This window comes from Streptomyces sp. NPDC026522, assembly GCF_055567555.1.
Window position 1 is genome coordinate 407,682 of the sequence record NZ_JBVHQF010000006.1, and the last position, 85,779, is coordinate 493,460.

General features: G+C 73.2%; 87 protein-coding genes (1 of these 87 cut by a window edge). 37 read left to right on the forward strand and 50 right to left on the reverse strand.

The features are described from left to right. Positions 1-1,780, forward strand: partial view of a serine/threonine-protein kinase gene (locus ACZ4M3_RS18520; protein WP_467733837.1) — the 3' portion only. It extends 8 nt beyond the left edge of the window; only the last 1,780 of its 1,788 coding nucleotides appear in the window; the start codon falls outside the window, past its left edge; it ends in the stop codon at positions 1,778-1,780. Between the two features lie 27 nt (positions 1,781-1,807). Here the strand turns inward: ACZ4M3_RS18520 and ACZ4M3_RS18525 are convergent, their stop codons facing one another. The 14 genes from ACZ4M3_RS18525 to ACZ4M3_RS18590 all read right to left on the reverse strand — a co-directional run bounded on the left by ACZ4M3_RS18525 (position 1,808) and on the right by ACZ4M3_RS18590 (position 14,275). Further along, positions 1,808-2,335, reverse strand: a complete 528-nt coding sequence (locus tag ACZ4M3_RS18525) for a DUF4232 domain-containing protein (RefSeq protein WP_467733839.1) — start codon at positions 2,333-2,335, stop codon at positions 1,808-1,810. Between the two features lie 93 nt (positions 2,336-2,428). Continuing rightward, the gene (locus ACZ4M3_RS18530; RefSeq protein WP_467733841.1) at positions 2,429-3,070 is read right to left on the reverse strand and encodes an anthrone oxygenase family protein; all 642 of its coding nucleotides are present in this window, start codon (positions 3,068-3,070) and stop codon (positions 2,429-2,431) included. After that, positions 3,067-4,089 carry an alpha/beta hydrolase gene (locus ACZ4M3_RS18535; protein WP_467733843.1) on the reverse strand — a complete coding sequence of 341 codons (1,023 nt, stop codon included), beginning with the start codon at positions 4,087-4,089 and terminating at the stop codon, positions 3,067-3,069. Before ACZ4M3_RS18535 ends, ACZ4M3_RS18530 begins: the two co-directional genes overlap by 4 nt. Next, entirely contained in the window at positions 4,086-4,808 is a 723-nt protein-coding gene (locus tag ACZ4M3_RS18540; RefSeq protein WP_467733844.1) for a beta/alpha barrel domain-containing protein, read from the reverse strand. Before ACZ4M3_RS18540 ends, ACZ4M3_RS18535 begins: the two co-directional genes overlap by 4 nt. Beyond that, a complete protein-coding gene (locus tag ACZ4M3_RS18545; protein WP_467733846.1) occupies positions 4,805-5,554 on the reverse strand; it encodes a phosphoribosylanthranilate isomerase in 750 nt (249 codons plus the stop codon). The genes ACZ4M3_RS18540 and ACZ4M3_RS18545 overlap by 4 nt, the downstream gene beginning before the upstream one ends. Then, positions 5,551-6,702 (reverse strand): acyl-CoA dehydrogenase family protein, encoded by a 1,152-nt coding sequence (locus tag ACZ4M3_RS18550; protein ID WP_467733848.1) that lies wholly within the window; start codon positions 6,700-6,702, stop codon positions 5,551-5,553. The genes ACZ4M3_RS18545 and ACZ4M3_RS18550 overlap by 4 nt, the downstream gene beginning before the upstream one ends. Positions 6,703-6,757: 55 nt before the next feature. Beyond that, the gene (locus ACZ4M3_RS18555; protein WP_467733850.1) at positions 6,758-7,132 is read right to left on the reverse strand and encodes an ectoine synthase; all 375 of its coding nucleotides are present in this window, start codon (positions 7,130-7,132) and stop codon (positions 6,758-6,760) included. 81 nt (positions 7,133-7,213) lie between these two features. Further along, a complete protein-coding gene (gene trpA, locus ACZ4M3_RS18560; protein WP_467733854.1) occupies positions 7,214-8,038 on the reverse strand; it encodes a tryptophan synthase subunit alpha in 825 nt (274 codons plus the stop codon). Further along, positions 8,031-9,068 carry a hypothetical protein gene (locus ACZ4M3_RS18565; protein ID WP_467733856.1) on the reverse strand — a complete coding sequence of 346 codons (1,038 nt, stop codon included), beginning with the start codon at positions 9,066-9,068 and terminating at the stop codon, positions 8,031-8,033. Before ACZ4M3_RS18565 ends, trpA begins: the two co-directional genes overlap by 8 nt. A gap of 41 nt (positions 9,069-9,109) precedes the next feature. Continuing rightward, the gene (locus ACZ4M3_RS18570) at positions 9,110-9,361 is read right to left on the reverse strand and encodes an acyl carrier protein (protein ID WP_467733858.1); all 252 of its coding nucleotides are present in this window, start codon (positions 9,359-9,361) and stop codon (positions 9,110-9,112) included. Continuing rightward, the gene (locus ACZ4M3_RS18575; protein WP_467733860.1) at positions 9,358-10,911 is read right to left on the reverse strand and encodes an AMP-binding protein; all 1,554 of its coding nucleotides are present in this window, start codon (positions 10,909-10,911) and stop codon (positions 9,358-9,360) included. Before ACZ4M3_RS18575 ends, ACZ4M3_RS18570 begins: the two co-directional genes overlap by 4 nt. Continuing rightward, entirely contained in the window at positions 10,904-11,752 is an 849-nt protein-coding gene (locus ACZ4M3_RS18580) for a MaoC/PaaZ C-terminal domain-containing protein (RefSeq protein WP_467733862.1), read from the reverse strand. The genes ACZ4M3_RS18575 and ACZ4M3_RS18580 overlap by 8 nt, the downstream gene beginning before the upstream one ends. Beyond that, positions 11,749-13,002, reverse strand: a complete 1,254-nt coding sequence (locus tag ACZ4M3_RS18585) for a beta-ketoacyl-[acyl-carrier-protein] synthase family protein (protein ID WP_467733864.1) — start codon at positions 13,000-13,002, stop codon at positions 11,749-11,751. Before ACZ4M3_RS18585 ends, ACZ4M3_RS18580 begins: the two co-directional genes overlap by 4 nt. Before the next feature lie 55 nt (positions 13,003-13,057). Next, the gene (locus ACZ4M3_RS18590; RefSeq protein ID WP_467733866.1) at positions 13,058-14,275 is read right to left on the reverse strand and encodes an aminotransferase class I/II-fold pyridoxal phosphate-dependent enzyme; all 1,218 of its coding nucleotides are present in this window, start codon (positions 14,273-14,275) and stop codon (positions 13,058-13,060) included. A gap of 421 nt (positions 14,276-14,696) precedes the next feature. Here ACZ4M3_RS18590 and ACZ4M3_RS18595 point away from each other — a divergent pair, with 421 nt between their 5' ends. Then, complete coding sequence (locus ACZ4M3_RS18595; protein WP_467733868.1) at positions 14,697-15,467, forward strand: AfsR/SARP family transcriptional regulator; 771 nt, start codon at positions 14,697-14,699, stop codon at positions 15,465-15,467. A 161-nt stretch (positions 15,468-15,628) separates the two neighbouring features. Here the strand turns inward: ACZ4M3_RS18595 and ACZ4M3_RS18600 are convergent, their stop codons facing one another. From ACZ4M3_RS18600 to ACZ4M3_RS18610, 3 genes are read right to left on the reverse strand one after another with little or no spacing between them, the layout of a single operon-like run. Then, positions 15,629-16,381 (reverse strand): SDR family NAD(P)-dependent oxidoreductase, encoded by a 753-nt coding sequence (locus tag ACZ4M3_RS18600; RefSeq protein ID WP_467733870.1) that lies wholly within the window; start codon positions 16,379-16,381, stop codon positions 15,629-15,631. After that, entirely contained in the window at positions 16,378-17,364 is a 987-nt protein-coding gene (locus ACZ4M3_RS18605) for a 3-oxoacyl-ACP synthase III family protein (RefSeq protein WP_467733872.1), read from the reverse strand. Before ACZ4M3_RS18605 ends, ACZ4M3_RS18600 begins: the two co-directional genes overlap by 4 nt. A gap of 11 nt (positions 17,365-17,375) precedes the next feature. Continuing rightward, positions 17,376-17,630 (reverse strand): hypothetical protein, encoded by a 255-nt coding sequence (locus ACZ4M3_RS18610; protein ID WP_467733874.1) that lies wholly within the window; start codon positions 17,628-17,630, stop codon positions 17,376-17,378. A 269-nt stretch (positions 17,631-17,899) separates the two neighbouring features. On the opposite strand from ACZ4M3_RS18610, the gene ACZ4M3_RS18615 reads away from it, so the two are divergent. From ACZ4M3_RS18615 to ACZ4M3_RS18640, 6 genes are all read left to right on the forward strand, one after another. Further along, complete coding sequence (locus tag ACZ4M3_RS18615) at positions 17,900-18,796, forward strand: class I SAM-dependent methyltransferase (protein ID WP_467733876.1); 897 nt, start codon at positions 17,900-17,902, stop codon at positions 18,794-18,796. A 9-nt stretch (positions 18,797-18,805) separates the two neighbouring features. Further along, positions 18,806-20,371 carry a flavin-containing monooxygenase gene (locus tag ACZ4M3_RS18620; RefSeq protein ID WP_467733878.1) on the forward strand — a complete coding sequence of 522 codons (1,566 nt, stop codon included), beginning with the start codon at positions 18,806-18,808 and terminating at the stop codon, positions 20,369-20,371. A 38-nt stretch (positions 20,372-20,409) separates the two neighbouring features. Then, positions 20,410-21,936: an FAD-binding protein gene (locus tag ACZ4M3_RS18625; RefSeq protein WP_467733880.1), complete on the forward strand. Its 1,527-nt coding sequence runs from the start codon at positions 20,410-20,412 to the stop codon at positions 21,934-21,936. Between the two features lie 76 nt (positions 21,937-22,012). Beyond that, positions 22,013-22,498, forward strand: a complete 486-nt coding sequence (locus ACZ4M3_RS18630) for an SRPBCC family protein (RefSeq protein ID WP_467733882.1) — start codon at positions 22,013-22,015, stop codon at positions 22,496-22,498. Beyond that, a complete protein-coding gene (locus ACZ4M3_RS18635) occupies positions 22,495-23,331 on the forward strand; it encodes an alpha/beta fold hydrolase (RefSeq protein ID WP_467733884.1) in 837 nt (278 codons plus the stop codon). Before ACZ4M3_RS18630 ends, ACZ4M3_RS18635 begins: the two co-directional genes overlap by 4 nt. A 10-nt stretch (positions 23,332-23,341) precedes the next feature. Further along, positions 23,342-24,001 (forward strand): 4'-phosphopantetheinyl transferase family protein, encoded by a 660-nt coding sequence (locus ACZ4M3_RS18640; RefSeq protein WP_467733886.1) that lies wholly within the window; start codon positions 23,342-23,344, stop codon positions 23,999-24,001. A gap of 3 nt (positions 24,002-24,004) precedes the next feature. On the opposite strand, the gene ACZ4M3_RS18645 is transcribed toward ACZ4M3_RS18640, so the two are convergent. The 6 genes from ACZ4M3_RS18645 to ACZ4M3_RS18670 form a co-directional block, all read right to left on the reverse strand. Continuing rightward, positions 24,005-25,012 carry an AraC family transcriptional regulator gene (locus ACZ4M3_RS18645; RefSeq protein ID WP_467733888.1) on the reverse strand — a complete coding sequence of 336 codons (1,008 nt, stop codon included), beginning with the start codon at positions 25,010-25,012 and terminating at the stop codon, positions 24,005-24,007. A gap of 121 nt (positions 25,013-25,133) precedes the next feature. Further along, positions 25,134-25,640 carry an anthrone oxygenase family protein gene (locus ACZ4M3_RS18650; RefSeq protein WP_467733890.1) on the reverse strand — a complete coding sequence of 169 codons (507 nt, stop codon included), beginning with the start codon at positions 25,638-25,640 and terminating at the stop codon, positions 25,134-25,136. Further along, positions 25,637-26,275, reverse strand: coding sequence for a hemerythrin domain-containing protein (locus ACZ4M3_RS18655; RefSeq protein WP_467733892.1), 639 nt, complete (start codon positions 26,273-26,275; stop codon positions 25,637-25,639). The genes ACZ4M3_RS18650 and ACZ4M3_RS18655 overlap by 4 nt, the downstream gene beginning before the upstream one ends. Positions 26,276-26,375: 100 nt before the next feature. Then, positions 26,376-27,203, reverse strand: a complete 828-nt coding sequence (locus ACZ4M3_RS18660; RefSeq protein ID WP_467733894.1) for an NAD(P)H-binding protein — start codon at positions 27,201-27,203, stop codon at positions 26,376-26,378. A 126-nt stretch (positions 27,204-27,329) separates the two neighbouring features. Next, positions 27,330-28,145, reverse strand: coding sequence for an SDR family NAD(P)-dependent oxidoreductase (locus ACZ4M3_RS18665; RefSeq protein WP_467733896.1), 816 nt, complete (start codon positions 28,143-28,145; stop codon positions 27,330-27,332). Between the two features lie 102 nt (positions 28,146-28,247). After that, positions 28,248-28,802 carry a hypothetical protein gene (locus tag ACZ4M3_RS18670; RefSeq protein ID WP_467733898.1) on the reverse strand — a complete coding sequence of 185 codons (555 nt, stop codon included), beginning with the start codon at positions 28,800-28,802 and terminating at the stop codon, positions 28,248-28,250. Between the two features lie 493 nt (positions 28,803-29,295). On the opposite strand from ACZ4M3_RS18670, the gene ACZ4M3_RS18675 reads away from it, so the two are divergent. Genes ACZ4M3_RS18675 through ACZ4M3_RS18685 form a run of 3 tightly spaced genes read left to right on the forward strand, consistent with a single transcriptional unit; the run spans position 29,296 to position 33,222 of the window. Continuing rightward, on the forward strand, positions 29,296-30,720 hold the full coding sequence (locus ACZ4M3_RS18675) for a lipase family protein (protein WP_467733900.1): 1,425 nt from the start codon (positions 29,296-29,298) through the stop codon (positions 30,718-30,720). Between the two features lie 28 nt (positions 30,721-30,748). Further along, entirely contained in the window at positions 30,749-32,185 is a 1,437-nt protein-coding gene (locus tag ACZ4M3_RS18680) for a cytochrome P450 family protein (RefSeq protein ID WP_467733902.1), read from the forward strand. Further along, positions 32,185-33,222 carry a beta-ketoacyl-ACP synthase 3 gene (locus ACZ4M3_RS18685; RefSeq protein ID WP_467733904.1) on the forward strand — a complete coding sequence of 346 codons (1,038 nt, stop codon included), beginning with the start codon at positions 32,185-32,187 and terminating at the stop codon, positions 33,220-33,222. Before ACZ4M3_RS18680 ends, ACZ4M3_RS18685 begins: the two co-directional genes overlap by 1 nt. 25 nt (positions 33,223-33,247) lie before the next feature. On the opposite strand, the gene ACZ4M3_RS18690 is transcribed toward ACZ4M3_RS18685, so the two are convergent. Further along, complete coding sequence (locus tag ACZ4M3_RS18690) at positions 33,248-34,102, reverse strand: lysophospholipid acyltransferase family protein (protein ID WP_467733906.1); 855 nt, start codon at positions 34,100-34,102, stop codon at positions 33,248-33,250. A 201-nt stretch (positions 34,103-34,303) separates the two neighbouring features. On the opposite strand from ACZ4M3_RS18690, the gene ACZ4M3_RS18695 reads away from it, so the two are divergent. From ACZ4M3_RS18695 to ACZ4M3_RS18705, 3 genes are all read left to right on the forward strand, one after another. Then, positions 34,304-34,555 (forward strand): acyl carrier protein, encoded by a 252-nt coding sequence (locus ACZ4M3_RS18695; protein ID WP_467733908.1) that lies wholly within the window; start codon positions 34,304-34,306, stop codon positions 34,553-34,555. Beyond that, on the forward strand, positions 34,552-35,757 hold the full coding sequence (locus ACZ4M3_RS18700; protein ID WP_467733910.1) for a beta-ketoacyl-[acyl-carrier-protein] synthase family protein: 1,206 nt from the start codon (positions 34,552-34,554) through the stop codon (positions 35,755-35,757). The genes ACZ4M3_RS18695 and ACZ4M3_RS18700 overlap by 4 nt, the downstream gene beginning before the upstream one ends. An 84-nt stretch (positions 35,758-35,841) precedes the next feature. Next, the gene (locus tag ACZ4M3_RS18705; RefSeq protein ID WP_467733912.1) at positions 35,842-36,888 is read left to right on the forward strand and encodes a LacI family DNA-binding transcriptional regulator; all 1,047 of its coding nucleotides are present in this window, start codon (positions 35,842-35,844) and stop codon (positions 36,886-36,888) included. A gap of 11 nt (positions 36,889-36,899) precedes the next feature. Here the strand turns inward: ACZ4M3_RS18705 and ACZ4M3_RS18710 are convergent, their stop codons facing one another. The 8 genes from ACZ4M3_RS18710 to ACZ4M3_RS18745 form a co-directional block, all read right to left on the reverse strand. Next, the gene (locus ACZ4M3_RS18710) at positions 36,900-37,607 is read right to left on the reverse strand and encodes a sulfite exporter TauE/SafE family protein (protein ID WP_467733914.1); all 708 of its coding nucleotides are present in this window, start codon (positions 37,605-37,607) and stop codon (positions 36,900-36,902) included. Continuing rightward, positions 37,604-39,016: an amidohydrolase family protein gene (locus ACZ4M3_RS18715; RefSeq protein WP_467733916.1), complete on the reverse strand. Its 1,413-nt coding sequence runs from the start codon at positions 39,014-39,016 to the stop codon at positions 37,604-37,606. Before ACZ4M3_RS18715 ends, ACZ4M3_RS18710 begins: the two co-directional genes overlap by 4 nt. A 24-nt stretch (positions 39,017-39,040) precedes the next feature. Next, positions 39,041-40,402 carry a uracil-xanthine permease family protein gene (locus ACZ4M3_RS18720; protein WP_467734020.1) on the reverse strand — a complete coding sequence of 454 codons (1,362 nt, stop codon included), beginning with the start codon at positions 40,400-40,402 and terminating at the stop codon, positions 39,041-39,043. Between the two features lie 332 nt (positions 40,403-40,734). Further along, positions 40,735-40,914: a hypothetical protein gene (locus tag ACZ4M3_RS18725; protein ID WP_453352799.1), complete on the reverse strand. Its 180-nt coding sequence runs from the start codon at positions 40,912-40,914 to the stop codon at positions 40,735-40,737. A gap of 151 nt (positions 40,915-41,065) precedes the next feature. After that, positions 41,066-42,313 carry an SLC13 family permease gene (locus tag ACZ4M3_RS18730; protein ID WP_467733918.1) on the reverse strand — a complete coding sequence of 416 codons (1,248 nt, stop codon included), beginning with the start codon at positions 42,311-42,313 and terminating at the stop codon, positions 41,066-41,068. 70 nt (positions 42,314-42,383) lie between these two features. Further along, the gene (locus ACZ4M3_RS18735; protein WP_467733920.1) at positions 42,384-42,836 is read right to left on the reverse strand and encodes a DUF2267 domain-containing protein; all 453 of its coding nucleotides are present in this window, start codon (positions 42,834-42,836) and stop codon (positions 42,384-42,386) included. 50 nt (positions 42,837-42,886) lie between these two features. Continuing rightward, positions 42,887-43,282: a DUF2267 domain-containing protein gene (locus ACZ4M3_RS18740; RefSeq protein WP_467733922.1), complete on the reverse strand. Its 396-nt coding sequence runs from the start codon at positions 43,280-43,282 to the stop codon at positions 42,887-42,889. A gap of 147 nt (positions 43,283-43,429) precedes the next feature. After that, positions 43,430-43,867 carry an Hsp20/alpha crystallin family protein gene (locus tag ACZ4M3_RS18745; protein ID WP_467733924.1) on the reverse strand — a complete coding sequence of 146 codons (438 nt, stop codon included), beginning with the start codon at positions 43,865-43,867 and terminating at the stop codon, positions 43,430-43,432. Between the two features lie 132 nt (positions 43,868-43,999). On the opposite strand from ACZ4M3_RS18745, the gene ACZ4M3_RS18750 reads away from it, so the two are divergent. The 4 genes from ACZ4M3_RS18750 to ACZ4M3_RS18765 all read left to right on the forward strand — a co-directional run bounded on the left by ACZ4M3_RS18750 (position 44,000) and on the right by ACZ4M3_RS18765 (position 46,127). Next, entirely contained in the window at positions 44,000-44,677 is a 678-nt protein-coding gene (locus tag ACZ4M3_RS18750; RefSeq protein WP_467733926.1) for an HSP18 transcriptional regulator, read from the forward strand. A 66-nt stretch (positions 44,678-44,743) separates the two neighbouring features. Further along, a complete protein-coding gene (locus ACZ4M3_RS18755; protein ID WP_467733928.1) occupies positions 44,744-45,181 on the forward strand; it encodes an STAS domain-containing protein in 438 nt (145 codons plus the stop codon). Between the two features lie 128 nt (positions 45,182-45,309). Further along, positions 45,310-45,810 (forward strand): C40 family peptidase, encoded by a 501-nt coding sequence (locus ACZ4M3_RS18760; RefSeq protein WP_467733929.1) that lies wholly within the window; start codon positions 45,310-45,312, stop codon positions 45,808-45,810. Positions 45,811-45,899: 89 nt separating this feature from the next. Next, positions 45,900-46,127, forward strand: a complete 228-nt coding sequence (locus ACZ4M3_RS18765; RefSeq protein ID WP_467733930.1) for a DUF6296 family protein — start codon at positions 45,900-45,902, stop codon at positions 46,125-46,127. A gap of 23 nt (positions 46,128-46,150) precedes the next feature. Here the strand turns inward: ACZ4M3_RS18765 and ACZ4M3_RS18770 are convergent, their stop codons facing one another. Together ACZ4M3_RS18770 and ACZ4M3_RS18775 are read right to left on the reverse strand one after the other, a co-directional pair. Further along, a complete protein-coding gene (locus ACZ4M3_RS18770; protein ID WP_467733932.1) occupies positions 46,151-46,756 on the reverse strand; it encodes a VanZ family protein in 606 nt (201 codons plus the stop codon). 71 nt (positions 46,757-46,827) lie between these two features. Then, positions 46,828-47,166 carry a hypothetical protein gene (locus ACZ4M3_RS18775; protein WP_467733934.1) on the reverse strand — a complete coding sequence of 113 codons (339 nt, stop codon included), beginning with the start codon at positions 47,164-47,166 and terminating at the stop codon, positions 46,828-46,830. 205 nt (positions 47,167-47,371) lie between these two features. Between ACZ4M3_RS18775 and ACZ4M3_RS18780 the strand changes: the two genes are divergently transcribed. Both ACZ4M3_RS18780 and ACZ4M3_RS18785 read left to right on the forward strand, forming a co-directional pair. Beyond that, complete coding sequence (locus tag ACZ4M3_RS18780; protein ID WP_453352809.1) at positions 47,372-47,596, forward strand: DUF5133 domain-containing protein; 225 nt, start codon at positions 47,372-47,374, stop codon at positions 47,594-47,596. Between the two features lie 140 nt (positions 47,597-47,736). Next, entirely contained in the window at positions 47,737-48,315 is a 579-nt protein-coding gene (locus ACZ4M3_RS18785) for a Dps family protein (RefSeq protein WP_467733936.1), read from the forward strand. Positions 48,316-48,418: 103 nt separating this feature from the next. Here ACZ4M3_RS18785 and ACZ4M3_RS18790 read toward each other — a convergent pair whose 3' ends face one another. From ACZ4M3_RS18790 to ACZ4M3_RS18810, 5 genes are all read right to left on the reverse strand, one after another. Continuing rightward, complete coding sequence (locus ACZ4M3_RS18790) at positions 48,419-48,910, reverse strand: ATP-binding protein (protein ID WP_467733938.1); 492 nt, start codon at positions 48,908-48,910, stop codon at positions 48,419-48,421. A gap of 200 nt (positions 48,911-49,110) precedes the next feature. Then, positions 49,111-49,482, reverse strand: a complete 372-nt coding sequence (locus ACZ4M3_RS18795; protein WP_467733940.1) for an STAS domain-containing protein — start codon at positions 49,480-49,482, stop codon at positions 49,111-49,113. Between the two features lie 121 nt (positions 49,483-49,603). Beyond that, positions 49,604-50,560 (reverse strand): anti-sigma factor RsbA family regulatory protein, encoded by a 957-nt coding sequence (locus ACZ4M3_RS18800; protein ID WP_467733942.1) that lies wholly within the window; start codon positions 50,558-50,560, stop codon positions 49,604-49,606. Then, positions 50,557-51,447: an MEDS domain-containing protein gene (locus ACZ4M3_RS18805; RefSeq protein ID WP_467733944.1), complete on the reverse strand. Its 891-nt coding sequence runs from the start codon at positions 51,445-51,447 to the stop codon at positions 50,557-50,559. Before ACZ4M3_RS18805 ends, ACZ4M3_RS18800 begins: the two co-directional genes overlap by 4 nt. Positions 51,448-51,712: 265 nt before the next feature. Further along, complete coding sequence (locus tag ACZ4M3_RS18810; protein ID WP_467733946.1) at positions 51,713-52,630, reverse strand: SigB/SigF/SigG family RNA polymerase sigma factor; 918 nt, start codon at positions 52,628-52,630, stop codon at positions 51,713-51,715. Between the two features lie 218 nt (positions 52,631-52,848). Between ACZ4M3_RS18810 and ACZ4M3_RS18815 the strand changes: the two genes are divergently transcribed. Further along, the gene (locus tag ACZ4M3_RS18815) at positions 52,849-56,916 is read left to right on the forward strand and encodes a HAMP domain-containing protein (protein WP_467733948.1); all 4,068 of its coding nucleotides are present in this window, start codon (positions 52,849-52,851) and stop codon (positions 56,914-56,916) included. A 39-nt stretch (positions 56,917-56,955) separates the two neighbouring features. Continuing rightward, positions 56,956-59,421, forward strand: coding sequence for a SpoIIE family protein phosphatase (locus ACZ4M3_RS18820; protein ID WP_467733950.1), 2,466 nt, complete (start codon positions 56,956-56,958; stop codon positions 59,419-59,421). Here ACZ4M3_RS18820 and ACZ4M3_RS18825 read toward each other — a convergent pair. After that, complete coding sequence (locus ACZ4M3_RS18825; protein WP_467733952.1) at positions 59,399-59,806, reverse strand: ATP-binding protein; 408 nt, start codon at positions 59,804-59,806, stop codon at positions 59,399-59,401. The genes ACZ4M3_RS18820 and ACZ4M3_RS18825 overlap by 23 nt on opposite strands. 186 nt (positions 59,807-59,992) lie before the next feature. Between ACZ4M3_RS18825 and ACZ4M3_RS18830 the strand changes: the two genes are divergently transcribed. After that, positions 59,993-60,220, forward strand: coding sequence for a DUF5133 domain-containing protein (locus tag ACZ4M3_RS18830; protein ID WP_467733954.1), 228 nt, complete (start codon positions 59,993-59,995; stop codon positions 60,218-60,220). A 78-nt stretch (positions 60,221-60,298) separates the two neighbouring features. Here ACZ4M3_RS18830 and ACZ4M3_RS18835 read toward each other — a convergent pair whose 3' ends face one another. Both ACZ4M3_RS18835 and ACZ4M3_RS18840 read right to left on the reverse strand, forming a co-directional pair. Then, a complete protein-coding gene (locus tag ACZ4M3_RS18835) occupies positions 60,299-61,399 on the reverse strand; it encodes a glutamate--cysteine ligase 2 (RefSeq protein WP_467734022.1) in 1,101 nt (366 codons plus the stop codon). A 134-nt stretch (positions 61,400-61,533) separates the two neighbouring features. Continuing rightward, entirely contained in the window at positions 61,534-61,743 is a 210-nt protein-coding gene (locus ACZ4M3_RS18840; protein ID WP_467733956.1) for a hypothetical protein, read from the reverse strand. Positions 61,744-62,039: 296 nt separating this feature from the next. Between ACZ4M3_RS18840 and ACZ4M3_RS18845 the strand changes: the two genes are divergently transcribed. Continuing rightward, positions 62,040-63,107 (forward strand): YihY/virulence factor BrkB family protein, encoded by a 1,068-nt coding sequence (locus tag ACZ4M3_RS18845; protein WP_467733958.1) that lies wholly within the window; start codon positions 62,040-62,042, stop codon positions 63,105-63,107. A gap of 6 nt (positions 63,108-63,113) precedes the next feature. On the opposite strand, the gene ACZ4M3_RS18850 is transcribed toward ACZ4M3_RS18845, so the two are convergent. Both ACZ4M3_RS18850 and ACZ4M3_RS18855 read right to left on the reverse strand, forming a co-directional pair. Continuing rightward, entirely contained in the window at positions 63,114-63,854 is a 741-nt protein-coding gene (locus ACZ4M3_RS18850) for a VOC family protein (RefSeq protein WP_467733959.1), read from the reverse strand. A 162-nt stretch (positions 63,855-64,016) separates the two neighbouring features. Further along, positions 64,017-65,243 (reverse strand): serine hydrolase domain-containing protein, encoded by a 1,227-nt coding sequence (locus tag ACZ4M3_RS18855; protein ID WP_467734024.1) that lies wholly within the window; start codon positions 65,241-65,243, stop codon positions 64,017-64,019. Between the two features lie 221 nt (positions 65,244-65,464). Between ACZ4M3_RS18855 and ACZ4M3_RS18860 the strand changes: the two genes are divergently transcribed. From ACZ4M3_RS18860 to ACZ4M3_RS18870, 3 genes are all read left to right on the forward strand, one after another. Continuing rightward, positions 65,465-69,229, forward strand: a complete 3,765-nt coding sequence (locus ACZ4M3_RS18860; protein ID WP_467733961.1) for an nSTAND1 domain-containing NTPase — start codon at positions 65,465-65,467, stop codon at positions 69,227-69,229. A 271-nt stretch (positions 69,230-69,500) separates the two neighbouring features. After that, entirely contained in the window at positions 69,501-70,379 is an 879-nt protein-coding gene (locus ACZ4M3_RS18865) for a C40 family peptidase (protein WP_467733963.1), read from the forward strand. Between the two features lie 46 nt (positions 70,380-70,425). Continuing rightward, a complete protein-coding gene (locus tag ACZ4M3_RS18870; RefSeq protein WP_467733965.1) occupies positions 70,426-70,812 on the forward strand; it encodes a hypothetical protein in 387 nt (128 codons plus the stop codon). 96 nt (positions 70,813-70,908) lie between these two features. Here the strand turns inward: ACZ4M3_RS18870 and ACZ4M3_RS18875 are convergent, their stop codons facing one another. Together ACZ4M3_RS18875 and ACZ4M3_RS18880 are read right to left on the reverse strand one after the other, a co-directional pair. Further along, on the reverse strand, positions 70,909-71,070 hold the full coding sequence (locus ACZ4M3_RS18875; protein WP_467733967.1) for a hydrophobic protein: 162 nt from the start codon (positions 71,068-71,070) through the stop codon (positions 70,909-70,911). Positions 71,071-71,166: 96 nt separating this feature from the next. Then, positions 71,167-71,811 (reverse strand): flavodoxin family protein, encoded by a 645-nt coding sequence (locus ACZ4M3_RS18880; RefSeq protein WP_467733969.1) that lies wholly within the window; start codon positions 71,809-71,811, stop codon positions 71,167-71,169. A gap of 196 nt (positions 71,812-72,007) precedes the next feature. On the opposite strand from ACZ4M3_RS18880, the gene ACZ4M3_RS18885 reads away from it, so the two are divergent. The 6 genes from ACZ4M3_RS18885 to ACZ4M3_RS18910 all read left to right on the forward strand — a co-directional run bounded on the left by ACZ4M3_RS18885 (position 72,008) and on the right by ACZ4M3_RS18910 (position 77,069). After that, a complete protein-coding gene (locus ACZ4M3_RS18885; protein ID WP_467733971.1) occupies positions 72,008-72,226 on the forward strand; it encodes a hypothetical protein in 219 nt (72 codons plus the stop codon). 133 nt (positions 72,227-72,359) lie between these two features. Beyond that, complete coding sequence (locus tag ACZ4M3_RS18890; RefSeq protein ID WP_467733973.1) at positions 72,360-72,926, forward strand: hypothetical protein; 567 nt, start codon at positions 72,360-72,362, stop codon at positions 72,924-72,926. A 292-nt stretch (positions 72,927-73,218) separates the two neighbouring features. Then, positions 73,219-74,304 carry a mechanosensitive ion channel family protein gene (locus ACZ4M3_RS18895; RefSeq protein ID WP_467733975.1) on the forward strand — a complete coding sequence of 362 codons (1,086 nt, stop codon included), beginning with the start codon at positions 73,219-73,221 and terminating at the stop codon, positions 74,302-74,304. 57 nt (positions 74,305-74,361) lie between these two features. After that, a complete protein-coding gene (locus tag ACZ4M3_RS18900) occupies positions 74,362-75,648 on the forward strand; it encodes a pyroglutamyl peptidase (protein WP_467733977.1) in 1,287 nt (428 codons plus the stop codon). A gap of 125 nt (positions 75,649-75,773) precedes the next feature. After that, positions 75,774-76,034, forward strand: a complete 261-nt coding sequence (locus ACZ4M3_RS18905) for a hypothetical protein (RefSeq protein ID WP_467733979.1) — start codon at positions 75,774-75,776, stop codon at positions 76,032-76,034. A 183-nt stretch (positions 76,035-76,217) separates the two neighbouring features. Next, entirely contained in the window at positions 76,218-77,069 is an 852-nt protein-coding gene (locus ACZ4M3_RS18910) for a transposase (protein WP_467733981.1), read from the forward strand. A 26-nt stretch (positions 77,070-77,095) separates the two neighbouring features. Here ACZ4M3_RS18910 and ACZ4M3_RS18915 read toward each other — a convergent pair whose 3' ends face one another. After that, a complete protein-coding gene (locus tag ACZ4M3_RS18915; protein ID WP_467733983.1) occupies positions 77,096-77,533 on the reverse strand; it encodes a VOC family protein in 438 nt (145 codons plus the stop codon). A 166-nt stretch (positions 77,534-77,699) separates the two neighbouring features. On the opposite strand from ACZ4M3_RS18915, the gene ACZ4M3_RS18920 reads away from it, so the two are divergent. The 3 genes from ACZ4M3_RS18920 (at position 77,700) to ACZ4M3_RS18930 (ending at position 82,262) form a co-directional block, all read left to right on the forward strand. Continuing rightward, positions 77,700-79,151, forward strand: coding sequence for a L,D-transpeptidase (locus ACZ4M3_RS18920; protein WP_467733985.1), 1,452 nt, complete (start codon positions 77,700-77,702; stop codon positions 79,149-79,151). Positions 79,152-79,470: 319 nt separating this feature from the next. Next, positions 79,471-81,525: an RICIN domain-containing protein gene (locus ACZ4M3_RS18925; RefSeq protein ID WP_467733987.1), complete on the forward strand. Its 2,055-nt coding sequence runs from the start codon at positions 79,471-79,473 to the stop codon at positions 81,523-81,525. A 104-nt stretch (positions 81,526-81,629) separates the two neighbouring features. After that, complete coding sequence (locus tag ACZ4M3_RS18930) at positions 81,630-82,262, forward strand: hypothetical protein (protein WP_467733989.1); 633 nt, start codon at positions 81,630-81,632, stop codon at positions 82,260-82,262. A 7-nt stretch (positions 82,263-82,269) separates the two neighbouring features. On the opposite strand, the gene ACZ4M3_RS18935 is transcribed toward ACZ4M3_RS18930, so the two are convergent. The 3 genes from ACZ4M3_RS18935 to ACZ4M3_RS18945 form a co-directional block, all read right to left on the reverse strand. Beyond that, positions 82,270-82,455: a hypothetical protein gene (locus tag ACZ4M3_RS18935; RefSeq protein ID WP_467733991.1), complete on the reverse strand. Its 186-nt coding sequence runs from the start codon at positions 82,453-82,455 to the stop codon at positions 82,270-82,272. Between the two features lie 408 nt (positions 82,456-82,863). Continuing rightward, positions 82,864-84,138, reverse strand: a complete 1,275-nt coding sequence (locus ACZ4M3_RS18940) for a glycosyltransferase (protein WP_467733993.1) — start codon at positions 84,136-84,138, stop codon at positions 82,864-82,866. After that, a complete protein-coding gene (locus tag ACZ4M3_RS18945; protein WP_467733995.1) occupies positions 84,135-84,779 on the reverse strand; it encodes a tetratricopeptide repeat protein in 645 nt (214 codons plus the stop codon). The genes ACZ4M3_RS18940 and ACZ4M3_RS18945 overlap by 4 nt, the downstream gene beginning before the upstream one ends. A 396-nt stretch (positions 84,780-85,175) precedes the next feature. Here ACZ4M3_RS18945 and ACZ4M3_RS18950 point away from each other — a divergent pair. Next, positions 85,176-85,779: hypothetical protein (locus ACZ4M3_RS18950; protein WP_467733997.1), on the forward strand; the 604-nt coding region annotated here is incomplete at its 3' end.

An 85,779-nucleotide genomic window follows, 5' to 3' on the forward strand; every position in this document is an offset into this window, starting at 1 on the left:
GTCCGCAACCGCCCCGGTGTTCCAGCCACTTGGGCCCGACGACCCCACCACGGTCGCCGGATACCGCCTCGCGGCCCGGCTCGGCGCGGGCGGCATGGGCAAGGTGTACCTGTCGCACACGCCCGGCGGGCGTCCCGTGGCGATCAAGGTGATCCGTCCCGAGTTCGCCGAAGACCCCCAGTTCCGCAGCCGGTTCCGACAGGAAGTGCAGTCCGCCCAGCGGGTGCAGGGCCTCTACACGGCCCCCGTCATCGACAGCGACACGGACGGTCCGACGCCTTGGCTGGCCACCGCGTACGTGCCGGGGCCCACCCTCGCCGCCGCCGTCGCCGAGAACGGGCCGCTCCCCCCGCGCACGGTGCTCATGCTGGTCGCCGGCATCGCCGAGGCCCTCCAGGTCATCCACGGCGCCGGCATCGTGCACCGGGACCTGAAACCCTCCAACGTACTGCTGGCTTCCGACGGTCCCCGGGTCATCGACTTCGGCATCGCGCGGGCCGCCGACACCACCTCCCTCACCGCGAGCGGCGTCTCCGTCGGCACTCCGTCGTTCATGTCCCCCGAGCAGGCGTCCGGTCGGGACGTCGGCAGGGCCACCGACGTGTTTGCGCTCGGGTTGATCGCCGCCTTCGCGGCCCTCGGCACCTCCGTCTACGGTGACGGGCCCTCGCACGCGGTCCTCTACCGCATCGTCCACGAGGAACCGGAACTGGGCGGGCTGCCCGAGGAGTTGCGTCCGCTCGTCACCCGCTGTCTGGCCAAGGACCCGGCGGAGCGGGCCTCGTTGACCCAGATCCTGGAGTTGTGCCGCAGCGCCGCCGACCAGACCCAGCTGCGCCGTCCGGAGGACTGGCTGCCGCAGCGCGTCGCGGCGGAGCTGGCGCAGCGCCCCGCGGTCCCGGCGCCGGTCGCCGGGCGCCCCGCCACCGGTCCGCACCCGGTGACCGCGCCCGACTACCCGGTCGCGCCTCCCGCCTACCAGCCGACGGCCACGGCGCAGCCGACGGCCGGCGCCACCCCCCACCCCGGCGTGCCGCAGCCGCCTCCGGCGTACCAGCCGGCGCCCGGGCCGGTGACGGCGACACCCGCCGGTCCGTACGGAGGTCCGTACGGGTACCCGCAGCCGCAGCCGCATCCACAGCCGCATCAGTACCCGCACCCGCAGTCACTGCCGCAGCCGACCGCGTCCTCCACCGGTCGCCGCGCGGGCATCGTCATCGCGTCCGTCTTCGGGGCGCTGCTCCTGCTGGCCGGCTGTGGCGCCGTCGTCAACATGCTCGGCGATACGGGCAACAACGGCACGGCGCGCGGGAGCGCCGCGACCCCGAGCACGTCGGGGTCCGGCGGGGCTCAGCCCTCCGGGGGGACGCAGCAGCCCCGGACGGACCCCAAGCCGGCGCTGTACCAAGGGTTCCAGTTCCCCTCCGGGTACCACCTGGAGTTCGGGGACGACCCGCTGCAGCCCCGCGATTCGAACTACGACGACCTCTACTTCTCGTGCGCGTCGATCAACGACTGCACCCTCGGCGCCTACGGGTCCAAGCTGGTCGTCCTCGACGGCAGCGAGCAGGGATCGCTGGCCACGTGCCGGGCCGCCACCCGCTTCACCAGCAGGGTCGTGGTCGGGTCGCTGTCCAAGGGTACGGAGCTGTGCGTGCGCACCAAGGCCGGGAACATCGCCCTGGTGGTGTACCGCGGTGCGTCCGCCCCGTCGGATCCCAGCAAGTACATCACCGTCGACGTCACCGTGTGGCGAGGGGCCGTCCGCGACGACGGGTGACGGGGCGGGGCAGTGCTCCCGCCGGGCTCAGGACCCGGCGGGCAGGAATGCGGTGGCCCGGACCGTGTTGCCGCAGAGGGCGAACCCGTCTGCGTCGGCCGGACCGAGCTGTTCCTTGATCCCCGCGAAGCCGACCACGAGCGAGGGGGCGACCGTCGGGTCCGCGCCGGAGGCGCAGTATCCGTCCGCCTCTCCCAGCACCGGGGTGAACGCCAGATGGGTCACGGCCCGGCCGCCGGCGGCGAGTTGCACGGACCGCGAACCGCCCTGCCGCAGGACGGTCAGCGGCTTGTTCCGGTCCGGGGAGCCCTGGCCGGCGAGGGCGACGGTGGGAAAGCCCTTGAGTACGCAGGGCTTCGGTCCCTTGTTGGTCACGGTGACCGTGACCTGCGTGGAACCCGCCGCGCTCGCCGACAGCTGACCGCCCTTGCAGACGGGCGCCGGGGCCGCCGCCGCCGACTGGGCGCCGGCCAGTGCCCCGGCGGACAGCACGGCACCCAGCAGCAGCGAGCAGCAGACAGCGGTGGTCGTGCTCTTTCGTCCTGCACATTTCATGGTGGTTCTCCCATGGTCCGTCCGGAACGCCGAGCTCCACCCCCGCCTTCCAGCGTGGCACGCTCCCGCGTCCCCCGCTCCCCGGCGGGGGGATCAGCGGGTGGCGCGGCCGTACAGCACCAGGGCGCGCGACAGCGCGGTGAGGGCGACCGTGCACAGGAGCGTGCGGAGGATGTTGGTGGTGACCCAGGTGGTCTTGAACTTCTCGACGATCGCGAAGTCGGTCATCTTCGCCGCGTTGCCCGCGTCCGCCAGTTCGTTGTTCAGCGGGATGTTGACGCTGAAAGTGATCATGAGGACGATGAAGTAGAGGACGGCCGCCACCCCGACCCAGACGGCGACGTTGCGGCGCCCCTTGCGGTATTCCAGGATCACCGAGATGACCGGCAGCAGCAGCGCGACCATGAAGGCCATGCCGAACAGCGGATTGCCGTCGATGGCCGAGTTGAAGTTCTGCATGGCGGTGACGTAGGTCCGCTCGTCGGCCTTCGCGAGACCGGGCATCACGGAGACGTCGAAGGCGAAGAAGAGACCGGCCATCAGGCCGAGCAGCACGGTCGATACGAGCAGCAGGACCGTCGCGCCCTTGCCGCGTCCGGCCGGCGCCGCACCCGGCGCCGGCTGCTGGGGCTGGGGCTGGTGCTGCGGCTGGTACGGGGGCTGCTGGGCGTACGGGTTGGGGACGCCGGGCTGGGGCGGGTGGGCCTGGGGGTTCCCGGCCGGATGTGTCGTCATTGGCTGCGTCCTCTTCTGGGTGCTTGGGTTGCTGCTCGCATCGGCACGGACATCGCATCGTGGCATCCCCCGAGCCCCTCGGCCACGGGGTTCCGACCGGCTCTCGAGCGTTCTTCGAGGGCCGGTGACGCATGCTGTTCGGTCGGCCGCCGTCCGGCCGGGACCGCGGACCCGCGCGCCCCGAGGAGGCACTCCTCCAGGAAGGCCAGAACGCGCAGGTGGTAGGCCGTCGCGGTGCGGCCCAGGCTGAGGTTGTGCCCCGAGGCGGGCAGGTGCTCCACGGCCACCGAGGGGCACGACGTCAGACGGGCGGTCATCGCGGTCAGGGTGTGCGGGTCGAGCCTCCACCACCCCTCGTGTTCCGCGAAGGTCAGGCGGACCGGGATCCGGACGCGGGGGGCCAGCGCCTCGTACTGCCGGGGCCACCACGGCGTGTCGGCCGACTCCCGGGGCGGGACGGGCGAGAGCAGGGCGCGGCTCGCCTGGAAGGTCCCCGGCGGATAGAGGTTCAGGGGGCCCCAGTTGAGCCGGGTCGCACCCGCGCCGAGCGTCGAGGGGAAGTGCAGGGCCTCCGGGTGGTACTCGTAGCCCACGCCGGAGGCGTCCAGGCCGAGCAGCGGGACGGCCGGGGCGGTCGCCGCCGTGTGCAGGGCCACTTTGCCGCCGTCGGAGTGGCCGAGGAGGAAGACGCCGGCGCCGAGGGGGTGGGTCCGGGCGTGCTCCACCAGCGCCCGGCGCAGTGTCTTCGCCTGCTCGGGCAGCGACTGGCCCTCCGGCAGCGCCGCCGCGGAGGCTCCGTAGCCGGGGCGGTCCACTGCGAGTACGGCGTGGCCGAGACCGGTGGCCAGGGGGATGAAGGAGTCCCAGTACCGGGCGCGCATGCCGCGGCCGTGGATCGCCAGGATGGTGGAGCGGGGGGCGCCGCCTTCGGGCAGTGCGAGCAGCCCGGAGACGGCGGTGCCCGCCGCGTCGATCGTGCAGGGGCGGGCGGGGCCGGCCGGGTACGCCGATGTGGTCAACGGACCGCCAGCCCTCTCCGGGCGCCGCTCACCGCGTCCAGCCACTGCGCCGGGGAGTCGGTGCGCAGCAGCGAGGTGCCGACCAGGAGGCCGCCGAACCCCGCGTCCAGCAGCCGGGCGGCCGTCGACGGGCCGTCGATGCCGCTCGCGCTCACCGGGCAGGGGGTGCCGGTGGCGCGCACCGCGGGCAGGAGTTCGAGGCTGCGGCCGAGGTCGCCCGGATCGCGCTCGCGCGTCTTGATGTCCTTGTTGTTCACCGCGATCACGCACTCCTGGGCGTGCGGGACCGCTGCCAGTTCGGCTTCCGTGGTGATCTCCACGAAGGGGGTGAGACCGGTGAGCAGGCACTGGTCCACCAGCCTGGCCAGGCTCGACGCGGGAAGCAGCGTCGCGGTCAGGAGGACCGCCGACGCGCCCATCTCCCGGGCCGCGCCGAGCTGTTCCGTGCGGGTGATGAAGTCCTTCTGGAGCAGCGGCAGCCGGGTCAGCGCGGCGACCTCGCGCAGCAGTGTGGTCGAGCCGCCGAACCAGCGGCCCGTCACCACGGAGACGCAGGGTGCGCCCGCGCTCTCGTACGCGCCCACGACCTCGGCCGGGGTGCGGCCGCCGAACAGGTCGTGGCCGTGGGCGTCGCGCCGTTTCACTTCCATCACGACCGGGGTGGCGGAAGCCAGGAGGGCGCGCAGGAAGGGGAATTCGGTCCGGTCGTACGTGGTCATCGGGACGGCTCCAGGTCGGCGGGCGGGTGGCGGCGGGCGGCGCCGGTGGCGGGGGCCGCGCACCAGGCGCGGGCCAGGGCGCTGATCTCGGGGACACCGAAGCCGCCGGTCAGCGGGGTGCGGGCGGCGGTGTCGACGTCAATGCCGCGGAAGCCCGGGGCGCGCACCACGTCCTCGTACCGGGGCCGGTTGGCCGGCTCCAGGCCGCCGGCCAGCAGGAACGGCCGGCTCATCCGGGGCAGCAGGGCCAGGACGTCGGCCGGGTCGAGGGCGTGTCCGGTGCTGCCGATCCGGCCGTCCCCGGTGGCCGCGTCGATGAGGAAGAGGTCGGTGCCGGCCCGCTCGTAGGCGCCGATCAGCGGGCGTTCGACGCACCCCTTGCCGCCCGGCGCCAGGTGCAGCACCTTGACGATCCGGACGTCCGGCGGGAGGACTGCGCGCAGCGCCCGTACGGCCGCCGGTGACTGGTACGCGTGGAGCTGGATCCAGCCGACCCCCGTGCGGCGGGCGAGCTCCGTCATGGCGCGTGCGTCGGCGAGGAAGGTGACCAGGACCGGCAGCAGGCCGGCCGAACGGGCCGCCGCTGCCAGGGCGGTGAGCGTGTCCGCGTCCAGTTCCCGGGGACCGCCGGGGACCCCGTGCCAGAGCCCGACGCAGTCCGCCCCGCCGGTGGCGGCGGCTTCGATGTCGGCCGGGCCGGTGGCCCCGCAGACCTTGAGCAGGATGCGGGGTGACGGGCCGCTCACCGGGCCGTCCCGAGGCCCAGCATCGAGGCGATGCGGTTGTACTGGATCTCATTGGTGCCGGAGTAGACCGTGCCGCCGACGGCGTTGCGCACGTCCTGCTCCAGCCCCGACTCCGACAGGTAGCCGTGGCCGCCGAAGATCTGTACGGCGGCGAGGCTGGTGGCGAGGTTGCTCTGGCTTGTGACGAGCTTGGCGATGGCGAGGTCCACGGTGACGTCCTCGCCGGCCTCCAGTTTCGCGCCCGTGTCGTAGAGCCATTTGCGGGCGCTCTCCAGCTGGATCTTCATGTCGACGATCTTGTTGGCGATCGACTGGTACGAGCCGATCGGCCGGCCGAAGGAGTGGCGCGTCCTCGCGTAGGCGACGCACCGGTCCAGCCGGTGGCTCATCTCGCCGGCGTTGACGACGAAGGAGAAGAGGATCTCCCGCTTCATGACGTGGTCGAGGACCATGAGTCCGCCCCCGACCCGGCCGAGTACCGCGCTCCTGGGTACGCGCACGTCGTCGAGGTACAGCTCGCACAGGGGCGAGGTGCGCAGTCCCATCTTCTTGCTCGGGCTGCCGGCGGTGAGGCCGGGGGTGTCCCGGTCCACCAGGAAGGCGGTGGTGCCGAGCGGTCCGCCGCGCGGGTGCGTGCGGGCGTAGACCACGATCACGTCGGCGATCGGACCGTTGCTGACGAACACCTTGCTGCCGTTCAGGACGAACGTGTCGCCGTCACGGGCCGCCCGGGTGGTCATCGCCATCGCGTCGGAGCCGCCCTCGGCCTCCGTGACGGCGTGGGCGCCGATCGCCTCGCCCGAGGCGATCAGGGGCAGGTAGCGCCGTTTCTGGTCGTCGGTGCCGAAGTGCTGTACCGGGATTCCGGTCGAGCAGATCGATGTGGTGGCCGAGAAACTCAGGCCGGAATCCCGGTTGTACTCGCCGAGCCCCTCCAGCGCGTACATGGTGGTGAGCAGCGACTGTCCGAGGCCGCCGTACTCCTCCTCGAAGGGCAGCGACAGGATGCCGGTCTCTCGCAGGAGTTTCCACTTGTCCTGCGGGAAGCGGCCCTGCTCGTCGAGTTCGATGTGGTCGGCGCTGAGCGCCTCTCCCCACCGTTGCAGGCCCTCGCGCAGATCGGTCTGATCGGTGTTCCAGCGGATCACGGCGGACCCCTTCTCTGAGTCGGTGGACGGCTCGGACGTCGTACCGGTGGGTGCCTCAGTAGGCGGAGGAATTGTGGGCGTCGAGCTGGTGCACCTCGTTGCCGTGCAGGGCCGGGGAGAAGACGCACACCAGGCGCAGGTCCTCGTGCGGGCTGGCGACGAGGTAGTGGGCGTCGTGCTGGTCGAGGGCGTACATCCGGCCCGGGACTATCTCGTGCGTGGTGCCGTCCAGCTCGATGACCTCGCCGGAGCCGGCGATGCAGTAGCACGCCTCCAGGTGGTTGACGTACTCCAGCCGTGACTTGGTGCCGGCCAGGACGACGGTGTCGGTGAGCGTGTAGCCGAGGCCGTCGTCGGCGAGGAGGAAGCGGCGGCTCAGGCCGTTGCCCCACTCGACGGTCTTCACGGACTCGATGTCGCGGACGATCATGGCTGTCTCCTGATCTGTGGATTGGTGTGCGGAGGAACCGGATGAGGGGTGGTCTGTGTCGCGTCGGCCGGTGCGGGCCGGCTACCCGGGCCGGACCGAGCGGACGAACTCGCGGAACGCCTCGGGCAGGTCGCGCCCGGCCTGCTGGGCCCGCTCCACGGCGGCCACGGCGGCGGAGCCGATGATGGCGGCGTCCGCGCCACTGGCGCCGACGGCTTCGACGTCCTGGCGGGTGCTGACCCCGAAGCCCACGGCGACCGGGACCGCGGTGTGCTCCCGCAGGCCGGCCACCGTCCGCGCGAGGGCGCCGTGGCCCGCGGCGGGCGCGGTGCCGCTGCGCCCGTAGTGGGCGACGAGGTAGAGGTACGCGGTGGCGTCCGCGGCGGCCTGGGCGCGGGTCGCGGCCGGGCTGGCGGCGTAGCAGGTGGTGACGACGGGGAGGGCGGCCGCCGCGGCCGATTCCAGGTGCGAGGCGCGGAGCCTGGGCGGCAGCGCGTGGACGAGCAGGGCGTCCGCGCCCGAGGCGGCGATGTCACGGGTGGCGGCGGTCAGGTCACGGTGCCCCAGGGAGTACCTCCAGTCGGCGAGCAGGGCGATCCGCGTGTGCGTCAGGTGCGGGCGTACGTCCGCGACGAAGGCGAGGACGTCGTCCAGGGCGGCCCCGCCCCGCTCCAGGGCCCGGCGGGCGGAACGCCGGATGACCGGGCCGTCGGTGACCGAGTCCGGGAAGGGCACGGCCAGTTCGAGGCAGTCCACGCCCTCCTCGTCCAGCATCAGGACGAGGTCGCGCAGGACCGGGAGCGGGGGATCGCCCGCGTTGAGGAACAGGGCGAGGCCGGGCGGGCCGCCCGGGGCGCGCCGGCCGGGGAAGAAGGGCGCCGCGGTGGGCGCCGGGGGGCTAGGCACGGGCCACCGCCGGCCGGGGCCGGGCGGCCGCGAGGCGCCGCGCCAGGTCGGCGGCCGCGCCGGAGCCGATCGCCTGGTCGGCGAGGGCCACCGCCGAGGGCCAGTCCCGGCCGGGGGCCGCCGCGACGATCAGGGCGGCCGCGCCGAGGGCGACCGTACGGCGGGCCACCGGGCCGGCGGCGCCGCTGAGCACGGACAGGAAGTGCGGGACGGCCCCGGCCGGGTCGGTGGCGGGGCGCAGGTCCTCGAAGGAGCCGTCGGGCGCCATGAGTTCGCCGGGCCGGATGACGCGGCCGGCCCGCTCGTTCCCGTAGAGCGTGTTGACGGCGAAGGGGAGCAGCTCGTCGGCGCCGGTGTCGTTGGCGGTGAGCCAGATCCGCCGGGTGGCGGTGGTGGCGGCGAGTTCGCGCAGGGTGTCGAGGGGGGCGGCCGCGCCGACACCGGTGACCTGCGCCATCACGGGCAGGTCGGCGAGGAACGGCCCGAGCGCGTTCAGGAAGCGCCCGAAGGGTTTCATGGCGAGCGGGGCCACGGTGCGGGCCAGCCGGGTCAGTTGCGCCGGGTAGACGAAGGGGCCCGCGAAGGCGATCCCGTGGGTGGCGAGGACGTCCTCGGTCTGGGCGTAGGAGGAGGTCGGCCGGACCCCGAGCCGCTCCAGCAGGTCGACGGAGCCGAGCGGGCTGGTGTAGGCGCGGGAGCCGGTCTTGACCACCTTCACCCCGGACGCCGCCGCGACGAACGCGGCGGCGGTGGAGACGTTGAAGGTCGGGGGGCCGCCGCCGGTGCCGACGACGTTCACGGTGTCCTGCCAGGCGGCGCCGGCCCCGGTGGGCGGCCGGAGCTCCGCGAGGGAGTCGAGCAGGTTCCGCAGGGTCTCGGGGCCGGGGAGCCGGCTGGTCAGCGAGGACAGCAGGCCGACGGCCTGCGCGCGGTCGAGAGCGCCGGCGCCGAGCTGCTCCCACCAGGACCGCCAGGTCTCGCGGCCGATCGGGGCCCGGTCGGCCAGCAGGCCGGCGAGTGCCTCGTGCACGGTTCCTCCTTCCTTCCTCGTCGGGGATGCCGGGGTGCGGGTCAGGCCGCGGCGCGGGCGTGGGTGATGAAGTGGTCGATGGCCTCGACGCTGCGGAAGTTCTCCGGGTCCAGGTCGGCGTCGCCGACGGCGAGTTCGAACCGGTCCTCGACCCAGGCGATGAGCTTGAGGACGCCCAGGCTGTCGATGACCCCGTCGTTGAGCAGGTCGTGGTCGACGGCGAGTTCGGCGGGGTCGGTGCCGGGGAGGAATTCGGTGATGACGAAGTTCTTGATGGTGTCGATGTTGCTCATGATCGGATTCCTTCGGCGAGAGACGTGGTGGTGCGGGCGGTGAGCGGCGTGACCCGGTCGAGCGCCTTGCGGTCGACCTTCCCGGTGGGTGTCCTGGGCAGCGGCTCGTCGGTGAGCGTGAGCTGGGTGGGTACGGCGCCCCGGGGCAGGTTGCGGGCGCAGTGGCCGCGCAGTTCGAGGACGGTCAGCGTGGAGCCGGGGACCCGGCGCGCGGCGGCGACGAGCTTCTTGCCGGCGATCGGGTCGGGCCGGGCCGCGACGCCCGCCTCCAGTACGCCGGGGTGCTCCTGGAGGACCCGTTCGACCTCGGCGGTGTTGACGGCGACACCGCGCACCTTGACCTGGAAGTCGGTGCGTCCGGTCAGGTGCAGGGTGCCGTCGGCGTCCCGCCGTACGAGGTCGCCGCTGCGGAACCAGCGGAGTTCGTCCAGGCCCAGCGGGTGGCCGGTGAACTTGTCGGCGTGCCGGGTCCGGTCGAGGTAGCCGCGCGTCTGGAACGGGGTGTGGACGAACAGCTCCCCGGTGCCGGCTCCTTCGACGACGGTGTTCGTGTCGGGGTCGACGAGGAGGGCGTGCACGCCGGGCAGCGGGCGGCCGATCGGGACCGGGGGCGGCGCCGCCGGGTCGACCTCGTGGACGAAGCTGTCGTTGGTCTCCGTACAGCCGTAGATGTTGTACAGGCGCGCCCCGGGGAAGAGTGCGGGCAGCGCGGCGTAAGTGCGCTCGGGCAGGGCGTCGCCGGTGAACATCACGTGGTCGACGCCCGGAAAGGCGGCGCCCTCCTTGGCGGCCGCGTCCTGGAGCAGGCCGAGGGCCATCGGGACGGCCTGGACCACGTGGACGTCGTGCCGGACGATCAGGTCGAGCAGGTGGTGGCCGTGGGTGGCGCGGGCCGGGTCCACGAGGACGACCCGGCCGCCGCGGGCCAGGGTGGTCCACACGTCCAGCAGGCAGAGGTCGAAGTTGAGGGGCGCGTAGTTGAGGACGGTCCGGCCGGGGCCGATGCCGAAGGCGGGGCCGGCCCAGGCGCCGAACCGGTCCAGTGCCCGGCGGCCGAGCGGCACGATCTTGGGCAGGCTGGTGGATCCGGAGGTGGTGAGCATCAGCGCCACCTCCGCCGCCTCCTCCGGCGGCAGCGGCCGGGCCTCGGTCAGCGGGTCGGGCGCGACGCGCGCGGGCTCGCCGCCCGGGGCGAGTACGTGGGCGCAGCCGGCCTGGGCGAAGAGGTCCGCGAGCAGGCCGTCGGCGAGGGCCGGGGAGGGCAGCAGCACCGGCCGGCGGCTGAGCAGGCAGGCCAGTACGAGGGCCACCGCCGCCGGGGACTTGTCGGCGAGGACTCCGACCGGCTCCCCCGGGGCCAGGGACAGCCCGGCGAGCCGCTCCTGTTCCCGTCGGGCGCGGTCGTAGAGCTCGCGGTAGCTGGTCGCTTCGCCGTTGAAGAGCAGGGCGGTGGCGTCGGGCCGCTCGCGCACCTGGGCGAGGAAACCGTCGGTCAGTGCGGGGACGGTGCCGGTGCCGGTGCCGGTGCCGGTGGGTATGGCCTCAGGCATCGGTGCTCCCGTCGGTGAACTCGATCCAGCCGCCCTTGACGGCGGTGCCCGCGGGCGTCTTGCAGGTGAAGCGGACGACGTGGGCCCGCACGTCGGGCAGGAGGACGATGTCCAGCGGGACGCCGGGGGCCACGGGGGCCGAGAAGCGGCAGCCCAGTCCGCGGACCCGGCCCGGGTCGCCGCCGGCGAACCGGTCGACGGCCTCCTCGACGGCGAGCGCGACGACGCTCATGCCGTGGGCGATCACGGTCCCGAAGCCGGCCTCGCGGGCCGCCACCGGATCCAGGTGGATGGGGTTGAGGTCACCGGAGGCGTGGGCGTACGCGCGGATCCACTCGGCGGTCAGCTCGTGCGTCGCGGTCTGCGGCTCGCCGGCGCCCAACGGGGCGGGCGCGGCGGCCGCGCCCGTGATGTCACCGAAGGGCTCCGGCCCGGCGGCGCCCACGAGCAGCGCGGAGATGACCAGTTCCGCGTACGGCTCGGGCCCGTCCTGCCCGTACAGGCGGCCGCGCAGGGCGACGCGGGCGCCGCGCGGCTCCCGGCGTACGCCGAGCACGTCGAGCCGTACGGTGACCTGTTCGCCCGGGCGGACCGGCCGCAGCAGGCGGATGTCCTGGCCGAGGTGGACCACGGAGACCGGGCCCGCTTCGCCACGGGTGAGGTCGGCGACGGTCTGCTCCGCGACGGTGTGGGCGAGCACGAAGGCGTGGACGGGCGATGCCTGGCCGGGGCGGGCGGCCGCGAGACCCCGCCGGGCGGCGCTCCGGTAGGCGGTGAGCTCCGCCTCGCCGACCGTGAGGGTGCGGGGGGGCGCGGGCGGGGAAAGGGGTGCGGGGGTCATGCCGGCACCACCACGACGGAGGAGTTGTGGCCGCCGAAGCCGAAGGAGTTGGTGAGCGCGGGTCCCGGCCGCACGGCGCGCGGTGCGCCGTGGACCACATCGATGTGCATTCCTGGCTCCAGCTCTTCGTGGTTGGCGGTGGGCGGCACCTCGCAGCTCCGCATCGCCTGCACGGTGGCGATGAGTTCGACGGCTCCGGCGGCGCCGATGAGGTGGCCGATGACGGACTTGGGGGCGGTGACCGGGGGCTGGGCGGTGCCGAACACCTTGGTGAGGGCGGCGGCCTCGGAGCGGTCGTTGTGGGGCGTAGAGGTACCGTGCGCGTTGACGTGGACGATGTCGCCGGGGTCCAGGCCCGCGTCGGCGATCGCCGAGGACATGGCCGCAGCGGCGCCCGCCCCGTCGGGGAGCGGCATCGCCAGGTGGTGGGCGTCGGCGGTGGCCGCGTACCCGGCGACGAGCCCGTACGCCTGCGCGCCGCGGGCCCTGGCGTCGGCGAGCCGCTCCAGGACGACGAACCCGGCGCCCTCCCCCATCACGAACCCGTCGCGGTCCTTGTCGAAGGGCCGGGAGGCCAGCTCGGGCCGGTCGTTGCGCAGCGAGACGGCGTTGAGGTTGCCGAAGCCGGCCAGGGTGACGGGGGTGAGGGTGTGCTCGCAGCCGCCGGCGATGACCACGTCGGCGCGGTCGGTCTGGAGCAGCAGCAGGGCGTGGCCGATGGCGTCGGCGCCGCTGGCGCAGGTGGTGGCCAGGGTGAGGGCGGGGCCGGTCCAGCCGAGCCGCATGGCGATCTGGGCGGCGGCGGCGTTGGGCATCGTCATCAGCGGCATCAGCGGGTTGACCCCGGCGGGGCCGCTCTCGGCGAAGTGCGCGGACTCCATGTCGCTGCTGGCGCGTCCGCCGACGGCGTTGCCGACGACGATGGCGGTCCGGCCGTCCTCGGCGGTGGGCGCTCCCGCGTCGCGGTGGGCGGCGAGGGCGGCGAGGGTGCCGTAGTGGGCGAACGGGTCCATCCGGCGGGCGTCCTTCGCGGGGACCAGGCCCGCGAGGTCGGCCAGGCCCCGGACCCGGCAGCCGATCCGTACCCGGTGCCGGCTGAGGTCGAGGTGCGTCAGCTCGGCGGCGGTGGAGCGGCCGGCCCGCAACGTGGCCCACAGGTCGTCCGGGGTGCATCCGCCGGGGGTGACCACGCCCATGCCGGTGATGGCGACCGGCGGTCGTACCGAACTGCCCTTGGACGATCCGGGCATCTGTGCTCCCCCTGGAGTGTGGTGGTTGGTCGAAGCGGCGCGCGGGAGGGCGGGGTCAGATGATCCGGCACTCGCGGGCGGAGGTGATGAACGCGTCGGCGGCGAAGTCGATGTCGGCCGTGGTGTGGGCGGCGGTGATGGCGATCCGCAGCCGGGCCAGGTCGTTGGGGACGGCCGGGGTGACGACCGGCAGCCCGATGACGCCGTTCTTGCGGCAGGTGGTGGCGTAGTCGTAGGCGGCGGTGTCGGAGCCGGCGATGATCGGGACGACGGCGGTCTCGCTGTCGACGGTGCTCATGCCCGCCGCGTGGAGCAGACCGCGGAAGCGTTCGGCTTCGCGCTGGACGAACTCCACGCGCTCCGGCTCGCGCTGGAGGATGCGCAGGGCCTCCAGCGCGGCGGCGGCCTGGGCCGGGCCGAGGGCCGCGGAGAAGAGGAAGGGCCGGGCCGCGTACTTCAGGTGGTGGATCAGGTCGGCGGAGCCGGCGACCCAGCCGCCCATGGAGGGGATGGCCTTGGAGAGGGTGCCGAGTTTGACGTCGACCTTCACCTCGTAGTCGAAGTGCTCCTCGATGCCCTTGCCGGTGGCGCCGATGACACCGAGCGCGTGGGCCTCGTCGACCATCAGCAGCGCGTTGTGGGCGTCGCAGACCTTGCGCAGGTCCACGAGGGGGGCGATGTCGCCGTCCATGGAGTAGACGCTGTCCACGATGACCAGGCGCACCCCGGTGTCGGGGGCGGCGGCGAGCCGGCGCTCCAGGTGGCCCGGGTCGTTGTGGCGGAAGCGGGTGACAGTGGCGCCGGAGAGCTTGCAGCCGTCCACGATGCTGGCGTGGTCGTACTTGTCGATGAAGACGGTGTCGCCCGGTCCCACGAGGGCGCCCACGGTGCCCACGTTCGCGGCGTAGCCGGAGCCGAAGACCAGGGCGCGCTCGCGGCCCGCGAACCGGGCGACCTCGGCCTCCAGGTCCTCGTGCAGCGGGGTGGAGCCGGCCAGTGCGCGCACGCCGTGGTTTCCGGTGCCGTACAGGTCCAGGGCCGCCTTGGCGGCGGCCACGACCCGTTCGTCCCCGGCGAGGCCGAGGTAGCTGTAGCCGGACATCATCAGCAGCCGCTGGCCGTCCTGGTCGGCGTACGCGGAGTCCCGCTCGACGGTGTAGGCGACGAAGCTGTTCTTGCGGACGGGCTCGTACTCCAAGGACCGGACGCGGTCGCGGAAGTAGGCCAGCTTCGGCTCCAGACGGGCCCAGGCTTCGGTTGCGTTCACGTTCATCTCCTCGTCGTGATCGCCCGGCGGACACGGAACTCCATCGGCGCCCTGCCGTCGTTCCGGACGAGCTCTAGTGGAATTCGATTAAGGCCCGAGGGGCGCAAGACCGACGCAACAGCGGGACGCGAAAAGGGCGAAAGCGATTCCCGACCGGTGCGATCCCGGATTGTTGTTGACATGCGGAGAAGAAGCGCGTGTATGTTCGCAGCGCACAAGACCAGGGGGACACGGCCGGTATCCCGGCAGTTTCGGAGGGTACACAGTGCTGATCAGACTCGTAGGACTTGTCACGATCGAGCCGTCGGGGGCGCCCTCGCGGCACCTCTCCGGCGCACAGGCACAGGTGGCGTTCGCTCGGCTGGTCATCGAGCGGGCCGGTGGTACAGAGCGGGACCAGCTGGCGGAAACCGTATGGCCGGAGGGGTTGCCCGACACTTGGGCCTCCGCGCTGCGCAGTGTCGTCAGCCGGGTCCGGACGTTCGTGACGACTCCTCAGGACAAGCCGGGGGAAGCGGCGTTGGTGGCGCAGGGCGGCCGGTACGTACTGCGGGTGCCCAAGGACGCGGCGGTGGACGTGGAGTGCGCGGACCTCGCGGTGACGGAGGCGACCTCCGCGTTCGCGGACGGCGCGTTCGCGGTGGCGCAGCAGCTGGCGTCCGGCGCGGTGTCGAACCTGCGCGGCTCGTTCCTGCCCTCGCACGAGGGCGAGTGGGTCAACTCGATGCGCGAGCAGCTGGAGGAACTGCGCCTGACGGCGCTGGAGATAGCGAGCCTTTCGTCGTCCGCGCTCGGCGACGAGCACCACGCGCTGCGCTTCGCGGAGGAGGCGGTGCGCCGGGCCCCGTTCCGCGAGAGCGCCTACCGCTGCCGGATGACGGCGCACAAGCGGGCCGGCAACCGCGCCGAGGCGCTGCGCAGTTACCACCAGCTGCGCCGGGTGCTGGCGGAGGAACTGGGTACGGATCCCGCTCCGGAGACGGAGGCCGCGTACCTGGAGATCCTGCGGGCGCCGGAGCCCCGCGCCCCCGAGCGTCCTGCCGCCGTCCTCGACCCGTTCCTGATGGGGGTGTTCGAGGTCGGCCGGGCCGCTTCGGCGCCGCGGCCGTGCGTCCTCGGGCGCATGTGCGCCACCCACCGCGCGCACGGCGCGGCCCCGTCCCCCGCGGCCGCTTCCGCCGCTTCCCCCGCCGCGTAGCCGGCCCGACCGCGACCGCGACGCCGTACGGCCGCCCGGCGGCGGTACGGCGTCGTGGCGCGCCCGCGTCCGCGTCCGGTACGGGGCAACCCGAGCGGCCCCGGCCCCCTGAGGGCAGGGGCCGGGGCTGGTGGGGGGGCCGGGCGCGGACCCGGCCCAGGTCAGGTGATCGAGACTCCGCTGTCGATGCTGATGACCTGGCCCGTCATGCAGTCCTGGTCCAGGAAGAGGCCGACGCTGCGGGCGACCTCCTCGACCGTGACGAAGCGGGGGATGGGCGCCTTGCCCTCCATGCCCTCGACGACCCGCTCGGGGAGGTCCTTCGTCATACCGGTGATCATGAAGCCCGGGGACAGCGCGTTGACGGTCACGCCCCGGCGGCCGCACTCCGCGGCAAGGGTGCGGGTGAAGCCGATCAGTCCCGCTTTGGAGGCCGAGTACGCCGTCTGGCCGGCGGTGGCGATGATGCCCGACGGCGAGACGATGTTGACGATCCGGCCCCACCTCCGGCGCAGCATGGCCGGGGCCGCGGCCCGGGCCGTGTGGAACGAGCCGATCAGGTTGGTCTGGATGACCTGCGCCCAGTCCGCGGGGTTCTGCATCGCCATCAGGCTGTCCTTGCGGATGGCCCCGTTGTTGACGAGGACGTCCACCGGCCCCAGCGCCTCGGTGATGTCGGCGTAGATGCCCTGGACCGTCTCCCAGGAGCCGACGTCGCCGGTGACCAGGACGGACGGGTTGGCCAGCTTCTCCTGCACCGCCCGCGCCGCGTCCCGCGAACTGTTGTAGTGGACCGCGACCCGGCAGCCCAGGGCGTCCAGTTCCAGGGCCAGGGCCTGGCCCAGGCCGCCCGAGGCGCCGGTGACGAGCGCGACCGGTGCCTCGGGACGTACGCCCGTGCTCTTGTTGCTCATGCCGCGGTACCGCCCCATTCCATCAGGATCGAGCCCCATGTCATACCGGCGCCGAAGCCGGCCAGCAGGACCTTGTCCCCGGCCTTGATGCGTCCGGCGTCCAGGGCTTCGGTCAGCGCGATCGGGATCGAGCCCGATGCCGTGTTGCCGTACTTCTCCAGGTTGGTGATCAGCGCTTCCGGCCGCAGACCGGTGTGGGACATGATCGAGTTGATGATGCGGATGTTGGCCTGGTGCGGTACGACGTGGTCCACGTCGGCCGCGTCGACCTTCGCGCTCTCCAGCGTCTCGCGCACCGTACGGACGGTGTAGCGGACGGCGTTGAGGTAGATCTCGTTGCCGTTGATCTGTGCGTAGTGCAGCCCCGCCGCCACGGTCTCCGCCGTGGCGGGCATCCGGCTGCCGCCCGCGAGCACCTTCAGGGAGCCGGTGCAGGAGCCGTCGGCGCCGAGGTTCCAGGCCTTGACCCGGTTCTCGGGGCCGGGCTGGAGGACGACGGCGCCCGCCCCGTCGCCGACGAGGATGGACAGGTCCCGGTCGGCGGGGTTCGCGGTGAGGGTGTGGGTGTCGGAGCCGATCAGCAGGATCGGCCGGGGGTCGATCGCGATGAGCGCCATGGCGGAGACCAGCCCGTAGACGAAGCCCGCGCACTCGGAGTTGACGTCGTGGGCGCTGCCGGCGATGCCGAGTTCGTGGTGGACGAACGCGGACGTCGCCGGGGACGGCTGCTCGGGGGTCGCCGTGGCGACGATCAGGTGGGCGATGTCGGCGCCGGTCAGGCCCGCCTTGTCCAGAGCGCGCCGGCCGGCCTCGACGGCCAGGGAGACGGTGGTCTGCCCCGGGTCAACGGCCCGCCGCTCACGGATGCCGCAGCGGCTGACGACCCAGTGCTCGTCCACGCCGAAACGCTCGGCGAGTTCCGCGCTGGTGACGATGCGCTCGGGTACGGACATGCCCCACCCGGTGATGTCGAAGCCGGTCACGTGATTCCTCGCTATGCCTGGGCCGGGACGAGATCGACGATCTTCGCGTAGACGTCGCGCAGCGTCGTCGAGTCGTCGAGGTCCGCGAAGAGCGTCTCGTCGGCCGGGATGTGGGGGTACTTGGTCTGGAAGCCGTACAGCCACTCCATGAGGTCCAGCGAGTCGACGTCCGCGATGTGCTGGAGCGGCGCGTCGGGGCTGACCTCCGCGGCGCCGGAAACGGCCTCCAGCTGGCTCGCGAGCTCTTCGATGGTGGGCAGCGACATGGGGTCGGTCCTCTCTCGACGGTGCGACTCGGCAGTCGCGTCGTTCTTTTCGAGAGCGATGAAAGCCCCGTGGCCGCAAGGAAGACGCAAGATGCCCGGGGCAGTGCCCGACCGCTGGCTTTTCCCGGCCTTTTCCCTCCCTTTCACCCGTCTTTTGGTGCGGACCGGACCCGTGTTGCGTACGCCTTGCGGGGGATCGGTTTTCCTCGGACGTAATTCGGCACGGACGGCCCGAGCCGCCCTTCCCGCCCGCAGGAATGAGGATCGAAATGACAACGGTCGCCCCCAGGACGGTGGACCCAGAGGTCGATGCGATCAGGCACCACTACGAGGTCGGCAACGACTTCTACCGGCTGCTGCTCGGCCCGACGATGATGTACTCCGGCGGTTACTGGAACGAGGGCGAGGACCTCGTCGCCGCCCTCGACCAGGCCCAGGAGCGCAAGCTCGACACCTTCGCGGACCTCGCGAACGTCCGGGCCGGCGGCGTCAAGCGGGTGCTGGACATCGGCTGCGGCTGGGGCACCATGCTCAACCGCCTCACGACCGTGCACGGCGCGCAGGAAGCCGTCGGCCTGACCCTGTCGCGCACCCAGGAAGCCTTCATCGACGCTCTGGGCAACCCGCGCATCACCACGCTGGTGCAGAGCTGGGCGGACTACGCGGTCGCGGACGACAGCGAGAAGTACGGCGCGGCGTTCTGCATCAACGCGCTGGAGCACTTCGTCTCCTCGAACCTGCCGCCCAAGGAGCGCACCAAGCGCTACCGCTACTTCTTCCAGCAGGTCGCCAACGCCCTCGACCCGGGGGCGAAGTTCGTCCTGCACACCATGACCGCCGAGGCGCTGCCGATGAACCGCGCGCTCCTCGACGACCTGAAGTTCCTCCAGCGCTCCGAGTTCGCCGGGTGCCACATCCCGCACCTGCACGAGCTGACCTCCGGCGCCGAGGGCCTCTTCGAGATCGACGAGATCGTCAACGAGCGCGAGTCGTTCGCGATGGCCTGCCGCGCCTGGCTGGTGCTGCTCGCCGAGCGCCGGGACGAGGCCGTGGCCATGGAGGGCGAGGAGGTCGTCGCCCGCTTCGAGCGCTACCTCGACATCTTCGCGTACACCCTCGAGGACAAGTTCTTCAACAACTTCCGCGTGACCCTCACGCGCCGCTAGGAGGCCGACGTGACGAGCATTCTCGAACCGGCCAAGGACGGCGGAGCCCGTCCGACGGCCCAGGCCTCCACCGGGGGCCGCGGACCGGCCCGGCACCTGAGGGTGGCGGTCATCGGTACCGGGTTCTCGGGCCTGGGCACCGCCATCCGGCTGCTGCAGTCCGGCATCGACGACTTCCTGGTGTTCGAGCGGGCCGACGAGGTCGGCGGCACGTGGCGCGACAACAGCTATCCGGGGTGTGCGTGCGACGTCATGTCCCACCTCTACTCCTTCTCGTTCGCCCAGAACCCGGGCTGGAAGTCGACCTTCGGCAAGCGGGACGAGCTGTACGCGTACCTGCGCGACACCGCCGACCGCTTCGGGGTCCGCCCGCACATCCGCTTCGCGCACGAACTGCTCTCCGCCCGTTGGGACGAGGGCGAGCGGCACTGGCGGATCGAGACCTCGCAGGGCGACTACACCGCCCAGTTCCTCGTCACCGGCACCGGCTACCTGAGCGAGCCGGCCGTCCCCGACATCAAGGGTCTGGCGGACTTCGAGGGCACGGTGTTCCACTCCTCGCGGTGGGACCACGACCACGACCTGACCGGGCGGCGCGTCGCGGTCATCGGTACGGGCGCCTCGGCGATCCAGTTCGTCCCGCAGATCCAGCCCGACGTGGAGCGGCTGGACCTCTACCAGCGCACGCCCCCGTGGGTCGGCCCGAAGAACGACAAGGCGACCACGGCGCTACAGGCGAAGCTCCTGCGCTCGGTGCCCGGCTACCAGAATTTCCGGCGGAACTTCAACATGTGGGGCCGGGAGGTCCTGGCCTTCGTGATGGCCCGCCCGAAGGTCGCCGGGAAGATGCAGAAGATGGCCAGCGACCACCTGAAGAAGTCGGTCCCGGACGAGGCGCTGCGCGCCAAGCTGACCCCCGACTACGTGATGGCCTGCAAGCGGCTGCTCTTCTCCAACACCTGGTACCCGGCGATCCAGCAGCCCAACGTGGACCTGGTGACCGAGGGGATCGCCGAGGTCCGCGCCAAGTCGATCGTGGGCCGGGACGGGGTGGAGCGCGAGGTCGACACCATCATCCTGGGCACCGGCTTCCAGGCCACCGACCGCCCGGTCGCGCGCCGGGTCTTCGGACGGGACGGGGTCCAGCTGCGCGAGGCGTGGCAGCGGGAGGGCATGTCGGCCCACCGCGGCACCACGATCGCCGGCTTCCCGAACCTGTTCATGCTGCTCGGGCCGAACACCACGCTGGGGCACTCCTCGCAGGTCGTGATGATCGAGGCGCAGATCAAGTACGTCGTCGACGCCCTGCGGCAGGTGGAGAAGCGCGGACTGGCCAGCGTCGAGGTCCGCAAGGAGGCGCAGCAGGCGTACAACGCGGCGCTCGACGCCAAGCTCGACGGTTCGGTGTGGAACGCGGGGAACTGCAAGAGCTGGTACCTCGACGAGAACGGGCGCAACCCGTCGATCTGGCCGACGTACACCTGGCGCTTCCGCCGCCAGACCAAGCGCTTCGACCTCGGCGAGTACCAGCTCGCCTCGCAGGTGCGCACCGCCGTCCCGGCGACGCACCAGTAGGACTCCGGCAGGTCATGAGAAACGGGAGACGTACGCAGATGAGCAGCACCCCCAGAGCGGCCACGGGCACGGCGGCCGCCCCGTCGCGGCGCAGAGTCCTCGGCGGCATCGCGGCGACCGCCGTGGCCGTCGTGGGCTGGAACACCGTCGACCAGAGCTGGGCGACGGCCGCCGAGGCCGTCGGCCGGACCGTGGTTCCCGTGCCGGCGCTGACCGGCACGCTGGAGACGGCGCCGACCGTGGTCGAGGCCTTCGGCAAGGACTTCGGGCACCTGTGGGACGGCGCGGGCAACAAGCCGTGGGCCGTGCTGCGGCCCGGCAACGTCGACGACATCGTCAAGATCGTGAACTACGCCCGGGCCAATGGCATCAAGGTCGCGGTGAACGGGCAGGGCGGCTCCGGTACGGACATCGAATCGCATTCGGTGTACGGCCAGGCCCGCGTCCCCGGCGGGATCTCCATCGACGCCCGGAGCATGTCGAAGATCGTCTCCATCGGTGCGAACTGCGCGGTGGTCGAGGCTGGGGTGACCTGGGCCCAGCTGACCGATGCGTGCCTCCGGGTGGGCAAGACGCCGCCCGCGCTGCCCGATTACCTCTACATTTCGGTCGGCGGCACCATCAGCATCGGCGGCATCGGCGGCACGGTCGCGAAGTACGGGCTGCTGTGCGACACCGTGCGGTCGATCGACATCGTCACCGGTGACGGGAGGCTGGTCACCGCGACGGCGACGAGCCGCCCCGACCTCTTCAACGCGGCCCTGTCCGGGGGCGGTCAGGTCGGCATCATCGTCCGGGCCGAGGTCGCCCTGGTCCCGGCGCCGCAGCGGTCGGTGATCTTCACCCTCTACTACGCGGACGTGGAGACGTACCTGCAGGACGCGGAGAAGGTGCTGGCCGACGGCCGGTTCCAGGTCCAGGCCGGCGAGATGCTGCAGAAGCCGGACGGCTCGGGCTGGCGCTACAAGATGGAGGTCGGAGCCACCTACAGCACGACGCCCCCGGACCGGGCGAAGCTGCTGAGCGGCTTGCAGGACGTGCGGGCCGACGCGGTGATCGAGGACGTGACCTACCGGGAGTACATGTTCCGGCTCGACGCCTACGAGGCCTACCTCAAGGAGTCCGGCCACTGGTACACGCCCAAGCCGTGGCTGAGCATGTTCCTGCCGGCCTCGAAGACCAAGACGTTCATGAAGCGGGCCGAACAGGAGCTGACCGCCGACTCCCTCGGGGGCGGGTTCCTGCTCTTCTCCCCCTTCCTCACCTCACAGGTCAAGCGGCCGCTGGCGATGATGCCGGGCGAGTCCGTGGCGTACCTCTTCGACCTGCTGCGCTTCCCCAACCCGGGCGACCCGAACATCCAGGCGATGCTCGACCAGAACCGGCGCCTGTACGACCTGGCGGTGTCGATGGGGGCCAAGCGCTACCTGGTGGGCGCCGTCCCGAACATGACGCAGGCCGACTGGCGGGCGCACTTCGGCAACCGCTGGACCGGCTTCGTCAACGCCAAGAAGAAGTACGACCCGGCCGGCATCTTCACCCCGGGCCAGGGCTTCTTCGCCTGACCCGGCGGCCCCCAGGGCCCCGGCCCCCGTCCCCACCGCGCAACTCCGCACCACCGTGCACCTGAGGAGGCTCGACATGACAACGTACGACCTGATCGACGAGGCGGTGATCGACGCCCCGGCGACCGCCGTATGGGACGCGCTCCTCTCGGAGTTCCGCGGCGCCGCCCAGTGGTGGGTCCCGGCCAACACCTTCGCCCCCCTGTCCGGTTCCCCGGACCGGGTCGGCGGCGAGGTCGGGGTCACCGTCCACACCAAGGGCGTCGGCAACGGCGGTCTCAAGCTCCGTTTCACGGCGCGTACGGTCGCCGTGGAGCCCGGCCGCCGGCTCGACGTGGAGTACGTCGACGGGGCGTTCCGCGGCCCGGCCGGCTTCCGGCTCGAACCGCTGCCGGACGGCCGCACCCGGCTGTCCATGCACTTCGCGGGCAGGCCGCACGGCTGGCTGGGCGTGCTGGCCAAGGCCGTCGACCTCGGCGCCGAGCACTCGAAGGCCACCTTGGCGGCCTTCGAATCGCTGGGCCGCCGGCTGTCGTCCTCCGCCGTGGCGGCCGGGCGATGACGACGGCCGCGGACGTCACCCGGGAGGTGACCGTACGGACCGAGGACGGCGCGGAGCTGGCCGTCACCGTGCTGGCCCCGCTGGCCGGCACGCCGGCCTCCGTGGACGTGGTCCTGGTGCACGGGTGGGCGCACTCGCGCCGTGCCTGGGGCACCAGCGCCGACCGGCTCATCCGGGCCGGTCACCGGGTGGTGCTGTACGACCAGCGGGGCCACGGCGCCTCCACCCTCGGCCGCACCCCCGTCTCGGTCGAGCGCCTCGGCGCCGACCTCGCGGCGGTACTGGACGCGACGGACGCGCGGACGGCCGTCCTGGTGGGCCACTCGGGGGGCGGGTTCGCGGCGCTGTCCTACGCGGCCGGCGGGGCGGCGGCCGGGCGGCCGCACGGCCTGGTGCTGCTGGGCACGGCGGCGCACGGCCAGGACACGCCCGACGGCGAGGTCAAGATGATGGGCAGCGGCCTCTTCTCATGGGCCCTGCGCCGTCCCGCGCTCGGCCGCAAGCTGCTGTCGTCCACCATGGCCAAGACCGTGGACCCGGCCCTGCTGGACGTGAACCGGCAGCTGTTCGCGGCGACGGACCCGCGGGTCCGGGCGGACTTCTTCCGCTGCACGCGCGGCTGGGACGTGCGTCCGGCGCTGGCCGGCGTCGGCGTCCCGGCGGTGGTCCTGCACGGGGAGGCGGACAAGGTGATCGACCCCGCGCTGGCGCGGACGCTCGCCGACACCCTGCCGGGCGCCCGGTTCGAAGCGGTGCCGGGTGCGGGCCACATGCTCCCGCTGGAGCGACCGGGGCTGGTCGTGTCCGCGGTGTCCGAACTCGCCTCCCGGTGACCGCCGGACGATGATCGAGGCTCTCCTGCCGCCGGGCGTCACGTCGTCGGAAGCCTTCGACGACGAGGCGCCCGCGCCGCTCTTCCCCGCCGAGGCGGTCCTCATGGAGGGCCGCCTCGGCCGCCGTCGCCGCCAGTTCGCGACGGCCCGCGCCTGCGCGCGCCGTTGCCTGGCCGCCCTCGGCCACTCCCCCGCGCCGCTGCTGCCCGGTCCGGGGGGCGCTCCGGCCTGGCCCGCGGGCGTGGTCGGCAGCATCACCCACTGCGACGGCTACCGTGCGGCGGTGGCGGACCTGTCCGAGCGTACGTCGGCCCTGGGCATCGACGCGGAGCCCGCGGGCCCGCTGCCCGAAGGCGTCCTGGGACTGGTCACCTCCCCCGCCGAACGCGCGCACCTGCGGGAGCTCGCCGCGGACCACCCCGGCGTCCCGTGGGACCGTCTCCTGTTCTGCGCCAAGGAAGCGGTGTACAAGGCCTGGTACCCGGCGACCGGCATCTGGCGCGGCTTCCGCGACGCCACGGTGACCCTCTCCCCCGGGGGCACCTTCACCTGCACGATCGACGTCCCGGCCGGGCCGGCCGCGCCGGCCGAACCGGTCGACCCGGTCTACCACGGCCGCTGGTCGGCGGGAACGGACCTGGTCCTCGCGGTGGTCGCCCGGCCCGGGTGAGGCTCAGCGCCGCCGCGGCCCGTCGAGCACGACCGTGCGGGGCGAGCGCGGGTCCTGCCCGGCCACGGGCGCGCTCACGCCGGCGCGGAACTCCTTCGGGCTGACGCCGCGTACCCGTTTGAAGGCCGCCGACAGGGCGAACGCCCCGCTGTAGCCGACCCGGCGGGCCACCGTGGCCACCGTGGCGTCGGGTTCGCGCAAGTAGTCGGCGGCCAGGGCGATGCGCCAGCCGGTGAGGTAGGCGACCGGCGGTTCCCCCACGATGTCCGTGAAGCGGCGGGCCAGAGCCGCCCGGGAGACGCCGACCTTGCGCGCGAGTTCCTCGACCGTCCAGCCGTGCACCGGGTTCTCGTGCAGCAGGCGCAGCGCCGGGCCGACCACGGGGTCGCTCTGGGCCCGGTACCACGTCGGCGCGCCGCTGCCCGGGGCCGCGAGCCAGGCGCGCAGGACCCCGATCAGGAGGAGGTCCAGGAGCCGGTCCAGGACGATCTCCTGACCCGGCTCGTCCCGGGAGATCTCCGCCGTCAGCAAGGTGATCAGGGCGTGGTCCGCGGACTCCGCCGGCCGGACCAGGATCGTGGGCAGCACGCTGAGCAGCCTCCGGCCGATCTCGCTCGGCGCCTGGTAGGTGCCGCTGAGCATCACCGCGGAGCCCGCGTCCTGGAGCGGATCGCCCCAGGTGCGCACGCCCAGTGCCATGGTCTCCGTGACGTCCTCGCCGCTCGCGGTACTGCACCGCTGCTCCGGTCCGACGGTGATCTGGACGGGGGTGTCCGGGGAGTCGGCGACCGTGTACGGCTCGGGGCCGTGTACGACGGCCACGTCGCCGGGCCGGATCAGCACCGCGGTGCCGTGGTCCGGCACCAGCCAGGCGTCGCCGTGGACCATGGTGATGACCGACAGCGGCGCGCGGTCCTCCACCCGGAGCGACCAGGGCGGGTTGAAGACGGACTTCAGGAGGAAGGCGCCGCGCGCCTTCGGGCCCTCCAGCAGACCGGTCAGCGTGTCCATGCGGTCATCCTCTCTCGTTTCCCGCCGGGCGGGAACGCGCGGGGCGCCCGCTCTCCCGCGGGGGACGGTGGGGAGAGCGGACGCCGTTCACGGGGGCGCCGGCGGCGCCTGGATCCGGGCGCTACGCGGCCTGCGGGCGGCCGTGCAGGGTCAGCGTCCGGCCCAGCGCGGCCAGGGCGGTCGCGCAGGCCAGGGTGCGGACGATGTTGGCGGCCCGCCAGCGGGTGCCGAACCCGGCCCGGGCCGCCGCGAAGTCGCCTCCGGCGCGGGCGAGCTGGGCGTTCAGGGGCAGGTTGACCAGGGCCGTCACGACCAGGGAGAGGGTGTACAGCGCGAAGGCGGTCCAGGCCCAGCGCGCCGTGTGCGCGCGGCCGCCGCGCTGCTGCTGGGCGGCGGCCACGCCCGTGGCGAGGAACGCGCCCAGGAAGAGCAGCCCGAACAGGCCGTTGTCGATGGCGTCGTTGATGTTCCGCATGGCGGTCACGTACGTCTCGTCGTCGCCGCGGGCCAGGCCCGGGATCACCGAGATGTCGAAGGCGAAGTAGAGACCGGCCATCAGGCCGGTGCCCACGGTCGCCGCCACCAGGGTCACGGACTGGGCCGTCGGGCCCGTCGTCGCTCGTGTCACTTCCCAAGTCCCTTCAACGTGTTCTCGTACCGCCTGCGGAGCAGGGTCGCGCCGAGCAGCCGGACCGGCGGCGGGATGGTGGCGCGGACGTGTGCGACGGACGCGGGGCTCGCGCCGTCGAACATCCAGGGCTGGAGGTACAGCAGCACCCGGGGCGGGGCGCTGGCCACCACCTTGCGTTCCTCGGCGAGGTAGGCCCGCTCCCCCATCCGGTCGAAGACCGGGAACACGACGCGTTCCTCGTCGCGCAGGTGGTCGTGCAGGATCTCCTGGAAGTCCCGGGCGGCGGCCACCAGCCCGTCCCCGCCGCGGGAGACGGCGGTGGTGACCGCGGCCATCGCCGCGTCCAGTTCCTCGTGGTCGTCGTGCAGTTCGCGGGCCTGGGCGTCGAAGTCCCGGTCGCGGCGGCGCAGTCCGGGCCACAGCACGTCGTCCTCGCTGGTGTGGTGCCACTCGATGACCTCGCGCAGGCGCAGCCACCATCCGGCGCCGCCGCCCCGCCATGCCGGTGCGGCGGCGCGCAGCCGGTCGGCGTCCCGGCGCATCGCCCGGTGCATCAGGGCGAAGCCGTGGAAGTGCGGGGCGAGCGCGTCCAGTCCGTGTTCGCTGGAGTGGGGCGGCTGGTGCGTGGGCATCGGGACCTCCTGCCGGTCGGTGCGGAGTGCGTGCGTGCTCCGCGTCGGGGCGGGGCGCCGGGCGGGGCGTCGTCCCCCGCCCGGCGCGGGCCCGGCGCGGTCAGACGTCCCAGACTCCGGTCGCCGCGGCCTCGCGGGCGAAGTCGGCGAAGTCCTTGGGCTTGCGGCCCAGGGCTTCTTCGACCCCGTGCACGAGGTGCGCGTTGCGGCCGTCCAGGATCATGGTGAACAGGTCGGCGAACTCTTCCGGGAGGTCGTTCTCGCGCAGGACCGCGCGGTACTCCTCGTTGGTGACGGAGACGTAGGTGATCTGCCGGCCGGTCGCCTTCGTCAGCTCGGCGGCCACGTCGCTGTAGCTCAGCAGGCGGGGGCCGGACAGTTCGTAGGTCTTGCCGATGTGCTCGTCGTCGGTCAGGGCGGCCACGACCACGTCGGCGATGTCGTCGGCGTCGACGAAGGCCTCCACGGCGTCGGCGGTCGGCAGGGCGATCTCGCCGGCCAGGACCGGCTCCAGGAAGAAGCTCTCGTTGAAGTTCTGGTTGAACCAGCTGGAGCGGACGATCGTCCAGTCGGCGCCGGAGGCCTTGAGGTTCTCCTCGCTGACCGCGGCGGCCTCTTCGCCGCGTCCCGAGAGCAGGACCAGCCGGCGGGCGCCGTTGTCGACGGCCACCTTGGCGAACGCGCCGACCTGCTCGGCGGCGCCCGGGAAGGCGAGGTCGGGGTAGTAGGTGACGTACACCCGGTCGACGCCCTCCAGGGCGGGGACCCAGCTGTCGGGTTCGTTCCAGTCGAAGGCGGGCTCTCCCGACCGGGAGCCGACCCGGACCGGGAGGCCCTGGGCGGAGAGCTTCTCGGCGACGCGTCGGCCGGTCTTGCCGGTGCCGCCGATGACGAGGGTGGTCTGGATGTGCTGCGTGGTCCGAGTCATGAGTACAGTCAAGTCCCTTGTCGCGAGACGGGACATGGCCGTGAAGCTCAGTTCCATATGCGTGCGTCTACGCGTGATGGTGGCGCGTGGTCCTGTGCGGGGCCGGCCCGGCGCCCGGCGGCGGTGTCAGAAGCGGCCCAGCCCGCCGCAGACGTTGAGGGCCTGCGCGGTGATGGACGCCGCCATGTCGGTGGTCAAGTAGCCTACGAGACCGGCGACTTCCTCGGGAGTGGAGAAGCGGCCCAAGGGTATCTGGGCCTCGAACTGCTGCTGCACGTACTGCTCGGTCGTGTCCCAGACCCGCGCGTAGCCCGCCCGTACGCGTGCCGCCATCGGCGTCTCCACGTAACCGGGGCAGACCGCGTTGACGGTGATGCCCAGGGGCGCCAGCTCCTTGCCGAGTGCCTTGGTCAGGCCGACCACGGCGTGTTTGGAGGCCGAGTAGGGGGCGCCCAGGAGCACCCCTTGTTTGCCCGCCGTGGAAGCGATGTTCACGATCCGGCCCCGCCCGGCGGCGGTGAGGCCGCCGTTGGTCAGCGCCTCCCGGGTGACCAGGAAGACGCTGTTCAGGTTGGTGTCGATGACCTCGTCCCACAGTTCGTCGGTGAGGTCGGCGGTGGCGCCGCCGCCGCTGCGGCCGGCGTTGTTGACCAGGATCCTGACGGGTCTGTCGAAGGCGGCGACGGCCGCCGCGACCAGGCCCTTGACCTCGGCCCGGTTGCGTACGTCGGCGGCCGTTCCCTCCACCTCCAGCCCATCGGCGCGCAGGTCCTCGACCGTCTGTTTCACGTCCGTCTCCGTGCGCGCGCAGATGAACACCCGGTGGCCCCGGGCGCCCAGGTCGCGCGCGACGGCCAGGCCGATACCGCTGGTCGCCCCGGTGACCAGGGCGAGGGACCCGTCGGCGGCCTGGCCGGCCCCCGGCGTCGACTGTGCGTTCATCGGGCGCCCTCCGTTGCTCGCTGATGCGCTGACGATGGCAGCGGCGACTCGGGGCGCGCCGGAGACGGGATCGAGGGGCGGCTCAGTCCTGCTGTACGGCCGTCAGCCGGCGCTGCCGGAGCTGCAGACCTTGTTGAAGGCCGCGTCGGCGCCCTGCTGCCACGCCTTCCAGTAGGCGTCGGAGTGCTGCTGGCTCTTGTCGGGCGTGGCCTTGGTGCCGCAGCCCTTCTGCGCCGCCGAGCGTCCGGCGCGGTAACCGTCGCCGTAGCCCCGCCCCTTGTCCTTCATGCTGTTGCCGGTGGTGTTGCCGGTGGTGTCCGCGGACTTGACGACCTTGCAGTTGACGAAGGTGAAGTTCTGGTCGTCGTGGGCCGCGAGGACGGTGTAGTCGGCGTTCTTCTGGAAACGCTTGACCTGGAAGTGGCCGCTCGCGTCGATGCTCAGCGGCACCGTGCTCTCACCGTCGTTGAGGTTGCGGTCACCGGTGAAGCCCTCGCCGGTGATGGTGACGGCCGTGCCGTCGGCGTTCGGGGTGACGGTACAGCTCGCTGCGGGTACGGCGGCGCCGGCCGACGGGGCCAGGGCGGCCGCGCCGGACAGTGCGAAGGAGGACGCGAGCAGCGCGGTGATCACTGTGCGCCGTGTGTGTCGGGCCATGGTGGTGCTCCCCTTCCGGAAGAGACGATGCGGGAGCGGAGGGGGCGGTTCACGCGTGGGCTGTAAGCGGCACACCGTGCAAGACCGGGCGACCCGGCCGGGCCCCTCGCCGGCGGCGGCCCGCGGTCCGGCGGACTCCGCCTTTCCCATCGTCCCTCCGGCCCCACGGGATGTCGACCGGGCCGTCATCCGGTCCGGGGAGTCCCCGCTGCCCCGATCCGGCCCGTCCGCCGTCCGGGTGGCCGGGGGGTCAGCGGCGCCGGGTGTCAACAGGGCGGCGCCCGGCTCATCCTCCCGGGGCCGCCCAGTTCCGCCGCCCGAAGCGGGCGCGGAGCCCGCGTGCGGCCGGGGCCCGTACGCCGGGCGGGGTGCGCGGGCGGGCCCGGTCGGCGCAACGACGGCGTCCGGGCGATCACGCGCGGTGCCACCATGCCTGCGCGAACAGCGGGCAAGGCGGCGCAGCCGTCGCACAGGGACGAAAGGGAGCACACCGGTGACTCAGGCGGTCGACGAAACGACTCGGCATGTCCCCGCGCAGCAACGGCCGGAGGACGCCGGGCGCAGCGCCCCGGCGCGGACGGACGCGGAACTGCTCATCGCGGCGTCGATCCTGCTGGCGGACGCGGCGCTCACGGCCAAGCAGGCGGGCGCGGAGCTGACGGGAGCGCTCTCCAGCTGGCGGTTCGGCCTGGAAGCGCTGCGCCGCCCCGGCTGGGCGCTGGGCACGGCGCTGTCCTGCGCGAAAGCGCTCACCAGTCCGGCGGGCCTGGGTTTCGGGGCGAACGGCGGCCTCCTGGGCGAATTGGCGCGGATGGCGGGGAGCGTGACGTACCGCCGCCCCGCGAAGGTGGCCATGGCGGTGGACGCCTTCGCGATGCGCATCCGGGCCGTCGCGGCCGAGCACCCGAACCTGGACTCGCCCCTGGCCAGGCGGCTGACGGACGCCATGGTCGACGGGAACCGGCTGGAGGCGCTGCGGGCGATGTACGGGCTGGTCGAGCGGTTCGGCGTGACCCGCGCGCTGACCACGGTGTCCCCCGTCATCATGGAGCTGCTGGCCCTGTCCGGCCTGCTCGACGAGAACCCGGTCAACGACGACTTCTCCTGGGTGACCCTCGCCGGCGGCGTGCCCACCACCGACCCCTTCCTGGGACTGCCCAGTTCGCTGCTGGGCTACCTCAACCCCGGGCCCGGGCGCGCGGAGCGGGCCGATCCGGACTCCATCCTGGCGAAGGTGCTGGGTACGTCCTGCAACGACATCGTCAGCTACGTCAACGACATCGGCGCCCTGGGCAACCACGGGCTCGTCCTGCTGCGCCGGGTGGCGTGCACCGACGGGCAGCAGCGGCACGTCCTGCTGCTGCCCGGGACCAGCTTCGGGCTGCTGAGCAACAGCACCCCGCAGGACCTCGTCGGCGCGTTCGACGGACTGCTGCGCACCGACACCACGTACACGCGGGCCGTGAAGCAGCTGATCCTGCGGTCGGGACTGCCCGCCGGGGCGGAACTGATGATCGTCGGGCACAGTCTGGGCGGGCTGACCGCGATGAACCTCGCGATGGACGTGGACCTGGCGTCGACGTACCGCATCACGCACGTGATCACGGTGGGTTCCCCGATCGACGGCAAGCGGCCCGCCGACCACACCACGCAGGTGATCAGCCTCGTCAACAAGCACGACGTGATCCCCATGCTGGACGGGCGCGGGCCCGCCTCGCCCAACGACATCCCCGACAGCTGGGTCGAACTGGCCTGGCTCGACGAGTCCTACGACTACCCGCTGTCGCACGCTCCGCAGGCGTACTCGGACACCCTGCGCGGGGAGCTGACCGGCTACCGGGACCAGGTCAACGAACTGATCACGGCTTACGACGGCCAAGTCGTCCACAACCAGCCGTACATGCTCCGCGACAAGTGACCACAGCGACCACGAGGGAGACCGACCGATGACCACTGCCGAGAGTCCGGCCACCACGGTACGCCGGCCGGCGCCGGCCTGGCCGCTGGAGAACGCCGTGTTCAGCGCGGCCATGCTCGCCCACCGGCTGCCGTGGACGGACGCCCCCGCCCGCGCGCTGGGGCTGGACGCCCTCACCCGCGAGGGGGTGACGAGCGGGCTGCTGGCGTATCTGCGGCGGACCCGGTCCGGGCGGCCGGTACGGCTGCGCACCGCGTTCGGGACCTTCCTCGTACCGCCGTCCGGCGTCGACGCCGCGGGCCTCCTCGCCCGGGCGGAGGAGGCGGGCGCGCTCGGTGCGCCCAGCGGTCTGACGCCGGGCGGACGACGGTACGGGCTCTCTCCGCACGTGCCGCTGGAGCGGGAGGTACCGGTGGCGCGGGGGCAGTGGGCCGCCCTGCTCGCCGAGGACGTGGACGCGGTGATCGCGGCCCGGCGCGGGGACGGCACGCTCGACTGGGACGACTGGCGGCGCGGCACGGCCCGGGTCGCGCGGCGGCTCGTGGTGGGCGCGGCGGCGGCCGAGGACACGTTGCTGAGCGAGGTCGTCGCACGGGCGTCGGCGGAGTCGGAGCGCCGCTCCCACCCGGCCCGGAGCGCGGCCCTGGAGCGACGGCTGGCCCCGTACCTGGCGGACCCCGACCCCGCTTCGGTGGCCGGTTGGCTGGTGGCGGACGGGGCCGGGCCCGAGGCCGCGGCCGCGGCCGTGGCGCACACGCTCGCCGTGGTCGGCGGGGCCGCGGCCGGGATCACGCTCCAGGCGCTGGCCCTGCTCGCCGTGGGGTCGGTGACCGGGGCCGGCGAGGCGGTGGGCGAGGCGCTGCGCCGCTTCCCGCCGGTCTCCGCCGCCGTGTACCCGGTGCGGAGCGCGTTCGTATGGGAGGACCTGGCGGTCGAGGCCGGCACCGAGATCCTGTGGGCGCCGGGCTGGGTGCGGGAAGAGGACCACTCGGGGGCCGGGCCGTCGGCGCTGTGCGGAGGCCCGTCCGGCTGCGCGGCGGCGCGCTTCGCGCAGCACGTCGCCGAGGAGGTCGTGCGCCGGGTCACGGCGGCGGCGCACCCGGCGGTGATCTCGCCCCGGCTCAGCGCGGACCGGCTGCCGGACGCACTGGATCCGGCCACGCTGCTCGTGGCGTTCCGGGAGGCCGAAGGCCTGCCCGGGGACGGGCGCGTGACGGTCGGTCTGCCGACCGCCGTGCCGGTCTCGGCGCACGGGTACGCACCGGCCGCCTACGGGGCCCTGGCCCACGCCAGTGCGGACCGGCTGGAGCGCCACGCGGAGAGCCTCGCGGCCTGCGCCGGCAACGGCGGCTGGGACACGGACGCGGCCGGCGAGCGGTTCCGGATGACCCTCCTCGGCCACGCCGAGCGGTGTGCGAAGGCCGCCGACGACGTGCGGCGCGCAGCGAACCGGCTGGCCGGCTGATGGCGGCGCGCTCACCGCAGACCCGCCGGGGCGCGGTGCTGGCCGGCGTCGGTTCGTACGTACCGCCGCGCGCCCTCACCAACGCCGAGTTGTGCGGGAACCGGCCCGTCGGCGACGAGTGGATCCGCGCCCGCATCGGCGTGGGGAGCCGCCGCGTCGCCGACGGCGAGGCCACCGTCGACCTCGCCGTACGGGCCGGCCGGGGCGCGCTGGAGTCCGCCGGGGCCACCGGGACCGACGCGGTGGTGCTGACCACCATCTCGCCGGACCGGCTCGTGCCGGCCGGGGCGCCGGAGGTGGCCGCGCGGCTGGGGTGCGGGACGGTTCCGGCGTTCGATCTGGCGTCGGGGTGCAGCGGGTTCCTGTACGGCCTGGGCGTGGCTTCGTCGATGATCGCCGGCGGGGCCTTCGGCAGTGTGCTGCTGGTGGCCTCGGACGTGTTCTCCGCCTTCATCGACCCGGAGGACTGGCTGATGGCGGCCATCTTCGGCGACGGCGCGGGCGCGGTGCTGCTGCGGGCCGGTACCGCCGACGAGCCGGGCGCCCTCGGGCCGTTCGACCTGGGCAGCGACGGCACGCAGGCCGACCTGCTGGAGGTCCCCGGGGGTGGGGCACGGGCCCGCAAGCGCAACCTGGTCGCGCCGGAGGAGGAGTTCTCCCCCTACTTCCGGATGGACGGGCCGGTCGTGCGCAAGCAGGCGGTCGTCGGCATGTGCGATTCGGTGACGCGGGCCGTGCTGCGGGCCGGGTGGTCGCTCGGCGACGTGGACGTGGTGGCCGCCCACCAGGCCAACCAGCGCATCCTGGACGGCGTCGCCGCCGAACTGGGTCTTCGGCCGGAGCGGATGCTGTCGCACATCGAGGGGTACGGGAACACCGCCGCGGCCTCGGTGCCCGTCCTGCTGGCCCAGGCGGCCGCCGCCGGAACGCTGCGGCCCGGGATGCGGGTGGCGCTGACGGCGTTCGGCGCGGGACTTGCCTGGGGGTCGACCACCCTGGTCTGGCCCGACGTACGGGCGGTGACCGACGACGGGTGAGCCGCCCCCGGTCCGCCGGACCGGCTCACCAGAAGGGCGTCTCCCGCCGGTTCCGCTCCCGGTCCACCAGCTCCTGGACGGCGGCCTGGGCCTGGGCGCACAGCCGGCGGGCGGCGGCCGAGCGCTCGGCGAGGGACTCGGGCCGCGGGGGCGCCGGGATCTGCTCACCGATGGTGATCAGCCACTTGGACGGCAGCGGGAACAGGGGCGTGAGCGGGAAGTAGGGCAGGTCGAGCAGGCGTGCCAGGGCCGGCACCTCGCCCAGCTTGGGACACGCCTCTTCGGCGCCCACGACGGACACCGGGACGACGGGCGCGCCGGCCCGCACGGCGGTGACGGCGAAGCCGGGGCTGAACGGCCGCAGCCGGTAGCGCTCTTCGAAGGGCTTTTCCAGCCCTGCCATTCCCTCGGGAAACACCCCCACGAGTTCCCCGGCGTTCAGGTGTTCCCATCCCAGCGTCGGATCGAGCGGAATCGCGCCGTTCTTGCGCGCGTATGAACCGATGACCGGAAACCGGAAGATCAAGGGGGCCGCGGGCACGTGCAGCGGCCGGTCGAGACCGCCGACGAGGACGTTCTGGAGAACGAATGCGTCGAGCCCCCAGGCACCCGAATGGTTGGCGACGAGGACGGCCGGCCCTTCGGCGGGAATGTTCTCCCACCCGGTCACCTCCAGGCGGAAATATTCGGCCACGAGCCAGTCGAGGAACCGGGCCCACGCGGTCTCCCCGGCTCTGCCCAACAGCCGCTTGAGGTAGCGCAGCTCCACGCCCGCCACGTCGAGGACGCCGGCCACGGCGTCCGGGTCGACGATCGGGTCGACGGGGTCCACGGTCAGGCCGGCCGGGTCAGCGGTCGAATCCGTCAGGATTTCCGACATGAATGATCCTCACTCTCCCATCAGACGTCATCAAAAGGCCGGTTGCGGACGCGTTTTGAGTAATTGGGAAGCCGTGGTACTTATGTGGGCGCAAGGCCCCCCGCCCACGACCGGAGAAAATCGCTTTTCCGTTCACCTTCGACCGCCGGCCACTGCGTCACCATGCTGCACGAGGCCGCGAAACCGCAAATGAGAGATGCCGTGACCATTTCCGCGCAGGAATCCGTCCTCCACGCGATCAGCGAACTGCTCATCGGAAAGTTCGAGGTTCCCGCCGACGAGGTGCGGGCGGACGCGCCGATGCGCGAGCTGCTGACCGACTCGCTCATGGTGGTCGAGATGGCCATCGCCGTACACGAGACGCTGGGCGTCAAGGTCGAGGAGGAGGAGCTGCGCGCCACCACCCTCGGGGAGTTCGCCGAGTCCGTCGGCGCGCGATGCACGGACCGTTGAGCCGGCGCCCTCCGGCCGTCGTCACCGGGATCGGGCTGGTCACCCCGGCCGGCTGCGACCGGGACAGCACCTGGTCGGCGGTCCTCGCCGGCCGCTCCACCGCGGCCCCCGACCCCGCACTGGACGGCCTGCCGGTCTCCCTCAGCTGCCGCGTGCCGGAACTGGACCACCCCGTGCTGCGCCTGCGCGGCTCGGGCCGGCTCGATCGGGTCGACCGGTTCGCCCTGGCGGCGGCCGCCCAGGCGCTCGACCAGGCCGGGCTCGACCCGGAGCGGTGGGACGGCAGCCGGGTCGCCGTCGTCACGGGCGGCGGCCTGGGGGGCCTGCGGACCCAGGACGAGGCGCTCGCCCGGCTGGCCGAACGGGGACCGGAGTTCGTCTCGCCGTACTTCCTCACCGGCTATCTGATCAACATGGCCTGCGCCAACCTCGCACTGCGCTTCGGGGTGACCGGTCCCACCCTCTCCACCTCCACCGCCTGCGCCTCGGGCACCACCGCGCTCGGCCTCGCCCGTGACCTGCTGGCGACGGGACAGTGCGACATCGCCCTGGTGTGCGGGGCGGAGGCGGCCACCACCCGGCTGATGGTGGCGGGCTTCACCCAGATCGGCGCCCTGTCGGGCACCGGCTCACGGCCGTTCGACGCCACCCGGGACGGCTTCGTCATCGCCGAGGGCGCCGGCGCCCTGGTGCTGGAACGGCCCGCGGACGCCGCGGCCCGATCAGCCCGGCCCCTGGCCCGGCTGATCGGGTACGCCGCCTCCTGCGACGCACACCACCTGGTGGCCCCGCACCCGCAGGGGCGGGGGGCCGAGCAGGCGGTCCGCGCCGCCCTCGCGGACGCCGGCGTGGCGCCCGGGGACGTCGGCCACGTCAACGCCCACGGCACCTCGACCCGGCAGAACGACGACATCGAAGCGGGCGTCCTGCGGCGCGTGTTCCCGCACCGGCCGCCCGTCACCTCGTCCAAGGGGGCCCTGGGACACACCCTGGGCGCCTCCGGCGCGATCGAGGCGGCGCTGACCGTCCTGGCCCTGGCCGCGGACACCGTCCCGCCCACGGCCGGGCTGACCGAGCCGGGCGCCGGGATGGGGATCGACGTCGTCACGGGACCGGCCCGCGAGCACACCGGCGAGATCGCGGTGAGCAACTCCTTCGGCTTCGGCGGCCACAACGCCGTCGCGGTCCTCGCGCGGGCCTGAACCGGGGGCGCGTCTTCCGGCGGGACCGCCGGTCGGCGAAGATGCGGAGGTCACCCCTGCGCGGCGCGAGGAGCGTTACCCCAGATGTCCCCTTCCGGTACTGGTGCCCGGCCGCCGACGATCGCCGACGTGGCCCGGGCCGCCTCGGTGTCACGGACGACCGTCTCGCACGCCCTGAACGGGATCGGCAAGGTCGACCCGCGGACCCGGGAGCGCATCAAGGCGATCGCCGCCGAGCTCGGGTACCGGCCGAACCTGCGTGCGCAACGGCTGCGCCGGGGCGAGGCGAAGGCCATCGCGCTGGCGTCGTCGATGCCGTTCGCCGTGGCCGGCGGCCCGTCCCGGCTGGGCTTCTACATGGAGGTCGCCGCCGCGGCCGCGGAGCGCGCGCTGGTCCACGGCTACGCGCTCGTCCTCGTCCCGCCGGTCCGCAGCGGCTCCCCGCTGTACTCGGTGGACATCGACGGGGCCATCGTCGTGGAGCCCGACGCGGACGACGTCGCGGTGGCGCAGCTGCGCGAGCGCGGGCTGCCGTACGTGGCGCTGGGCCGGCCGGTCTCCCCCGCCGACGCCGCCCCCTACGTCGACCTGCGCGGCACCCCGGTCGCGGAACTGCTGCTCGGACACCTGCGGGAGCAGGGCGCGCGGCGTCCCGCGCTGATCGTCGGGGCCGGCGCGCGCCACTCCGGCGTCGACGCCCGGGCCGTGTTCGAGCGGGCCGCGGCGCGGCACGGCTGGGACCCGCTGGTGGCGGCCGCGCCGGAGGAGGGCGGGGAACAAGCCGGCTACGACGCCTGCGCGGCGCTGCTCGCCGCCCACCCCCGGATCGACGCGGTCTGCGCCCTGGTGGACACCTTCGCCGTCGGCGCGGTCCGGGCGATCCGGGACAGCGGCCGGCGGATCCCGCAGGACGTCATGGTCGTCACCCGCTACGACGGGCTGCGGGCCCGGACCTGCGAGCCGCCGCTGACGGCGGTCGACCTGCACCTGGACCACGCCGCGTCCCAAGCGGTGGAACTGCTGCTCGGGCGGCTGCGCGGGGAGGACGCCCCGGCCGTCGCCACGGCGCCCGAACCCCGCCTGATCGCCCGCGCGTCGTCCCTGCGCGCCGGCCCACCGGCAGGCGGCTGACGGCCGACGGCCTAACCGAGCATGAGCACCACCCCGGAGACCAGGGCGAAGCCGAGGACGAACAGCCGCATCCGGCGCGCGTCCAGGCGGTGGTGGACCAGGCGGCTCAGCCAGGCGCCCGCCGCCAGGGCGGGCAGCAGCAACAGCGCCTGGCCCAGCTGGCCCGGGTGGCCCTGGCCGGTCGCGAACAGCAGGGCCAGGGAGGCGACTTCGCCGACGAGGAAGCACACGGCGATCGTGGCCCGCAGCTCCGCCGGCGGGCGGTGCTGGTAGACCAGCGCGAGCGGCGGACCGCCCACCCCCGTGGCGGTTTCCGTGAGCCCGGTGACCAGGCCCGCGCCCAGGTAAGCGGCCCGGCCGGGGGTGAAGGCGGGCGCGGCCAGGCTGACCAGCGCCGCCAGGACCGTGGCCGCCCCGACGAAGAGGCCGAGCCGGCCCTCGGGGATGGCCCAGAGCAGGACCAGGCCGAGAGGGGTGGCGGCCAGCCGCGCCCCGGTGATCCAGCCGGCGCCGCGCAGGTCCAGGCAGTCCCGCTCGCGCCAGGCCACGTACGCGTTGAGCGGGATCATCGACGCCAGCACGAACACGGGCAGCAGCGCCGGATCGAGCAGCCCGGCCACCGGGGCGACGATCAGGGCGAACCCGAGCCCGCTGGTCCCCTGCACGAACGCGGCGACCGCCACCGTCACGGCCAGCAGGGCGAGGGTCTGCGTACTCACCGGGCCACGCTCCGCCCGCGGTCGCGGTCGCGGCCGGCGCGCGCGGCCATGGAGGTGGGGTGGGCCCGGGTGACGGCGGCCCGCCCCAGCACGGAGCGGGAGAGTTCGGCCGCCTGCCGGACCAGCGCCGGGCCGTCCCAGTCGGTGGGCCAGCCGTGCCACAGCCGTAGCCGGCCTCCGACGAACACGGCACTGATCTGGTCGCGGTTGCCGCGCCGGACCAGTTCCCACGGCAGGTCCCAGGACAGCCGCATTTCGGGGGTCGATATGTCGATGAGCAGGAAGTCGGCGGCGGCCCCTTCGGTGACGGTTCCGGTGAAGGAGCCGAGGCCGAGTGCGTCGGCGCCGCCGCGCGAGCCGTGCTCCAGCCAGGTCCAGCCCGCTCCGCAGGAGGAGTCGCCGGAGGCGAGTCCGTAGGCCAGGCGCTGGGCGGTCTCCGCGGCGTCGGCGAGCCGGAAGGCGTCGCCGCGGGTGCCGTCGGTGCCGAGCCCGAAGCGGATCCCGCGCTCCGCCATCAGGGCCGCGGGGGCGACGGCGTTCCCCTTCCAGGCGCTGGCCACCGGGTTGTAGCTGACGGCGGCGCCGCTGTCGGCGAGCAGGGTGAGTTCGGCCGGGGTCAGGAGCGTGGCGTGGGCGGCCACCAGCTGGGGCCCCAGCGCGCCCACCCGGTGCAGGTGTTCGAGGGGGCGCAGGCCGTGCCGGACGAGGGAGCGTTCGACGGCGACGAGGTGCTCGTTGACGTGGATCTGTACGACGGCTCCCGCTTCGGCTGCCAGGCAGGCGGTCGCGCGCAGGGTACGGGCGGTCGCGGCCTCGGGGATGGAGACGCCGAGGGACGGGTGGATCAGGTCGTCGGTGTCGTAGCGGGCCAGGTGCTTGTGCGCCCGGGCCATGACGTCGGAGGAGTCCGCACCCGGTGCGTCGTTGCAGAGCAGCGCCAGTACGCAGCGGATCCCGGCGTCCCGCGCGGCGGCGGCGACCACGTCGGCCTCGACGTCGGCCCGGGTGCCCGCGTCCGCGACGGTGGTGAATCCACCGCGCAGCGACTCCAGCGCGGCCAGCTTCGCCGCCACGTACGCGGACTCCTCGTCCAGCGCGCCCTCCAGGGGCGCCCACACCCGGCGGAAGATCTCCGAGGGTTCGCCGAACGCGAGGGCCGCGCCGAAGCTCTGGGTGAGGTGGTGGTGGGTGTCCACGAAGCCGGGCAGCAGCGCGTGTCCGGGCAGGTGTACTGGTGTCAGCCGGGGGTGCAGGCGTTCCAGTTCCGCGGCGGGGCCGATGGCGCCGAAGGATCCGTCGGCCACGACGACGGCGTGGCCGTCGAGCGGACCGTCGGGGGTGATCACCACGTCGGGCACGAGCAGCCGGGGGCCGGTGCCGACGAGGCGGTCGGGGGACGAGTCGGTCATGGTTCTCTTTCCGGTGGAGGGGGTTCAGCCGCGCGGCGCGGCCTCGTTGCGGGCGTCCGCGTCCGGCTCGGGGTGCGGCGCGGCCTCGGGCGCTCCGGCCGGGCGGGCGCGGCCGAGCCTCGGGGGGTGGAACAGGACGTTGAGCAGGGCGGCGGTGAACGCTCCTACGGCGACCCCGCTTTCGAGGAGGATCCGCGGGCCCGACGGCAGGCCCCCGTAGACGCCCGGGATCAGGATGGGCAGCAGTCCGAGGGCGAGGGAGACGGCGCAGATGAAGGTGTTGGTGTGCCGGTCGAGTGCGGCGCGGCCCAGCATCTGGATGCCGAGCACCGTGATCACCGCGAAGACGACCATGGCGGTGCCGCCGACCACGGCCGCGGGCACCACGCTGATGGCGCGGGTCACGGGAGCGAGGAACCCGATGCAGATCAGCACCACTCCGGCCGCGGCGGTGACGAAGCGGCTCCGGACTCCGGTGACGCGGACGATGCCGATGTTCTCGCCGCTCGTCACCATCAGCGGCAGTCCGAAGAACCCGCCGAGGAAGGAGACGACCGCGTCGCCCCGGATGGTCTTGGGCACGTCGGTGCGGCGGTCGACGGGCTTGCCCACCGCCTCGGCGTTGATGACGGTCTGGCCGGTGGCTTCCGCCATCGAGGCGAGGCTGTAGAGCATCAGCGGGAGGGCGGCGACCAGGTTGAACTGCGGGGAACCGAACGGCAGCAGCTCGGGCGCGCCGAGCAGCGGCCCGTGGACGGCCCGGCCGAAGTCGACGTCCCCGAGGACGACGGCGAGGACGGTACCGGCGATCAGGCCGAGCATCACCGCGAGCTGGCGCAGGACGCCGGTGCAGAGCCGGTAGAAGGCGATGGTGAAGCCGATGGTGGCCAGGCCCAGCACGAGGTGGGCGGGGTCGGCGAAGCCCGGCTCCCCGGGCCGGCCGGTGACCAGGACCGCGCCCACTTTGACCAGGTTCACCCCCACGATGACGATCATCGTGCCGATGACCAGGGCGGGGAAGAAGGCGAGGAGCCGGGAGAACACCGGCAGCACGAGGAAGTAGAAGGCCGCCGTGAGGATCACCGCGCCGGTGGCGGTGCGCAGGCCGTGCTGTTGGGCGATGGCGAGGAAGAGGATGAGCGGGGCTCCCCCGGGGAGCATGACGAACGGCAGCCGTGGCCCGATCTTCCAGGGCCCGAGGGACTGGATCAGCGAACCGGTACCGGACAGGACGAAGGCGGCGGAGAGCAGTTTGACCGTCAGTCGGGAGTCGAGCCCCAGGGTCGCGCTCATCAGGAAGATCGCCGAGATGGGGGTCGCGGCCATCACCAGGACGTGCTGGATGCCGAACAGCAGGATCCGGCCCAGCGGGCGGGACTCGTCCACGGGGTGCGGCTGTTGCTGCGGCGGCTCTCCCGGGCCGGGCTCGTCCGCCGGCTGCGGCCGGCTTTCCGGCGAGGACTGCGGCGGTGTGGGACGGCGGTTCGCGGTGCGGAAACTGGGCACGTTCGAGCTCCGTTCGGCTCGTTCCGGATATGGCTCCTCCACGGCCCGGGACGGGGGTCGCGATGACGGAGCCAAATCGATTTGGCCGCCAGTATGTGAGGGCCCTTGGAGCGCGTCAAGGGATCTGGACGAGACGCCGCCGACGCCGTCCGGTTATGAAAACTCCCCCTCCCCCACGAGGGGGTTGGGGGAGTATGGTGCCCCGGTGCGGGTCACTGCGGGGTGTGGAACCGGCCCGCGCCGCGCTGCCTGGGAACGGTCTTCAGCCGGTGCGCGCCGGAACGTCGGCGGCCGGGAGAGGGGTTGCGCCGCGAGGGGGCCGAAGGGGCCACGACCAACAGGGCGATGAGGACGAGGACCGCGACGAGGATGAGCCCGGCAACGAGGTTCATGTTCCTGCCTTCCGTCGGGTACTGACTGCCTTTCACTACTTCCTGTAACCGAAAATCGCGGCGGTAAACACAACGGGTGAAGGCGTCCCGCAACATCGGCTGCCGCCGGGGCAGTTGCGCACCCCTGTGGCCGGCCGTGCCGCTCGCCCCGTCAGGTCCCCAAGAGGCTCAGGGAAGCCCACAGCCCGAGCGTGGCGGCGACCAGTGAGGCGGGGACGGTGAGGAGGCCGAGGCGGGTGAACTGCCCCAGGTTGACCTGGTGGCCGTGCCCGTGGGCGATGCGCCGCCACAGCAGGGTGGCCAGCGACCCGGCGTAGGTGAGGTTGGGGCCGATGTTCACCCCCAGGAGTACGGCCAGCACCGCGCCGGGGCCGACGGGTGCGGCCAGCGGGAGCAGCGCCAGGACGGCCGGCAGGTTGTTGATCAGGTTGGCCAGCAGCGCGGCGAGCGCGGCGGTGCCGAGCAGCGCGGGCAGGCCCGTACCGCCGGGCAGGACGTGGCCCAGCGCGGCGCCGAGCCCGTGGTCGACGACCGCTCGGACCACGATGCCGAGCGCGAGCACGAATGCCAGGAAGGACGGGGCCGCGAAGCGCAGGACGGCGCCCGGCGTGGTTCGGCGGCGCGCGAGCTCCCGTACGGCCATCACCAGCGCCCCGGCCGCGGCGGCCCAGGCCGGGTCGATCCCCACGGCGGAGGCCACGGCGAACCCGGCGAGCGTCGCGGCGACGGTCACCAGCGCGAACAGCGGCAGCTCGGGCTGCTCCGCCGCCTCCGGCCGCTCCGTGGGCGCGTTCAGGTCAGCGGCGAAGAAGCGCCGGAAGACCACGTACTCGACGGCGATCGCCGCCAGCCACGGCAGCGTCATCAGCAGCGCGAAGCGCGTGAAGGTGAGCCCGCTGGCGGTGTAGGCCAGCAGGTTCGTCAGGTTCGACACCGGCAGGAGCAGCGAGGCCGAGTTGGACAGGTGGGCGGCTGCGTACACGTGGGGGGTGGGCCGGGCGCCCATCCGGGCGGCCGTCGCGAACACCACCGGGGTCAGCAGGACCACGGTGGCGTCCAGGCTCAGCGCCGCGGTGATCAGCGAGGCGAGGACGAAGACCGCGCCGAGCAGTCTGTGCGGGCGGCTCGCCGCCCAGCGTCCCATCCAGGTGCCGCAGGCGTGGAAGAGTCCGTCGTCGTCGCAGAGTTTGGCGAGGACGAGGACCGCCGCGAGGAAGCCGATCACCGGTCCGAGCCGCTCCGCCTCCTCGCGCAGGTGGCTGGGCGTGATCCCGCCGACCGCGACGACCAGGCAGGCGGCCGGTACCGCGAAGACCGCCTCCGACCGGCCGAAGGGACGGACGACGGCGCACACCAGGACGACGGCCAGGGCGATCAGGCAGATGAACTCGACGGACATGCCCCCGATGATCCCGGAGCGCCGGGCCGGGGGCGGCGGTCGCCCCCGGCCCGGCGTGCGGCCGCCGGGGTCAGGCGGCGTGGCGGGCCGGCTGCGGGGTGAGCAGCTGCGCCCGGCCGAAGAGGAGGGCCCAGCCGTCGGGCAGTCCCGACAGGATGCGGGCGAGGAGGTCCGGTCCGGCCAGGGCGGCGACGACGGTGAGGACCGCGCCGGCTTCCCAGCGGGCGGTGGCGGGCGTGCCGCCGGTGCGGGTCGCCAGGTCCTTGACGAAGGCCCAGCCGGTGAGCGGCTGCGGGTCCGGGATCCGGGCGGTGAAGGTGAGGGCGGCTTCCACCGGCAGGCGGGCGGCCAGGGCCACGCGTTCGTCGCCGGTGATCTGGCCGCCGAGCGCGGACATGACGTTGCGGACGGCGTCCTCGGCTCGCTCCCGGGTGGGGTACGCGCCTTCGTAGCGCACCTTCTCCACCATCTGGTCGTAGGTCATCTCCGGCGCCTGCTGGAGCTGTTCGGGCCGGTGGAACATGGATGCTGTGCGCCTTTCTCGTCGAGGGTCGGGGGCGGGGGCGGCGGGGTTCAGACGGGCTGCGGGTGCCCGAAGAGGAGGTCGTAGCCGGGCGGCAGCTGGAGCAGCAGCCGTCGGACCAGGTCCGGTCCGGCCGCGTCGGCGACGACGCTGAGCACGGCGCCGACGTCCCAGGCCGCCGTCGCCTGCGAGGCGCCCTCGATCCACGCCGCCGTGGCGCGGACGAACCGCTCCGGCGAGAGCGGCTCCACCGCCTGGAGCGGGTTGAGCAGGATCAGCGCGTACGTCTCGGGCAGGCGGGCCGCCAGTTCGGCGCGTTCGGTGCCGACGACGTGGGCGCCGAGCAGGGCCAGGACGACCCGGGCGGCCCGATCGGCTTCCTCAGGACTGTTGTACTCACCGCGTTCCTGGACCTGGTCGAGGAACGCCTCCCAACGCAATGCCATGGGGCCTGTCCTCCTCGGTGCTCGCCGGGACGGTACTCGCGCCGGCCCGTGGGACGGGGCCCGCGGGCCGGGCATGCGGGCGGAGGACGGGACTGCCGGGGGGAGACGATCGGCCCGCCCTCCGCCGCCTGGGCGGCCGCGAGCCGGTCAGCCGGAGATCTGCTTGGGCCCGCCGCCGGTGGCGCTGATGGTGATCTTGCGCGGCTTCGCGCGCTCGGCGATCGGAATGCGCAGGGTCAGGACACCCGCGTCGTAGTCGGCGTTGATGTGCTCGGTGTCCAGGGTGTCGGCGAGCATGACCTGCCGGGAGAACACGCCGAGCGGACGCTCGGAGAGTTCCATCTGCACCTCGTCGCCCTTGGCCGTCGGCCGGCGCTCGGCCCTGACGGTCAGCATGTTCCGCTCGACGTCGATGTCGATCGCGTCCGCGGAGACACCCGGGAGGTCGAAGGCGATCACGTAGTCGTCGCCCTCGCGGTAGGCGTCCATCGGCATCACGGACGGCTTCGACCAGGTGCCGGTGGTCCCCATCAGCTGCTGGGTGAGCCGGTCGAGCTCGCGGAACGGGTCGGTGCGCATCAACATCGCGAAACACCTCCAGTCGGTTCAGGCAGGAACTGCCAATGCGCTTCAACGTGCTTCCGTTGTAGCATGTCGTCCAGACGATGACAAGCAGGACGTCATCTGGAGGATGACAAGAGCAACGGAGATCGCCCCATGACCGCATCCGCGCAACCCACCCCGCGAGCGGGTACGGGCCCTGCCTCGTTCCTCGCCGCGGCGGCCGCCCTCGAAGCCATCGACCGGGCCGTCCGGGAGGCCCAGAGCGCCGACGCCACGGAGCCCGGGACGGCCCCCGCCTCCGACGGCCCGCACCCGGCCCTGGCCAGCATCGCGCTGCTGCGCCAGGTGCGCGAGCAGCTCGCCGGCTGGGAGACCGGCCTGATCGAGACCGCCCGGGAAGCGGGCGCCAGCTGGGCGGACCTGGCCGGGCCCCTGGGCGTGGCCAGCCGCCAGGCCGCCGAGCGGCGCTACCTGCGCCAGCGCCCCGGTGAGGCGGGCGTCACCGGTGAGCAGCGGGTGCAGGCCGTGCGCGACCGGCGGGCGGCCGACCGCACCGTCACCGCGTGGGCCCGGGACAACGCCGCGGGCCTGCGCCGACTGGCCGGGCAGGTGACCGCCCTGACCGACCTGCCCGCCGGCGCCGACCGGCAGCTCGGGGAGCTCAATCAGGCGCTCGCCCACGCCGACGCGGCCCACCTGGTCCGCCCCCTCACCGACACCCGGCGGCACCTGCGCCCCGAACACGCCGAACTCGCCGACCGCATCGACGAGATGACCCGGCACACGCACCGGCTGCGCCGGGACAGCGACACCCAGCGCCGCGAGACCTGAGGCGCACAGGCCGGAGCCGCCGCACGGCAGCCCCCGCCCGAGAGGCCCGAGAGGAAGGAGCCGGCGATGTCCACACGTCGATACGAGTCCGGCCCGACGCCCGAGGAGGCCGCGGCGGCCGTCACGACGAGCCGCTGCGACGGCCGGGTCACCGTGGCGGTGACCGGGGAGATCGATGTCGCGACCGCTCCGCTGCTGGCCGAGGCACTCCACGAGGCGCTCCGCGACGGGGTGACGCGGATCGACGCCGACTTCAGCGGGGTCACCTTCTGCGACTGCTCCGGGCTGGAGGTGCTGCTGCGCGCGGAGCGGCGGGCCCGCGCCCACGGCCGCACCCTGCGCGTGGCGGGGGTGCGGTCGCCCCAGGTCCGGCGTCTGTTCGAGATGACGGGCACGAGCACGATCACCGCCGAGGACCCGGCGGCCGCCTCCGCCCCCGCGGACCCGGGCCCGTGGCCGGGGCACCGGGGGCGGGTCTCTTTACGTAACCGATACACCGCATGAACCTGCAAATCACCAGAAACCTCCCACCCGGAAGGAAGACTGGTCGGCCGTCGAGAGCCCAGCGCATGTCAACCAAGACCAGCCCCGGAACCGGGGCTGTTCCTGCAACCCAATGCGGAGGTATCACGATGGCCCCCTACGGAACGGAAGACGCCCATTCCCCCGGAGAACACCGGCCCCCGGCCCCCTCGCCCCGCGTCCTCGCCCTGTCCTTCCTCGGCCTGTTCCTCGCCGCCTCGACGGTGACCGGCGGCGCCGCCCCGGCCCGCGCGGCCGTATCGCATGGCGTAAAAGCCGTCGCGGTGGCCGCCTCCAAACGGGGGGCCCCGTACGCCTACGGCGCCGCGGGGCCCAAACGCTTCGACTGCTCGGGACTGACCTTCTACGCCTTCCGCAAGGCCGGGAGCAGACTGCCGCGCACCGCGGAGCAGCAGTACGAACACACCCGGCACATCCCACCCGTCCAGCGCGCGCCCGGCGACCTCGTCTTCTTCCCCCGGGGCGCCACCATGGAGCACGTCGGCATCTACGCCGGGGGCGGCAAGATCTGGCACGCCCCGCGCCCGGGCGGCCGGGTCCGCCTCGAACGGATCTGGACCTCCGACGTACGGTACGGGCGGGCCGGCTGACGGCGCCGTCCGCGCGCGCGTCGCCCGGCCCCTTCGACCATGATGGAGGGAGGACGGCCCGCCACGGGCCGTACGGAAGGAGGCTCCAGGTGAGCGCCGAGCGCTACGAACTGGTGCTTCCCGGCGAGCCGGGGGCGGGGCCCGACACCGTGGTGGTGTCCCGGACCCAGCAGGCGGGACCGGGCGGCCACCCCGTGTACGAGGACCCGACCGGCATCGTCCGGGCGGAGATCAGCGACCGCGGCGAGGTACGGATGCTGCCGTCGGGCGGCCACCAGGACCCGGTCTCGGCCCTGGAGGCCCGCCCGCTCCAGTGAGCGGGGGCCCGGCCGGCCGCCCGTCACTCCGGCGTGCCCGCCCGGGCCGGGCGCGGGCGGCGGTGCCACCAGTGCCTGCGCCGCGGGTGGACTGCACGCCCGAGGCGGCGGCCGATCAGCAGGTACCCGAGCAGCGCGCCCGAGGTGTTCAGGATGACGTCGTCCACGTCGAAGGCGCGCCCGCTCACCAGGGCGCCCTGGATCAGCTCCACCAGCATCATCAGGACCGCCGTCACGACGGCGACCCGCAGCAGGCCTCGGGCCGGCGGGACGAGCACGGGCAGCAGCACCCCGAGCGGCACGCCGAGCAGGACGTTGCCGCCGAGCTGGCGTACGGCCTCGCGGACGGACGCCCCGTCCAGGTAGGCGCCGATGGAGCGCCCGGGGTGCACGTTGCTGTGCACCAGGTCCACCGATGCGGCGGAGGGTTCCAGGGTGAGGCGGGCCAGCACCACGCTGAACAGCACGGTCGCCGCGAAGGCGGCCACCATCGCCACCGCCCGGACCACCGGTGACACCGGCGGCCTACCGATCGGCACGGTCCCGGCGCGGGCCCGCGGCGGGTCCGCGGCGGTCGTCTCGTCGGGTTTCCTGGTACGCGTACCCCACCACATGCGCCTCGAAGTCATGCGGGCCCTTGTACCCCGGCGTCGGACTTGAACGCACTTGGAGCCAGGCGGTGTTGGGGCGGAGGGCGGCTTCAGGACGGGCGGTCCTCGGTGTGCCCGCACACCCAGGCGAGGGCGTCGTACACGCCCTGGATGTGGTCGTGCGGCACCGAGCTGCCGGGCTGCTCCTCCAGCCGCACGACGGCGGCGTCCACTTCCGCGATCAGCAGCTCGATCCCGGGCGGCCCGTCCGCGTGGACCCCGGTGACGGGGCCTTCAGGGTCCCGGCCGAGGGCCCACCGGTATCCGCTCGCCGCGCCGCGCGAGCGGGCGGTCGTCCGCTGAAGTCTTCCGCACTCCCGTTCGATGTCGGCGCGCCGGCGGGTACCGACCAGCTCTTCGCCACTGCGGTCCGTGGATCGCGTCGCCATACGTACCCCGCCTCCCGGGTTCGTCACGGCCGGCCCCGCGTGCGGCACGGGACCTCTGGTTGCCCGCCTGCCCGGTTACCGGGCGGGCATGCCGGCCGGCCCGGGCGGGAACCACCGTACGCGCGCGCGAAAGACCCGCGCATCTTTTCGGGGTTCGGGGGCACGTCGCTGATCAGTCCCGTGAACCGGCCCGAAAGGACCTTCCATGTTGATGCCGTCCCCGATCGTCGTCCGTTCCCTCCTGGCCCGTTACGCCTCCCTGGCCGGCCAGGACTCCGCCGCCGCGCGGCTGGAGCTGGAGCAGGTCTCGTACACCCTCTGCGTCACGACCGCGACGACCACGATCGAGGACGCCCTGGCCGCTGCCGAGACGCTGGCCGAGCGCGAGCTGCCGACGGCCCGTCAGGAGATGCGGCCGGCCGCCGCCTAGCCGGCGCCCGGGTCACCGGCCGCGCTTTCGGCGGAGCCGCGCCCGCGCGGCGACTTCGCCCCCGCGCACCCTGTGCATGAATAGGGGCAAATGTGGCAGAAGGTGAATAACGCCCATCAGTAGAGATTCGGAGTTTCGTCATGGCTGAGCACACCAGCACCCCGCACTACACCGTGCCGGGGATGTCGAAGGAGGAAGCCGCCCGTGTCGTGGACGTACTGCGCATGCGGCTGCACTCGCTCAACGACCTGGCGCTGACGCTCAAGCACGTCCACTGGAACGTGGTGGGACCCCATTTCATCGCCGTCCACGAGATGCTGGACCCCCAGGTGGACGCGGTCCGGGAGATGATCGACACCACCGCGGAGCGCATCTCGACCCTCGGCGGCGTCCCCGCCGGCACCCCAGGCGTACTGGTCGCCGAACGCACCTGGGACGACTACGACGTGGGCCGGGCCGACGCGGTCGCCCACCTCGGGGCGCTGGACCTGGTCTACGCGGGTGTCATCGAGGACCACCGGTCCGCCATGAAGGTCACCGATGAGCTGGACCTGGTCACCCAGGACATGCTCATCGGCCAGCTGGCCCAGCTGGAGCTCTTCCAGTGGTTCGTCCGCGCGCACCTGGAGAGCAGCGGCGGCCGGCTGAGCACCGCCGGCGCCCACACCCTGGACGAGGCCGCCGACCAGGCGGTACGGGACGCACGCCGCACGGCCTGATCCCGGCCCGCCGGACGCGCCGGGGCCGCCCGTTCCCGAGAGGGGAGCGGGCGGCCCCGGCGCAGGTGCGCGGCGTGCCCCCGGCCGGGGGCCGGGGGCCCTCTCAGTTGAGCGAAGGCTGCGGCGGCGCCGGCTTGGGGGCGGGCCGCCCGGTCACGAGCCGGTCCGCTTCGATCTCCGCCCAGACGGACTTGCCGCCGTCGTGGGGAACGGATCCCCAGCGGTCGGAGAGGCGCTGCACGATGTACAGCCCCTGGCCTCCGGGAGCCCCGCGCTGGTGCCGGAGGCGGGGACGGGGAAGCTCGGGGTCCCCGTCGAACACCTCGATCCGCAGGGATTCGCCGGCGACCACCAGCAGCTGGTGGCAGCCACCGGCGTGCACGTTGGCGTTGGTCACCAGCTCGGAGACGATGAGCAGGGCGTCTTCGGAGGTCTCGGTCCCGTCCCAGCCCCAGTCGCGCAGGGCCTGGCGCACGAACTCCCGCCCCTTGGCGACCGGGCCGCCGGTACCGCCGAGGGTGAGCCGACGGCGCTGGCCCGTGACCGGCGGTCCGCTGGGCAGTGGATCGCTGGTGTCCGATCCGATGGTCTTCACTGTGGTCTCACCCCCGTCGTTGACACTGTTCGTCGTCTATCGCGCATGGCCGGTGTGTCCGGATCGTCGGTCGGGGCGTCATCGCCTCCGGCGTCTCAGGTGTTGCGTATGCCCGGTCTGACCACCCGGACACGCTGTTGCCCCGATCGGCGCAGTGTCCCCGGGGAACCCGGGCAGGGCGTGTGGCTGGCACGGGCGGGTCAGGGTGCGGAGAGCGCGGCGTCGACGGTGGTGTCCATGGTGAAGACACTGTCCGCGCCGGTGATCTCCAGGAGCCGCCGGAGCTGCTGGGTGGGCGCGGCGAGCCGCACCGTGAGCCCGGCCTTCTCCGCGTCCAGGCGCGCCGCGAGCAGCAGGTTCAGACCCGACGAGTCGCAGAAGCCCAGTCCCGTCAGGTCGATCACCAGCCGGTTCGCGCCCGACCGGACCGCCTGTTCCAGAAGCGGCCGGACGGCGCCGAGTCCGTCGAGGTCCAGATCGCCGGTGATCGCGCACACGACGGCACCCGTCCCGCTCTCGCGGAGCGCCGCTCCCTGCGGTCCGTCCGTCGCGGTGCCCCCCTGAGGAGCCACTTCGCCGTCTCCTGGGTTGCCAGTTACCACGTCAGCCTCTCCGTCGCCGCCCCTTGTGCCGTACCCGCGCAACTTTACAGGCGTCGGAGGCGCCGGCGGGAGGCCCGGGCCCGGTCGGGCCTCAGGGGCCGTCGACGTGGAGACGCAGGGTGAGGCCGGTGTCGAGGGCCCGGATCTCGACCAGGTCACAGAGTTGGTGGATCATCCACAGGCCCCGGCCGCCGTTGTCCGACGTCAGGGAGGGGCGCCGGCGGCCCGCGAGGGCGTTGGAGAGGCGGCCGCCGTCCCGGATCTCAGCCACGACACCGCCCGCGGGCCCGTGCCACAGCCGCAGGGTGCCCTTGCCGCCCCCGTGCGCCACGGAGTTGGCGGCCGCTTCGCTGACAGCCAGGACGAAGTCGCCGCGCCGGGCCGGGTCGAGGCCCGTCCGGCGGACCCAGTTCTCGGCGTGTTCACGGATCAGGGCCAGTCCGCCGGCGGCGTACTCCAGCAAGAGGGGTTCGTGCGCGGGCTCAGGGAGGGGAAGATCACAGTCCGAACAGACGACGGCGGCCTCGGTGTAGAGCGGGCTGACGGTGTCCTTGCCGCCTTCGATCACCGTGGGGTGGGTACGCCGGGCATCGGCCACCACCCGGGCCGACAGGCCCGAGAGGTCGTACGGACACAGGATGGTGGCGGGCCGGCCGGCGAAAGCGGTGTTGATGAGGGCCTCGTGACGGGTGGCCTCCAGGATCTCCCCTTCGGAGCGGCCCGGCCAGATCGGCTCGCCGACGATCCGGGCGGCCCGGCCGGGTTCGCGGTCGGCGAAGCCCTGGAGGGCGGCCAGGATCCGGCCGGGGTTGCGGCCCAGTTCGCGCATGTCCACGCAGTCGACGCCGTCCGCGTCGCTGCCCAGGCTCTGCAGCAGGGCGTCGAGGTGCGGGCCGGGTACGGCGAGGAAGACCGGCTCCCGCGCTGCCAGGGCCGCGCGGACGAAACCGCCCACGCCCGCCGTGTACTCCTCCAGGTCCCGGTAGAAGAGTGCGGGATGGACGAAGTCCGCGGGGTCCGCGGCGGCCGGGACAGGGGTGACGATCATGCTGCGACCTCCAGCGCGGCACATTCCTCCGGAAACAACTCGGCCACTTTGCGCAGCGAGTACGGGGGCTTGTGGAGAAGGAGGCTCCGGCCCTTCCCGGTCAGTGAATTCGAGACGTCCACGAGCACGGCGACCGCGCCCGGGTCGAGGAACGTCACCGCGGACAGGTCGAGGTGGACGACGGTGCCGGGCATCCGCGCGAGGGCCGCGAGCGCCGAGCGCAGGATCTGGCGGGTGTCGAGGTCGCCGCTGCCGCTCAGCCGGATCCCGGAGCGGTCCCGCATCGGGACGGCGGCCAGCGCGGCCTGCGGCAGCAACAGCCCGCCGGTCAGCGGGCGGGGCACCTCGGCGCAGCCGGTGTGGGCGCGGGTCAGCAGGTCGGCGGTCGGTCCGGGGATGAGGCGGCGGTCGAAGAGGCACAGTCCCGTCAGCGGGAGGTCCGCGTAGACCTCGCGGTCCAGGCGCAGTTCGGATTCGAGGATCCGGTCGATGCCCGGTACCCCGCGCGCCGACCAGGACATCTCGCCGAGCACGCGCAGCCCCGTACAGCCGTCGGCCAGGGCCTCGGTGCAGGCGGTGCGGAACATGGAGATGACCCAGTCGGGGTCGAAGGGGACGCGGCGCAGGTAGGACCGTTCGGTCCCGGTCACGCTCAGCCGGGCCTCCCGGCGGGCCGTGTCGACGTCGACGGACCCGCGCCGCAGGGCGTCGATGACGGCGCTCGGCTCGGTGCTGTCGGCGCTGTACCAGACGCGTTGTCCGCGTTCCAGACCGTTGCTCACGAAGCGGACCACGGTGTCCGCCCAGGCGAGGTCGTCGTCATAGGTGAAGGACGCGTGCTCACCACGGGCGGACGGGCACGGGCGGTGAGGAGGGGGTGGGGCCACGTTTTCCCTCCGGGGGCGGGCGGTTGGCCGGTCAGCTGGCTAAGGGCTGTCCCGCGAATCCCCAGCGGGCGCACGCCGCCGGCTACGGTACCTCGCCACGTCGTCGGAGCATCCAGATACGCCCAGTACGAGGACGCCCCTCCGCCGTGCGATGCACCGCATCTGACGCCGTGCGCTGACCCACCGGGGATTACGGGACAGCCCTTAGGCTACCGCCGGTTCCAGGCCGGCACCGGGCCGCCCGCCGCGCGACGGGAGGCGGTGGTCAGGAGGCGAGCATCCCGGTGCGCAGTCGCGCCAGGGTGCGGGACAGCAGCCGGGACACCTGCATCTGGGAGATGCCCAGCTCGGCGCCGATCTCGGCCTGGGTCTTCTCCTCGCCGAAGCGCATCCGCAGGATGCGCCGGTCGCGCTCGTCGAGTTCGGCCAGCAGGGGCGCGAGGGTGTGGAACTCCTCGAAGAGTTCCATGGCGCTGTCCTCCTCGCCGAGCGTGTCGGCCAGCGACCGGGTCCTGCGGCCCGCCGCGGAGTCCTCCTCCGAGCCGGCGGAGGCGTCGAGGGAGTCGCTGGTGTAGCCGTTGGCGGCGACCAGCCCCTCCACGACCTCCTCCTCGCTCAGTTCGAGGTCCTGGGCGAGCTCCTTGACGGTCGGGGCCCGGCCGAGGAGGTCGGTGAGGGCCTCGCGGCTCTTGGCGAGTTCCGTCCGCAGTTCCTGGAGGCGGCGCGGGACGTGGACCGCCCAGGTGGTGTCGCGGAAGTACCGCTTGATCTCGCCGGTGATGAAGGGGAGCGCCAGTGTGGCGAACTCCACTTCCCGGTCGGGGTCGAACCGGTCGATCGCCTTGATCAGGCCGATGGTCCCCACCTGGAGGATGTCTTCCATGTCCACGCCGCCGCCGGCGGAGCGGGCGCGGAAGCGGCGGGCGGCGAAGTGCACCAGTGAGATGTTCATCTCGATGAGGGTGTTGCGCGCGTACTGGTACTCGCGGGTGCCCTCCTCCAGCGACCGCAGCCGCAGCAGGAACAGCCGCGACAGCTGCCGGGCATCGGCGGGGGCCACCTCGCGGGCGTCGGCGATCCGCGGCAGCTGGCCCTCCGGCTCTCCGGTCGTACGGCCGATGGCCGGCGCGGCCTTCGTGTCTGTCCCGCGGACAGGGTCTACAACTGCGGCGGAGCGAGGCATGGGGGACCTTTCCTCCCGACGGCGGACGGCTGACGGGGCGCGTTTGCCCCGAGAACGGCGCTCTACACGGGGCGGGCGAAATTTTTTCCGGAGACGGTGCTCACGGACGCACCGGGGGTCTGCGACCGCCCGGGATGTGGTGGACTACGTCCCGGCGCGAGACGGGAAAGACCAGCTGTCCCGTCCGTGACGAGGTGTCGGGAGATGGTGGGGAAGACATGACGAACGCTACGGTGACGCAGGTCCCGGACCCGGACGCCCCGGGTGCTGCGGGCGCGGTGGGCGAGCCGGAGCTGCGCCAACTGCTCGCCGGGCTGACGGCGGTGCGGGACGGCGACTTCGGCACCCGGCTGCCCGACGAGGCCGACGGGCTCCTCGGGGAGATCGCGACCGTCTTCAACGGCATGATCGACCAGCTGTCCCTGTTCACCTCGGAGGTCACCCGCGTGGCCCGCGAGGTCGGCACCGAGGGCACCCTCGGCGGTCAGGCCGAGGTCCCGGGCGTGTCCGGGAGCTGGGCCGACCTGACGGATTCCGTGAACGCGATGGCCGGCAACCTCACCACCCAGGTCCGAGACATCGCCCAGGTCGCCACCGCGGTCGCGCGCGGAGACCTGTCGCAGAAGATCGCCGTCGACGCCCGCGGGGAGATCCTGGAGCTCAAGGACACCGTCAACACGATGGTCGACCAGCTCTCCGCCTTCGCCGACGAGGTCACCAGGATGGCCCGCGAAGTGGGCACGGACGGGATCCTCGGCGGCCAGGCCGACGTCAAGGGCGTCTCCGGCACCTGGCGGGACCTGACCGATTCGGTCAACTTCATGGCCGGAAACCTCACCGCCCAGGTGCGCTCCATCGCCCAGGTCGCGACGGCCGTCGCCAAGGGCGACCTGTCGCAGAAGATCCGGGTCGACGCCCGGGGCGAGATCCTGGAACTGAAGGACACCATCAACACGATGGTCGACCAGCTCTCCGCCTTCGCCGACGAGGTCACCCGCGTCGCCCGCGAAGTGGGCACCGAGGGCAATCTGGGCGGGCAGGCCACGGTGCGCGGGGTCTCGGGCACCTGGAAGGACCTCACCGACAACGTCAACGTCATGGCGTCGAACCTGACGGGGCAGGTGCGCTCCATCGCCCAGGTCGCGACGGCCGTGGCCAAGGGCGACCTGTCGCAGAAGATCACGGTCGAGGCGAAGGGCGAGGTCGCGGCGCTCGCCGGGGTCATCAACACGATGGTCGACACGCTGTCCGCGTTCGCCGACGAGGTCACCCGGGTGGCCCGCGAGGTGGGTACCGAGGGCCGGCTCGGCGGCCAGGCCCGGGTCCCGAACGTGGCGGGCACGTGGAAGGACCTCACCGACAACGTCAACTCCATGGCGAACAACCTGACCGGTCAGGTCCGCAACATCGCCCTGGTGACCACCGCCGTCGCCAACGGCGACCTGTCGAAGAAGATCGACGTCGATGCCCGGGGCGAGATCCTGGAGCTCAAGACCACGATCAACACGATGGTGGACCAGCTGTCCTCCTTCGCGGCCGAGGTGACGCGCGTGGCGCGCGAGGTGGGCAGCGAGGGCCGGCTCGGCGGCCAGGCGGAGGTCGAGGGTGTCGAGGGCACCTGGAAGCGGCTGACGGAGAACGTGAACGAGCTGGCCGGGAACCTGACGCGCCAGGTGCGGGCCATCGCCGAGGTCGCGAGCGCGGTCGCCGAGGGCGACCTGACCCGCTCCATCACCGTCGACGCCTCCGGCGAGGTCGCCGAGCTCAAGGACAACATCAACTCGATGGTCGGCTCGCTCCGGGAGACCACCCGCGCCAACCAGGAGCAGGACTGGCTCAAGTCGAACCTGGCGCGCATCTCGGGCCTGATGCAGGGCCACCGTGACCTGTCCGCCGTCGCCGAGCTCGTCATGGACGAGCTGACTCCGCTCGTGGACGCCAGCTACGGCGCCTTCTACCTCGCCGAGGAGGCCGACGGCGAGACCTGGCTCACCCTCATCGGCTCCTACGGCCGCCCCGCGGGGAGCCCCGCTTCCGTACGGCTCCGGCGCGGCGAGACGCTGGTGGGCCAGGCGGCCCGCAGCCGGCGCATCATCGTGGCCGACCAGGTGCCGCCCGGCTACGTGGTCTCCTCCGGGCTGGGCCGCTCGGCCCCGGCCGGGCTGATCGTGCTGCCCATCGTCGTGGAGGAGCAGGTGCTCGGTGTCATCGAGCTCGCCACCTTCAAGAGCTTCACGCCGGTGCACCGCGACTTCCTGGGCCGGCTGATGGAGACCGTCGGCGTCAATGTGAGCACGATCGTCGCCAACGCCCGCACGGACGAACTGCTGGGCGAGTCGCAGCGGTTGACCGTCGAGCTCCAGGCGCGCTCGGAGCAGCTCCAGGTGCAGCAGGACGAACTCCAGCGCTCCAACGCCGAGCTGGAGGAGAAGGCCGCGCTCCTCGCCACCCAGAACCGGGACATCGAGACGAAGAACCTGGAGATCGAGCAGGCCCGGCAGGAACTGGAGGACCGGGCGCAGCAGTTGTCGCTGGCGTCGAAGTACAAGTCCGAGTTCCTGGCGAACATGAGCCACGAGCTGCGCACGCCGCTCAACAGCCTGCTCATCCTCGCCCAGTTGCTGGCCCAGAACCCCACCCGCAACCTCACGGCCAAGCAGGTCGAGTACGCCGGGATCATCCACTCGGCGGGCTCCGACCTGCTCCAGCTGATCAACGACATCCTCGACCTGTCGAAGGTCGAGGCGGGCAAGATGGACATCAACCCGGAACGGGTGTCCCTCAAGCAGCTGCTGGGCTACGTGGAGGCCACCTTCCGGCCGCTCACCAGCCAGAAGAGCCTCGAATTCGAGATCGTGACGCTGCCGGGCGTGCCGGTGGACCTGCTGACCGACGACGCGCGGCTGCGCCAGATCCTGCGCAACCTGCTGTCCAACGCGGTCAAGTTCACCGAGCACGGCCGGGTGGAGCTGCGGATCGAGCCGGCGGTCGCCGACGAGCTCCCCGGCCACCTCGACCAGGCCGGGTCGGTGGTGGCCTTCCGGGTCATCGACACGGGCATCGGCATCGCCGAGCAGCATCTGGAGGCGATCTTCGCCGCGTTCCAGCAGGCCGACGGCACCACCAGCCGCAGATACGGGGGCACGGGACTCGGCCTGTCGATCACCAGGGAGATCGCCCGGCTGCTCGGCGGCGTCGTCACGGCGCGCAGCGTGCCGGACGAGGGCTCGGTCTTCACGCTGTACCTGCCCGTCTCCTACGACGACTTCCACGAGCGCGTCCTGGACACGCCGGCCCTGGAGGCGGCGCCGGTGGGACAGCCCGAGCTGCTCGGCGAGGCCGTCGACGGTCCGGTGGCCGCCCTCGCCGCCGTGAGCGAGGCCACGCGCCACCCGCGACGGCTCCTGGTGATCGAGGAGCGCAGCCACGGCCTGCTGAGCCTGGTCGCGGAGAGCGCGGCCCGGGACCTGGCCGCGGGCCGCGCCGCGTCCGGCACCGAGGAACAGGTCGAGGTGGCGACGGCCGTCACCGCCGTGGAAGCGGCCTCCGTACTCGCGCAGGCCTCCTTCCACTGTGTCGTCCTGGACCTGGGCAGCGACGGCGAAGCCCTGCGCTTCCTGGACGCCATGGCGGGCGACTCGGCCCTGGCGTCCCTGCCGGTGCTCGCGCACGACGGCCGCCGGCTGACCACGGCGCAGCGGACGGAACTCTCCCGGCACGCCGCCCGCCAGCCGCTCGAAGTCCTCTCCAGCCTGGACGAGCTGCGCGAACGCATAGCGCTTCACCTGTCCGCCGAGCAGCCCGGAGCCGTACCCCCGCTGGTGCGGACCGGCGCTCCCTCGCCGGCCTCCGGTCCCGCGGTGGACGACCGGCTGGCGGGCCGGTCCGTACTGGTCGTCGACGACGACGCCCGCAACCTGTACGCGATCAGCGGCATCCTGGAACTCCACGGGATCGAGGTCCTGCACGCCGAGAACGGCCGCAAGGGCATCGAGGCCCTCGCCGCGAACCCGGGCATCGACCTGATCCTGATGGACGTGATGATGCCGGAGATGGACGGGTACGCGGCGACCGCCGAGATCCGGCGGATGCCCGCCTACGCGGACCTGCCGATCATCGCGGTCACGGCGAAGGCGATGCCGGGCGACCGGGAGAAGAGCTTCGCTTCCGGGGCGAACGACTACGTGACCAAGCCGGTCGACGCGAACGACCTGATGGCCCGGGTCCGGCGCTGGCTGCTCCCCCAGGAGCCCGCCCGGGAGGACGCGGGTGCCCTCGGTGCGTGACGTCCGACCCCCCTCCCCCGCCGAGAAAGCCGGTCCACGGTGAACAGCCCGAAGTACGCAGGAGACGAGCAGGCCGGCGTGCGGTCCGCGCCGGAACTCCGTCCGCGGACCGGCGGTGACGGCCCCGGCCCCGGTTTCCCGCCCGCCCGCGCCGCCGGGACCCCGGCGCTGACCGACGGCGGCCGCCTGGCCGCCACCGTCGAGCGGCTGCGCCAGGAGGTCCGGGAGGCCCAGGCCGCCGCGGACGGCCGGGCGCTGGTCGAGATGGCCAAGGGCATCCTCGTCGGCCGCCTGGGCTGCGGTCCGGCCGAGGCGGCGCGGCAACTCGCCAAGCTGGCCCAGCAGTCGGGGACGACGCTGCTCGCGCTGGCGGTCGACGTCGTCAACCAGGCCGCCCGCGACCACGTGAGCGAGGTCGCTCAGGAGTTCCTGGACAACACCGGCCAGCCGGGCTCCGTACCCGGCGCGAGCACTCCGGCCGTACGGCTGCGCGCCGCCGAGAGCGGACTGCTGGCCGCCGCCGACGCGCAGGCCGTGGCCGCGGCCCTGCTGGAGAACGCCCTGGTCCCGCTGGGGGCGCACGGGGTCGCGGTCTGGCTGGCGGGCTCGGACTCCTCGCTGACCCTGGTGGGGCACGCGGGGTTCCCGGAGGAGGAGGCCGGGCGGTGGCGCTACGTCCCTCCGGAGGTCGCCACCTGTGCCCATCTGGCCCTGGACAAGCGCGAGCTGACCGTCGTACCGCGGCTGAGCGACTCCGGCATCCCCTCCATCGGCCGGCGCCAGCATCCGGCGGGCGGCCGCATCGTGGTGCCCGCCGGGACCGGGGGCCGGATCCACGGCGTACTGGAGGTGTGCTGGCCGGACCCGCTCGACCAGCAGCCCCCGCAGGTCCTGCGCCAGCTGGAGGCGCTGGCCGAGCTGTGCGGGCACACCCTGGGCGACCAGACCGTGGCGCCGTCCGCCGGGCCTGCGGACCCGGAGTCCGGCTGCGCCGGTGTGGCCGAGATGGTCAACCTCGCCGACAACCTGTACGACCCGGCGCTCGTGCTGACGCCCTGTCTGGACCCGGGCGGCCGGCTCGCGGACTTCCGCGTCCACCACGCCAACGACCGCTTCATCGACCCCGCCGGGCGGCCGCGCACCTCCGTGTGCGGTGCGTCGTTCCTGGAGGCGTACCCGGCGGCCGCCGAGGACAACGGGCTGTTCGACAAGCTCGAACGGGTCTACGCGACGGGCGAGCCCTGCCGGACCCAGCGCATGGCGCTGACCGCGTTCGTGGACGACGTGCCCCTCACGGCGATCGCGGACGCCAGCATCAGCCGGCACGGGACGGCCCTGCTGCTGATCTGGCGGATAGAGGACGAGACGGCGCGGCTGGCCAGCCTGCTCCAGCACGCCCAGCGGCTCGGCCGGGTGGGCGGCTTCGAGGAGAACATCAGCACGGGCGAGATCACCTGGAACGGGCAGCTGTTCACGCTCTACGGGCGGCCCATGACCTCCTCCCCCGTCCCGCTGGAGGAACTGGCCGGCCACGCCCACCCCGACGACGTGGTCTCCATCAACCGCTTCCTGCGCACGCTCCTGCACCACCTGCGCGAATCCTCGGTGGACTTCCGGCTCCAGCGCCCCGACGGCATCACCCGGCACATCCGGCTCGTCGCGGAACCCGTCCTCGACGACCGGGGCAGCCTCCACGCGGTGCGCGGCGCCTACCAGGACATCTCCTCCCAGCACTGGACGGAGGTCGCCCTCGCCGCCACCCGGGACCAGCTCGCGCACACCGAGGCGGAGGCGGCCGAACGCAGCCGGCTCGCGCTCCAGCTCCAGCACGCCATCATGCCTCCCGCGCCCGCCCCGCTGGAGGTTCCCGGCATCCGCATCGCGGTCCGTTACCGGCCCGCGGAGTCGGAGGCGATGGTGGGCGGGGACTGGTACGACTCGGTCGTCCTGCCCAACGACAAGGTGCTGCTGTCCGTGGGGGACGTCGCCGGTCACGGCATCGAGGCGGCCACGGGCATGGTGATCCTGCGCAACGCCCTGCGGGGCCTCGCGGTGACCGGCGCCGGGCCGGCCCAGCTGCTGTCCTGGCTCAACACCGTCGCGCACCACCTGACCAGCAACGTGACGGCCACCGCCGTGTGCGGCGTCTACGATCCGCGGACGCGGGTCCTGCGCTGGGCGCGCGCCGGGCACCTGCCGCCGGTCCTGGTGCGGGGCACCGACGCGCAGGCCTTCCCGATGGCCCAGGGAATGCTGCTCGGGGCCCTGCCGGAGGCCGATTTCGGGGAGGAGGAGGTCCGGCTGGAGCCCGAGGACACGTTGCTGATGTACACCGACGGGCTCGTCGAACGCCGCGACGTCTCGGTGACGGACTCCCTGTCGCAGCTCCTGTCCCTCGCGGGCCGGGAGGCGGACTCCCTGGACAAGCGGCTCGACCGGCTGCTGAGGCACAGCAGGTCGGACACGGACGACGACACCTGCCTCATCGGCATCCAGGTGCGCTGAGGGGCGGGTGGAAGCAGGCGCAGATGGCCTTGCCGCCGTGGAAGGCGTGGACGTCCAGGGTGTCGGCGAGGGCGTCCACGATGCCGAGGCCCCGGCCGGAGGTGGCGCCCGCGTCGGCCTCGCGGGGCCTGGGCAGCCGCGGATCGGCGTCGGCCACGCTCACGTGCAGGCACGTGCCGTCCCACGTCAGGACGAGGTGGGCGGTCTCGGCGGCGTGGACGTGGGCGTTCGCGACGAGTTCGGAGACGCTGAGCAGGATCGAGTGGACGGTGTCCGGGGCGTCGGAGGCCCAGTCCAGCGTCGCCAGGTGCTGCGCGGTCCACTGCCGGGCCGCGCGGACGCCGTTCGACACCGGAAACGAACGGGCCCACCCCACTGCCCTCATGGCCATCATCCTCACCGTGTCCCTTCGTCCGTAGGGTGCCGTGTGTCCTGCCGACGCGAGTACCCCGCGGGACCGGGAGCATCCCCGGGCGCCGCCGGCCGGGTCGCTCCGCGCGCGCAGGTGTAGCGCCGCGGAACGGGGGCAGCCGAAGGCCAAGATCGTCCGGCTCCCCGAAAGGATCCGCCCATGCTGACGGCCCACCCGGCCGTGCTGTCCGGTCTCGTCGAGCGCTACTGGGCGCTGGCGGTCCTGTGCGCCCACGACGACACCCCGGACACCCGGAGTCGTATGGACGAGGTCGCGCACACGCTGTGCGTGGCGACGGGTACCTCCAGTGTGGACGCGGCGCTGGCGGCCGCCCGTTACCGGCTCCCCGGTGCCCGCACGTTCGACGATTCGGTGCTGGCCCGGTAGCTGCCCGGTCCGAGCGCACTCGTGCCCCTGTCCCCCGTCGTCGGAGGGGCAGGGGCACGAGTGCGCGGGCCGCCGGGGCTACTCCATGGTGGTGGTGATGCGGGCGCACGCCCGTACGACCGCTCCCAGATCCCCGGTCCTGCGCAGCAGTTCGCGCTGGACGCGCGCTCCGTTGCCGCGCGCGAAGAGCTCCTCGATGCCCTCGCGGGCCGCGGTGGCGTCCCCGTGGTCCTCAAGGGCCTCGCGGACGTGCTCGAACAGGGCGTCCACCACGGCGCGGGCCGGTGTCTCCAGCATCGTGGCCGGGTGGATGAGGGGCCCGTCGATGCCCGAGCGCGCCGCCCGCCACGATGCCAGCCGCAGCAGGCTCACACCGATGCGCGCCGGGGGTTCGCCGGCCTCCCGGGCGCGCGCCGCCGTTTCGACGAGCCCGCGCACGAGCGTCGCCAGCAGGACCGTGGTGGAAGGGTGCAGACAGACGTCCGCGACCCGGATCTCCACGGTGGGGTAGTTCGCCGCGAGCCGGGCATCGAAATAGATCATGCCCTTGTCACGGAGCACCCCGGTGGCGACCATGGCGGACACCTGCTCGTGGTAGCGGTCGGCGCTGCCGAATATCTCCGTCGGCCCGGCGGAGGGCCACCGGTTCCACACCCGGCTGCGGTAGCTGCCGTAACCGCTGTCCTGGCCCTGCCAGAAGGGCGAGTTCCCGCTGATGGCGGTGAGGACGGGCAGCCAGGGCCGGATGCGGTCGATCACGGCCACGCCCTCTTCGTCCGAGTCGACGCCGACGTGCACGTGACAACCGGAGGTCAGTTGCTCCTGCGCCGTGAGGCCGAACCGCTCCGCGACCCACGCGTAGCGCTCCCCGGGGCTGGTCGAGGGCAGTACGGGCACCGGGGAAGTGGCGAGCGCCGCCACCTCGGCGCCGGCCTTCGCCGCGTGCCGCGCCGCTTCGGAGCGCCATCTGGCGATCTCCTCGGCCAGCTCCCCCATCGCGGTCACCGGTTTGGTGGAGAACTCCACCTGCTCGCGCATCAGCTCCTTCTCGAAGGTGCCCTCGTCCTCCCCGACCCCATGCCGTTCCGCCTCGGCCAGAACCGCGCCGGACACCGAGAGGGGCTCGCCGCTCTCCGATCCGACCAGGAGGAGTTCCTCCTCCACCCCGACGCTGCGCAGACGCACCCGCACCACTTCCGTTCATCCTTGCCGTACCGATGGTGGGCGGCTGCCCCGACTCGTGGCCCGCATGCGCGGCCGGTCCTGGCCGGGCGGGCCCCACGGGGTCTGCGGCTCGGGGCTGCGGCTCGGGGCTACGGCTTGTTGGCGATGGCTCCGAGGTACTGGTTGAGGGATTCCAGGCGGGCGTCGAGCTGCTCGGCGGTGCGGGCCAGGTCCTGGAGTTCCCGCGCCGCCCCGAGTACCGCGAGGACCAGGGCGCGGGCGGCGGGGTCGCTGACGTCGCGCAGGGCGGTCCTGGCTTCGTCGAGGAGCGGGGACGGGACGGGAACGGTCGTTTCCATGTCTGTCTCCTGTGAGTGGGCGGCGGGGCGCCTTGCCCTTCGGGGTCAGCGGCTGCTCCGCCTGAGGTTGTAGACCAGGACCAGCAGCGCCACGGCCATCAGCGCCAGGTGCAGCCATACCGGGCCCGCCGGAACGTGCTCACCGGCCGTCGTCGTCGACATCTGCGTCGCCTTTCCGGGTCGTCGTGCTCTGCCGTTTTCGTATGGGCGCGTCTGCCCGCAAATGCAGGGGTGACGCGGCCCCCGGCCCCGGACGGCCGAGGTTTCGCCCGCGCACGAGTGGACATCCGCCTGGCATGAACGACACTCCGGCTCCGCGCGACAGCGGCGACCACGACGGCCGGACCCGGCCCGCCGCACCCACTTCCGGCTCCGGTGCAGGTCAGGGCCCCGGCCCCGGCCCCGACGTAGAGCGCAGGGCTCCCGACGAGCCCACGGACCTGCCCGGCAAGTCGTGGGGGGCGGTGCTGAAACGGACGGTCCGGGAGTTCCAGCGCGACGAGCTCACCGACCGGGCCGCGGCCCTGACGTACTACGCCGTCCTGTCGCTGTTCCCGGCGCTGCTGGTGCTGGTGTCGCTGCTGGGGGTGGCGGGGAAGTCCGCCACCCAGTCGGTGCTGGACAACCTCCAGAAGCTGACGCCCGGCTCGGCGCGGGACATCATCTCCGACGCGGTCCGGCAGCTCCAGGGCGGCACCGGGCTGGGGTCGGTCGTCGCCGTGGTCGGCCTGATCGCCGCAATCTGGTCGGCGTCCGGGTACGTGGCCGGGTTCATCCGCGCGTCCAACGCCGTCTACGACGTACCGGAGGGGCGGCCCGTGTGGAAGGTGCTGCCGCTGCGGTTCGCCCTGACGGTGGGGCTGCTGGTCATGGCGTGCGCCAGCGGGCTGATCGTGGTGTTCACCGGCAGTCTCGCCCGGCGCGCGGGGGACGCGCTCGGCCTCGGGCAGACCGCCGTCACGGTGTGGTCGATCGCCAAATGGCCGGTCCTGGTCCTGCTCGTCACCATCATGATCGCGCTGCTGTACTGGGCGGCTCCCAACGCGAAGGGCCGCGGCTTCCGCTGGATCACCCCCGGCAGCCTCCTCGCGCTGCTGATCTGGATGGCCGCGTCCGCCGGCTTCGCGCTGTACGTCTCGAACTTCGGCTCGTACAACAAGACGTACGGCACGCTGGCCGGTGTCATCGTCTTCCTGATCTGGCTGTGGATCACCAACCTGGCCATCCTCCTCGGCCTTGAGTTCGACGCCGAGATGAGCCGGGCCCGGGCCATCGCCGGCGGCTTCCCGCCGGACCAGGAGCCGTACGTCGAACCGCGCGACACCCGCGAATGGACCGAGGAGGACAGGCGCCGCGCGGAGTGACACCCCCTAGTCCTTCGTCAGGGACGCCGTGACCGTGAACAGGGCCCCGTCCGGGTCGCGGAGGGAGACCCAGCGTTCGGACGCGTTCTGCTCGATGTCCGACATGACCCGTCCGCCCAGCGCCTCGGCCGCCTCCAGGGCGGGTTCCAGCGCCGGGACCCGGAAGTGGACCCGCCAGCGGGGCCGGACCTGCGGCTGGAGCGCGGCCGTCTCCACCGGACCGCTGTTGAGCCGGGCGACGGGCTCGCCGAGGTGGCGCAGGACGACCTGGTCGTCCTCGTAGGAGATCTCGCAGGGGCCGTCGGTCCACCGGAGCACCTCGCCGTAGAAGACGGCCGCGTCGAAGGCGTTGAGGGTGAGCAGTTCCAGCCACGCCGGAGCGTGGCCGGATCCCACGCGCCAGCCCGAGAAGACGATGCCCTCCCAGATCCCGAAGACGGCGCCGTCGCGGTCGGTGGCCAGGGCGCCGCGGCCGCCGGTGTCGAAGGAGACGGGCCCCACGCCCACCGTTCCGCCGCGCTCACGGATCCGGGCCACCGTCTCGTCGGCGCTCTCGACGGCGAAGTAGGCCGTCCAGGCGGCGGGCAGCTCCAGTTCCCCGGCCAGCGCTCCGATCCCGGCGACCGGCGCGCCCTCCACCTCGGCGACGGCCAGGCCCTCGCCGAGGCGGCCCGGCCGGAACGACCAGCCGAGGACCGCTCCGTAGAAGCGCTGGGCGGCCTCCAGGTCCCGCGTCGCCAGACTCACCCAGCACGGCGCGCCCAGGGCATCACCCGTCGTATCCCGCACAGCCGTGCTCCGTCCCTCGCCCGATGCCGGGACGCCACGGCGGCGGCCCCCTCAAGAGGTACCGTCCCGGTCGCACCGCCGCCGGGATGACGCGCCGCAGTGCGCCCGGGCCGGGCGCGATCAGCGCACCCGGTTGTGCTCGGGCAGGTCGGCGTCGGCGGGGAGGGCGGCGAAGCCGCGGCCGGGGGCGCCCTTCGCGGCGGCGGGCGGGGTGCCGCAGAACGCCGCTTCGAGGGTGCCGCCGAGCGCCGTGTTGGCTTCGCCCCGGTTGGAGGTGTTCGCCATCGCGGCGAGGCTGCGTGCACCGTCGCGGGTGGCGAAGGCGTACGTGTAGAAGCCCTGGACGGTGCCCGTGTGGCCGTACACCGAGGTGCCGCAGGACAGGTCGTAGCGGCGCAGGCCCAGACCGTAGGAACGGGTGTTCGTCGCGTCGGTGGGGGTCATCGCGAGCATGGCGTCGAGCGTGCGGGCCGGCAGCAGTCTGCCGCCCAGCAGTGCGGAGACGAAGGTGTTCAGGTCGGCCGCGTTCGAGATCATCGCCCCGGCGGACTGGGCCCAGGAGACGGTCTGTTCGGTGGCGTCGACCGGCGCCGCCCCGGCCTCGTCGGGGTACAGGTAGCCGTGCGCGTGCGGGCCCTTGATCTCGGTCCGGGGGTGCACGTAGGAGGTGTTCCTGAGTTTCAGCGGCTTGATGATGCGGCTCTCGTACTCCTCGGCGACCGGGTTCCCGGTGGCCTTTTCGATGAGCATGCCGACGACGACGAAGTTGGTGTTGGAGTACCCGTACGCCGCGCCGGGCTCGGCGGTGCGCGGCTCGCGCAGCGAGAGGTCCACCAGTTCGCGGTAGCCGAACACCTTGGTGCGGACCGCCTCGAAGCCGGGAACGGTCCGGTCGAACATCGCGTTGGTGTAGTCGGCGAGCCCGCTGCGGTGGGTGAGCAGGTGGCGCACCGTGATCCGGTCGTCGGGCAGCAGGCCCGGCAGGTAGCGGTTGACGGGCAGGTCCAGGCCGATCCTGCCCTCGTCCACCAGTTGCAGCAGCACCACGGCGGAGAAGGTCTTGGTGACGCTGCCGATCCGGAAGCGGGAGTTGGGGTCCATGGCGGCGCCGGTGCTCCGGTCCTGGACCCCGACGGCCTTCGTCCGCACGCCCGCCGGGCCGGTGAGCCGGGCCATGGCGCCGGGCGCTCCGGCGGCGGTGGTGTTCCGCAACGCCCGGGTCAGGGCCGCCAGGTCGGGGGCGGGGGCGGGGGCGGGGGCGGGCGGGGCGGCGTACGCGGTGGCGGCGGGTGCGAGCCCGGTCACCACCGCGATCAGGGCGGCGCTGACGGCCAGGCGACGGTCCATGGTCAGGGACACGTTGCTCCTCAACTCTTTCGGCGGCGTGGCGGTCGCAGCCTACGCACGCACGGGGTCCGTCGGGCGCGCTGACCGTCCGGGCGCTCCGCGCACCGACGGGCCCCGGCCGCGCGGGCAGTGAGGGGCCGCCAGGCCGGGCGGTGCCCCCGGAGCGGACCAACTCGTTCCCCGGGAGGCGTACGCCGCGTCCGCGCGGGAAGGTAGGCCCCGTGCCGACGGACGACGAGACCCTCGACGAATTCGCGGCCGAGCTACGACGCCTGCGCCGGCGGCGCAACGTGTCGCTCTCGGACCTGGCCCGCTCGATCCACTACAGCAAGGGCTATCTCAGCAAGATCGAGAACGGGCGCAAGCCGCCCACCCCCGACGTCGCCCGCAGATGCGACGAGGCCCTCGACGCGGGCGGCGAACTGGTGCGCCTCGTCCCCCAGGCGCCGGTCGTCCCGCAGGCCCGCACCGGGGACGACGGACCCGGCCCGGACGGGTCCGGCGCGCCCTGCCCCTACCGGGGGCTGGCCGCCTACGGCCCCCAGGACGCCGAGTGGTTCTTCGGCCGCGAGAGCGCCACCGCCGAGCTGACCGGCCGCCTCGCCGAGCGGATCGGGCACGGCGCGGTGGCGGTCGTGGCCCCGTCCGGCGCGGGGAAGTCCTCGCTGCTGCGCGCCGGGCTGCTGCCCGCGCTGCGCCGGGGCGCATTGCCGGTCTCGGGGTCGCGGGACTGGCCGGCCGTGGTGTGCGCGCCGGGGGCGCACCCCCTCAAGGAGCTGCTGCGCTGTGCGGCGGACGGGCTCGGGGCCGCGGCGGCGGCGATCACCCCCGAGGAACTGGCCGAGCGGCCGGACCGGCTGCCGGAAGCGGTGGCGGGCTCCCTCGGCCGGCCCGGGCTGGTGCTCCTCGTCGACCAGTTCGAGGAGGTGTTCACGCTCTGCGAGGACGAGCGGGAGCGCGGGGCCTTCGTCCGCGTCCTGCACTCGCTGGCCGCGTGCCCCGCCATCGCCGTCGTCATCGGGCTGCGGGCCGACTTCTGCGGGCACTGCCTGGACCACCCGGAGCTGGTGGAGGTGTTCACCCACGGCCTGTTCGCCCTCGGCCCGATGTCCGAGGGGCAGCTGCGGCACGCCGTCTGCGAGCCCGCCGCACGGGCCGGACTCACCCTGGAGACCGGCCTGGTGGAGCTGCTGCTGCGGGACCTCGGAGACCGCTCGGCGGCCCACGCCGGCTCCCTCCCGCTGCTCGCCCACGCCCTGCTCGGCACCTGGCAGCAGCGCACCGGCCGGACCCTGACGGTGGCCGGATACGAGATGACCGGCGGGATCCGCGGCGCGGTCGCGCGCACCGCCGAGTCCGTTTTCGCCCGGCTGGAGGCGGCCGAGCGGCATATCGCGCGCCAGTTGCTCACCAGGCTCGTGCACATCGCGGACGGTGCGGGCGCCCAGACCCGCAGGCCGGTCGAGCGGGACCGGCTGCTGCGGCAGCTACCGGATCCCGGGGCGGGCGGGCGGGTGCTGGACGCCTTCATCGAGGCCCGGCTCGTGACCGCGGACGGGGCGTCGGTGGAGATCACACACGAGGCGCTGCTGCACGCGTGGCCGCGGCTGCGCGAGTGGATCGAGTCGGACCGGGCGGCCCTCGTGGTGCGCCAGCGGGTCTCCGACGCCGGCGCGGAGTGGGTGCGGGGCGGCCGTGACCCCAGCCTGCTCTTCCGGGGCGCGCGGCTCGCCGGGGTCCGGGAGTGGGTCGAGCGGCAGGACCCGGCCCAGCTCGGGCCCGAGGAGCGGGAGTTCATCGCCGCGTGCGAGGCCGAGGAGGAGCGGCGCGGACGGGCGGTGCGGCGCCAGAGCAGGATCCGCCGGGCCCTGGTGATCACCTTGGCCGGACTGCTCGCGGTGGCGCTGGTGGCCGGGGCGCTGGCCTTCCAGCAGCGTTCACAGGCGCTGGACCAGCGGCGGACCGCCCAGTCGCAGGCCATGGCGGTACGCTCCCGGGCCCTGGCGGCGGGGCAGCCGGAGGCCTCCATGCTGCTCGCGGCCGCCGCCTACCGCACGGCTGCGACCGCGGAGGCCCGGGGGGCGCTGCTGAGCACTCAGGCGCAGTACTTCGCCGGGCGGCTGCGCGGGCACCGCGGAGCGGTCAACTCCGTCGCGTACAGCCCGGACGGGAAGCTGCTGGCCTCGGCGAGTTCGGATGCCTCGGTGCGGCTGTGGGACGCGGACAGCCGTCGGCTGGTCGGCACGTTCACCGGGCACACCGGGGCGGTGGCCTCGGTGGCCTTCGCACCCGACGGCGGCCGGCTGGCGACGGCGGGGGCGGACGGGACGGTGCGGCTGTGGGACGTGGGGGCGCGGCGGCTCACCGCCACCCTGACGGGGCACCGGGGTCCCGTCCGATCGGTGGCGTTCAGCCCCGACGGCCGCACCCTGGTCTCCGGCGGCCTCGACGACACCGTGCGGCTGTGGGACCTGCCGGGCGGCACGGAGCGGGCGGTGCTCACCGGACACGACGACGCGGTGATGGCCGTGGCGTTCAGCCCGGACGGCTCCCGCGTCGCCTCCGCCGGCGCCGACCGGAGCGTGCGGCTGTGGGAGACGGCGGACCCCGGCCGGCCGGTGGTGCTCTCCGGCCACACCGATCAGGTGCTCGGGATCGCCTTCGCCCCGGACGGCAGGACCCTGGCCTCCGGTGGAGCCGACCGGACGGTGCGGTTGTGGGACCTGCCGGGCGGCACGGAGCGGGCGGTGCTCACCGGACACGGCGACGACGTGAACGCCGTCGCTTTCAGCCGTACGGGGGACAGCGTGTTCAGTGCGAGCGGTGACGGCACGGTGAAGTCGTGGGATCCGGTCAGCCGCAAGGTGATCAGCACCCTGTCGGGTCATACCGATTACGTGCTCGCCGTCGCCGCCGGGCCCGGGGAGCAGCTCGCCACCGGCGGGTTCGACCAGTCCGTGGTGCTGTGGGACCCGGGCCGGGCCGCGCTGGCCACCCGGCCGTTCAGCGAGGCGTGGCAGTCGTCCTTCTCGCCGGACGGCCGGCTGCTGGCGTCGGCGCAGGCGGACCACACCGTACGGGTGTGGGAGCCCGGCCGGCGCCGGCTGCTCACCACCCTGACCGGTTCCGGGGGTTCGGTGTTCGCCGTCGCGTTCTCGCCGGACGGGCGGCTGATCGCCGCCGCGGGGGCCGACCGTACGGTCAGGACCTGGGAGGCGGCGAACGGGAGGGCGGCCGCGGTGCTGACCGGTCACGGCGGCTCGGTCTTCGCGGTGGCGTTCTCCCCGGACGGCCGGACGCTCGCCTCGGCCGGCGCGGACCACACCGTGGTCCTGTGGGACGTGGGCACGGGCCGGCGGGAGGCGACCCTCGACGCCCACCAGGACTTCGTCAACGCGGTGGCGTTCAGCCCGGACGGCCGGACGCTCGCCTCAGGCAGCGACGACCTGACCGTACGGCTGTGGGACGTGAGGGACGTACGGGGCGCGGGGCGGGCACCGCGGGCCGTGCTGCGCGGCCACACCGGCTCGGTCCGCGGAGTGGCGTTCTCCCCGGACGGCCGGATCCTCGCCAGCGGCGGTAACGACGGAACGGTGCGGTTGTGGGACACCGCCCGGCTCACCTCGGCCGGTACCCTCGCCGGACACAGCGGTTCGGTACGGGCGGTGGCGTTCAGCCCCGACGGCAAGGTGCTGGCGAGCAGCGGCAGTGACCAGAGCGTGAAGCTCTGGGATCCGCGCCGCGCGGAGCAGACCGCCACGCTCAACGGCCATACCGGGGCCGTGTGGGGCGTCACCTTCGACCCGGCGCGGCCGGGCACGCTGGCGAGCAGCAGCAACGACGGCACCGTACGGCTGTGGGACACCGACGCCGCGGAGCGCACCGCCGGGCTGTGCCGCCTCCTGGGGGACACCGGACCCGGGCGCTGGGCCGCGCTGCTGCCCGGTCTGCCCTACCGGAGCGTGTGTCCGGCGGCCGCCGGCTGAACTGCGGGAAGGGCCCGTTTCCCTGGGCGTTTCCCGTTTCCCAACGGCACGGGCGACGCGTGGCGTCTCGACAGCGGCGCCCCGCGCGGCCCAGTCTCGAACCACCGCAGCCGGTGGCCGCGTTCCGACCTGAACCACCGTCACCGGCCGTCCTTGCGGGACTTCCGGCCATCGGCGCGGAAGCGGGGCGGCCGCGGGCCACGGCGGGGGGAGACCACGTCGTGGGCCGGGGAGCCGTCGGGAACAACGGGGAGAACGGGGAGAACCAGGCATGCGCACCATCCTTGACAGAACGAGGCACGCCCTCGCGGCGGTCGGCCTCCTGGCGCTCTGCGCCGTGGGTGCCGCCCACCCGGCGGGCGCCGCCCCGGCGCCGCTGCGGGCCGCGGCAGCGGCCGACGGCGGCTGCGACGTGCTCGCGCCGGGCGCGTCCGGCGCCGCACAGGCCGCGGTCCGGGCCGCCTGCTCGCAGATCGGCGTCTGGTACACGTGGGGAGGCGGCCACGGGCCGCAGCCGGGCCCTACCTACGGGCAGGTGGACCCTTCCGATCCGGCCAGTCAGCACGACCCGGAGCGGCAGGGGTTCGACTGCTCGGGTCTCGTCCGGTACGCGTACGCCCAGGCCACCGGTCAGGACGTACTGGCCGGCACGGCCAACACCCAGTACCACTCGTCCCGGGTCACGGCGCGGTTCGGCGCGTCCCAGGGCACCGGACCGCTGCTGCCGGGTGACCTGCTGGCCTGGGGCGGTGACAACGGCATCCACCACATCGCCGTCTACCTCGGCGCGGGGAAGATGGTCGAGGCCCGGCAGTCCGGCACCCACGTGATGGTCAGCGACGTCCGGCTCGGCGGCGACTACAACGGGGCCGTGCGCATCGGTGCGGCCGACCCCGGGCAGGGCGGCACCTTCTCCACCTGGGGCACGGACGTGTGGTCGCACGCCGAGCCGTCCACGACCGGCGCGCGGGTCCACAAGTTCGACGGCCCGACCCGGGTGCGGATCGGCTGCCAGAAGCACGCCCAGCCCGTCGACGCCGAGGGCTACCACAACGACGCCTGGTCCTACCTGCCCGACTACCAGGCCTGGATCACCAACATCTACGTCAAGGGTCCCGCCTGGCTGGACGGCGTCCCCACCTGCCCCTGACACACCTTCACCGACAGCGACATCAACGGATTTCGAGGAGTACACCGTGAACGTACGCAAGAAGATCGCCCTGCTGGCCGGCGCGGCCGCTCTGACGGCCGGGCTGACCACCACCGGACTGCCCGTGGCGAGCGCCGCGCCCGCCGCCCCCGCCAAGCCCGCCGCCGACTGCGGCGTGCACTCGGACGGCAGGCTCTACTGCGGCAACAAGGTCGGGGCCAAGGGGTACGCGGACCGCTCGTACCGCTCCGCCACCCGCGGCACGCTCACCACCGGCTACAACTGGTTCGTGTGCTGGGGCCACGGCGACCCGCACCAGGGGCAGAACGACATCTGGTACTGGACCCAGCTCGACAACGGCGCCTGGGGCAACGTCCCCGCCGTCGACATCTACACGAACAACGACCCGGCCTACGGCCTGCGCCAGTGCTGAGCCGCGGCTGAGCCGGACAGCGGAGCCGGACAGCGCGGTGGGGCCCCCTCCCGTTCGGGAGGGGGCCCCGTTCGCGTGCGCGTGTGCGGCGGCGTGCTACCAGCGGTACCAGCGTCCGCTACCGCCCGCGGGACGGGCGACGAAGCCGATGAGCCACAGCACCAGGACCGCGATCGCGACCCACCACAGCACCTTCACCGCGAAGCCCGCGCCGAACAGGATGAGAGCGAGCAGAAGGACGAGAAGCAGGGGAACCATAGTTATCAACCTCCGAAGTGGCGATTGCCCCGGCCCGCCCGCCTCATGCACGCGAACCGCCCCGTTCTTCGCGGCGGCTGGCCGGCGGCGGCCGGGTCAGCTCGGCGGGTACGCGGCCGCCTTGAGGCAGCGGGCCAGGTGCGCGGTGTTCGCGGCGAGGGTCGCGGTGGTGCCCGCCGTCGCCTCGGGCGTCTTGTCGAGGTCCTGGTAGTCGGTGCCCTGCATCGCCTCGCCGACCCAGTAGGTGACGGCTCCGGGCGCCAGGCTGAAGCCGACGTCGTTCAGCCCCTGGAAGAGGTCGGCACTGACCTTGTGGGCACCGTCCTCGTTGCCGACCACGCACACGGCCGCGACCTTGCCGTAGGTGAGCGGGCGGCCCTGGTCGTCCGTCTCGGACAGTTCCGCGTCCAGGCGCTCCAGTACGCGCTGGGCGACGCTGGAGGGATGGCCCAGCCAGATCGGTGTGGAGATGACGAGGATGTCGCTGGCGAGTACGGTCTCGCGGATCCGGGGCCAGGCGTCTCCGTGTCCCATGTCGGTCCGCACCCCCGGCTTGACGTCGTGGTCGGCGACCCGGATCACCTTGCCGGTGACGCCGTGTTCGCCCAGTGCCTCCATCGTCTGCTCGGCCAGCAGGTGGGAGCTGGAGCGGTCCGGCGAGGGAGTCAGGCTGCAGACCAGCGCGACGGCGCGCAGCGGGGTGGTGGAGGAGACGGTGGTTCGGTTCGGTGTCGTTTCCATGTCCGGGCGGGTGCCCTCCCGTCGCGGCTTCTACCGGGCCCCCGGGCCCTTCCCGGAGGGCCGGAAGGCATCAGTAAGGCATCCCCTGGACCACACGCTCGGTCACCGAAAAGGTGCGCCGCGTAGCGGACCATGGCAGCGTCGTGGGCGGAGGCCGATGGGGCCCTCCGCACGAGAGCAAGGAGTGTGAACCGTCATGGGCGGTATGCGGGACAAGAACCAGCCGGGCAAGGGCCGCGCGGAGCAGGAGCACCAGCGGCAGCAGAAGCCCGGCCAGGACCCCGGCTCCATGCGGCCGGGTGGCCGCCAGCGCAAGCCGGGTGAGGTGTCGCACGACCGCGCCCTCGACGACGACACGATGCGCGACGACACGATGCGCGACGACGACATGGACATGCCCCGCGGCGAGCGCTGACCCCGCGGCTCGGCAGACAGGACTCCGGCCGGTGGCGACCACCGGCCGGAGTTCGCCGTGCCGGGCCATGCGGCCGGTTCCCGCGGGTAGGCACACCAGTGGGGACCGCGCGCGAGGCCGGAGGAGGCTCGACATGGCCCGGGTTTCGGTGGCAGGGGCGGAGGTCGTCGTACGTCTGTCCGTGCGCGAGCGGCTGGCCGTCCGCCGTCGGCGGGACGTGCGCGTCGCGGTGGCGGCGGTGCGCGAGGTCGCGGTGGAGTCCAGCTGGTGGCGCGTGCTGCGCGGCGTGCCGGCCCGGGGCAGCTGGCACCCCGGGCGCTGTGTGGGGATCCGGCGTTCCCCGGAGGGCGAGGACTTCGTCTCCGTCCGGTCCGACGGCTCCGTACTGCGCCTGGAGCTCGGCGGCGACGCGCCGTTCCGCCGGATCGCGGTCAGCGTTCCCGACGCGGAGGAAACGGCACGGACGCTGCGCTCCCTGATCCCCGCCGCTCCGCCGCCCGACGGCGCGCGGGAGGGGGACGAGGGGAGCGGCGCGCGCCCCGAGCAGCCGCCGCACCGGCCGCTGCTCCAGCACGAGGGCGGGACGGTGGACGACCACGGCCGGGCGCCCGGGGCTCCGTCGCGGACCGGTACGGGCGCGCAGCCGAAGGCCGACGACGACCGGGTGCGCAGGGCCAACGAGGACGACGGCGGATCCTGAGCCGCCGCGTGCAGCCTTCGCCGCGCTGCCGCCCGGCCGCCGTCGGCGGGGCCCGCTCCAGGTGCCGTTCACCGCGGTGGGGGGCCCGCACCCGGGCCGGCGGCGGCCCGGCCGCCGGGGGACCCCACCCCATGGGGCAGGATGGAAACTCCCGTTCCCCAGGCGTCCGATCGCCCGAACGGGGGCCCCCGCACGACGAACTGACAGGTGACAAGGTGACGACACACCTCATACGACGGCCCGCGGCGGCCGTCGCCACTCCCCCGGTCCGGCGCGGGACGGAGGGCCCGCGTTGAACCGGGACCTCGTCCTCCACGACTGGCTGGTGGCCGGGATCGCGCTGGCCGCCGGAGGCGTGGCCGCCCTCCTGCTGCGCGGGCTGCTGCGCTGGCTGGCCCGGCACGCCCTGCGGACCCGGTGGACCGGCGACGACCTCATCGTCGACGCGCTGCGCACGCTCGCGCCGGGAGCGGCCGTCATCGCGGGCGCCGCGGTGGCCGCGGGGACGCTGCCCCTCACGGCCCGGATCGCGGGCATCGTGAACCAGTCCCTGACCGCGCTGCTGATCCTCTTCGCGACGTTCAGCGCGGCCCGGGTCGTCGCCGGGCTGGTCCAGTCCGTGGCGCAGTCGCGGACCGGTGTGGCCGGCTCGGCGACCATCTTCGTGAACATCACCCGCATCGTGGTGCTCACCATGGGCGTGCTCGTCGCGCTGGAGACCATGGGCGTCTCCATCGCGCCGCTGCTCACCGCGCTCGGCGTGGGCGGCCTGGCGGTGGCGCTCGCCCTCCAGGACACCCTGGCCAACCTCTTCGCCGGCGTGCACATCCTGGCGTCGAAGACGGTGCAGCCCGGTGACTACATCCGCCTCAGCAGTGGTGAGGAGGGGTACGTCGTCGACATCAACTGGCGCAACACCGTGGTCCGCAACCTGTCGAACAACCTGGTCATCATCCCGAACGGCCGGCTGGCCCGGACGAACATGACCAACTACACGCAGCCCGAACAGCAGTTGTCGCTGCTCGTGCAGGTGGGCGTGGGGTACGAGAGCGACCTGGAGCACGTCGAGCGGGTGACCCTGGAGGTGGTCGACACGGTGATGGCCGACATCAACGGCGCCGTCCCCGGGCACGAGGGAGCGGTCCGCTTCCACACGTTCGCCGATTCGCGGATCAATTTCACGGCGATCCTCGGTGTCGGTGAGTTCAGCGACCAGTACCGGATCAAGCACGAGTTCATCAAGCGGCTGCACCAGCGGTTCCGTGAGGAGGGCATCTCGATCCCGGCCCCGACGCGCACGGTCGCGCTCCAGCGGGAGGACGCCCCGCCGGTCCTGCTCCCGCACCAGCGTGAGGGCGGCCGGGCGCCGGTGCGCTGACGGGCTGTCCGGAGAGGCTCTGGTTGGGCCGAGGCGAGCTGTGTAATGTCACATCACATGATGCTCTTACGGCGCGCGGCGGTTGCCGCGTCCCTCCTCTGCGCCCTCCTCCCGATCGCCGTCGCCACCCCCGCGCAGGGGGCCGACGGCGCCGCCTGCGCCGCCGCCCCCACCGCCCCCACCGCGGCTCTGGACGCCGAGCAGGCGCGGCTCGCGGACGCCCGCACGACGGCGCTCGTCGAGGACGGCGGCTTCGGGGACTTCGTCCGGCGCTTCCCCGCCGCGCTGTGCGGGGTGCGCGGCCCCGCCGAAGCCGGCCGGCTGCTCGACGGCTGGGGTGAGGCGCTCTGGCAGTCCGCCGTGCGGCGGGCCCAGGCCCGGCGGCCCGCCGGAGACCTGCCGGCCGGTGACGACCGGCCGCTGTACTGGACCCGGCTGGCGATGACCGCCCAGCTGGCGCGCTGGGAACCGGGATTCCCGGTGGACCGCGCCGCGCTGCGCAGCCGGTTCGAGGACGCCTCGCGCGGCCTCACGGACAACGACTTCCGGGCCGCCCCCGGCGTCCGGCGCGTGTTCATCAGCGGCTTCGACCCGTTCGGCCTCGACGCCGAGCTGCGCCGCGCGAACCCGTCCGGCTCCGCCGCCCTCCAGCTGAGCGGTCGGCGCATCACCCTCGCCGACGGGAGCCCCGCCGAGGTCCGCGCCGTCGTCCTGCCCGTGCGCTACGCCGACTTCGACGCCGGGATCGTGGAGCGGGCGTTCGCGCCGCGGCTGGCCGGCGGCCCCGCCCCGGCGGACGTCATCACCACCGTCAGCCAGGGCTACCCCGGCATCTTCACCCTGGAGGCGTGGGCCGGCCGGGCCCGGTCGGCGGACCCGTACCCCGACAACACCGGCGCCCTCTCGGGCGGCACCCGGGAGCACCCCGTGACCGCCCCGGGTCTCGGCCCGGGCGCCGAGTTCATCGCCACCACGCTGCCGGCCGACGCGGTGACCGGGGCCGTCCAGGCCCCGTACCCGGTCCTCCTCAACACGGAGGTCACCGAGATCCCGGCGGGCGCCGCGGCGCAGGTGGACCGGGCCGACGGCCCCACCCCCGGCTCCCGTGCCGTGGCGGGCGGCGGGGGCGGCTACCTCTCCAACGAGGTGGCCTACCGCTCCAACCGGCTGCGCGGCGAACTCGCCCCGGCGCTGCCCGGCGGCCATCTGCACACCCCCGTCCTGACCGGGCTCCCGGCCGATCCGCAGCTGCTGACCGGCCCGGAGTTCGAGCGCAACGAGCGGGCGATCACCTCGGAGGTCCGCTCGGTCCTGGAACACGCGGCCGCGCCGACGTCCCGCTGAGGGCCGGCGCCGCGTCACGGGCGGCCGTACGTTCCTTCGCGTACGGCCGCCCGTCAGCGCCCGGAAGAACAGGGACGCGGCGGGTGCTCCCCCGCTGAGCCGTCCGGCATGGTTAACGTCTTCCCATGAACACGCCGCAGCCCTTCGATATCCTGCTGGTTCCCACCAACGCCGAGAACCCGGGCGAAGCCTCCCCGGCCGGTGAACCCGTGCGCATCGCCGTCGTCCGGGCGACGGGCGAGACGGGCGCCTCCGGGTACCCGCGGTACGCGGGGGACGGCATGGAGGCGGACATCGATCCCGCCAGCGGCGTGGTGGAGGCCCTGCTCGTCGACGGCGCCGAACTGGACTACGGGCTCACGGCCGTGGCCAGGCCGCACGCCTGACCGCGCCCACCCGGCACGGCGCGTCAACGGCCGGGCCGCCCCCGTCCCCCGTCTCCGGGGGTGGGGAATCGGCCGGGGCGGCGCGGCCGGTTCGGCGTGCCACGCCCGGGGGCGAGGTCCGCCGGTGTTAGACAGGCAGGCCATGCCACCCGGTGTGGCGGCTCGGGCGGAGGAACGGGGCGGATGAACGATTCGACGGCAGGCACCCGGAACGTGCCGGACGCGGCCGCCGAGGCGCTCGCGGTGAAGACCTTGACCGACCGGGCGACCGGCGTGCTCATGGCGCTGGTCCCGTGCGACGCGCAGACGGCCGGCCGGCTCCTGGCGGACACCGGCCGGGCCGCCCGCAGTGAACCCCGGCAGACGGCCGAGGCCGTCGTCGCCCTGGTCAGCGGACGCGATCTGCCCGCCGGGCTGCGCCAGGCCCTGCGCACCGCCATCCGTGGCGCCCGCACCACGACCGCCCCGCCCCACCAGGGCCGCCCGGCCGCACCGCACCCCGATCCGCGTCGGGTACGGGAACACCTGGCCCGGCTGCGCGCCCTGCGCCGGCGCACCCTGGAGGCCCCCGCCGATCCGGTGCTGCGGGGCCAGTTGGAGAGCGCCGCCGACGCCCTGTGCCTGCTCATGGGGCACCGGACCCCCCACGAGGCGCTGCGGGCGGCCGAAGTGCTCATCGCCGCCGGGCGGATGCGCGCCGGCGGCACGGCCGTGACGTCCCGTCAGGAGTTCCTCGACGACCGGGCGTGGGCGGCGGTCGAGGTGCACCTCCCCCCGGCCGTCCGGTTCGGGCACGCGCCGCGCAGCCTCGTCGAGGCGATGCTGTGGAAGGCCTCGACGGAGGCCTCCTGGGCGGACCTCCCGGCGCACTACGGCCCCTGGCACACCGTGGCCGAACGGTTCCGCATCTGGTCCGCCGACGGCACCTGGGACCGTGTGACGGCCGCCGCCGGTCTCGCCCACGGCGCGGAGCAGGACGACGGCCTGGACGACTGGACCACCCCCTGGCACCCCGCCCCTGCCGAAGAGCGCTGACCGGCGAACGGCGAACGGCGAACGGGCTACTGGGCGGCCCCGAAGTCGGGGAGGACGAGGCTGCCGTCGTCGGCGAGGGTGAACCCGGGGTTGTGGGCGATCTCCCAGGGGTGACCGTCGGGGTCGGTGAAGGTGCCCGCGTAGCCGCCGTAGAAGGTGGTCCCCGGCGCACTGGTGACGGTGGCTCCGGCGGTCCGCGCCGCCGCCACCAGCGCATCCACCTCCGCGCGGTCGCGCACGTTGTGGGCGAGGACGATCCCGCCGAACCCGGCGGGGCCGCGGTCCTCGATCCCGGAGTCCAGCGCCAGTTCCGTACGGCTCCACAGGACCAGGGCCAGGCCGCCCGCCTGGAAGAAGACGGTCCCCTCGGTCTCCTGGCCCCGCCAGCCGAGGCTCTCGTAGAACGCCCGGGAGCGGGCCAGGTCCGTGACGCCCAGGGTGATGAGGCTGATCCGCTGTTCCATGGCCGGAAGCTACCACCGCCTCTGCCGACGGCGGCGCCCTTGCTCCGTGCGGGTTGTCTTGCGCGCTCGTTCGGCGGCACCGCCCGAGCGGGTGATCATCATCCAGGCGGCCAATCGTTTTGATGGCGTGATCGGGTGGTGGGCGATCCGGGAAGGCTGCGTGGCGATGACACCGGCACACGGGGCAGGACGAAACAGGTTGTGGGGCGCGCTCGCCGCGGTTGCCGGGGCCGCCCTCGTGGTGGCCGCGGCGCCGGGCCGGCCGGTGGGGTCCGATGCCTCGCGGCTCGCCGCCGACGGCGCGGAGGCGGCCGTCACCCTGCTGGTCAGCAGGGCGCTCGACGAGGGCCGCGGCAATGTCGCCGTCCGGTGCGCGGTGGAGCAGGCCTTCCAGGCCGGGCTGTGCGACGGCTGGCGGCAGCAGCGGGTGCTGGCGACGGCCTGGGGCGCCGGGTCGGTCCTGGGCGGGCCGGCCGGTTCGGCGGGTCCGGCGCCCACGGTGGCGCTGCCCACGGACGCCGACGGGCCGCTCGACATCGCGCTCGTCGAACCGGGACGGCTGACCGACGTCACGGTGTACGACCGGCACGGACGCTACGTGGGCGGCGCGCTGGACTCCGGGAACCGGCGCTGGTCCAACACCGAACCGCTGCGCGCCGGGGAGCAGTACACGGTGCGGGTCGGCGCCCAGGACGCGGCGGGCACACCGGTCGGCGTGACGATGGCGTTCCGGACGGCGCCGCCCACGGCCGACGGCCGGCTCACGGTGGAGTTCGGGCCGAAGGAGGGTACGTACGGCGCGGGTCAGATCGTGACGGCCGCCCTCAGCCGCCCGGTTCCGGCCACCGACCGGACGGCGCGGGCCCGGCTGGAGCAGGCGCTCCAGGTGACCTCGGAGCCGGCGGTGGAGGGCGCGTGGCACTGGGTGGACGACTCGACGCTGCACTACCGGCCGCGCACGTACTGGCCGGCCCACGCGGTGGTGCACGTACGCAGCGGGCTGGACGGGGTCGAGGTCGGCGAGCACACCTACGGCGGCTCCTCGGACGGCCTCGACCTCAGCATCGGGGACCGCATCGAGGCGGTCACCGATTCCGCCGCGCACGAGATGACCGTACGCCGCAACGGGCGGGTCATCCGGACGATCCCGGTCACCACCGGCAAGGCCGGATTCCGCACCCGATCCGGCGTCAAGGTCGTGCTGGGCAAGGAGCTGGAGGTCCGGATGCGGGGGGATTCCGTGGGCATCCAGCGCGGCACGAGCGAGTTCTACGACATGCCGGTCCGCTATGCCACGCGGGTGACGTGGAGCGGAGAGTACGTGCACGCGGCGCCGTGGTCGGTGGAGGCGCAGGGCGAGGACAACGTCAGCCACGGCTGCACCGGCATGAGCACGGCGGACGCCGCCTGGTTCTTCGCGACGGTGCGGGAGGGGGACGTCGTGCAGGTGGTGAACAGCGGCGGCGAGGAGATGGCGCCGTTCGGGAACGGCTACGGCGACTGGAACCTGGACTGGCGGGCCTGGCAGGCGGGCAGCGCCCTCACCGCCGCCCGGGAAGCCGCTTCCGTACCGCCCGCGGTGGTCCACGTCCCTTCGCGACTGCGACCCCTCACCTGACGGGTCCGGCGGCATCACCCCTTGTGACGGCAGGAATTCGGCTGGTAGTAAATAGATGAATCACTGACTGAATTACCGTCAACAAGCCCGTGCTCCGTATCTCGATTGCATAACGAGATGCCGATAAAAGGCCTGGACCAATACCGGTCGATGCGCGTAACTTCCTTGTAAAACAAGGAATATGAGGGTTCATCAAATACGGCCACGTAGGTAACGGTCAGATATCACGAGCCCCTTTCCCGTTTGTCCGAATTCTCCGGGCGACCCGTCTGGCAGGCTTCCGCGCACCCACTCTTCCGACCAACGAGTTGAGGTGCGCATGACTAGACATCGCAGACGAGCCGAACACCGGCGCAAACCCCGGCGGTTCATACTCATCACCGCCGCCATGGCGACGGCGGCGGTGATAGCGGGGGGACTCGCCTACTCCGGACTGGGCGACGGCGCCCAGGCGGCCCAGCCCGCACAAGCCGAGGCACTGCCCCAGACGTTCGCACCGGCCGCCGCGCCGGCCAGGGACCAGGAGCCGGCGCCGCTGTCGGGGGCGCCCGCGAACGAGAACACCCGCGGCATGATCTACGACGGCCTCAAGGCCGCGCCCAAGGGCGACCGTTGCGTCGGTGTCTACCGCACCGAAGCGGGACAGTGCACCCACGGCCCCGACGCGCCGCCCAAGGGCGTCGACATCAAGGCAGAGATACCCCCGGCGGTCAAGACGACGGCGGCCGCGGCCGATCCGGCCCACCCCGAGGCCGGTGCGCCCGCGAGCACCGGAGGTGACGGGCGTCCTCAGGACGCGCCCGCCGCCGACGCGCGCACCGCCAAGGCGGCCGCCGCCGCGGCTCCCGCGCCGTCGTCCGGCGGCCAGGCCGTCGCCGCCGGCCCCGCGGGCCAGACCGTCCAGTGCGACGGCGACGGCAGCACCGGCAACCGCGTCCAGGTGGTCTACGTACACGGCCCCGACCGCGACCGGTACTCCGAGTACGTCGCCTCGTTCCGCAAGTGGGCGGCGGACGCCGACCTCATCTACTCGACGAGCGCCCAGGAGACCGGTGGCGTCCGGCACATCCGCTACGTCACGGCCGCCGATTGCACCCCGACGGTGCTGAACATCGAACTCCCCGCGTCCGCCCTTTCGGAGTTCAGCGCGACCAACAACGCGCTCGCCGGCAAGGGGCTCGACCGCCGCGACCGCAAGTACATGATCTTCGCCGACACCCAGGTCTACTGCGGCATCGGCACGTTCAACGGCGACGAGCGGCACGGCCAGGACAACCTGAGCAACTTCGGCCCGTCCTACGGCCGGACGGACTCCGGCTGCTGGGGCGGCCACACCGCGGCGCACGAACTCGGCCACAACCTGGGAGCGGTCAACAACAGCGCCCCGAACACCAGCCGTGGCGCGCACTGCACGGACGAGTACGACGTCATGTGCTACTCGGACACCCCGTACTACCCGCAGATGCGCTACGTGTGCTCCAACCAGGCCGCCGAGAACATCCTCGACTGCAACCACGACGACTACTTCCACACCAACCCCAAGCCGGGCAGTTACCTCGCCACGCACTGGAACATCGCCGACAACCAGTTCCTGATGCGGACGGGCGGCGGCACCGACCCGAACCCGGGCCCGAAGCCGACGCCCACACCCACGCCCAGCCCCAAGCCGACCAAGAGCCCGACCGGCGGTCCGACGGTGACGGCGGGCCAGCTCAAGGCCGACTCGGTCGTCGTCAGCTGGCCCAAGGTCGAGGGCGCGGTCTGGTACCAGGTGCTGCTGAACGGCAAGCACCTGACCTGGACGCAGTCCCAGGTCCTGCGCATCTACAACCTCCAGCCCGGCACGGACTACAAGGTCGCCGTGTCGGTCCGCGACGGCTCCGGCCGGGACAGCGGACCCGGCCGCACCACGTCCTTCCGTACGCTGGGCGCCGGCGGCGGGGCGACCACCCCCGGCGCCCGCTACACGCTCGGCAACGGCAGCACCGGCATGGCCGCCGAGCTGTGGGGCGGCCGGACCGCCGACGGCACGGTCCTCGTCGGGGCGCGGGCCAACGGCTACGCGCCGCAGCAGTGGTACTTCGACGACGCGGGCAGCGGTCTCGTCCGGATCCGCTCGGCGGCTTCCGGCAAGTGCCTCCAGGCCGGCAGTGCCCCGGCCGCCGGCGTGTGGGTCGCCCAGCAGCCCTGCGGCAGCAACTCGGCCCAGAACTGGCGGGTTTCCTCGCGCGGGGGCGCGGTGACCGTCGCGGACGCGTCCGGCGGCTACGCCCTGACCGTGAGCAACCGGCCCTACTACGGGGACTGGCTGCTCGACCTCCAGCGCGCGGACGGCCGCGCCACGCAGGTGTGGACGGTCCAGAAGGCCGGCTGACCCGCCGCACCCGACCGGCGGTGGAGCGGGGACGACCGTCCCCGCTCCACCGCCCCCTTCACTTCTTCTTCTCCACACCCCACCGCAATGGGAGCACCACGACGATGCGACGCAGCCGACACTCCTTCCGGGCCCTGACCGCCAGCGGCTTCCTGACCCTGGCCCTCGCTCAGGCGCTGGCCGCCCCCACCGCCGCCCAGGCGCACGGTGACACCGTCAAGGTCGTGATCACGGGCCAGCGCGACGGCCACCTCACCACTGACGTCACCTGGGAGAACGACGGGGACGCCGTGGACGAGGCGGTGGCCGCCACGGTGAACGCGACGAGCGCGGACGGCTCCCGTACCGCGGGCCCCTGGCGGCTGGTACGCGATTCCGCCGGCGGTGCGGGATGGAGCACGGCCGAGGTGCTGCCGCCCGGCACCTGGAAGGTGTCCGTCGACGTCGGTTTCCCGGCCCTGGGGCACGGCGAGCGGGAGGTCGCCGTACCGGTGGTCGATCCCCGGCCGTCGTCGACCGGTCCGGCGCCGTCGCCGTCGCCGAGCGGGGCCGCGCCGTCGGTGGAGCAGTCCGGTACGCCGTCGGCCGCCGCCCCGGCCGCCACGGCCCCGGCCGCACCCGCGGCCGCCGCCTCCGGCGGCGGGACCGGCTGGTGGTGGACGACGGCCGGGGTGGCGGTGACCGCCCTCGCCGGGACCGCCGTGGGCCTGTGGCTGCGGCGCGCCCGTAGCCGGTAGTGCGGGATCAGCCCTGGCAGACGCCCCGTTCGTAGTCGACGGTGGCCGTCGCCCTGGAGTACTGGCACTGCGGGGCCGGCAGCTGCGCGTCGAGCTGCCGGGCCGCGGTGGGGCTCTCCACCACGTAACCGAAGTCCTGGAGCCAGGCCGGGTACAGGCTCTTCGACCCGATGTAGAAGGCGGAGCCGTGCACCGGTCCCCGGTCCGCAGGGCGAGCCGGTCGCGGAGCGTGTCGCTGATCTCGGCGAGGGACTTGATCTGCGAGTAGCCGCCGCTGCCCCCGGCCCCGCGGTCGGCCGGGTCGCTGACCACGACGCGGACCTTGACCCCGGCGGCCATCTTGGCGGCGAGGGCGTCGTAGACGTTGACCGTGTCGTAGTCGCGGTCCGTCGGGCACGCAGGGGGTCTCGTCCACCGTGCCCGTGGCCCGGAGACGTTCTCGGGTCATCCGCCGAACGTCTCGCACAAGCGGACAGCCGGCCTCCCGCGAACCGCAACGGGACTGATCAATCGGCGTCGGCGCCCTTCGGTTCGCCAGCGCTCACGCGGACGAGCCCGAAGGGCGACCGTGTTCCCTGCACGCACCTCGTCACCCGGGGCGTCACACCAGCAAGGGACCGCCGCAGCGTTCGGCGCCGTCCTTCATCGCGATCAGATTGGCCACCACGTAAGAGATCTGGTTCCGGGCGTGCCAGTCGGTCGGGAAGTAGGTGACCAGCCGTGAGTTCTGGAATCTGGCCTGGATCTCCGGTACGAAGGCGCGGTACTGATCGTCGGTGTAGTACCAGAACGAGTTCTCGTTGTAGTAGGCGACGTGTGTCGGGTCCTGGTAGGCGCCCCGGCCGTCGGAGCTGGGAGTGAGGGTGAGGAGCATGCCGCCCGGTGCCAGCAGGCGGTACAACTCATTGATCAGTGGAACCTTCGCGGGTACGTGCTCCAGGAAGTCCACCGCCCTGAGCAGACCGACCGAGTCGTCCGGGAGGTCCAGGGGTGCGGGCAGCGTCGCAATGATGTCGACGCCGTCCCGTGCGTACTGGTCCACTCCCAGGTAGCCGGGCGGCTTGCGGTGCGCGGCGCCGAGGTCCAGCGCGAGCAGCCCGCGCCGCTTGGTCCAGGCGAGCGCGTTGGGTTCGATGTACTTGTCGTACAGGGCGACGGTCTCGCGCTGAATGTGCGCGTTGATCTCGGTGTCGCGCTGGGTGTTGTCGGGATGCATGCGTTGCAGGTACAGGCATCGGGGAATGCGGTGGAAGTCACCGGCCTGGAAGAGACGGCACATCAAGTCCTGGTCGTCCAGCACCGTGCGCGTGGCGTCGTACCCGCCGACCTGCTCGTACGCGTCCCTGCGGAACGCCCGCACGTGGTTGGGGGCGTACCAGATGTACGAGACGTTGTGCGGCGTCGGTGCCATGGAGACGGCTTGCAGGAGGCGGCGTCCGTCGACCTCCACTTCCTCGTACTGCCAGCCGTTCGCCTCGTTGAACCGCGTGTCGTCCCGGCTTCCGTCCTCGGTGATCTGAGCGGTGTGGCTGTAGACGAAGACGACGTCGGGGTGCTCGTCGAAGGCCTTCGCCAGTTCCGCCAGGCAGTCCTTGGCCAGCAGGTCGTCGTGGTCGAGCTCGACGAGGATCTCGCCGCGTGCCACTTCGCAGGCACGGCGTTTGGCGGCTCCGACCCCCCGGACGTCGTCCGCGATCTCCAGCCGGACACGGTCGTCGGGGCGTTCCGGCCGCCATCGCGCGCCGTTGTTGAGCAGGACGATCCACTCCCAGTCGGAGCAGGTCTGCGCTTGCAGGGTCGCGAGGCATTCGTCCAGGAAACGCGGTCGGTGGCTGGGGGTGAAGACGGAGAACCTCGGGGTCGGGGAAGAAGTCATTCCGTGGTACCTACCTGAGTGGCTGTCAGTGCTGCGCTCGCGGAATCCCGGAACTCCTCCGGGACGAACTGTAGAAGCGACGGGTCGGCGCGGACGGCGAGGCCGAAGGTGTCCTTGGCCTCTTTGTCCCGGCCCTTCTTCGCCAGGGCCCGTCCAAGGTGCAGATGGGCCGTGGCGGCCTTCGGGTCGGCCCGCACGATGTGCCGCAGGATCGCGATGGCCTGGTCGGGGTGGTTCGACTCGATCAGGAGCGCCTTGTTGTAGAGGGCCGATTCGAAATTCGGGTCGATCTTGAGGGCGTGGTCGTAGGCCGCGCGTGCGTCGGCTTTCCTGTTGTCGTGCTGGGCGATGACGCCGAGGTTGTACCAGGCGAGTTTGTCGGCAGGGTTCACGTTCAGGTCCAGGACCTGTCGGAAGCTCTGCGTCGCCCCGGAGAAATTCTTGTTCTCGCCCTGCTTGATGCCCGCTCGGAGCAGTGCCTCCGCCCGCGCGGCACGCTTGGCCGCGGGAGATTCGGGCCCGGACGCAGTCGAAAGGATGGTCTCGGGGTCTCCTGCGAGCAGCTGGACAAACCCGGTCGCCGTATTGGCGATCACGACTGCCGCGGCGAGTCCGGTCCACAGTACGATCCGCTTCTTCACGGGGCTACCTCGCCGATCCGGTGACGCCACTGAGCCGTGCGGCAGGGGCAAGCACCGTTGGCTGCACGGACGATGCTCGCGGACGTCGTCGCCTAGTGCGGCCGTGCGCGCCGGCCGGCCGGTCAGGAGAGTTCACGGTGCGGGGGTTCACGGCGCGCATACCGCGTAGACGGTGATGGTGCCCACGCCGTTGGTGGTGGTCTGCCAGCCAGTAGCCGGGGAACCCCCGACAGGACGGTTGCTGAGCACCTGGAGGTTGACCAACGCGGTCTGGTAGCCGCCGCCGACGGCGAATGTACCGGCGGGGCAAAAGACCGTGGCTTGGCCTGCGCCGCTGTTGGAGACGACCGTGCTCTGCGCCCCGGCACTCGCGCCCTGGACCCCTTGGAAGCCCTGGTGGCCTTGGAATCCTTGAGTGCCCTGCGCACCGGGGCCGCCCTGGCTTCCTTGGGCACCGGCACCGCCCTGGAACCCTTGCGCGCCCTGGGGGCCGACGTTGCCCTGGCTGCCTTGCGTGCCGGCAGTGCCCTGGGTGCCCTGCGCGCCCGTAGCTCCTTGGCCGCCCTGCGCTCCGGTGCCGCCCTGGAATCCCTGGTTCCCCTGGTTGCCTTGGGTGCCCTGGGCTCCGGTGCCGCCCTGGAAGCCCTGGAACCCCTGACTGCCCTGCGTACCGGCAGTGCCCTGCACGCCCTGCGTACCGGCAGTGCCCTGGCTGCCCTGCGCCCCGGTGCCACCCTGAGCACCCTGCGCTCCGGTGCCGCCCTGGAATCCCTGGTTCCCCTGGAACCCCTGACTGCCCTGGAACCCTTGCGCACCGGCGCCACCCTGGAACCCCTGACTGCCCTGCGCGCCCGTGGTGCCTTGGCTGCCTTGCGTACCGGCAGTGCCCTGGCCGCCCTGCGCCCCGGTGCCACCCTGAGCACCCTGCGCTCCCGAACCGCCCTGGAATCCCTGGTTCCCCTGGAACCCCTGACTGCCCTGGAACCCCTGCGCACCGGCG

Coding starts and splice junctions, on each gene's coding strand:
- ACZ4M3_RS18525 (WP_467733839.1), bottom strand. CDS start 2,335: ATGAAATGTGCAGGACGAAAGAGCACGACCACCGCTGTCTGCTGCTCG.
- ACZ4M3_RS18530 (WP_467733841.1), bottom strand. CDS start 3,070: ATGACGACACATCCGGCCGGGAACCCCCAGGCCCACCCGCCCCAGCCC.
- ACZ4M3_RS18540 (WP_467733844.1), bottom strand. CDS start 4,808: ATGACCACGTACGACCGGACCGAATTCCCCTTCCTGCGCGCCCTCCTG.
- ACZ4M3_RS18555 (WP_467733850.1), bottom strand. CDS start 7,132: ATGATCGTCCGCGACATCGAGTCCGTGAAGACCGTCGAGTGGGGCAAC.
- ACZ4M3_RS18570 (WP_467733858.1), bottom strand. CDS start 9,361: ATGAGCAACATCGACACCATCAAGAACTTCGTCATCACCGAATTCCTC.
- ACZ4M3_RS18575 (WP_467733860.1), bottom strand. CDS start 10,911: ATGCCTGAGGCCATACCCACCGGCACCGGCACCGGCACCGGCACCGTC.
- ACZ4M3_RS18580 (WP_467733862.1), bottom strand. CDS start 11,752: ATGACCCCCGCACCCCTTTCCCCGCCCGCGCCCCCCCGCACCCTCACG.
- ACZ4M3_RS18585 (WP_467733864.1), bottom strand. CDS start 13,002: ATGCCCGGATCGTCCAAGGGCAGTTCGGTACGACCGCCGGTCGCCATC.
- ACZ4M3_RS18590 (WP_467733866.1), bottom strand. CDS start 14,275: ATGAACGTGAACGCAACCGAAGCCTGGGCCCGTCTGGAGCCGAAGCTG.
- ACZ4M3_RS18600 (WP_467733870.1), bottom strand. CDS start 16,381: ATGAGCAACAAGAGCACGGGCGTACGTCCCGAGGCACCGGTCGCGCTC.
- ACZ4M3_RS18610 (WP_467733874.1), bottom strand. CDS start 17,630: ATGTCGCTGCCCACCATCGAAGAGCTCGCGAGCCAGCTGGAGGCCGTT.
- ACZ4M3_RS18615 (WP_467733876.1), top strand. CDS start 17,900: ATGACAACGGTCGCCCCCAGGACGGTGGACCCAGAGGTCGATGCGATC.
- ACZ4M3_RS18625 (WP_467733880.1), top strand. CDS start 20,410: ATGAGCAGCACCCCCAGAGCGGCCACGGGCACGGCGGCCGCCCCGTCG.
- ACZ4M3_RS18630 (WP_467733882.1), top strand. CDS start 22,013: ATGACAACGTACGACCTGATCGACGAGGCGGTGATCGACGCCCCGGCG.
- ACZ4M3_RS18635 (WP_467733884.1), top strand. CDS start 22,495: ATGACGACGGCCGCGGACGTCACCCGGGAGGTGACCGTACGGACCGAG.
- ACZ4M3_RS18640 (WP_467733886.1), top strand. CDS start 23,342: ATGATCGAGGCTCTCCTGCCGCCGGGCGTCACGTCGTCGGAAGCCTTC.
- ACZ4M3_RS18645 (WP_467733888.1), bottom strand. CDS start 25,012: ATGGACACGCTGACCGGTCTGCTGGAGGGCCCGAAGGCGCGCGGCGCC.
- ACZ4M3_RS18655 (WP_467733892.1), bottom strand. CDS start 26,275: ATGCCCACGCACCAGCCGCCCCACTCCAGCGAACACGGACTGGACGCG.
- ACZ4M3_RS18660 (WP_467733894.1), bottom strand. CDS start 27,203: ATGACTCGGACCACGCAGCACATCCAGACCACCCTCGTCATCGGCGGC.
- ACZ4M3_RS18665 (WP_467733896.1), bottom strand. CDS start 28,145: ATGAACGCACAGTCGACGCCGGGGGCCGGCCAGGCCGCCGACGGGTCC.
- ACZ4M3_RS18670 (WP_467733898.1), bottom strand. CDS start 28,802: ATGGCCCGACACACACGGCGCACAGTGATCACCGCGCTGCTCGCGTCC.
- ACZ4M3_RS18680 (WP_467733902.1), top strand. CDS start 30,749: ATGACCACTGCCGAGAGTCCGGCCACCACGGTACGCCGGCCGGCGCCG.
- ACZ4M3_RS18685 (WP_467733904.1), top strand. CDS start 32,185: ATGGCGGCGCGCTCACCGCAGACCCGCCGGGGCGCGGTGCTGGCCGGC.
- ACZ4M3_RS18690 (WP_467733906.1), bottom strand. CDS start 34,102: ATGTCGGAAATCCTGACGGATTCGACCGCTGACCCGGCCGGCCTGACC.
- ACZ4M3_RS18705 (WP_467733912.1), top strand. CDS start 35,842: ATGTCCCCTTCCGGTACTGGTGCCCGGCCGCCGACGATCGCCGACGTG.
- ACZ4M3_RS18715 (WP_467733916.1), bottom strand. CDS start 39,016: ATGACCGACTCGTCCCCCGACCGCCTCGTCGGCACCGGCCCCCGGCTG.
- ACZ4M3_RS18725 (WP_453352799.1), bottom strand. CDS start 40,914: ATGAACCTCGTTGCCGGGCTCATCCTCGTCGCGGTCCTCGTCCTCATC.
- ACZ4M3_RS18730 (WP_467733918.1), bottom strand. CDS start 42,313: ATGTCCGTCGAGTTCATCTGCCTGATCGCCCTGGCCGTCGTCCTGGTG.
- ACZ4M3_RS18735 (WP_467733920.1), bottom strand. CDS start 42,836: ATGTTCCACCGGCCCGAACAGCTCCAGCAGGCGCCGGAGATGACCTAC.
- ACZ4M3_RS18740 (WP_467733922.1), bottom strand. CDS start 43,282: ATGGCATTGCGTTGGGAGGCGTTCCTCGACCAGGTCCAGGAACGCGGT.
- ACZ4M3_RS18745 (WP_467733924.1), bottom strand. CDS start 43,867: ATGTTGATGCGCACCGACCCGTTCCGCGAGCTCGACCGGCTCACCCAG.
- ACZ4M3_RS18750 (WP_467733926.1), top strand. CDS start 44,000: ATGACCGCATCCGCGCAACCCACCCCGCGAGCGGGTACGGGCCCTGCC.
- ACZ4M3_RS18755 (WP_467733928.1), top strand. CDS start 44,744: ATGTCCACACGTCGATACGAGTCCGGCCCGACGCCCGAGGAGGCCGCG.
- ACZ4M3_RS18760 (WP_467733929.1), top strand. CDS start 45,310: ATGGCCCCCTACGGAACGGAAGACGCCCATTCCCCCGGAGAACACCGG.
- ACZ4M3_RS18770 (WP_467733932.1), bottom strand. CDS start 46,756: ATGACTTCGAGGCGCATGTGGTGGGGTACGCGTACCAGGAAACCCGAC.
- ACZ4M3_RS18775 (WP_467733934.1), bottom strand. CDS start 47,166: ATGGCGACGCGATCCACGGACCGCAGTGGCGAAGAGCTGGTCGGTACC.
- ACZ4M3_RS18780 (WP_453352809.1), top strand. CDS start 47,372: ATGTTGATGCCGTCCCCGATCGTCGTCCGTTCCCTCCTGGCCCGTTAC.
- ACZ4M3_RS18785 (WP_467733936.1), top strand. CDS start 47,737: ATGGCTGAGCACACCAGCACCCCGCACTACACCGTGCCGGGGATGTCG.
- ACZ4M3_RS18800 (WP_467733942.1), bottom strand. CDS start 50,560: ATGATCGTCACCCCTGTCCCGGCCGCCGCGGACCCCGCGGACTTCGTC.
- ACZ4M3_RS18810 (WP_467733946.1), bottom strand. CDS start 52,630: ATGCCTCGCTCCGCCGCAGTTGTAGACCCTGTCCGCGGGACAGACACG.
- ACZ4M3_RS18815 (WP_467733948.1), top strand. CDS start 52,849: ATGACGAACGCTACGGTGACGCAGGTCCCGGACCCGGACGCCCCGGGT.
- ACZ4M3_RS18825 (WP_467733952.1), bottom strand. CDS start 59,806: ATGAGGGCAGTGGGGTGGGCCCGTTCGTTTCCGGTGTCGAACGGCGTC.
- ACZ4M3_RS18830 (WP_467733954.1), top strand. CDS start 59,993: ATGCTGACGGCCCACCCGGCCGTGCTGTCCGGTCTCGTCGAGCGCTAC.
- ACZ4M3_RS18840 (WP_467733956.1), bottom strand. CDS start 61,743: ATGGAAACGACCGTTCCCGTCCCGTCCCCGCTCCTCGACGAAGCCAGG.
- ACZ4M3_RS18845 (WP_467733958.1), top strand. CDS start 62,040: ATGAACGACACTCCGGCTCCGCGCGACAGCGGCGACCACGACGGCCGG.
- ACZ4M3_RS18855 (WP_467734024.1), bottom strand. CDS start 65,243: ATGGACCGTCGCCTGGCCGTCAGCGCCGCCCTGATCGCGGTGGTGACC.
- ACZ4M3_RS18865 (WP_467733963.1), top strand. CDS start 69,501: ATGCGCACCATCCTTGACAGAACGAGGCACGCCCTCGCGGCGGTCGGC.
- ACZ4M3_RS18875 (WP_467733967.1), bottom strand. CDS start 71,070: ATGGTTCCCCTGCTTCTCGTCCTTCTGCTCGCTCTCATCCTGTTCGGC.
- ACZ4M3_RS18880 (WP_467733969.1), bottom strand. CDS start 71,811: ATGGAAACGACACCGAACCGAACCACCGTCTCCTCCACCACCCCGCTG.
- ACZ4M3_RS18885 (WP_467733971.1), top strand. CDS start 72,008: ATGGGCGGTATGCGGGACAAGAACCAGCCGGGCAAGGGCCGCGCGGAG.
- ACZ4M3_RS18890 (WP_467733973.1), top strand. CDS start 72,360: ATGGCCCGGGTTTCGGTGGCAGGGGCGGAGGTCGTCGTACGTCTGTCC.
- ACZ4M3_RS18900 (WP_467733977.1), top strand. CDS start 74,362: ATGATGCTCTTACGGCGCGCGGCGGTTGCCGCGTCCCTCCTCTGCGCC.
- ACZ4M3_RS18905 (WP_467733979.1), top strand. CDS start 75,774: ATGAACACGCCGCAGCCCTTCGATATCCTGCTGGTTCCCACCAACGCC.
- ACZ4M3_RS18910 (WP_467733981.1), top strand. CDS start 76,218: ATGAACGATTCGACGGCAGGCACCCGGAACGTGCCGGACGCGGCCGCC.
- ACZ4M3_RS18915 (WP_467733983.1), bottom strand. CDS start 77,533: ATGGAACAGCGGATCAGCCTCATCACCCTGGGCGTCACGGACCTGGCC.
- ACZ4M3_RS18920 (WP_467733985.1), top strand. CDS start 77,700: ATGACACCGGCACACGGGGCAGGACGAAACAGGTTGTGGGGCGCGCTC.
- ACZ4M3_RS18925 (WP_467733987.1), top strand. CDS start 79,471: ATGACTAGACATCGCAGACGAGCCGAACACCGGCGCAAACCCCGGCGG.
- ACZ4M3_RS18930 (WP_467733989.1), top strand. CDS start 81,630: ATGCGACGCAGCCGACACTCCTTCCGGGCCCTGACCGCCAGCGGCTTC.
- ACZ4M3_RS18940 (WP_467733993.1), bottom strand. CDS start 84,138: ATGACTTCTTCCCCGACCCCGAGGTTCTCCGTCTTCACCCCCAGCCAC.